Raw genomic sequence first — 112,923 nt, 5'->3', positions numbered from 1 at the left:
TCAGGAGCCACTGCGGTAGCACGCTGGGGGTCCAGGAGTCATCGCCTCCCACCCCCATATGCAGGCCGTCGAGGGTGATCCACACGCCGTCTTCGGCCTGCATCTTGTGCCAGTGGTCGGTCTCCATCAGCTGACGGGTGCTCCACGGCTGAACGGAGAAGTGGAAATGCCCGCTGATGTGCCAGCGTCCCCAGTCCAGCGCCTGGGTATCGCAGCGCAGGCCGTTTTCCGTCGGGAAGATGTAGGGCGTCGTCATCGCCGCCAGCGGCTGCTCCCAGCGGGCGAAGCAGGCGCTGCTCCGCCGGTCGGGGTAGTTCTCATGCGGCCCCAGCCCCAGCCAGCTCACCGGCGCCTGCTGATCCGCCACCTGGAAGTGCAGCCCGACCCGCGGCAGCGGCGGCAGGGTTTCTGCCCGTTCGCCGTCCACCGCCAGCCGCAGCGTACCGTCCGCGGTGAAGTGCATGCGCCAGTGGCTGACAATCACTACCTCTTCGCCGCGCAGATAGTGCCAGCGGCAGTCGACGAGGGTTTCATTTGCCAGGCGCTGCGCGTCGCACTGGACGCAGTGCGCCTCAAGATCGTACAGGCCGGCGCTTTTCCAGCGCTCCACCCAGGCGTTGGGGTCGATACGCTCTACTTCGCTGACCCCGATGTCGTTGTCGAGCGGCGCGCGAATAAACTGGTCACGCAGGGGGGTCAACAGCTGCTCCTGACCGCCAACCGACCAGCGGCTCAGCAGACCCGTCCGGCGATCGATGGTCCAGCATTGCGAACCGGCGCGGATCTGCCAGACCTCGTCGCTGACGATAAGATCCGGAGCGCCGGCAGGCACGGTGGGCGCCGGCAGCGCCAGCGGGGCGGGCAGGGGAAACTGTTGCCAGGCGACGCGGTGATCCGCTTCTGACCAGTCGGTCGCCCGGGGCTGGGTCACCTCCAGCGTCAGCCACACCGCGCGGGCGCCTTCAGGCAGGATCAGGCTGTCGAGCAGCGTTATCTCGTCGCTGCCCTCAGGGGGCAGCGCAAGGGTCAGGTTGCCGTGATACAGGGTTTCACCGGCCGACTGCACCTGCCAGCGCACCACTTCGTTATCGGTTGGACGGAACAGGTATTCGCTGGTGATGCGCACCCGCAGCGGCGAGGTCGACAGCAGCGTGAACTGAAAATATTGCTGGGCGTGCTTCGCCTCCACCAGCGACGGGTGTGGCGTGCGATCGGGAAACACCAGACCGTTCATACAGAACTGGCGATCGTTAGGCTTATCGCCAAAGTCGCCGCCATAGGCCCAGCCGACGCTGCCGTCGTCAAAGATTTTGCGGATCGCCTGATCGGCCCAGTCCCAGATAAACCCGCCCTGCAACCGCGGATACTCGCGGAAGGCCTGCCAGTAATCGGCGAAGTTGCCGAGGCTGTTGCCCATCGCGTGGGCATATTCGCAAAGGATCAGCGGCCGCTGCTCGCCAGGCAGGCTGATCCATTTTTTGATCCCCCATTTGGGTACCGCCGGGATCGGCTGGTCGCGTTCGACGCGGGCGTACATCGGACAGATAATATCGGTGGCGGTGGTATCCGCGCCGCCGCCCTCGTACTGCACCGGACGGCTCGGGTCGTTGCGTTTCAGCCAGTGGTACAGCGCTTCGTGGTTACCGCCGCCGCCCGACTCGTTGCCCAGCGACCAGATGATAATGCACGGATGGTTGCGGTTGCTCTGTACCATCCGGGTGACGCGGGCGCTGAAGGCTGGCAGCCACGCCGGATCGTCGGACAGCCGATTCATCGGCACCATCCCGTGGGTTTCAATATTAGCTTCATCGACCACGTACAGACCGTAGCGGTTGCAGAGTTCATACCAGCGCGGCGCGTTGGGGTAGTGCGAGCAGCGCACGGCGTTAAAGTTGTTCTGCTTCATCAACAGAATGTCCTGCACCATATCCGCCTCGGTGACCACCTGACCGCGCAAATGATGATGCTCATGGCGGTTAACGCCGCGGATCAGCAGCGGTTTGCCGTTGAGACGCAGCAGGCCATCGGCAATCTCGATGCGGCGAAAACCGATGTCCCATGCTTCGGCCTCCAGCAGTTCGTCGCCGCGCCACAGGGTGACCACGGCGCGATAACAGTTCGGGGTTTCCGCGCTCCAGTGCGCCGGCGCTGCCACCGCCAGGGAGAAATCGACCCGTTCCGCGTAGTGGCCGCGTTCATCCACCGCCGGGGTGCCTAATGGCTGCCGCCCGGCGGCGACCTGCTCCTCGCCACGCCACAGGCTAACCCCGATGCTGAGCCCGGCAAGGGCCGCCTCTGTCGCTTCGACGGTCGCCTGGACCTGCAGAGTGCCATCGCGGTAGAGGGCGTCGAGGGCTGGCGTCAACTGCACGTCGCATAGCCGTTGCTGCGGCTTATTCAGCAGCCACACCGAGCGGAAAATGCCGCTCATCCGCCACATATCCTGGTCTTCCAGCCAGCTGCCGGCGCTCCAGCGCATGACCATCACGCACAGGCGGTTGTCGCCCGGGCGCAGGAAGGGGCTGAGATCGAACGCTGCCGGCAGGCGACTGTCCTGCGAATAGCCGACCCAGACGCCATTGCACCACAGATGAAACGCCGAGTTGACGCCATCGAAAATAATCTGCGTTTGCCCGTTCTCGCGCCATGTGTCCTCAACCGTAAAGTGCAGGGAATAACAGCCGGTCGGGTTATCCTCCGGCACCCGCGGTGGCGTGGTATCGATGGGATAGCGGACGTTGGTGTAGATCGGCGCGTCATAGCCCTCCATCTGCCAGTTGGAAGGCACTGGCGTGCCGCGGCTGTCCGGCAGATCCTGCGTCAGCCACTGCGCATCGATGGCAAACGGGCTGCGGGCATAAACGAACTGCCACTCGCCGTCCAGCTGACGACGGCGTGTGGAGAGATGGTTATCCCGGGCGGCAAGCTCATCGCGCCAGCTGGCGAAAGCGGGATGCGCCGGCAGGCGGTTAAGGTGGGTAATGGTCTGGTTCTGCCAGTCTTCACGGGCGAGGACGGCGTCAAAGTTGGGCATGTTGCTGTGGCCGGTATCGCTAATTTGCATTTTAATCCCCGGTAAGTCAGAAAATGTCGTTCGCTAAACATGATGATTAACGTTATCGGGTAATTTGTTTTTTCCAGCAATCACGCTGGAAATGAAATGAACAGACGATCACGAAAGCGAGGGCAAAACGCTGTTTTTTGTCGCGAGTTAAACATAAAATGTTAGCGCACGACATTGTTATCGCTGAGGAGAAAAGATGCCGCGTCGTACCGCAACCCTTGAGGATGTCGCCCGCGCGGCGGGGGTCTCCCAACAGACGGTCTCCCGGGTGCTGAACCGTCCTGAGGTGGTGTCAGCCCGCACCCGGGAGCAGGTGATCCGCGCGATGCAGACGCTGCACTACGTGCCTAACCGCTCGGCGCAGCTGCTTGCCGGCAAGGCGGCGCCCTCCATCGGGTTAATTACCGCCTCGCTGACGCTGCATGCCCCCTCGCAGATCGCCGCCGCGATAAAAAGCCATGCCAGCCTGCATCAGCTGGAAGTGGCGATAGCGATGCCGGCGCAGGCCGATTTTGTCGCGCTGCAGGCGCGGCTGGATGAGCTACGCGCCCAGCATATTCGCGGGGTGATCGTCAGTCTGCCCCTGGAGAGCGCCACCGCCGAGCGGCTGGTGCAAGAGAACCCGGATATGGCCTGCCTGTTTCTTGACGTCTCCCCGGAGGCCGATGTCTGCTGCGTGCGCTTCGACCACCGCGACGGCTGCGGAGCCTGCGTACGCCACCTGTGGGAGCTGGGGCATCGCGAATTCGGCCTGCTGGCGGGGCCGGAAAGTTCGGTTTCCGCCCGTCTGCGCCTCGCCAGCTGGCGCGAGGCGCTGCACAGTCTGAATATCGCTCGCTCAACAACGGTGTTCGGCGACTGGAGCGCCGCCAGCGGCTGGCAAAAAACGTTCGAGCTGCTGCATCTGCAGCCGCGGATCAGCGCGATTGTGGTGGCGAACGATCAAATGGCGCTCGGCGTGCTCAGCGCGCTCGCCCAGCTTAATCGCAGCGGTAGCCGGGCGGTATCGGTGACCGGCTATGACGACACCGCCGACAGTCTCTACTTCCAGCCGCCGCTCACCACGGTGGCGCAGGACTTCGATCTGCTGGGCAAGCGGGCGGTGGAACGACTGATCGCCCTGATGGCGGCCCCGCAGCTGCGGATCCGCGAGCTGCTGCCGACCCGGCTTATTGTGCGCCAGTCGGCCTGGCCCGCCGCCGTCGCGGAGGATCAGCAGCAGACCCTCGCGCAGTTGAAAGCGCTGGTGGAAAAACTTTAGCGCAGGCCGTTGAGGCTTTATTGAGGTTGACTCTGTTAACCTCGTCATCAAACGTAGAGAGGTCAGGATTATCTGTCTGCGAAAAATGCAAAACACAATCTATCCATGCAAGCATTGATTTACCGCCAGTCATATGGCGGTTTTTTTTTGCCGTCGCCCGCCTCTACCGTTTTCTTCCGTTCGCCTTTCCGCCTGGCATATCCTGCCGCGGCATGCTAGATCTTGCTTCCAGGGCTCCATCCGGGAGACGACGGGAGGCAAGGGTATGATGGTGATAGAGGGTAAAGAGGCGATCGCGCGGGTGGACTGGCAGCGGGTGCGAACCATTATCGCCGAGGCCGGATTGAATGAGCGCGATGTTCAGCAACTTGAGCAGGCGTTCCGCCAGAGCACCTTCTGCTGGTTTGGCTATGAGAACGGCCAGTTGATTGCCGTGGCGCGAGCCATCAGCGATTGCACCTGGAGCAGCTATCTGGCGGATGTGGCGATCATCCCCGAACGTCAGGGGCAGGGTTACGGACAACAGTTGATGCTGGCCATCCGGGAGCAGTTGCTTCCCTTTGGCAAAATTTTTATCTATGCGGTCGCCGATAAAATTACGTTTTATCAGCGCTTTGGTTTTGCCATGCTGACCACCGGCATGGTCTGCGCCAGCGAGGAGGGCATGCAGAAAATGCAGGAGCAGGGCTATATCCGTCGGCCCTGAAAGCAGGCGCTCAGGAACGCCTGGCTTAAACGTGTAAACCAGGCGCAGGCTGTCAGAGGGGGCGTTCGAGCACGAAAAGATACGCTTCCCGCGACCAGAACAGGGCGGTGCGGCGGCGCTCCACCGACATGGTTTTCACTTCCCATCCTTCACGGGTATAGCTGCTGAGAAACTGGCTCATCTTGTCAGGGTCCGCCTTGGCTTCGCCAAAAAACAGGCTGCCCAGCAGCCCCTCTTTATAGATCACTACCCGACACTCTTTCTTCATCATCGACCCTCCTGGCGACCCGTTTACTGTGGCCGTCTATTGTCCGTTGCCGCGACGATTTTGCAATCGGAGAAGTAGCAAACTGTTTCCGGTACTGCAGCGGACTGAGCGCGAAGTGCTGGCGAAAATGGTGACGCAGGGTGCCGGCGCTGGCAAACCCGCAGCGCTCAGCGATCTGATCGATGGACATCGTGCTCTCCGTCAGGTGCTGGCGGGCGCGCAGCAGCCGCTCGTCCAGCAGCCAGCGGGCGGGTGTTTTACCGGTGGCCTCCTCAAAGCGGCGCAAAAAAGTGCGTGGTCCCATGCCGGCGCGCTGGGCGAGGGAAGCGACGGTATGGCTGGCGGCAAGATGCTGGTGCAGATAGTCAAACAGCTGCCCAAGGCGCTGGCTCTCCCGGCTGCGGGCTACCGGGCGCAGGACCTGCTGCGTCTGACCGCCGTCGCGATGGGGAGAGACCACCAGGCGGCGGGCGACGACGTTGGCGGCTTCGCTGCCGAAATCCTCGCGCACCAGATGCAGACAAAGGTCGATCCCCGCCGCGCTGCCGGCGGAAGTCATCAGCAAAGCATCGCCCACGTAGAGCACATCTTCCACCACCTGGATCTGCGGGAAACGCGACTGCAGCGCCGCGGTGTAGCGCCAGTGGGTCGTTGCCTGGCGGCCATTGAGCAGCCCGGCGGCGGCGAGAACGAACACCCCGGAACAGATGGAAATAATCCGGCATCCGCGGGCGTGGGCGGCAACGAGGGCGGCGCACAGCGCCTCGGGGACCGGGGCGTCGACACCGCGCCAGCCGGGGACCACAATCGTATCCGCCTGGGCGAGAAGTTCAGGCCCGCCGTCAGTCATCAGGCGGATGCCGCCGGTAGCGCACAGCGGCCCTTCATCGACGGCGGCGACGGCAAAGTGGTACCAGTTGTCACCCATTTCCGGGCGCGGCAGGCCGAAGATCTCCACGGCTACGCCAAACTCAAAGGTGCACAGGCCATCGTAGGCGAGGGCGACCACCTGATGACGTGACGGTGTCACAGAAGGGGTTGTCAGGATGTTAGCGTTTTCTGTCATGGTTGTCGGCAGATCAGGGTGATGGGCGTCAGTAAAGTAGTGTTATCACAGACAAGGAGAAGACGCCATGAGTGTAGTAACCCAATTTCCCCCTGCCGCTTCCGCTGAGGCTATCCGTTGGTTCCGCCATAAGCTGCATCTTGAGACCGACTGCGCCGATGTGCGCAGCGCCCAGCGTGCCGGCGAGGTCGACTTTGTCCTGCTGCACGTGGTCGGCAGCGAGGAAGCCTTCGCCAGACGTCACTTGCCAGGCGCGCAGCATCTCCCGCACAGCCAGATCACCGCCGAGCGAATGGCCGCCTGGCCGGCGGAGACCCTCTTTGTGGTCTACTGCGCCGGGCCGCACTGCAACGGTGCTGACGTTGCCGCGCTGAAGCTGGCTGAGCTTGGGCGGCCGGTGAAAATGATGCTCGGCGGACTCACCGGCTGGGAAGATGAGGGCTATGCGTTTGTTTCCGGTAAATGAAAATATTTCATGCACCATGAAATATTCTCGTTTGCGACCCACCACTCTGCATGCCAGTATCTGGACATATAGCCATCCAGAAGTCTAAAAATTCAAATAATGAACTATCACGGTGGGCAACTAACGCGCCCACCGCTAAGGAGACAGCATGCAACGTCAACAGGCCCCGTTCCGCGCAGACATCGTCGGCAGTTTTTTGCGCCCGGACAGCATTAAACAGGCGCGTCAGCAGCTGGCTGAGGGGATTATCGACGCCGGTCAGCTACGCGAAATTGAGAATAACGCGATCCGTCATCTGGTTCAGCAGCAATGCGACTGCGGCCTGCATGTGGTCACCGACGGTGAGTTTCGGCGCGCATGGTGGCATTTCGATTTCTTCGATGGCCTGCAGGGCGTTGAACGTTACGATGCCGAGCAGGGGATCCAGTTTAACGGCGTGCAGACCAAAGCGCACGGCGTTCGCGTCACCGGCAAGCTGGCGTTTGGCGACCACCCGATGCTGGAGGACTTCCGCTATCTGAAAAGCATCAGCGGCGACGCGCAGCCGAAGATGACCATTCCCAGCCCGAGCGTGCTGCACTTCCGCGGCGGGCGGAAAGATATTGATGCCACCGTTTACCCGGATCTTAGCGACTACTTCGACGATCTGGCCACCACCTGGCGCGACGCGATCCGCGCGTTTTATGACGCCGGCTGCCGCTATCTGCAGCTGGACGATACTGTGTGGGCCTACCTGTGCTCCGATGCCCAGCGTCAGCAGGTACGCGAGCGCGGCGACGATCCGGATGCGCTGGCGCGCATTTATGCCCGGGTGCTGAACCAGGCGCTGGAAGGTAAGCCGGCCGATCTGACGGTGGGCCTGCACGTCTGTCGGGGTAACTTCCGTTCAACCTGGATCTCGGAAGGCGGTTACGAGCCGGTGGCCGAGGTGCTGTTTGGCGGCGTCAATGTCGATGCCTTCTTCCTTGAGTACGACAACGACCGCTCCGGGGATTTCGCGCCGCTGCGCTTTATTCGTCCTGGCCATCAGCAGGTGGTTCTCGGACTGATCACCACCAAAAATGGCGAGCTGGAGAATCCGCAGGGGGTGAAAGCGCGTCTCGCCGAGGCGGCGCAGTACGTGCCGCTCGAGCAGATCTGCCTGAGTCCGCAGTGCGGTTTCGCCTCTACGGAAGAGGGCAATGCCCTCAGCGAAGACCAGCAGTGGCAAAAAGTCCGTCTGGTGACGTCGATCGCCGCCGACGTCTGGTAATGACTTCTTAGCGCAGCGTTGCACCGTGATGAGGCAACGCTGCCGTCCCCACCGTCTCCGCCGCCCACCTGTCCCGCATCCTGCTGTTTTCACAACCTGGCACCGTTTTTGCCTTATCACCTCTGGTTAGCTGTTAATTCTTTATTTTTGCGCTACTCAGGAGTGAATCATGCAACGTAGAACGTTATTAAAAGCTTTTGCACTCTCCGCCTCTGTAATGGCTATGGGTCTTTCATTCCAGGCCTATGCCGCCGACACCATCAAAGTCGGGATCATGCATTCGCTCTCCGGGACGATGGCGATTTCCGAAACGCCGCTGAAGGACGTCGCGCTGATGGCCATCGACGACATCAACGCCAAAGGCGGGGTACTGGGCAAGAAGCTGGAGCCGGTGGTGGTCGACCCGGCCTCCAACTGGCCGCTGTTTGCCGAGAAGGCACGCCAGCTGCTGGCCCAGGATAAAGTGGCGGTGGTGTTTGGCTGCTGGACGTCGGTCTCACGTAAATCGGTGCTGCCGGTGTTTGAGGAGCTGAACGGCCTGCTGTTCTACCCGGTGCAGTATGAAGGGGAAGAGATGTCCCCCAACGTCTTCTATACCGGCGCGGCACCTAACCAGCAGGCTATCCCGGCGGTGGAATACCTGCTAAGTGAGGATGGCGGCGGCGCCAAACGTTTCTTCCTGCTGGGGACGGACTACGTCTATCCGCGCACCACCAACAAGATCCTCCGCGCCTTCCTGCATGCCAAAGGGATCCAGGACAAAGATATCGAGGAGGTCTACACCCCGTTCGGCTACAGCGATTACCAGACCATCGTCGCCAATATCAAAAAATTCTCCGCCGGTGGCAAAACGGCAGTGGTCTCCACCATCAATGGCGATTCCAACGTGCCGTTCTACAAAGAGTTGGCTAACCAGGGTCTGAAAGCGACCGATGTGCCAGTGGTGGCCTTCTCGGTGGGGGAAGAGGAGCTGCGCGGCATCGATACCAAACCGCTGGTCGGCAACCTCGCGGCATGGAACTACTTTGAGTCCGTCGATAATCCGACCAACAAAGCCTTCGTCGCCGACTATCGCGCGTACGCCAAAGCGCACAAGCTGCCGAATGCCGATACGGTGGTGACCAACGATCCGATGGAAGCGACCTGGGTGGGTCTGCATATGTGGGCGCAGGCGGTGACCAAAGCGGGCACCACCGATGTCGATAAAGTGCGCGAGGCGATGGCCGGGCAGACCTTCAACGCGCCGTCCGGTTTTACCCTGACCATGGATGCCACTAACCATCATCTGCATAAGCCGGTGATGATCGGTGAAATTGAAGGCAACGGCCAGTTCAACGTGGTCTGGCAGACCGATAAACCCGTTCGCGCGCAGCCGTGGAGTCCGTGGATCCCCGGTAACGATAAGAAACCTGACCATCCGGTGAAAACCGTCAGCCAGTAAGCGCCAGGGCCGGCGGGGCTGGAGCATAGCGCCCGTCGGCCGCTGACCAGAGGAGAACGACATGAACGCATTGCGTCTCATGAATGTGTTGGCGCTACTGCTGATCCTGCTGCCATGGCGGGCGCAGGCCGCGGAGGCGGACGACTTCGTTGCCGCCAGCCGCAGCCAGCAGGCGCAGCTGTTGACCCAGTGGGCGGCAGCGCCGCAGGCGGATCGTCTGCCGCTGCTGCGGGCGTTGACCACCGAGAGCCTGGTGATGGACGACGGAAAACATGCTTTCCGCACCCGACAGGGCGGATTACAGCCATTGGGCGCTGTCGCCGCGCCGCAGGGCGAAACCCGACCGGTCCGTCTGACCAACAGGCTGCGCAATCTGGCTGCCGGCGCGCTGGCCAGCCACCTTATTTTAAGTGACAACGTCACGGAGAGAGCTTCCGCCGCGCGCACGCTTCAGCGGGAAGCGCCCCCGGCCATGGCCGCGCTGCTGCAACAGCGGCTGCAGGCAGAAACCGATGAAAATGTGCGGGGCCTGCTGGAGGTGGCGCTGGCGCGCCTGCAGCTCACTCAGCCTGAGGCCAGCGCGCGGCTGGCCGCCGTGACGCTGCTTGGCCATTCCGCGGACCCGGAAACCCAGGCGCTGCTGATCCCCTTTACCGATGCCCAGCATGAGCCGGATGCGGCGGTGCGCGAGGCGGCCAGCGACAGCCTGCAAAAGATCAAACATCGTCTGCTGCTCGGCGATCTGCTGGGCCAGGCCTTTATGGGGCTGTCGCTGGGATCGGTGCTGTTGCTGGCCGCGCTGGGGCTGGCGATCACCTATGGCCTGCTGGGGGTGATTAACATGGCCCACGGTGAGATGTTAATGATCGGCGCCTACAGCTGCTGGCTGGTACAGCAGGCGCTGGCGCAGCTCGCGCCGCAATGGCTGGCCTTTTATCCGCTGGTCGCGCTGCCGGTGGCGTTTCTGGTGACCGCCGGGATCGGCATGGCGCTGGAGCGCACCATTATTCGTCATCTGTATGGTCGGCCGCTGGAAACGCTGCTCGCCACCTGGGGGATCAGCCTGATGCTTATCCAGCTGGTGAGGATGCTGTTTGGCGCGCAGAACGTGGAGGTGGCAAACCCGGCCTGGCTCTCCGGCGGCGTGCAGGTCCTGCCGAACCTGATCCTGCCGTGGAACCGGCTGGCGGTGCTGGCGTTCGTCCTGCTGGTGCTGTGTTTTACCTGGCTCATCCTGAACCGTACCCGTCTGGGGATGAACGTCCGCGCCGTGACGCAGAACCGGGCGATGGCCGCCTGCTGCGGCGTGCCTACCGGGCGGGTGGATATGCTGGCTTTTGGCCTCGGCTCCGGTATTGCCGGGCTGGGCGGCGTGGCGCTGTCGCAGCTTGGCAACGTCGGGCCTGAACTGGGTCAGGGATACATCATCGACTCGTTTCTGGTAGTGGTGCTGGGCGGCGTCGGCCAGCTGGCCGGCAGCGTGGCGGCGGCCTTTGGGCTGGGCATTTTCAACAAAATTCTCGAACCCCAAATGGGCGCGGTGCTGGGCAAAATCCTGATCCTGGTGATGATTATTCTGTTTATTCAGAAACGCCCGCAGGGTCTGTTCGCGCTGAAAGGGAGGGTTATTGACTGATGAGCCAACCAATCACCTTAACGCTGGCGCAGCGCGCGCCGCGGCCTCTGCGCTGGCTGGGGATCCTGCTGGTGCTGGGGCTGCTGAGTATGCCATTCCTGGCGCTGCTGCCGGCCTCGCATCCGCTGGCGGTGCCGAGCTGGCTGCTGACGCTGAGCGGCAAAATCCTCTGCTACGCCATTGTGGCGGTGGCGCTGGATCTGGTCTGGGGCTATGCGGGCATGCTGTCGCTGGGGCACGGGATCTTCTTTGCCCTCGGCGGGTACGCCATGGGGATGTACCTGATGCGCCAGGCGGCGGGCGACGGTCTGCCGGCGTTTATGTCTTTTCTCTCCTGGAGCGAGCTGCCCTGGTTCTGGTGGGGCACGCAGCATTTCGCCTGGGCGATGGCGCTGGTGGTGCTGGTTCCCGGTCTGCTGGCCCTGGTTTTCGGCTGGTTTGCCTTTCGCTCGAAGATCAAAGGGGTCTATTTCTCGATCATGACCCAGGCCCTGACCTATGCCGGTATGCTGCTGTTCTTTCGCAACGAGACCGGGTTTGGCGGCAACAACGGCTTCACCGGTTTTACCACGCTGCTGGGTTTTCCGGTCACCGCCACCGGCACCCGCGCCACCCTGTTTATGGCCACGGTTTTGCTGCTGTTGCTGACCCTGTGGCTGGGCTCGGCGCTGGCGCAGAGTAAGTTTGGCCGGATCCTCACCGCGGTGCGTGACGCCGAAAACCGGCTGATGTTCTGCGGGTACGACCCGCGCGGCTTCAAGCTGCTGGTATGGACGCTGTCGGCGGTGCTCTGCGGTCTGGCGGGGGCGTTATATGTCCCGCAGGTCGGGATCATCAACCCCAGCGAAATGTCGCCGACCAACTCCATCGAGGCCGCCATCTGGGTCGCGCTCGGCGGGCGCGGCACCCTGATCGGCCCGGTGCTTGGCGCGGGGCTGGTCAACGGCGCGAAAAGCATTTTCACCGTGGCGATGCCAGAGTACTGGCAGCTGTTTCTGGGCCTCATCTTCATCATCGTGACCCTGTTTTTACCCCGCGGAGTGATGGGCCTGCTGCGTCGAGGAGACCGCTAATGCAACCGGATGAAGGACTGTTTACCCGTCAGCTGCCCGGCGATCGCTTTCGCGAACAAACCGATCCGGTGCTGCAGCTGGAGAATATCAACGTCAGCTTTGACGGTTTCCGGGCGCTGACGGATCTGTCGCTGGCGATAGGCGTCGGCGAACTGCGCTGCGTGATCGGCCCCAACGGGGCGGGCAAGACTACCCTGATGGACGTGATCACCGGCAAGACCCGGCCGCAAAGCGGCAAAGCGCTCTATGACCAGTCGGTGGATCTGACCACTCTTGACCCGGTGGCCATCGCCCGCCAGGGCATCGGGCGCAAGTTTCAGAAGCCGACGGTCTTCGAAGCGCTGACGGTGGCGGAAAATCTCGCCCTGGCGATGAAGGGAGATAAATCAGTGTGGGCCAGCCTGCGCGCCCGGCTGAGCAGCGAACAGGACGATCGGCTGAATGAGGTACTGCGCCTGCTGCGTCTCGACGGCGAGCGCTACCGCCAGGCCGGTCTGCTGTCCCATGGCCAGAAACAGTTCCTTGAGATCGGCATGCTGCTGGTGCAGGAGCCGCATCTGCTGCTGCTTGATGAGCCGGCGGCCGGCATGACCGATGCGGAAACGGAGTATACGGCGGAGCTGTTTCGTACCCTGGCTGGACAGCACTCCCTGATGGTGGTGGAGCACGACATGGGATTTGTCGAGACCATCGCCGACCGGGTGACGGTCCTGCATCAGGGCCAGGTGCTGGCGGAGGGATCGCTGCGGGAGGTGCAGGCCAATGAGCAGGTCATTGAAGTTTATCTGGGACGTTAAGGAGCGCCAATGTTACAGGTGAGTCAGCTACATCAATACTACGGCGGCAGCCATATTTTGCGTGGGGTGGATTTTTCCGCCCGTCAGGGCGAAGTCACCTGCCTGCTGGGGCGCAATGGCGTCGGTAAGACCACGCTGCTGAAATGCCTGATGGGGCTGATCCCGGCGCGCAGCGGTGAGGTACGCTGGCAGGAGCAGAACATCACCCATCGCAAACCGCACCAGCGGGTGCAGGCCGGGGTCGCCTACGTTCCCCAGGGGCGCGAGATATTTCCGCGCCTGACGGTGGAAGAAAACCTGCTGATGGGGCTGTCGCGCTTTCCCGCCCGCGAAGCGCAGCAGGTGCCGGAGGAGATCTACCAGCTTTTCCCGGTGCTCAAGACCATGAAGCAGCGGCGGGGCGGTGACTTATCCGGCGGTCAACAGCAACAGCTGGCGATTGGCCGCGCGCTGGCCAGCCGTCCGCAGCTGCTGATCCTTGATGAACCCACCGAGGGGATCCAGCCCTCCGTCATCAAAGAGATTGGCGAGGTGATCCGCCAGCTGGCGAGCCGGGGGGATATGGCGATCCTGCTGGTGGAACAGTTCTATGACTTTGCCGCCGGGCTGGCGGACCACTACCTGGTGATGTCGCGCGGCGCCATCGTCCAGCAGGGCAAGGGCAGTGATATGGAGAGCGACGGCGTGCGCGCCATGGTGACCATCTGACCAGGCCGGCGGCGTGCGCGCCGCCGGTTTGCGGGCTATTTGCGCAACAGCCGCTGCAGGCGCGCCTGGCGCCAGTTTTTGATCCATTCGCCGAACACGAACAGGCGTAATCCTCTCACCACCAGCAGGGCGCCCCAGATCAGGGCGACCCAGCCGGACCAGTAGTACTGTGGATTAGTGAAGCGGTTAAGCACCGCCAGCAGCACGCAAACCACCAGCGCCACCGACAGCGAACGGAAAAAGCGGCTCTCCTGATGCACCCGCGCTTTGGCTTCCTCTATGCGCAGATCCAGCGAGGCTTCCGGGCCCGGCGCACCCTCCCGCGAGGCTTCGCCGCCGATCTCGGCCACCGTGACCTCAAAGACCGCGGCGAGGGCGCTGAGAGTCTCCAGCCCCGGGCGTTCGCCATTCTCAATACGCTGGATCGTGCGGACGCTGAGACCCGCCATTTCGGCCAGCTGCTCCTGGGACCAGGCGCGCTGTAGCCGTAATTGTTTGACCTGATTGTTGCTGTTCATATTCGTATGCTCCATGACGTTCTGCGGATGTAAACCTGTGATGGAGTATGGTGAACCGGGCCGCCAGCCACCACGACAGCGACCCGACAACGGCCCGACATCAACCCGACAGCCGCATGCCAGCTGGTGTCAGGCGTTAGCCAGCGGACAATCCGGCTGCCAGGGACGGGCATTCATCCCGCGGAAAATCATCAGCCAGGCGGCGACAATCGCCACGATAAGAATGACAAAAAGCGACCAGTGTGGCAGATGGGTGAGGATCATCCCGGTGAACATCGGGTTGAATGCCGCGCCCAGCCACCCCAGCGACTGGGCGGAGAAGTAGCTGGCCTTCATCCCCGGCGGGGCAATATGGTCAATCAGCATATACTCCCCGGGGGCATAAATCACTTCCCCGAGGGTGAAGATCGCCGCCGAGATCCCCCACGCCCACAGGCTGGCGCCAGAGAACATAAAGCCCACGAGGCCGATAACAAAGCAGACGGTGCCGAAGGTCATCAGCGGGCGAATATTTCTGGCGCTCAGCCGCCGGCCAACCGCGTACTGCAAAGCGACCACCACCGCGGCGTTAACCGGCAGCACCACGGCCACCACTTTCTCGGCGAAGTCACTGCTGACGACCACCAGCACATACTGCGAGAGACAGGAGGCGAAAGCGCCGCTGACGAAGGAGGCCAGCAGCCCGGAACAGGTAAACCACAGCAGCGCCCGGTCATGCAGCAACACCGAGGGAGACCAGGCGACAGCGCCCGGCTGGGCCACGGCCACCTCCCGCTGGAGAAACAGCTGAATAAACACCAATGGAAAGGCGGCGCAGGCGGCCGCCAGCCAGAACGGCAAATTGATGCTGTGCATCACCAGCAGTGTGCCGATGGGCGGCCCGACGGTCCAGCCGATATTGAGGATGGTATAGTTCAGCGAGAAGATACGCGCTTTTTTCTCCGGCGTCAGTCGGTCGGCGAACCAGGCTTTTAGCACGGTGGAAAACACCGAGTAGGCGCAGTTGATCAACGCAAAAAAGATCACCACCAGGATAGCGTTATTGACCAGCGGTATCGCGCTAAATCCCAGAATAAACACCAGCACTGACCACACCATATAGCGCTTTTTGTCGAACTTATCCGCGAGGATGCCAAAGCCCATGCTGAACAGCACGCCGACCACCAGCGCCAGCGACAACGCGTAGCCAATCACATCGACATCCAGCTGATAACGTCGGGTGAGGTAGATAGTCATAAACGGCAGTGTGGCCCCGCGGCCAATAGTTAGCAGTAACGACGATGCCAGCAGCGCGATGGTGGAGCGCCTGAGAGTGGTGATCATGATTTCCTTGCCTGTCATGTTGTTATAATTTTACGTCTTCGATCACAAATAACACGCTCATTACGCCTTGTACAGGTCAGCCCGGTCGCCGGTCGCACTTCCTGGCCTGCCAAAAATAATGATCTATCCTGGCGGCCGCTTTTTGGTTACTTTGATTTTGTTCACAAAAATTCTAATAACGACAGAGGCAGGGTATGACGAGGAAAGATGGAATACTGGCGCTGCTGGTAGTGGTGGTGTGGGGGCTTAACTTTGTGGTGATTAAGCTGGGATTACACAATATGCCGCCGCTGATGCTGGCGGGGCTGCGCTTTATGCTGGTCGCCTTCCCGGCGCTGCTGTTTGTATCCCGCCCGGCCATCCCGCTGCGCCTGCTGCTGGGTTATGGCCTGACCATTAGCTTTGGTCAGTTTGCCTTTCTGTTCTGCGCTATTGGCCTGGGTATGCCTGCCGGGCTGGCTTCGCTGGTGCTGCAGGCGCAAGCCTTCTTCACCATCATTCTCGGCGCCTTCGTCTTTGGCGAACGTCTGCAGGGCAAGCAACTGGCGGGGATCGCCCTGGCGATCTTTGGCGTGCTGGTGCTGGTGGAGGGCAGCCTTGGCGGGGAGCATGTGCCGCTGGTGGGCTTTATGCTGACCCTGGCGGCGGCGCTCAGCTGGGCCTGCGGTAATATCTTCAACAAGAAAATCATGTCGCATGCCGCCCGGCCGCCCATTATGTCGCTGGTGGTGTGGAGCGCGTTGATCCCGGTGCTGCCGTTTATGCTGGCCTCATGGCTGATTGATGGCCCGCAGACCATGCTGGCGAGCCTGCAACACATCGATCTGCTGACGATACTGTCGCTGCTCTATCTGGCATTTATCGCCACTATCGTCGGCTATGGTATCTGGGGATCGCTGCTGGGGCGCTATGAGACCTGGCGGGTGGCGCCGCTGTCGCTGCTGGTGCCGGTGGTGGGGATGGCCAGCGCTGCGCTGTTGCTGGGGGAGACGCTGAGCGGACTGCAGCTCACCGGGGCGGTACTGATTATGGCCGGGCTCTATATTAACGTCTTCGGCTTACGTCTGGTGCGGCCGGGTATGGCGCGCGGATAAAAAAAAGCCCCGAAGAAGGGGCTACACAATTATGCGTGTAATGGCATCACAGGTCGTGCTGCTGGTAGTACGGCACGCCCAGTTCGTCGGATTTATCACTGCCAGCCGCCATATGATTGAAATCAAATGGCGAATCGTTATGTTCCGAAGGGATAATCATTGTATCACGCTGGTTTTGACGCACCGGCGTGGTGTTTTGCTCCGCATAGCTGAGGCTGGAGACCAGCGACAGGAGTACGATAGCTGCGGCAGCGAATAATTTCATGATTTCCTCAATACGTCTTTGATAATACAGGCGATTAACATCAGTTATTTAGCGGATGCAGATAGCGGGATTCGCCAGGTACATTCGTTATGCGATACTTGTGGGGCGGAACATCGAAATAGTTCTTGAACGTTCGCGTCAGGGTCTGCTGCGACTCGAAACCGTAGCGTTCCGCCAGGTACAAAATGGGCTCATTGCTCTGCTTGAGCTTTTGCGCAATCTCCGTCAGCTTGCGGCTGCGGATGTACTGGCCGAGGGAATGGCCGGTCTCTTTCTTAAACATACGTTGCAGGTGCCACTTGGAGTAACCTGAACGCTCAGACACTTTTTCCAGCGACAGGGGCGATTCCAGGTTATCCTCGATCCACGACAAAATACTATGGATAGTGATGGCGTCATTATTACGTCTGGACATCATCTTACCTCTTCTTATTTTACGGCAGGACCTTCTTGAGTAGTTGCTCAAGCGCGACGACTTCGTCCGCCGACAGATTTTTTGTTAACTCCTGGTGTAACTTCTGACCCACAACCTGATGACACTGCTCGCAAAGGGCTGCGCCGTCCGGTGTCAACTGCACCAGCACGCCGCGCTTGTCAGCGGGGTTGGGTAACCGTTCAATCCAGCCTTTGCACGCCAGGCGGTCGAGCATACGCGTCATCGCGCCCGGGTCGACGGAAAGCACGGTTTTCAGCTCAACGGGGGTAATACATACCTCGCAACGAATGGAACAGAGCACGCGAAACTGGGTCGCGGTAATATCCATGGGTGAGAGGTAGTCGTTGAGCAGGCGATCTTTTTTCTGGTTAACCATCTGGATCAAGCGGCCCAACGGGATCATTTCATTAAACAGGTCGCTGGTACTTTTCATGATGGTTGCCCAGGCAAGTAATTAGTTGCAGGTGATACTATTGCCCAGGCAATCATAAGTCAACATTATGAATTGGCCGATGCCACGATTTGCTAAAATAAAAAAATCTGACGTGGGTCACTGTTTGTGGTTTTGCTAACGCTTGTTAATTTTTAGCGGAAGTGGTTTATCAGCAGGCTGGCGGCGAAAGTGTCGAAGCCGGTATACTCACGGAACGAAACAATACTTAAAAAATGAATATTAACGGGACTTTAATTAACTATGTTCGATTTGTTTAAAGCAATAGGGCTTGGCCTGGCGGTGCTTTTACCGCTGGCAAACCCACTCACAACCGTGGCGCTGTTCCTCGGCCTGGCGGGCAATATGAACAACGCCGAGCGGAACAAGCAGGCGTTGATGGCATCGGTGTATGTGTTCGCCATTCTGATGGTGTCGTGGTATGCCGGTCAGGTGGTGATGAATACATTCGGCATATCAATACCTGGGCTGCGTATCGCCGGGGGATTGATTGTGGCCTTTATCGGTTTCCGCATGCTGTTCCCCCAGCAAAAAGCCCACGATTCGATGGAAGCGAAGATCAAATCGGAAGAACTGCAGGATGAACCGACCGCCAATATCGCCTTTGTGCCGCTGGCGATGCCAAGCACCGCCGGTCCGGGAACCATCGCGATGATTATTAGCTCCGCCTCGACCGTTAAGCACGGCGTGGACTTCCCGGAGTGGGTGGTACTGGCGGCGCCGCCGATCATCTTTTTGCTGTTAGGGGTGATTCTGTGGGCTTGTCTGCGCAGTTCCGGCGCGATTATGCGTCTGGTAGGCAAAGGCGGCATCGAGGCCATTTCGCGGCTGATGGGCTTCCTGCTGGTCTGTATGGGCGTGCAGTTTATTATTAATGGCGTGCTGGAGATCATTTCGACCTGGCACCCCTGATCGCCCCGGATGGGATGAGAGACAACAGCCTGCCGGTAGCCATGCCGGCAGGCTTTTTTATCGCGGTAACTCAGGAGTGGTGCGGTTGATGGTCTTCCAGCGATACCGGCCAGCGGCGGAAGATCATCAGAGACCATACCAGCGCGGCCAGCGCCGGGATGGCACCGATGTAGCCGATGGAAGCCATCGACAGATGCAGACTCACCTGGCTGCCCACCAGCGCGCCAGCGCCAATACCAATATTAAAGATGCCCGAGAACAGGGACATGGCGACGTCGGTGGCATCCGGCGCGGAAGCCAGCACTTTTACCTGCATACCGAGGCCGATAATCATGATCGCCACGCCCCAGAAGATACTGAGCAGCATCAGATGATGTGCATTGTCCGAGGCAGGCAGGAGCAACAGCAGGCAGGCCAGCAGCAGGCCGATAGCGATGCTAATCAGCCCGGAAGCGTGCTGGTTGCCGAGCTTACCGAACAGAATGCTGCCGATAATACCGGCCCCGCCGAGGATCAACAGCAGCACGGTAGCAAAGTTGCCGCTCAGGCCCGCCACCGTCTGGACAAAGGGCTCGATATAGCTGTAGGCGGTATAGTGGGCGGTCACCACCACCACGGTCAGAATATAAACGCTGACCAGCGCCGGGCGGCGGAACAGCACCGGCAGGCTTTTCAGCGAGCCAGAATGTTCGCTCGGTAGCGTCGGCAGCAGTTTTACCAGACAGGCAAGGGTGGCTAACGCGCCGAGGCCAATCGCCAGGAAGGTCATTCGCCAGCCAAAATACTGGCCGATGATGCGGCCAATCGGAATACCGAACACCATCGCCAGGGCTGTACCGGTGGCGATCAGGCTCAGCGCCTGCGCCCGTTTGCCAGGCGGCGCCATACGGATGGCCAGCGCTGAGGTAATCGACCAGAAAACCGCATGCGCAAAAGCGATGCCAATGCGGCTAATCACCAGGACGTCAAAACTCCACGCAAAAAACGACAGAACGTGGCTGGCAATAAACAGAATAAACAGGCCGATGAGCAGCCGCCGGCGCTCCATTTTGCTGGTCAGCAGCATAAACGGCAGCGACATCAGCGCCACCACCCACGCATAAATGGTGAGCATCATGCCCACCTGGGCGGTTTCCATGCCGAAGCTGCCGGCAATATCGGACAGCAGACCGACAGGGGCGAATTCTGTGGTGTTAAAAATAAACGCGGCGATGGCCAACGTCACGACACGTAGCCACGCTACCTTGCGTGAGACCGTATTCGTAGTCATAAGCTCTGGACGGGTGATTCAAGGGAAGATGTGACGGTGATCTTAAAACGATTACTGGCGAAAAGACAATCATTTTGTGATCTGCATCTCATTTCGCTGCAAGTGGCTGGCCGCGGTTAAGCAATTAATTTTGCTATGGATAGTGTCAGGGGAGCGCTTTTATGTCATGTTGAAGGAAAGTAAAAAAAGTAAGGACAGTGTATGCAGGAAATTCAATTTTATCTGGTCGATGCCTTCAGCGATAAAAACTTTGGCGGTAATGCCGCGGCCGTTTGCCCGCTCAGCGAGTGGTTAGCGGACGATGTATTGCTGAAAATGGCCCAACAGCATAACCAGTCCGAAACGGCGTTTTTCGTCCACACCGACGAAGGCTATCAGCTGCGCTGGTTTACCACGCTGGGCGAGATCAACCTCTGCGGCCACGCCACCCTGGCGACGGCGCATGTTATTTTCGAGTATCTTGACCATCCCTCGGCGACGATTACCTTCAGCACCCGTTTTGTCGGTGAACTGCGGGTGACCCGCAGCGGCGACTGGCTGACGCTCGACTTCCCGGCGTGGACGACCACCCCGGTGGACAACCCGCCGGCGGACCTGCTGGCCGGACTGGGGCTTGAGTCTGCCGTCGAGGTGCGGGAAGGGCGTGATTATCTGGTCGTGCTGGCGGATCGCCAGCAGGTTGAAGCGGTGCAGACCGATATGGCACGTCTGCAGAAGCTCGGCAAAATGATCTGCGTCAGCGCGCCGGATGAGGAGTATGACTTTGTCAGCCGCTTCTTCTGCCCGGGAGAAGGGGTGCCAGAGGATCCGGTGACCGGCTCCGCCCACAGCATGCTGATCCCCTGGTGGGGCGAAAAGCTGGGCAAAACCACCATGATGGCGCGCCAGGTCTCCGCCCGCGGCGGCGACCTGCGCTGCCAGTGGCAGGGCGACAGGGTGCTGATTAGCGGCCAGGCCACCACCTATCTGCGCGGAACGGTTTACCTGCGTTAATCATCGCCACCGCGTCGCCCCGGGGAGCGGTAATCTACTTCCGCTCCCCGGGGCGACATAGCATCAGCCCAGCGATGCGCCGCCACACATCACCAGCTCCTGTCCGGTCATCGCCGATGCGCCCTCGCTCAGCAACCAGCTCACCAGAGAGACCACTTCCTGCGGAGTAATGAGTCGCCCAAGCGGCGGAAGCCGCGGCGGGGAACTTTCTCTGCCTGGCTGGTGAAGCATCGGCGTATCGGTTGCCCCGGGAGCCACGACGTTGACCGTCACCCCGGCAGGCGCCAGCTCTGCCGCCCAGCTCCTGGCGAGAGCGACCAGCGCGGCTTTGGTGGCCGCATACTGCGAGCGACCAGCGGCGCCTCGTGACGTACGGCTTCCCAGCAGAACGATCCTCCCGCCTGGCCCCATGGTCGGGGCGAAGTGATTGACCAATGTCTGAGCCGCATCGACGTGTAAACGCCACAGCGACTCGCTGCGCTGAGGGTCCAGATTGCCCAGAGTGGCGGCCGCCATTGAACCCGCGGCGTGAATGATGGCCTGAGGGGGCTCAATCTGCTCCAGCGCCGCCAGCAGCGCGCTGCGTTGGCTGACGTCGACCATCAGATGGCGAAAGTTCGGCTGTGAGAAGGGCGGCAGCGAACGGCTCATGCCGATCACCTGCCAGCCGTCCGCCAGCAACTGCCTCACCACTGCGGCGCCGATCCCGGAGCTGGCCCCGGTTACCATTGCCCGCTTCATCGCGCCTCCAGCATCTCAGCGGGGATTTTGAATACCGCCTTTCTGACCGGCGCTGGCGTCGAAACCGCACACAGCGCCTGGTGCGGTTCGCCGGGGTAAAAGACCGCGAAGTCGCCGGGACGCAGCAGAATAGAGACACTCTCCGGGGCCGGCTGACATATATAGAGGTCGGGCTTAAGCTCATTATCTTCCGGGCGCATCGCGGGAGCCATGCCCGCCTGGATCCGCTCCTCGCCGGCCAGGATGACCTGAATATCCGCCCACTGGCGATGATATTCCGTATGCCGCTCGGCCGCAGGCTGGGTTTGCACCACGCTGAGGGTGCAGAACCACGGCGCACCGTCGGGCTGGAAGCGGCCATTCTCTCTGGCACTGAGGGCAGCCAGCGAACAGGCCTCGCTGCTCAATAGCTGCTTTAACGCCGGCGGCAGACCAGCCTGCTGCAGCGCCTGCAGATTACCGATAATCATGCGCTTTCTCCTTTTACCCACTGTGGCGAGACACGAACATACTTGATCGCCTGGCGATACCAGGTGTAGGCGATATGCAAATTACCGTCTGCTCCCTGTTTGATGCTGGGGTAGGAGAACTCCCGGTTCAGCTTCTGCTCCGAATTATTGGTCATGCAGTAGCCGTCACCCTCATCGAGATTGCGCAGCCACGGCCAGCTTTCACCACCATCGGCTGAAATAGCGACGGTCATCGGCGCGCGTGGTGCGCCCCAGAAGGCGCTTTTCCCGGTCGCTTCCGGCTCCCTTCGGCCATCGTCGTCAGCAATTTCATCATACAGCGAGGCGCGGCGTTCCGTGGCGCCGGCGGCGCTCATATTATTGAACACCAGCGCCAGTTCGCCATTGTCCAGGGTGGTCGCCTGAATGGACGAGTTGTTGTTCGGAAGCGTCGTCGGTACCGGCGCAGACCAGCTCTCTCCCTGGTCGCTGGACTGGCTGAACCAGATATGATCCGCCCAGCGGCTGCGGAAGAAGGCTGCCAGTCTGCCGTCCGGAAGCGGAGTGATACTCATATGGACACAACCCAGGCTCTCCGGGACCGCCACGTCACGCCAGCTTTTTCCGCAGTCTGAAGAGATCTTCACCGCGCTGACGTCATTGTTACCCACCCATTTCTCGCCGGGTTCGGTACGGCAGTAAAAGACCGGCAGCAGCCAGTTGCCGTCAGACATAACGCTTATTGGCTGGCGAATAAAGGTACCCGGTTGATCCAGCAGCGTATCGATGGCCCCCCAGCTTCGTCCGCCATCGTGGGAGAGGCGGTAGCGCACAATGGCGGTATCCTGGTTTCCGGCAAATTGCGCTGTCCACAACAGCCACAGCACGTTATCGGGCGCCTGAAATAGCACCGGGTTTTGTTCTGAGCGGTCTGGATCATCAGATAGCTTGACTGCCTCACTCCAGCGGTCACTGCCGGGGGCTAACCGCGATCCCCAGATAGAGATATCGGCTTTTCCCTCCTGGGAGCCGCCAAACCAGACGCACATCAGGCTGCCGTCATCCAGCGGCAGCAGATTGGCGGCATGGTTCTGCGGGCAGGCGCAGGGAAGCATTGCCCATGCGATGTGTTCATCTTGCTGGTGTTGGCGAATGACGCCGTCAAAAGGCGGAATTACGGTCATGTTTTATACTCCACGTTGCTCAACTGGGGCGGGGGATGGTTGTGATTTATTTGGGATCAGGCGGTCAATCACCATGATGATGGCCGGGGTTGCCAGGGCGACATACATGTTATTGATGCCGAACGGGTCGCCGAGTAAATACCAGACGGACGTCACCACACAGGCGCCGATCAGGCCGGCATTCGCGCCCCGAGTGCTTCTGAAGAAGGGGGCATAGAAGGCGATGACCGCCACCACGGTAATGGAGAGGCGAATGGCGCGGGTAAAGAAGGAGAGTTTCAGCACCTCCGGTACCAGCAGCACAAAGATCAGCGGCAGGAAGCCGATAATTAGCGACGCCCAGCGTGTGGCTCTGAACTCCTGGTCCGGCGTTGGGTTGCGCCATGGTACGTAAAAATCCTTCACCACCAGCGAGGCAATGGCCAGGGCTACGGTACTTACGCTGACGAAAATCGATGCCACAAGTGACGTTGTCACCAGACCTGCCAGCCACGGGTTCATGTCCTGCAGAAAGACCGGGAGGGCATACAGGCTGTTGATCTCGGGATGCAGGTATTTCGCCGCGACGCCGATAATGGCGATGGCAAAGGCGATAGGCAGGCAGAAAAAGAAGGCGATCCAGGTGGAACGTTTCGCTGACCGAACGTCTTTGGTTGAGCTAATGGCCTGAATGACAAACTGGGTGCAAAAAATGGAGCCGATAGTGCCGATGAGCCAGGCGAAGATCGTGCCAGCACCAATGTTGCCATCCCATGTCCAGTAATAATCCGGCATCTTCTCCATCATCGGCGAGAAGCCGCCGGTTTTGGACAGGGCAAAACCCAGAATGATCAGCAGACCGGCGTATTTTAACGCGCTGTGTAACATGGTGACCCAGGCGACGCCCTTCATGCCGCCGAACGCGAAATAAAAGGTACTCACAATGGCGGTAATAAAGGCGGCTACCGGTAAATTCACTTTTAATACGGTGGAGATGGCTGCGGCACCGCTGACGTAGTTACCCACGTTAACCAGCAGCAGCGCATAAATCATAATCAGGGAGATAATATTTTTGGTACTGTTGCCATATTTTTCAGCGATGGCGCCGGAAATGGTGATTTTTCCGGTGTTATAGATGCGTTTCACCAGGATTAAACCGAACAGCGGAAAGCCGATGGCTGCCCCCAGCACGGACCACGAGGCGGCAATTCCGCTCTCAAAGGCGGCCTGGGCAGTACCGATGGTCGATTTGGCGCCAATATATTCTGACATCAGTAATATACCGACAATAAAGGCCGGCATGGCGCGCGAGCCTTCCATAAAATCCCCGGAATTTTTACTACGAATACGGAATGTCAGCCAGGTGGTAAACAGAATATAGGCAATAACAATGCCGACAATAATAAAGGTATCTTCAGCGGTAAAATGATTCATCTTAGCCTCTCTCTGGGCGTACGAATCCTGGGCACGGCGGTACCCGGTCTGTTTTATTAAAAAAGCGCAGCAAGTATTACGCTAAATAACAGCGATGATGTCGCGTATCTGCTGCAGCTGTTGGTCACTGAACTGCACCGCGTAGCGGCTGTCGCCCACCTCATGACCCATCAGTTGCAGGGCTTTTTTCACTGCCGCGGGTGAGAACGCCACCTTATACAGATCGGTGCGCAGGCCCGTCACGCGCTCCTGCGCCTGGCGCGATCCGGCGATATCCCCGGCGTGAAACAGCGACCAGATCGCGTTGATTTCAGCGGGGGCGACGTTGGCAAGCCCTGAGATGCAGGCCGAACAGCCGTCGACATACCCCTGATGGATAAGGGAGTCCGGCCCGTTCAGAACGTCGAAACCGTCAATGTCGCGTACCGCGTCAAGAAAGCCTTTCAGGCTGTCGTAGCTGCCGGCGCTGTCCTTAATGCCGACGATATTCTCGTGTCGGGCCAGCTGGCGTGCCGTCTCCGGAGCAATGGTGTTCCCGGTGCGGGCGGGAATGTTATAAAGAAAAAGCGGGACGCTCAGCGCGTCGGCGATCGCCGTATAGTGGTTAATCAGCTCTTCCTGCTTCAAGGGTACGAACCACGGGGTAATGGCCGATACCGCGTCAACCCCGAGGCGGGCGATCTGCTGGCCCAGCCGGCGAGTCTCACGGGTGGAAATCTCCCCGATATGCGCTACCACCGGCGCGCGTCCGGCGGCTTCTTCCACGCAGGTTCTGGCGACGGCGATCTTCTCCTCCTCATTGAGGACAAAAAACTCGCCATTGGTGCCGCCGCAGAAAATCCCGTTGCCTGCGGCGAGCTGGCGCTGCACCTGCTGGCGTAGCGCTGGCAGGTTAAGGGCTCCCTCGGCGGTAAAAGGGGTGACGATGGCGGTGAGTACGCCGCTAATGGCTCTCCTCATTTTCTTTCTCCTGTTAGGCATGTTCTGGAAACAGCGTTTGATAGATAGCCGCAATCTCTTCGCGGCTGACGCTGCAGGGGGCGTTGTTCATCAGGCGCTTGACGTTTTGCGCCGCTGCGCTGAGAGCAGGGATGCTCTCCCTGGGCACGCCGAGCGCGGCAAGGTTGTCCGGCAGGGGCAGTCGTTTCACCAGCGCCGCCAGCCACGCGACCAGCGCATGGGATTTCTCTTCCTCACTGAGCGTGCGATCTGCGTCGGGGATCAGATCCCAGACCTGAGCGAATTTTGCCACCGCGTGGGGGCGGACCACCCGCATGCAGGGCGCCAGCAGAATGGCGTTAGCCACCCCGTGCGGCAGGTGCCAGGTACCGCCAAGCGGATAGGAGAGCGCATGCACCAGATGGGTGCCGGCATGGTTGATCGCCGCGCCGCCGTACCACGAGGCCCAGAGCATCTCCAGCTTCGCCGTCAGATCCTGCGGCTGATCCACCGAGCGTTCGATATGCCGCACCAGCTTGTGTAAACCGATTAACGCCGCGTTGTCGCTCACCGGATTGGCGACGGTGGAGGTAAAGCACTCCAGCAGATGACACAGGGCATCGATGCCGGTCGACGCCGCGATGCTGGCCGGCATGCTGGTGGTCAGCTCCGGCAGCAGGGCGACATAGTCCGGCAGCAGCACCGGGGAGATGATCCCCACTTTGGTCTGCTGCTCGGGGATCGCCAGAATGGCGTTCGGCGTCGCTTCGGAGCCGGTGCCGGCGGTGGCCGGGATCAACAATGAGCTAATCCGTCGTTGCGGCAACTCGCCTGCCAGCATGGCCGTCAGAGAGGGCGCCTCAGTATGCAGGAGCACCGAGAGCAGTTTCGCCACATCCAGTACGCTCCCCCCGCCGATGCCCACGATCATCTGGGGCTGACTGGCGCCCAGTTGGCTGACAATCTGCGCCACATCGTGATGGCTGGGCTCTGCCGGTACTGTGTCAATGACCTCAACCTTACGCCCTTCGGCCGCCAGCAGGCGATGGATCGCCTGGGTCGCTTCCAGCGCGCCAACGTTCTGGTCGGTCACCAGCAGGATGCGGGTTTTACCTGACAACAGCGGGAGCAGGGCCGTTGAGGCGCCCGCCCCGCTGATGATTGTGCTGTGTATCGTCGCCACGCGTTTCTCCTTGGTAGTAATTGATTGAATTCAATCATTCATGAATCGTGTCACTCGTCTGGTGGGGAAAAGTTATAATTTATACGGCAGTTTAATAACTTGAGCTTGCTCACATTTAATCAAATATGATTGAATATAATCAATTTCAAATTTTCATCGACCACAAGGCAGAACAATGAACGATGGTAATAACCAGGTGCTGGTGCTGGCAGATGACTTTACGGGAGCCAATGACGCCGGTGTCAGCCTCGCTGAGGCGGGCATGTCGGTGGAAGTGGCCTTCAGCGCCGGGCAACCATCAACCGCCCGGGCGTTAATTCTCAACAGCGACAGCCGGGCAATGAGCGCCGCCGCCGCCGCGGACAAGGTCACCGGTCTGCTGCGCGGCGCGGCAAGATTTGTCCCGCACTGGCAGGTAAAGAAGATCGACTCCACGCTGCGCGGCAACCTTGGCGGCGAACTGGAGGCAATGATGGCGGCGCACGGCTGCCGGCTGGCGGTGGTGGCCCCGGCGTATCCGGCGGCCGGGCGGCATACCCGGGACGGGCGCTGCTATGTGCATGGGGTGGCCCTCGATCAGACCGAATTTGCCAGCGATCCGAAAACGCCCGTGAGCCGGGCGGAGATTAGCGAAATTATCGCCATGCAGAGCCGTCTTCCCTGTCTGATGTTGAACGCTGCCCAGCTTCCGGAGGCATTAGCGACGGCGGGCGAGGAGAAGCGAGTGTTGATTGTCGACGCCTGGGAAGACAGCCATCTGGACCAGGTGATCGACGCCGTTGCACCCCATGCGCGGGAGACCCTGCTGGTCGGCTCGGCGGGACTTTGCGAGGCGCTGGCGCGCCGCCTGCGCCGCTGCGAGCAGGGGCCGCTACTGGCGCTGGTTGGTTCGATGAGCGAGATGGCGCAGCGCCAGGTCGCTGCGCTGCAGGCTCATTCCCGAGTGAGAAAGATCGAAATAGATGTCGAACAGGCCTTTAGCAGATCGCCGAAGGAGGAAGCCTCGCGGATCGCCGAGGTGCTGCGTGAGGGTCATCACTGCGTGGTGACCACCCGCCCGAATAACGCCGCCCGGCACGGGATTGAAGCCCAGTGTAACGAACGCGGTCTCAGCCGCGCAGCCTACGGGGAGCACATCTGCGCCTGGCTTGCCGACGTCACGGCGCAGGCGGTGGCGCTGTGCCCACCGGGCGCCCTGTACCTCTCTGGCGGCGATGTAGCCATCGCCGTCGCGCACGCGCTCGGCGCCACCGGATTTCAGATCCGTGGGCGGGTGGCGCAGTGTGTGCCTTACGGGCACTTTCTCGGCGGTCGCTGGTCACGGCCGGTGATGACCAAAGCAGGGGGATTCGGCACCGACACTACGCTGTTAAATGTTGTGAATTTTATTGAGGAGAAACTGAGTGTCTAACATGATTGCAGTGACAATGGGCGACCCGGCAGGGATTGGTCCGGAGATTATTATCAAATCCCTCGCCGAAGGGGCGCTGAGCGGCGCGCCGGTGGTGGTGGTGGGCTGCGCGCAGACGCTGCGGCGGATCCTGGCGCTGAATATTACGCCGCGGGCGGAGCTGCGCATCATTGACCATCCCGCCGAGGCGAGTTTTTCCCCAGCGACCATCAACGTTATTGATGAACCGCTCAGCGACCCGCAGGGGCTGCGCCCTGGCGAAGTTCAGGCCCAGGCAGGGGACCTCGCGTTTCGCTGCATCAGGCGGGCGACCGCGCTGGCGCTGGACGGCGCGGTCGCGGCCATCGCTACCGCGCCGCTAAATAAAGAGGCGCTGCATCTCGCCGGGCACGCTTTCCCCGGCCATACCGAACTGCTGGCCCACCTGACGCAGACCACCGATTACGCCATGGTGCTCTATACCGAGAAGCTCAAGGTTATCCATATCACTACTCATATCGCCCTGCGCCAGTTCCTCGATACCCTCAACCAGCCGCGAATCGAGACGGTGATTGGCGTGGCGGATCGGTTTTTGCGCCGGGTCGGCTATCAGCGTCCGCGCATAGCGGTTGCCGGCGTTAACCCGCACGCCGGGGAGAACGGCCTGTTTGGCGATGAAGAGATCCGCATCGTCGCCCCGGCGGTCGCCGCCATGCAGGCGCAAGGGATAGAGGTCACCGGCCCCTGTCCACCGGACACGGTGTTTATGCAGTGTCACGAAGGTATGTACGACATGGTGGTGGCGATGTACCACGATCAGGGGCATATCCCGCTGAAGCTGCTCGGGTTCTATGATGGGGTGAATATCACCGCCGGGCTGCCGTTTATCCGTACCTCAGCGGATCATGGCACCGCGTTTGATATTGCCTGGACAGGTAAAGCGAAGTCTGAGAGCATGGCAACCTCCATTGAGCTCGCCATGCACATCGCGCAGGAATAACATGAAGGGATATAACCGGTTAGAGCAGATTATGGACTTCCTGAAAAGCCATAATCTGGTGACAGTCGACCAGCTGGTGGCGGCGACCAACGCCTCGCCGGCCACCATTCGTCGCGACCTGATCAAACTCGATCAGGAAGGGGTGATCAGCCGTACACATGGCGGGGTGACGCTGAACCGGTTTATTCCTTCCCAGCCGACGACGCTGGAGAAAGCCCAGCGCAGTCCGCTGGAAAAGCAGGCTATCGCCAGCGCGGCGGCCGCGCTGGTGAAGGCCGGCGACGCGATTGTGCTTGACGCCGGCACCACCATGATTGAGCTGGCGCGGCAGATCACCCATCTGCCGCTGCGGGTGATCACCAGCGATTTACATATCGCGCTGTTTTTGTCGGAATTTAAGCAGATAGAAGTGACGATTATCGGTGGGCGCATCGATGACAGCAGCCAGTCGTGCATCGGCGATCACGGCCGCCGCCTGCTGCAGACCATCTGGCCGGACCTTGCCTTCGTCAGTTGCAACGGCTGGGACCTCGAGAAGGGGATCACCGCCCCGACGGAGGAGAAGGCTGCCCTGAAACGTGATCTGATGGCTAATGCCCGGCGGCGCATCCTGCTGGCGGACAGCTCCAAATACGGCGCCTGGTCACTGTTCAATATTGCCCCGCTGGAGTCGTTGACCGATATCGTCACCGACGCCCATCTGCCGGAGGCGACCCGCGAGGCGCTGGTGACCCTTTCCCCACAGCTGATCATTGCCGACTGACTTGCAGGCTGCCGTCAGGGCAGACGGGCAATATTGGCCTTGATCACCGCCATCGACTGGCTGAACGTCGCCTGCTCCTCGGCGGCCAGCTGCAGTTCAATAATCTGCTCCACGCCACCCTGGGCCAGCACCGCCGGCACCCCTGCCGCCGCGCCGCTGACGCCGTACTCACCGTCAAGAATGCAGGAGACTGCCAGCGCACGGTGGCTGCCGGTGAAGATATTGCGGCAGATCTCGGCGATGGTGCCTGCCACGCCATATTCGGTGCAGCCTTTGCCCGCGTAGATCTCAAACCCCAGTTTTCGTACTTTTTCGGCCATTGCCTCGCGGTCGAGCGGCCGGCCGGTACGTTGCTGATAGAGGTCGGCGATCGGCGAGCCATACACCGAAGAGTGTGACCATACCGGAAACTGGGTATCGCCATGCTCGCCGAGGATAAAAGCGTCGATGCTCTGGGCGCCAATATCCAGTTCCTGCGCCAGCAGGCGACGCAGGCGGGTGGTATCCAGCCAGACGCCGGTGCCCAGCACCTGACTGCGCGGCAGGCCGGAGAGCTGCCATACCTGCCAGGTGATGATGTCGCAGGGGTTGGTGGCCACCAGAAAGATGCCGTTAAACCCGTTGGCCATCATCGTCGGCACAATACTTTTCACAATCTTCGCCGTCGTGGTCAGTTCATCCAGCCGACTCTGACCGGGGCGCAGCGCACCGCCGGAAACGGTGATCACCGCGATATCGACATCAGCGCAGTCGCTGGCTTCCCGGGTGGAGATGGTCATCATCCCCGGCAGATAGGCCGCGGCATCGCTGAGATCCTGGGCATGGGCCTCGGCACGCTGTTGGTTAAGGTCGACGAGGATCAGCTCCTCGCAAATGCTCTGGTTGAGGAGGGCGTAGGCCGCCGACGCGCCGACATTGCCGGCGCCAATAATCATCACTTTACGGGCTTTGGTGTGCATATTCAGATCTCAAGTACGAACGGCAGGGGATAAAATTACTGTGTTTCAGCGAGTTAGCGCAAGAGGTGGGCAGCAATATAAGTTAATGCTATGGCGGAAACGGGCCGAGGGCGCGCTACAGTGGCGTAAAAAAAGGAGTTCACCTATGTATACCGTTACCGACATCGCCCCCACCGACGCAGAATTTACCGCCCTGATTGCCGCTCTCGACGCCTGGCAGGAGACACTCTATCCGGCAGAGAGCAACCATTTGCTGGACCTCAGCCAGCTGCCGCCGCATACGGTGATCGCCCTGGTCATCCGCAGCGCGCAGGGCGAGGCCGTTGGCTGCGGGGCTATCGTCCTCAGTGAGGAAGGTTTCGGCGAGATGAAGCGGGTCTATATCGATCCGCAGCACCGCGGACAGCAGCTGGGAGAAAAGCTGCTGGCGGCACTGGAAGCGAAAGCGCGCCAGCGCGACTGTCATACGCTGCGGCTTGAAACCGGTATCCATCAGCATGCGGCCATCACCCTCTACACGCGCAACGGCTACCAGACCCGCTGCGCGTTTGCGCCGTATCAGCCCGATCCGCTCAGCGTGTTTATGGAGAAACCGCTGTTTGCCGATCTTCGTTCAGCAGCGCTATAAACGCCTCCAGCTGGCGGGTTTTGGCGCCCCGGCGCCACACCAGCCAGGTGGTTAACCAGCGCCACTCTTCGGCCAGCGGCCAGGCGGAAACCTGCTGATGACCGGGCATACTCTCCAGCATACTGCGCGGGATCAACGCCAGGCCCGCGCCGGCGATCACGCAGGCCAGCATCCCATGGTAAGACTCCATCTCGTGGATCCTGCCCGGGGTTGCTCTGTCGGCATGGAACCAGCTCTCAAAATGCCGGCGGTAGGAGCAGTTGGCGCGAAAGGCGTAAACGTTGGCCCCGTTCACTTCGCTGGCGCGGTCGATGGGCGCGTGGCCGTACGGGGCGACGATCATCATCTCTTCCGGGAACACCGGCAGCCCCTCCAGACCCGGATGCACCAGCGGGCCGTCAACGAACGCGGCGCTCAGGGCGCCCTCCAGCACGCCGTCGATCATCGTCCCGGAAGGGCCGGTGGAGAGCGCCAGGTGAATTTTCGGGTAGCGCTGATTAAAGTGGGCCAGGGTGGTGGGGATCCGTACCGCCGCGGTGCTCTCCAGCGAACCAAGAGAAAACAGTCCCTGGGGTTCATCGCCTGCCACCACCATCCGCGCCTCGTCCACCAGGGCGAGGATCTGCTGGCTGTAGCGCAAAAAGCTGTGTCCCGCAGGCGAGAGGCGCAGGCGCTGGTTCTCGCGGATAAACAGCTCTACGCCGAGGTCTGCTTCCAGCTGGCGGATGCGGGTGGTGAGGTTGGACGGCACGCGATGCACTTTCTGCGCCGCCTGGGTAATGCTGCCGGTGGTGGCGACAGCGTTAAACATCTCTAGCTGAGTCAGGTCCATACTATTCTTCTTTTGTGAATGCGTTGCTTAATATTATTCATTTTCAATGAATGGAAAGGTAAGCCAGAATACGGTTACTTCGCAAGCAACGAGAGAGAGAATAACGATGAATTTATCTGCAACGCACGCGGTTTCCGTCAACCCGACTACCGGTGAGGTGGTCTCCTCGCTGCCCTGGGCCAGCGAACGCGAGGTCGATGCGGCTATCGCTCTCGCCGCGGCAGGCTATCGCCAGTGGCGTCAGACGCCGCTCGCCGACCGCGCCGACGCCCTGCGTCGCATCGGGGCCGCGCTGCGCGCCCGCGGGGAAGAGGTGGCCCAGATGATCACCCTCGAGATGGGCAAGCCGATCGCTCAGGCGCGCGGCGAGGTGGCGAAATCCGCCAACCTCTGTGACTGGTACGCCGAGCACGGCCCGGCGATGCTGGCGACGGAAGCCACCCAGGTGGAAAATAACCAGGCGGTGATTGAGTATCGTCCGCTGGGCGCCATTCTGGCGGTCATGCCGTGGAACTTCCCGGTCTGGCAGGTGCTGCGCGGCGCGGTGCCGATCCTGCTGGCCGGCAACAGCTACCTGCTGAAGCATGCCCCGAACGTGATGGGCAGCGCCCGCCTGCTGGGCGAGATTTTTGCCGCCGCCGGCCTGCCGGATGGCGTGTTCGGTTGGGTGAACGCCACCAATGACGGCGTTTCGCAGATCATCAATGATGACCGCATCGCGGCGGTGACCGTCACCGGCAGCGTCCGCGCCGGCAAGGCGATTGGCGCCCAGGCGGGGGCGGCGCTGAAGAAATGCGTGCTTGAGCTGGGTGGCTCCGATCCCTTTATCGTGCTCAACGATGCCGACCTGGATGAGGCGGTAAAGGCCGCCGTCACCGGCCGCTATCAGAACAGCGGCCAGGTGTGCGCCGCGTCGAAACGCTTCATCCTCGAAGCCGGTATTGCCGAGGCCTTCACCCGCAAATTCGTCGACGCCGTGGCGGCGCTGAAGATGGGCGACCCGCGCGATGAGCAAAACTACGTCGGACCGATGGCGCGTTTCGACCTGCGCGATGAACTGCACCAGCAGGTGACCGCGACCCTTGATGAAGGGGCAACTCTGCTGCTGGGCGCGGAAAAAATCGAAGGGGCGGGCAACTACTATGCGCCAACGGTGCTGGGCAATGTCACCGCCGGGATGACCGGTTTTCGTCAGGAGCTGTTTGGTCCGGTAGCAACCCTGACCACCGCTCGCGACGCTGACCATGCGCTGGCCCTCGCCAACGACAGCGAGTTTGGTTTGTCTGCAACGGTCTATACCACCGACGAGGCGCAGGCCCAGCGCTTCGCCCGCGAGCTGGAGTGCGGCGGCGTCTTCCTCAACGGCTACTGCGCCAGCGACGCCCGCGTGGCCTTCGGCGGCGTGAAGAAGAGTGGTTTTGGTCGCGAGCTGTCACATTTTGGTCTGCACGAGTTCTGTAATGCGCAGACCGTCTGGAAAGACCGTCGCTAATCAACGTTAGCCCCCTGACGACCGTCGTCCACGTCTGCTATACTCGCCCACCAAATTTCGATGGTGGGCAAGGAGCTGCATGTGGCGGCGGTGATCAATAACGCAATGCTGGAAGCCATTCTGGCAGAAATCAGGCCGCTGATTGGCCGCGGTAAAGTGGCGGATTACATTCCGGCGCTGGCCAGCGTCAGCGGCGATAAGCTTGGCATTGCGATCAGTACGGTAGACGGGCAGCACTTCGCCGCCGGCGATGCGCATGAACGTTTTTCCATCCAGTCTATCTCCAAGGTATTGAGCCTGGTGGTGGCCATGAACCACTATCAGGAAGAGGAGATCTGGCAGCGGGTGGGCAAAGATCCCTCCGGCCAGCCCTTTAACTCCCTTTTGCAGCTGGAGATCGAGCAGGGCAAACCGCGAAACCCGTTTATCAACGCCGGGGCGCTGGTGGTCTGCGACATGCTGCAGAGCCGGCTCAGCGCCCCGCGTCAGCGGATGCTGGAGATTGTCCGCCGCCTGAGCGGCGTGGCCGATATCGCCTACGATCCGGTGGTGGCCCGCTCTGAGTTCGAGCATTCGGCGCGCAACGCCGCCATCGCCTGGCTGATGAAATCCTTCGGTAACTTCCATAACGACGTCGCCACCGTGCTGCAGAACTATTTCCACTACTGTTCGCTGGAGATGAGCTGCGTTGAGCTGGCGCGAACCTTCCTGTTCCTCGCCGATCGCGGTATCGCCCCGCACCTGGAGGCACCGGTTATCGCGCCCATTCAGTCCCGTCAGGTGAATGCCCTGATGATGACCAGCGGCATGTACCAGAACGCCGGCGAATTCGCCTGGCGCGTTGGCCTGCCGGCGAAATCGGGCGTCGGCGGCGGAATTGTGGCGATTGTGCCGCAGGAGATGGCGATCGCCGTGTGGAGCCCGGAGCTTGATGACGCCGGGAACTCGCTGGCCGGCGTGGCGCTGCTGGAAAAACTGACTCAGCGGATGGGGAGGTCGGTGTTCTGATGGTTGAGCAGGATCGGTTGTTTGCCCGTCTGGCGCGCTCGACGTTTCGTTCACGCTTTCGACTCGGGGTCAAAGAGCGGCAATACTGTCTTGATAAGGGGCCGGAGATCATCGACCAGCACGCTGGGGATTTTATCCGCCAGCGGCTGGCGCCCGCCGAACCGATGAACGACGGTAAGCAGACGCCGATGCGCGGCCATCCGGTATTTATCGCCCAGCATGCGACCGCCACCTGCTGCCGCGGCTGTCTGGAAAAATGGCACGCCATTCCCCACGGCCGCGCGCTGAGCGAGCAGGAGCAGCGCTATGTGGTGCAGGTGATCCATCACTGGCTGGTGCTGCAGATGAACGGCCCGTCTGTGCGGTAATCTGCATTTGATCGGCGCCGGAGTATGCCTGATAAATATTCTCATGTTATGATAATCCGCTAACTAATTATTAACATAATAATTGCCTGAAACAATTAGACGGATAATTACTGAATGTCTTCACTGTCGATTCGGTCATTTACGCTGTTTCGTGAAGAGCAGCCCGTGCGCGACGCACTGGTATTATTCACGTTAACGCTACTACTGCATTTTCTGGGGGCTATGCTGCGCCTGGTGCAGGAGCTCTCATTCTTCTGGCCGCTCAATGCCGTGATGGCCGGGATCTTTGCGCGCTATGTCTGGCTTAATCGCAGCTATTTTTATGCCGTCTGTTTTGCGGCAATGCTGGTTTATGACGGACTCACTTCGCGCTGGGGGATGGGCTTTGCCTCATTGCTGATTAATTTCTCCAATATTGTCTTTATTGTGGTGCTGGCGCAGCTGGTGCTGTGGGATAAGCGACGCGCCGACTCCATGCCCGGCCCGATTAATGCGCTTAATTTATTCTGTTTTTGCCTGTTTGCCGCCTTATTGTGCGCCGCCGTCGGCGCCCTGGGGTCGGTGGATGTTGAACGCGCCACCTTTATTCCCCAACTGGCAGACTGGTTTAGCGAACAGTTCTCGACAGCGGTGCTGATCCTGCCGTTTATTCTGACCCTGACGTTGCCTTCGGCATTAAGCGGTTTTCGTTTTCGCCAACTGCTGCCCGCGCTGGCGCTGGTGCTGTCGATAGCCCTCGGCGTGGCGGTGGGCGGCGCCGGCAGCATTACCTTCCCGTTGCCGGCCCTGATCTGGTGCGCCGTTCGTTATCCGCTGCCGCTGACCTGCCTGTTAACCTTTCTCACCGGCATCAGCGAGATATTGCTGGTCGCCAACTCGTTAATTCACTTTTCGCCGGATGCGCGAATGCAGCCGTGGCAGCTGTTCTCCACCCGCCTCGGCATTGCCGCTATGCTGATTAGCCCGGTGATTGTCGCTTCCAGTGTCGAAGCGATTAACACGCTGGTGAAACAGCTGGCCCTGCGCGCCGATTTTGATTTTCAGACCCGGGTGTATTCCCGTTCCGGACTGAGCGAGGCGCTGAAGCGTCAGGCGTTGCCCGCCGATAAGCTGCTGACGGTGATGGTGCTGGATATCGATGGCTTCAAACGGGTGAATGATGCTCTGGGCCATGAAGGCGGCGATTGCGTATTGACCCAGTTTGCCCAGCAGGTTCGGCAACTGGTGGACGAGCAGGGGATGGTTGCCCGCATTGGCGGTGAAGAGTTTGCGGTGGCGGCGGTCGTCGACAGTACCCAGCAGGGCTATTTACTGGCGGAAAAAATCCGCCATGGGGTGGAGTCGCAACCCTTCGGCCTGGGGCAGAATCCAATCCACCTGACCATCAGCATGGGGCTGGAGACGCGCGAGGTGGGGTACGCTCGCATCACGGAGCTGTTTAACCAATTGCTGATGGCGGCAGACGAGGAGATGGTCAAAGCCAAACAGACCGGTCGCAATCGCATCTGTATGCCAGCGCTAACCGAAAGTGCACCATAAGAAAATCCTATACGGAATCCGCTTGTGTTAATTTTTGGTTAAAAACATAGTGATGTGGTCAATTACAGGGAGCTTCCATGACCACATCCTTTTCACTGCGCACGCTGTCGCGTGACGATATTCTGCACCACCTCCCGGCATTAAGCGATATCCTGGCAAGCTGCGTCAACGGCGGCGCCTCGGTAAGTTTTATGCTGCCCTTTAGCGCGCAGACGGCCACCACTTTCTGGCAACAGACCGCCGACAGCGTGGCGGCCGGCGAGCGCATCGTACTGGTGGCCCTCGACGCCAGCGAGCAACCCATCGGTACCGTGCAACTTATTACCCGCCAACCGGAAAACCAGCCCCATCGTGCGGATGTCGCCAAACTTTTGGTTCACCAAAATGCCCGTCGCCAGGGGATTGCCAACGCGCTGATGAGCGAGCTAGAGCATGTTGCCCGACAGGAAGGGAAGACGGTGTTGGTGCTGGACACGGCAGCCGGTAGCGGGGCGGAGCAGTTCTATGTCCGCTGTGGCTGGGAAAAAGTGGGGGAAATCCCGCGCTATGCGCTGATGCCTGACGGAGAGATGACCGCCACCTCACTGTTCTATAAGTTTTTGCCCTGACGGTCGCTATTGCAGAATGCTTTGATCAAAACGGGGTTTCACTGGTAGAAAAACCTGATAACTTATTGGACCAATTACTCAGGTTGTATGACTACTATTAGAGGGAACCCATTGTGAAAACATTAAACCGTCGTGATTTCCCCGGCGCGCAGTACCCTGACCGTATCATCCAGTTTGGTGAAGGCAATTTCCTGCGCGCATTCGTTGACTGGCAGATAGATCTCCTCAACGAGCATACCGACCTGAATGCGGGCATCGTGGTCGTCCGTCCTATTGCGACGGATTTCCCGCCTTCACTGAGCACCCAGGACGGCCTTTACACCACCATTATTCGCGGTCTGAACGAGCAGGGTGAGGCGGTGAGCGACGCGCGCCTGATCCGCTCGGTCAACCGGGAGATCAGCGCTTACGCTGACTTCGACGCTTTTTTACGTCTGGCGCATAACCCGGAGATGCGGTTTGTCTTCTCCAATACCACTGAGGCGGGCATCAGCTACCATGCCGGGGATCGTTTTGACGACGCGCCGCCGGTCAGCTATCCGGCGAAACTGACGCGTCTGCTGTTTGAACGCTACCAGCATTTCGCCGGTGCGGCCGACAAGGGATGGGTGATTATTCCCTGCGAACTGATCGATTATAACGGCGAGGCGCTGCAGGCGCTGGTGCTGCGCTATGCTGCTGAGTGGCAGCTGCCGCAGGCCTTTATCCGCTGGTTGACCTCAGCGAACACCTTCTGTTCAACGCTGGTGGATCGCATCGTAACCGGCTATCCGCGTGATGAAGTGGCGGCCCTTGAGGCACAGACTGGCTATAAAGATGCCTTCCTTGATACCGCCGAGCATTTCTACCTGTTTGTGATCCAGGGGCCTGCCTCGCTGGCGGCCGAGCTGCGTCTCGATAAACTGCCGCTGAATGTGCGCATTGTGGACGATATCAAGCCGTATAAAGAGCGCAAAGTGGCGATCCTCAACGGGGCGCATACCGCGCTGGTGCCGGTGGCCTTCCTGGCCGGGATCGACACCGTGGGTGAGGCGATGAACGATGCGGAGATTTGCGCGTTTGTCGAAAAAGCGATTTATGACGAGATTATTCCGGTGCTGGATCTGCCGCGCGATGAGCTTGAGTCATTTGCCAGCGCCGTGACCGGGCGCTTCCGTAACCCGTATATTAAACATCAGCTGCTCTCGATTGCGCTCAACGGCATGACCAAATACCGCACTCGCATTCTGCCGCAACTGCTGGCAGGGCAGCAAAAGAGTGGGCAACTGCCGCCGCGGCTGACTTTTGCCCTGGCAGCACTGATCGCTTTTTACCGGGGAGAGCGGGAGGGTGAACGCTATCCGGTACAGGATGACGCCGAATGGTTGACGCGATATCAGACGCTGTGGGCCCGGCATCGGGATCGCCAGATGAGCACCCGCGAGCTGGTGACTGCGGTACTCAGCGTAGAGGCTCATTGGGAACAGGACTTGAGCCAGAACCCGGGTCTGGTGGAGCAGGTGACTGCCGACCTCGATGCTATCCTGTCCCGCGGTATGCGCGATGCTGTACAGCCTTTGTGCTGATAGCGGACGTCATTCACCCGGCTGCGGCCGGGTTTTAAAGCTACCTCGTTAGTTACAACATACTTTTTATCATAGTTAACAAGCCGGTCTGTTACTCCGCTGCGAAAAAAGCCTTTTAGTGCCAAATCGCCCCTTCAGGGAGAGAATTGCCGCTAAGCCGCTTGAACATATGCCTGTGCAGGAAAATAATGGTTTGAACCATTTTCCCTGCCAATGTTCGCAGGCTAATTCATTCATCTGTAAGGAAACTCGCATGGTCATCGATATCCGGGAAATACGGCCGCACGACAAAGCCGAATGGCTTAATCTCTGGGAAGGCTATACCCGCTTCTATGGCAGCCCGCAGCCGGAAGAGGTGACCGAATGCACCTGGCAGCGAATGCTGGACATGAACTCCCCGGTGCTGGGCAGGGTGGCTGTGGTCGATGATACGGTGGTGGGGTTCGCCATCTGCATTCTTCACGAGGGAACCTGGGTCACCACGCCAATCTGCTATCTGGAGGATCTGTTTGTCGATCCTGCCTTCCGTGGACAAGGCATTGCCAGAACAATCATTAAGTCGCTGCAAACCGAAGGGGCAGACAAAGGCTGGTCACGGTTGTACTGGCATACGCGCCGTGATAATCCCGCCCGTCATCTGTATGATGAGTTTACCCCGGCTGACGATTATGTGCGCTACAGGATCACGCTTGGGTCCTGAAGCGGTAAGAGGTTGTTAAGCTTTTCCCGCTATAACAGGGGAAACCGGCTCAGGAGAAGCAACGATGGAAAAACGTCTCGACACAGTGGTCAATCTGATTATGTTTCTTTCACTATTGGCTACGGCCTGGGATCTCTCACTGGTGCATCATCTCGCCTGGTAGCAAAGATATCGTGCTGAAACGCGGCGCCTCATGCGGCGCCGCTGGCGTTATTCATCCGCCATCTTCCCTGCGCTAAAACTCCAGTCCTCCCGCTGGTTAAACTGGATAACCACCATCACGTCCTGCGGGCTGACCGCCATCTCATCGTCTAACCGCGCACAGAGCCGACGATAAAGCCCCTGTTTCTGCGCCCGGCTGCGCGGTTTACCGGCGAAAATATGAAACAGCACGAAGCGGGCGCTGCGTCCGTCGCTGAGGTAGTTCGGGTCGTAAATGCGCTGCTCGTCGGCGGCCTGCTCGATAAACTGAAATTTATCTGCTGACGGCACGTCGAACTCTGCCACCAGACACTCATGAAAGAGCGCCGACAATTGAGCAAACTCCGTGGGACGCCAGGCCGTGCCAAGCGATATGCGGGTCAGGGGCATGGTGTCTCCTGCTCATTCAGACAGGTCAGGGCGCTGGCCGCCGCTGGCCAGCCGGCATAGAACGCCAGGTGGGTGAACAGCTCGACGATTTCGGCCTGGCTCAGGCCATTTTGATAGCCGAGAGCGATATGCCACGGCAGTTGCTGGGTTTTACCCTGCGCCGTCAGGGCAGAAAGGGTGATCAGGCTCCGTTCGCGGGGCGACAGATCGCGGCGAGCCCAGATATCACCAAACAGTACCGTTTCGGTCAGTTCGGCCAGTTTTGGCGCAATGGCGGCCAGGGTGTTGCGATTAACAGCGCTATTTTCCACAGTGACTCCCGTTATTGGGTGTTGAGATGGCAATCACTGTCGCATGCCGGGAAAGAGGTTGAATATCGCAATGTTCAGGATATTTCGTCCTGATAAACAGGATGATTTTTCACCCTGTTCTCCTTATTCATTGCCACGCTTAAGCGCTCATTCCGGTTAGACGTCGATTTTTCGCGCCACGATAAACAACCTGGGGAATCGCAGGAGCACCTTTCCGTTACACTGTAACGGATAGTGTTCGGCCAGTAGTTCGACATAGCGTGTCAGAAATGCGTTTCTGGACTGCTCGTCCAGGCCGGCCAGATAGGGACGCAATCCGGTCCCCTGCAACCAGTCGCTTATCGCCTGATGGGAAGCGAGGGGATGAAAATAGGTGGTGCGCCAGATATCAACTTCACAACCCTGACGGGTCAGCATGTCATACCAGGCGTCCGGCGGGAGTAAGGGCTGGCGCCCGCGGTCCGGTAATCCCTGCTCGTCGGCGACCTGGCGCATCAGGGTATGCGAAGGTTCCTGCCAGTTATCCGGCATTTGCACGGCCAGCGTCCCGTTGACTGCCAGCTGCGCCACCAGATGTGGAAACAGCGTCTCATGATCCGCCAGCCACTGCAGAGAGGCGTTCGCATAGATCACGTCTACCGGTTGCGCAGGCCGCCAGCGGGCAATATCGGCGTCGATGAACTCACAGTCGGGTAAGGCCTGTGCCGCCTGAGCCAGCATGGCCGGGGAGTTATCGATACCGGTGATTGCCGCCAGCGGCAAGGCGGCGCGCAGCAGGCGGGTGCTGTTTCCCGGCCCGCAGCCAAGGTCGACAACGTGCTCAACCTGCAGATGGGCAATACGCGAGAGCAGGTCGGCCGCGGGGCGGGTACGTTCAGCGTCAAATTGCAGATACAAAGAAGGGTTCCAGTCAGCCATAGCGCGGTCCTGTGTGAGGGAAGACTGGGCAAAGCATAGAACGCTACTGGCAGCCTGTCAGCCGCCGAATGTTACCAGCGGTAACCCACTTCGTGACAGTGTCACAAAAAGAATAAACATCAGTGGGCTTTTCGCGTCTGGTCGGTACGCTCAGGGAGGCGGTGGGATGGACAGTCACTGCGCCCGTTGCGGGCGCAGTGACTTATTCGGCGTTCTTGAGCGCTTCAGCGCGGCTGGCGGTGGCGTAAACAAAATCCAGCATCGGTTCGAGATCGGTGTCGTAACCGGCCTGAATGATTTTACCTCGCAGCCATTCAATTTCGCTGGTGATATCGGGCGGGAAGATGTTGTTATCCTGCGCCCGGCGCAGCCATTTCAGCAGAAAGTTATTCTTTCCTCTGATACCGCCCGATTTTTTCGACTTTCCGTGCATCTTCAGCGCGACCAGGACGCAGTAATAGAAATGAACGCGCTGATTAAAACTTTGGTGCATGTCTGTGTTTCCCGCCAGAATCAGGAATTCACCGTGTGGGTCAGTGATTCGGATTGGACTACGGCGCCGGGCTGGATCGTTGTGCGATCTCTGTTGTTCTCCGCTACCGTCCTTGCATCTGTTGTCAGACGCTGAGGAGGATGTTGGCATGGAAGCCGAATCGTCGTCAATTGCCGATTCGTTTTTTGCCCGCGGCGATCCGCGGGCCAGGGCTGACTACGTTCCTGAGACGGCTCGCTGTTGTCGCTGGACGCGTAAAATGAGCAGGAAAGCGAACACCACGACAATCGCCGCCAACAGATATAGCGTGGCGAGGTCGTAGAAGCCGGCGACCCATCCGGCCAGCGGCCCGGTGAGTCCCAGCGCCAGGTCAAGAAACGCCGAGTAGGTGCCGAGGGCGGTCCCCTGGTTTTGCTCTTCCACCTGTTTGACTGCCTCGACCCCTAGCGCCGGGAAGACCAGGGAAAAACCCGAGCCGGTGAGAAAGGCGCCGACGCCAGCCACCCAGGCTGACGGCGCCAGCCAGATCAGCAGCAGGCCGAGACACTCGATCACAAAGCAGACCAGCGAGACCGGGACCCCGCCATAGCGGGTAATGGTATTTCCCAGCACCAGGCGGACGCAGATAAAGCCGACGCTGAACAGGGAGAGAGTAAACGCCGCGCCCTGCCAGCTGTGCGCCGCAAAATAGAGGGTGATGAAGGTGGCGATAACGCCGAAGCCAACGGTACCAAAGGCCAGCCCCAGGCCATAAGGCCAAATTTTTCGTACCACTGCGTGAAAGGGCGCTCTGACACCGGCAGTCACGCTGACATCCTGGCGGGTGCGGGCGAACAGCAGGCCGATGGCGGCCACCACCACCACCACCGTGGCAAATCCGCTAATGCCGAAATAGTGGTTAAGGGTGACCCCCAGCGGCGCCCCGATCGCCATGGCGACATAGGTCGCCACGCCATTCCAGGAGATCACCCGCGAGGTATGGATCGCGCCGACGGTTTTGATCCCCCAGAGCGTGGCGCCGGTCGCGGTAAAGCTCTCGCCGACACCAAGAAACACCCGGCCCGCCAGCAGCGCGGCGATGGCCAGCATCGGCGTCGCCTGCAAAAGTACCGCCAGCAGGGTGAATGCTCCGCTCAGCAGACAGCAGATGATCCCGAGACTGACCACTTTTTTCGGGCCCCAGATATCGGTATAGCGCCCGGCGTGCGGTCGACTGATCAGCGTTGAGATGTATTGCAGGCTGATCACAATCCCGGCGACAAAGGTGCTGTAGCCCAGCTGATAGTGAATGTATCCCGGCAGTACGGCCAGCGGCAGGCCGATGGAGAGATAGCAGATACAGGTGAAGACAACGATCGAAATGATGCGCAAATTGAGTTGCGTGGTGCTGACGGAAGTGCTCATAGGGATAAGTGATTAATACAAGGGATGTTTAGCATAGCGCGCCGCGAGGACGCTGGCGAGTCGCGAGGGCGTTTTATCTGTCACCGATGAAGTCGCCGTCTGTCCGAAGGGGCGCAACGGTCTGTACCGTCGATGATGTTGTGAATGCGCCCGCCATTAATCGGGTTTGCCGCTGGCGCCTGCGTACGGGCATGATGGCGTTAGCTTACCGCCGCGTTCAGGAGAGAACATGTCCCACGATTTCGCTGATATTGACGTTTTGTTCATTGCGGGCTTCGGTCCCATCACCCGCAGCACGTCGCAAAGCCGTGACTTCTATTGTCAGGCGTTGGGTTTGCCGCTAAAGCCGATGCCGGGTAACGAGGCGTATCTCCTCAGCGAGCAGGATGCCATCGGCGGGGTGAAACATTTCGCGCTGTGGCCGCTGGCGCAGGCGGCGCAGTCCTGTTTTGGTCAGGACCAGTGGCCGGAGACGGAGCCGGTGCCGCAGGCATGGATTGAGTTTGAGGTCCGCGACCTGGCTGCGGCGACGGCGCGGCTGCAGCAGCAAGGATACCGCCTGCTCGTCGCGGCGCGCGACGAACCGTGGGGACAGGCGGTCACCCGATTGCTCAGTCCGGAAGGGCTGCTGGCCGGGCTCACGGTGACGCCGTGGCTGCGGGCGGAAGAGCCATAGCGCCCGCGCCGGACGCGGTGCAGGACACACAGGAGAGGTTATTGACTCTCCTCGTGATCGGAAGCGCTTCGTACTTCTCCCCAGGCGCGGTTTTGCAACACGGTGCGATAGCCGTCGCGGTCGACGAAAGTGACGCCATTGACTTCCCAGTAAGGGTTAAACGCCGTGACCCGCAGAAAGCCGGCGGCGTCCATGGCGGCGCACTGTGCTTGCCATTCCGCCTGCTGTGGGTAATACAGCACCAGCAAATCTTCATCTCCTGGCGAGGGAGTGACGGGATGGTGGCGACAGTGGGTGAATTCCAGATGCCAGCCCGCGTCGGGCGCGCCGAGCATAATCCCGCTGAATCCTTCATGATCGGTAAAGCTGCCGAGTTGCTGAAGCCCCAGCCCGGCGCAATACATGCTGGCGGTGGCGTCCAGTTCACTGACCGGTCTGGCAATACGCATATGGCTGAACAACATAATGGCTCCCGTAAGCAAAAGCTCAAGTTGATACTGTACCGGTAAATCGGCCCGGCGTGTGTTAAGACGTGCCCGGGCGCCATTTTCTCTCTGTCAATACCATAGCGGATTAACGTCCGCCTTGCGCCGACATTCTCTCTTAATCATAATAAAAAAAGAATTATAAAATACTATTGTTCTTAATATGAGAATCATTGTGAGGTGGTGGATGAATAACAGATCGCGCCAGGCCATATGGCTGGCACTGGCTGGGTCGATAGTACTGATGATCGGCATGGGCTACGGGCGCTTTGCCTTCACCGGCGTGCTGCCGCTGATGCTTAATGAAGGTCTGTTGACCCTGCACCAGGGCAATCTCGCCGCGTCGGCCAATTACGCTGGTTATCTGGTCGGCGCGTTGCTGCTGGCGCGGGTACAGCCTGGGGCCGCCAGCCGACTGAGCATTATCTCCGCCGGGTTGACCATCGCCAGCCTGGCGCTGCTGGCCTGGGTGAGCTCGCCGTGGACCATTATTGCGCTGCGCGCCGTCGCCGGCGCGCTGAGCGCGATAACGCTGATTGCTGGTTCGCTGTGGCTGCTGGAACATATGGGCCATCATCACGGGGCGCCGTTGCTGTATGCCGGGGTGGGGCTGGGGATATTTATCTCTGCGGAGGGGATCGCCCTTGGACATGCCCTGAGCCTCACCAGCCAGCAGATCTGGCTGCTCTGCGCATTATGCGCCGGTCTGCTGCTGGCGCTGGCGATCCGTTGGCTGCTGACTCCGCCGGCTGCACTGGTGAGGGTTTCCCATGTTGAGACCTCCTTGCCTGAGGCGGGGAGCGATACGCGTCGCGCGGCGTGGCGACTATTGATGGTTTACGGCCTGGCGGGCTTCGGCTATATCATCACCGCCACTTATCTGCCGTTGTTTCTGTCTGGTTTGCTGCAGAGCGTTGACCCGGTCCATCTGTGGGCGCTGTTTGGTCTGGCGGCCGCGCCGTCCTGCCTTATCTGGCATAAGCTGGTGCTAAAGTGGGGGTACCGGCAGGCGCTGACCCGCAACCTGATCGTCCAGGCGCTTGGCGTGATCCTTCCAGCCTGCAGCGCTTCACTGCTGTTTTGCGTGCTAAGCGCGCTATTGGTGGGCTTTACCTTTATGGGCACCGTCACCATTGCGCTGCCGAAGGCAAAAAGTCTCAGCCATCAGGTGAGCTTCAATATGATTGCCGCGATGACTGCACTGTACGGCGTGGGACAGATTGCCGGGCCGCTTATCGCCGGCGCGCTGTATCAGATCGCGGCTTCATTTAACCCGGCGCTCTATGCTGCGGCGCTGGCGCTGCTGATTGCCGCAGGGCTGGTCTTTACCGAACGCCGGGGTTAGCCAATCGCCACGCTTTGCAGCAGCTTGCGCCACTCGCTCAGGGCGGGGGCGTTCAAGCCGCTGCGCCAGATAAGCTGGGTGGTCGCCTCGCACAGCGGTTCGCTAAGGCAGTTTTCGGGAAGCGTCATCTTCGACAGCACGCTCTGCGGCAGCAGGCAGGCGTAGCGTCCGGAAGCCACGCAGGCGAGCATGCTGTGATAGGAGTTGACCTCATGCACCTCGACGGCCGCCTGCTGCTCCGCCAGCCAGCGTTCGCCCAGCGCGCGGTAGCTGCAGCCGCTGGCGAATGCCGCGAACCGCAGCGGGCCCGGGGTCTGCGGACGGACCAGCATCAGCGTTTCATAAAACACCGGGGTGCATGCCAGCTCGGCGGGACAGGCCGGTTGACCATCGGCCCCAGGCGGCAGGCAGACCAGCGCGGCATCGAGGGCGGCGGTTAACACTCCCTCGGTTAACTGGCGGGTCGGTTGGGTGATAAGGGTGATATCTACCTGCGGGCACCGTTGTTGAAAGCGGGTAAGCAGCGGCGGCAGCCGGCTGGCGGCGGTCGCCTCCATCGCGCCCAGACGCAGACTGCCGCCTGGGGTTGTCGGATGCAGAGCCTGCTTTGCCTCTTCCGCCAGGCTCAGGATCCGCCGGGCATAGCTGAGAAACTGCACGCCTGCCGGGGACAACACCATTTTTTTGTTGCCGCGAACGAAGAGCTCAACGGCAAGCTCCTCTTCCAGCTGCTGAATGCGGGTCGTGATATTGGACTGTGCGCGGCCCAGCCGTTTTGCTGCCTGGGTGACGCTCTGCGTTTCTGCCACCTGAATGAAGATCTCTAGTGTGCTGTGGTTCATATTTTTCTTCTCAATACGATAATGATGTTGATCTTACCATCTTTAAAGGAGATGGTAAGCCTCCGGCACCGCTAATGCATGAGGAAACCATGAGCAACCCGCTGCTTTCGCTTATTGATATTGATTATCCCCTGATTCAGGCCCCGATGGCGGGCGTCTCCACCCCCGCGCTGGCTGCCGCGGTAAGTCATGCCGGCGCGCTGGGCTCGCTGGGGCTGGGTGCTTCAACCGTTGCCCAGGCGGAAGCGATGATAGTCGCCACCCGCCAGCTGACGGACCGTCCGTTCAATGTCAATCTGTTCTGCCATGCGCCGCCCCGGCGCGACGCCCGGCGGGAAGCCGACTGGGCAACAACTTTACGACCCCATTTTGCCCGCTATGGCAGTACGCCACCGGATTCGTTAAGCGAGATCTACCAGACATTTATCGGTCATGCGCCGATGCTGGAGCTGCTTCTCGACCTGTCGCCGGCGGTGGTGAGTTTTCATTTTGGTCTTCCTGAACGTGAGACGATCCAGCGTCTGCGACAGCAGGGGATTGTCACCCTGGCGACGGCAACCTCGCTCCAGGAGGCGCTGCTGATTGAACAGCAGGGGATCGACGTAGTGGTCGCTCAGGGCTATGAGGCGGGCGGACACCGGGGGATCTTTGCTCCGCAGGAGCCTGATGCCCAACTGAGCACGTTCACCCTGGTGCAACTTCTGCGGCGTCGGCTAACCATCCCGGTGGTAGCCGCCGGGGGCATCATGGACGGGGCGGGGATCACCAGCGTAATGCAGTTGGGGGCGCAAGGCGTTCAGCTCGGTACGGCGTTTTTACTGTGTCCGGAATCCGCCGCCGACGCCGGTTATCGCGCGGCGATCAACAACAGCATTGACGGACGTACGGTGCTGACCTCCGCGATATCCGGGCGTCCGGCACGCTGTCTGGCGAATGCCTTCTGTGCGCTGGGGGAAGCCTGTCCGGCGAGCGCCGTGCCGGATTATCCGCTGGCGTATGATATCGGCAAAGCGCTGGCCGCCGCCGCGAAAGCCCAGGGCGTTCATGAGTATGGCGCCCACTGGGCCGGGCAGGGTGTGGGGTTGATCCGCGAGTGTGACGCCGCCAGTCTGGTTCGTCAGCTGGCGGCAGAGTGCGGCTGGAACTAATGTCTGACGGTTAGCGACGGTGGGCCAGGCTGCGCACCAGCCGATCGCCGGCCATTTGCACGCCCTGGACCATCGCCACCAGGATCAGCACCGTGCCAAACATGACTTCATTATTAAACCGCTGATAGCCGTAGCGGATGGCGAGGTCGCCGAGTCCACCGCCGCCGATCACACCGGCCATGGAGGAGAAACCAATCAGCATCACGATGGTCAGCGTGATCCCGGCCAGCAGCGTTGGCAGGGCTTCCGGCAGCAGGGATTTAAAAATCACGTGCCAGACGTTACCGCCCATCGACAGAATGGCTTCGATTCTCCCGTAGTCCACCTCGTCGAGCGCGTTTTCCGTCAGACGGGCAAAGAACGGAAAGGCGCCGATGGTCACCGGCACGATGGCGGCGGTGCTGCCCAGCGTGGTGCCGACGATCAGGCGGGTAAAGGGGATCAGGGCGATCAGCAGCACGATAAACGGCAGCGACCTGCCGATGTTGATCACCGCGCCTAACAGCGCGTTCAGTTTCGGCATCGGCGCCAGCCCGTTGGCGCGGGAAATAAATAACAGCACGCCGGTGGGCAGCCCGATCAGAACGGTAAACAGGGCCGCCAGGCCCACCATATAAAGCGTATCCAGCGTGCCGTCGAGTAATAACGGCCACAAATCTTCCCAGCTCATGCTACTCCGCATAATGGCCTCCCCTGAACGCCGTGACGGGTAAGAAAATCTTGTTCAGCCTGCGGGTCGTGCAGCAACGACTGGCGCAGCCGCGACCATGGGGTCACCAGCAGGTCGGCGAGTTTACCGCTCTCGACAATCTCGCCCTGTTCCAGCAGCGCCGCGTGGTCACAAATGGTTTTCACCACCTCCAGCTGGTGCGTAATCAACACGATGGTCAGATTGAGGCGCTGGTTAATATCCGCCAGCAGGGCCAGCACCGAGGCGGTGGTCTCGGGATCCAGCGCACTGGTCGCCTCATCGCACAGCAACACTTCCGGCCGGGCGGCCAGCGCCCGGGCGATGCCGACGCGCTGTTTTTGCCCACCGGAAAGCTGCGACGGGAAGGCGGCGGCCTTTTCGCTGAGATCCACCAGCTCCAGCAGTTCGCGCACCCTGGCCTCGCGAGCGGCCCTCGGCACTCCGGCAATCTCCAGCGGCACCGCGATGTTGTCAGCGACGGTGCGGGCATGCAGCAGATTGAAGTGCTGGAAAATCATCCCGGTGCGCAGGCGATAATCCCGCAGCGCCGCCTTGTTCAACTGGGTAATATCCTGTCCGTTCACCAGAATGCGGCCCGAGGTGGGCCGCTCCAGTAAATTGAGACAGCGGATGAGCGTACTTTTGCCGGCGCCACTGCGCCCGAGAATGCCGTATATTGCCCCTTTCGGTATCTGCAACGCGATATCGTTCAGCGCCGGTCGGCCGGTTCCGGCGTAGGTTTTGCTCAGCCCTTCGATGGTTATCATGACTGAGGGGCCACCGGGATCACCGAGCCGTTGTAGGTTTTACGGATAAACTCCGCCACCTGCGGTGACGTCAGATCTTTCGCCAGCGCCTTAATGCGCGGGTCATTCGCCAGGGCTGGGGTGGTCACCAGAATATTGGCGTACGGATTATGCTCGGCGCTTTCCAGCCCCAGGGCATCTTTCGCTGGCACCAGGCCGGCTTCCAGCGCGTAGTTACCGTTAATCACCGCCAGGTCGACATCGTCGAGGGAACGCGGGATCTGCGGTGATTCAATCTCCAGAATCTTCAGGTGTTTCGGGTTCTCGACAATATCCTTCGGCGTCGCCAGGGTGGTGGCCGGGTCGGTAAATTTGGGATCCAGCTTAATAAGCTTCTGCGCCTGCAGCAGGAACAGCGCCCGGCTCAGGTTGGTGGTGTTATTCGGCACCGCCACGGTGGCGTTTTCCGGCAGTGATGAGAAATCTTTATGCTTATGCGAGTAAATTCCCAGCGGCTCAATATGCACGGTGGCCGCGACGGCAAAGGTTTTACCCAGCGCTTTTTCCTGATCCTTCAGATAGGGAACATGCTGGAAGTAGTTGGCATCCACATCGCCACTGGCTAGCAGTTCATTGGCGTTGACCCCGCTGGTCAGCTCCACCACCTTCAGATCGAGGCTGGGATCGATTTTTTTGATGTAGTTGAGGATCTCCGCGTGGGGAACCGGGTCCGCGGCGACGCGCAGCGCGGCAGCCTGGGCAGACGTCCATGCCAGAGAAAGAGACAGTGCGACCCCTGCCAGTTTAAAAGCGGCATATTTCATGGTGTGTTCCTTTTTAGTTATGGTTAAACGATCAATTGCTCGGCGCGTTCGCGAAACACGTCCTGATAGTAGCGTTCCGCCACGTCCGGATGGGAACGCAGACGGCCCTTGAGATAATTCCAGCCGACATCGCGTAGCAGCGGATTGTGCGGGTCGCTGTCCGGACCTCGCGCTTCACGCGCCAGCTCGGGCGGCAGGGTGTAAACCGGCACCACCGCGTCAAGCTGGGCGCCGAGGAAGAAAGCGATGGAGAGGCGCTGCTGCTGCGCCGGCGGCGACACCACGCGATGGACGGTGGCGCGCAAATACCCGTTGGTCGCCAGCTCCAGCAGTTCGCCAATATTGACCACAAAGCTGCCGGCCAGCGGCACGGCGTCGATCCATTGTCCAGGCGCGACCTCTACCTGCAGTCCTTTCTGTTCGTCCTGCAGCAGGAAGCTGAGGAAACCGGAATCTTTATGGGCGCCGACGCCCTGGCTGCTTTGGGTCTCCTGCTGGCCGGGATAGCGGATCAGTTTGATATGCTCGTTGGGTTTCTCGCCGTAGAGCCGGTCAAAGGCATTCTCCGGGAGCTGCAGGGCTTCGGCAAAAGCGCGCAGCAGGCGGATGCCCACCTGGGTCATCTGCTGTTGCCAGTGAAGTAACACCGGTTTAAGCGACGGCAGGGCGGCAGGCCACAGATTCGGACCCTGCAGGCGCTGCCAGCGCGGGGCGTCGTCGCTGAGGGTCAGCGCCGGACGTTCGGCGCCGATATCAAACTGCTCTCGCCAGTCAGGCTGGCCGCGCGTCAGCTCTGAGGCCGCGCGGTTATAGCCGCGAAAATGGGGGGAGTGGATCATCGCCACCTGCTGTTTCTGCGCCTCATCAAGAGCAAAAAAGCGTTGAGACTGGCGCTGAACTTCATACTGAAGCGCGTCGTCCACACCGTGGTTGATCAAATAGAAGAAGCCGATGTCGCGGGCGGCGTGACGCAGGTCGGCCAGGAAGGCCGCTTTATCCGCGGGGTCCGCGTAGCGGGCCAGGTCGAGAATCGGCAGGGTGGTCGCGTTCATTGTGTTCTCCGAAAACGGGGTAATAAGTTATGGGTTGATTCAGGTTCAGGGTTCGGGCACAACAGCAGCGCATGGTGATTTCCTCTGTCCGGGGCTGAACACAGCTTGCCTCAAGGCCAAATAAGCAACCAATAACGTTATTTTCTAATTTATGACCGCGCGGGGTTCAGTGCTTTTGCGTTAAATAGATATAGGCGCAAAGCGCGTAATGAAGCCGGTTGCGCCCGTCGGTCAGAGCCAGTAAGGTAGGCGCACTTTTTTAATGCGGAACGGACGTATCGTAATGCACAGCTCGAAAGATCCCCTGCACGGCGTGACGCTGGAAGCGCTGCTCAATGCCCTGGTGGCGCGCTATGGCTGGGTGGAAATGGCCCGCCAGGTCAACATTAACTGCTTTAAAAGCGATCCCAGCATTAAGTCCAGCCTCAAATTTCTCCGCCGGACGCCGTGGGCGCGCAAAGAGGTGGAGGCCATGTATCTCGCCTCCCTTGATGATGACGCGCCGGTGGAGAAAGCGGATCCCTGGGCAAACTGGCAGAAAAAATAACCCTTACCACAGGACACCATCATGCAGAGCTGGAGCAGTAAAGATTTCACCGCCGACCGCGCGTGGGGCGCGCTGGATATCGCCAATTTTTCCGGGACCACCGTGCGTCTGCACTGGACCGACCAACCCTATATCTGGCACATCAACGATGGTCAGGAGGTGTTTGCCGTGATGGATGGTCAGGTGGCGATGCATGTGAAAGTCGACGGCGAGGAGCAGGTCATCATGCTGAACGCCGGCGATATCTTCTACGCCGAAGTGGGATGCGAGCATGTCGCCCATCCGCAGGGGGCGGCGCGTATTCTGGTGATCGAGAAAGAAGGGTCGGTCTGATCCCTCCGGCGGGCGGTTCTTAGCCCGCCGTTTCATCACCGGTTAGACTCAACATACCGCGTTGATATAAATCACTTATCCAGCTTTCGATATATTTAATTCTTGTTTGCCATTCCCTTCACCCCAGCACTATCTTTTGCCGCAGGCGCCTGAACAGGCACAATCGCGGGAGAGATCATGGCAACCTTGCAGTGGGACCACGCAGTACAGTTTGTGAATCAGCCGGAAGCGGCCATTCAGACCTTTGCCGACCAGCAGCTGCGGGCGGTGGCCGGAGGGCGACATCCGGGGTGGGGAACCCGCAATGCGCTGAGCTATTTTGGCCTGACCTATATCGAATTCCTCGCCATTTCCGACACGGACGAACTGCGCGCCGCGACGGACAGGTTCCTGCTTTCGCGGGATGCCGAGCGGTTGCTGCCGGAGAACGAAGCGCTGTTTCGGGTGGCGCTGCGCAGCGACGACATCGAGGCCACTCATGACCAGTTGCGTCGCAAGGGGTTGGCGGTATCACCGATTGTCGATGGTCAGCGCAACGATCCGCAGGGCAATATCATCCGCTGGCGGATCTTCACCATCGATGGCGACACTGACGGGCTGGTCTATCCATTTGTGCTGCAGTGGGGAGAAGACGATACCACCCGGCTGGCGCGGCTGCGCGCTCAGGAACTGGACGTGCCGCACCCGCTGGGCGACATTGCGCTTGAGCAGGCGGTGTTCGAGGTGGTCAATCCGCAGGCGGTACGCGATCGCTGGCAGGCGCTGCTGGGCTTCCCGCCACAGGGGGAGCAGGGACTGGACGTGGGCGGCCAGTGGTTTACTTTCCGCGAAGGACCCGCTAACCAGCTGACCGAACTGGTGTTTCGCGTCGCCAACCCGGCGCTTAAGGGGCAGCGCTTTCGCGTCGGCAACGGCGTGTATCGCTTTACATAAAAGCTGAATCTAGCGTGCCGTGGCGCGCAGGGCCCCCGGCGGCTGGCCGGTGATGCGTTTGAAGGCCCGGCTGAAGGCCGCCAGCGATTGATACCCGAGGCTGAAGGCGACCGTTTCCAGCGCCTGGCCTTCGTGGGTGATGTACTGCACCGCCAGCCGCATACGCAGCTCGGTCAGATAGCGGGCGGGGGTGGTGTCTGTCGCGGCGAGAAAACGTTCCGCGAACAGCGAGCGTGAAAGCCCCGCCTCCCGCGCCAGATCTTCCACTTTCCAGTTGACCCCCGGGCGCTGATGCATGGCATAGATCGCTTTTGCCAGCCGGGGATCGCGCAGGACCTGTACCCAACCGGTGGCGTTGCCACATCCGCACTCTACCCAGCCGCGGACAATCAGCGCGGCCACCACGTCCGCCAGCCGGGCGAGGATCCCGGCATAGCCTACCTGGCGGGTGAGGGATTCCCGCTCCATCGCTACCAACAGCGGCTGGATCTCCGGCCAGGTGTTTAGCAGGCTGCTGACCCGCATCACCTCGGGCATGGCCTTCACCAGCGGCTGCATGCCGCCGAGCTCAAAATCCATACAACCGCTGAAAATGACGGCGCGCTCCGGGCAGTCCGGGCGGCCGCCGGCGTTGATACAGCTTACCGTGCTGCACACCGTTTCGCTGGGCAGCTGGGCCACATTGACCACCGTGGCCTGCGGATCAGAAAGCAGGGCGTGCCCGTCGCCGTTGGGAATAAACAGTGCATCGCCGCTCTCGAGGGTGAACTGTTCTCCGCTGGCCATGCGCAGCAGCACCGGCCCGCGGCTGATGAAATGGAACTGGGCTTTACCCGCCACGGCGCTAAAGCCGACGCCGAACGGGCGTGCGGTTTCGATGCGCCGGTAGTTAACGCCGGAGAGGCGCATCCCGCGCAACAGTTCGCTGGTCAGGTCGATGCCAGGCTGGCTCATGGTAATTCCGGACGAATAATCAATAACTGAAGAGTATGCATCATATATCGTCCAAAGGTAAGTCCCTAAGATGACCAGGATGTTAATAAAACTGGAGAGATGTATATGAGTTCCTGCATAGCTGCTGACGCGAGCCTGTCACCCGCCAAACCTGCCTGGCGCGCCGTCTATGCCCTGGCCCTCGGGGTGTTCGGCCTGATCGTGGCCGAGTTTCTGCCCGCCAGCCTGTTAACGCCGATGGCCAGCAGCCTCGGGGTCAGTGAAGGGATGGCCGGACAGGCGGTCACCGCGACGGCGCTGGTGGCGTTAGTCACCGGCCTGCTGATCGCCACCGCCACCCGCAATATCGATCGCCGCTGGGTGCTGATGTTCTTTTCCGTGCTGCAGATAGTCTCCAGCCTGATGGTCGCTTTTGCCGATTCGCTGGCGTTTCTCCTGCTGGGCCGTCTGCTGCTGGGGGTCGCCATCGGCGGCTTCTGGGCGATGTCCACTGCCACGGCGATGCGTCTGGTGCCGGCGGCCCATGTGCCGAAGGCGCTGGCGATCATCTTTTCCGCGGTGTCTGTCGCTACGGTGGTAGCCGCGCCGCTCGGCAGCTATCTTGGCGAGCTGATCGGCTGGCGCAACGTATTTATTCTCTGTGCGATACCCAGCCTGCTGGCGCTGCTCTGGCAACTGTGGGTGCTGCCCTCCATGCGTCCGGAGAGCGTCGGGACCTTCTCCACGCTGTTCAGGGTGCTGCGCCGTCCCGGTATGCTGGGCGGCATGCTGGCGACAATCCTGATTTTTAGCGGCCATTTCGCCTTCTTTACCTACCTGCGGCCGTTCCTTGAGACCGTGGCGCAGGCCAGTGTCGAAGGGGTCTCGCTGATATTGCTCGGCTTCGGTATCGCTAACTTTATCGGCACCTCGGTGGCGAGCTATCTGCTGAGCCGTAGCCTGCGCCTGACCCTGGCGCTGGTGCCGTTGATGATGAGCGTGCTGGCGCTGCTGATGGTGACGTTTGGCCATCTGACCATGCTGGACGGGCTGCTGGTCGCCCTGTGGGGATTTGCCTTCGGTCTGGTGCCGGTGGCCTGGTCCACCTGGCTTGCCACCACCGTGCCGGATGAAGCAGAAAGCGCGGGCGGTCTGCTGGTCGCCTCTATTCAGCTGGCCATCAGCGCCGGGGCCGCCGGCGGCGGGGCGGTGTTTGATTTGCACGGCGCCAGCGGCGTCTTCACCGGCAGCGGTCTGCTGCTGTTGAGCGCGATGGTGATTGTTTTCGCCGCCGTGCGGGTGAAACCGGTCGCCAGCGCTGACCAGCCGGAGACGGGCCGCTTATCCCGCGAGATCGATAACTAAATTGGCCGACAGGCTGCGGGAGCAGCACAGCGCAATATGCTGCTCTGCGGCCTGTTTTTCCGCCTCCGACTGCACGGTATCCCGGTGGTCGACGGTTCCCTCCCGCACCGGCGTCAGGCAGGCGCCGCAGATCCCCATCTCGCAGGAGAGCGGCACCGCGACGCCATGCTCCTGTAGCACCTGGGCGATGGTTTTGTCCCCCGGGACCGGCCAGCGCTCCCCGGTGGAGGCGAGGGTGATGGTGAAGGTTCCGTCCGCCGCTGACGCTGCCGTCGGGGCGGGCGGCTGGAACGCTTCGCTGTGCAATTGCGCCTCCTCCCATCCGGCCCCCCGCGCGGTATCGCGAACCCGGGCCATAAATCCGGGCGGACCGCAGAAGTAGACCCGGGTGTCGGCGTCCGGAGCCCCCAGATCCTGCGCCAGCCGCTGGCGCGGACTCTGCCCCTCGTCTGAGCAGTGGATCTGGCAGATTCCACCGGTTAGCTGGCGGGCGATCTCGGTGGCGAAGGCGGCCTCCTGCGCACGGCTAACGTAATAGTGCAGCGTAAAGCTGGCGCCGGACGCCGCCCGGGCGTGGGCCATCGCCAGCAGCGGCGTAATGCCGATCCCGGCGGCGAGAAGCACCACATGGCCGCCCTCGTGCAGCGGAAAGTGGTTGCGCGGGGCAGAGATCATCAGCGGTTGTCCCGGGCGCAGGGTGTCGTGGACATAGCCTGAGCCACCGCGGGACTGCGCCTCGCGGGCGATGCAGAGCAGATAGTGATCCCGTTCGGCCGGGCTACCGGTCAGGGAGTACTGGCGGATCAGCCCGCAGGGAAGATGGAGATCGATATGGGCGCCGGGCGTCCACGCCGGCAGCGGTTGCCCCTCGGCGCTCACCAGACGAACGGCCAGATTTTTCGCGCCCTGACGCCACAGGCCATCGACCACCACGGGGAATATGTCGCGCATATGACCTCCACTCATACCAGAAAGAAATCGCCAAAACCCATCTTCTTCAGCCCACGCCGGTAGGCGATGGAGCTACGGTCTGCCGGAATATGCGCCTCAAGGGTCAGATCCAGCGGCAGCCGCTCCGGACGCTGGGTTTCTACCATCAGGCGGTCCTCTTCGAACACCCGCAGGTTGAACGCATGTACGTCTTCCACCGGCACGTGCAGGTCGAAATTGCGGGCAATAGGGGCAAACATCCGCGTCACCCGTGACGACACCGGCGAGGCGGCGTTCATGATCACCAGCCTGGCGTCGGCGGGAAAATGGATGGTCAGCGTAGCGGTGAACGGCAGATGCATTTCAAAGTGACGCAGCCACTGGAACCCTTCCGGCGCGCGGAAATCGGAGCTGGCCGGGTAATTGCCCACCGAGCTCCAGTAGTCGGCAACAAAGCCGAACGGCGTCTCCTGCGGGGTATAGTCCGGCACCTGCTGGTTGTCCGGATCGGCGAAGGTGTCGGTGTGGATCCACGCGAAGTGGGCGACATCGAGAAAGCCTTCGACCTGGCGGCCGGCAAATCCCTTCACCTCGAAGGCCGGGCAGTTGATTTGCTGAAATCCCGCGTCGTCCCAGTGCGGCATGGTCGGTAACGGCGGCGGATTGTCCGGATCGCAGGCCAGGCAGGTCCAGATCAGCCCGTAGCGCTCCTCCACGGCGAAGCTGGTGAGATGCAGTTTGGCCGGAATGGGTTGCCCCGGGCTGGAGGGGATACGGTTGCAGCGGCCATCCTCACCAAAGCGCAGGCCATGATAGGGGCAGACGATGCCTTCCTCTTCATGAAACCCCAGGGTCAGCGGCACCCCGCGGTGCGGGCAGACGTCGCGGGCGACCACCACCTGGCCTTTAATACGGTAGATAACCAGCTGTTCGTCCAGCAGGGTGGCTTTCACCGGGGCGCCGGTAATATCGCAGGCGCGGGCCACCGGGTGCCAGCAGCGGGCCAGCCGCAGCCAGTCCTCTGGATCAAAGGTGCAATGGGCGGGGGGCGTGGGGGTGATTGTCTTCATGATTTCTCTTCCTGCTCACATCGGTGATTGTTTTATTGTTGTGAGATTATTGTTGTCATATTAGGGTGTTCACATCCATCACCATTAATTCACTCTGCTGTTGCAAAAAAGAGTACAGAGGTGCCATGAGTCCTTTTTCCCGTTTCGCCCACTATTTTATCGCCGTGGCCCGCTGCGGCAGCTTGCGCCGGGCCGCCGAGCAGCTGCATATCTCCGCCTCGGCAATTAACCGCCAGATCCTGCAGGCCGAGGAGGCCTTCGGTACCCCGCTGTTCGAGCGCCTGCCGGAGGGACTGCGGATGACCACCGCCGGTGAACTGCTGTATGACAATCTGCTGCGCTGGCAAAAGGAGTTTCGCCAGACCCGGCAGAAATTTGATGAGCTGCAGGGGATGAAGCGCGGGAGCGTCAGCGTTGGGATGGTGCAGGCGCTGGCGGAAGGGGGCTTCGCCGCCGCGCTGGCGGAGATCATCGCCAGCTGGCCGTGGCTGGAGCTGGATCTGCAGGTGGCGGACAGCCACACCGTCAGCCAGAAAGTGCGTCAGGCGGACCTGGACGTCGGCCTGATCCTTGATCCGCAGGGGCAGGCCGGACTCAGCGTGCTGGCCTTTGCCGAACTGGAGGTGGGGATTGTGATGCGCCCGGACCACCCCCTGGCGGGGGCGAAAGCGCTGTCATTGGGTGAGCTCAGCCTGGAGCGGCATATCGTGCCCGGCGCGCCGCTGATCGTCCATGAGCGGGTGGCGCTCCTCTATCGCCACCATGACTTTGCGCCGGAGAATACCATCAGCTGCAATGATATCCGGCTCATCAAGTCGCTGGTGCTGCGCGGCAGCGGCGTGACGCTCCTCAGCCTGCTCGACGTGCTGGACGAAGTCCAGCGCGGACAGCTGGCCTTTATCCCGCTGCGCAGTACGCTGCTGCGACCGCTGACCCTGGCGCTGTGTACCGCGCCCTCGCGTCAGCTTTCGCGGCCCGCGCAAATGGCCATTCAGACGCTGAGTGCGGTGATTGAATCCATGGCGACGGTCAGCCCAGCGGCCCGCTGAGGATGGTGTCGCACATGCCGTTGATAATGCGCTCCCCGGTCTCCTCGCGCAGCTCCTGGTACCAGGCTTCGGTGAGCTGCATATCCTTCCCGTGGGTAATATCGCAGCGCTTGCGCGCCTTCAGCACCAGGTCACGAACCCGGTCGCAGCGCTGGGCCTCGTACTCGCGCAGCGCGGCCGCAATATCGTGGGTCTGGCGGAAAACGGCGCCCAGCACCACCGCATCTTCCATCGCCGCGCAGCCTCCCTGGCCAATATCCGGGGTGGTGCTGTGTCCGGCGTCGCCGAGCAGCGCGACGCGGCCGCGCACCAGGCGGCTGAACGGCTCGATATCATGGATTTCAATACGGTTGGTGGTCTGCGGGTCGAGGGTGGCGATAAGCTGCTGCACCGGCGGCGCCCAGCCGGCAAAATAGCGGCTGAGGTCGGCGCGCAGAGTGTCGCGATCCTCCGCCAGACCCGCCGGCAGCGGCACATCAAAGAAAAAATAGAACCGGCCGGCGGAGACCGGCATCAGCGAGACGCGCTTGCCTTCGCCGACAAAGGTGGTCCACTGGTCGCCGGGCGCCAGCGCTTCATCTATTTCCACCAGACCGTTCCAGTTGACGTACCCGGCGTAGCGGCGCTGCGGGGTAAAGCCCAGCACCCACGGACGCAGTGCGGAATGGCTGCCGTCGGCGGCAATCAGCAGATCGCCGCTGGCGCTGCTGCCATCGGTAAACCACACCGTCACGCCGTCGGCATCTTCCTCACAGCGGGTGACGCGTTTGCCGAACTGCACGCTTTCCCGTCCCCAGAAATCCAGCATTTCCCGCTGCAGCTCTGCCCGGGAGACCGGGCAGGGGCGGCTGCCGGTGCGTTCGATCAGCGGGGCGAGACTGAACTGGGTCATGTTCTCGCCGCTGCGGAAATAACGATACGCCATCCGGCGCAGCGGCCCGCCGAAAGTCTCCATGATGTCACCCATGCCGAGGTGGGCCATGCACTTCACGCCGTTGGGCCACACGGAAATCGCCGCGCCGACCGGTTTGATCTCTTTCACCGCTTCATAGACGTCGCAGTCGATCCCCGACTGTTTGAGCGCCACTGCCGCACTTAAGCCGCCGATGCCGGCGCCAATCACGATTGCTTTCATTTTATTCTCCTTATCCAGATGTCGTGACTGACTCCAGCAATTTACGTACCAGTTCGCCGGAGGGAGGAAAACCGCCTGCTCAAAGCACAGCGATAGCTCACGGCGCACCGCATTGGTGCAATGTGACGTATTGGTTGCCTTTTTATGAATCAAAAGTTTCTTAATATTGCATAAGGAATCTATCGTTTCAGCGCGCTGATTTTCAGCGGTGCGGGGGTATACGTTAACAGAGTGATGTAAGCTAATGATTTTGCAGCATTAATGAAATTTTCTGGTCGCTTTTGTCGTCTCTGGCCTGCTTTGTGCACTAGCCCATGCACTTCTCTTTGCTATGGGATTACACCATGTCTGACGAACATCACAGTGGCTTGCTTTACGGCCTTGAACAGCGGATCCCACCGCTTCCGGCCTTTTTCAGCGCTCTCCAGCATGTGCTGGCGGGCCTGGTGGGGATCATCACGCCGCCGCTGATTATCGGCGCTACCCTCGGGCTTGGCGACTGGCTGCCGTATCTCATCAGTATGTCGCTGCTGGCCTCGGGCATTGGCACCTTTCTGCAGTCCAATCGGGTATGGGGCGTTGGCGCCGGGATGATCTGCATGCAGGGCACCAGCTTCGCCTTCCTCGGCGTGACGGTGGCCGGAGGGATGTGGGTAAAAGCGCAGGGCGGCGGGCCGCAGGATATGATGGCGATGCTGTTTGGCGTTAACTTTGTCGCCGCTCTGGTGCCGGTGATTGTCAGCCGTTTTATTGAGCCGCTGAAAAAAATCTTTACCCCCATTATCACCGGCAGCGTGATTGCGCTGATCGGCATCAGTCTGATCAAAGTCAGCGTCATCAACTGGTGCGGTGGGGAAAAGGCCGAGGATTTCGCCAGCATGAGCAACATCGCGCTCGGGGCGGGCACCCTCGGGGTTATCGTCCTGCTGAGCTGCGCCAAAAACCGCTGGCTGCGTCTCTCCTCGGTGGTGGTGGGCATTGCCGTGGGCTGCGTCGCGGCAGGGCTGAGCGGTCAGTTCCATCTTCACAGCCTGGGCGACACTCTGTTTCGCCTGCCGACGCTGTTTCCGTTCGGCTTTCAGTTTAACAGCGCGATATTTCTGCCGGTCGCCCTGGTGTCGCTGGTTTGTATTCTGGAGGCGGTGGGCGATCTGACGGCCAACTCGCTGATTTCGCAACAGTCTATTGATGATCACGCTTTTCGTAACCGGCTGAAGGGCGGTATCCTGGCGGACGGCGTCAGCTGTATGGTGGCCGCCATGCTCTGTGCTTTTCCGAACACCACCTTCGCGCAGAACAACGGCGTGATCCAGATGACCGGGGTGGCCAGCCGCTATGTCGGACGCTACATTGGCGTGATTCTGATCCTGCTTGGACTGTTTCCCCCGGTGGGCGAACTGCTGCGGCAGATCCCGGCGCCGGTGCTGGGGGGCGCCACGATGGTGATGTTTGGCTGTGTAGTGGCGGCCGGGATCCGGATTATTACCCAGACCCCGCTGAGCCGTCGCGATGTGCTGATTGTGGGGCTGGCGTTTGGTGCTGGCCTTGGCGTGGAGTCAGTGCCGGCGTTTCTCAGCCATTTTCCGCCGATGGTCGGCGATCTGTTCGGTTCGGCGGCCACCAGCGGTGGGCTGGTAGCGATAGCGCTGAACCTTATTCTGCCGCAGGAGCAGGCGGCGACGAAAACGATAAGGAGTCAGGATGATCGCGCTGAGTCAGTTTAACGGCCTGAGTAAAGATGAGGCAGTGGGGCTGCTGGCCCCCTGCGTGGCGATCCCGGCCTGGGGCGAGACGCTGGTGAACTTGCGACCTTTTGCCAGCCGTCATGCGCTACTGCAGACCGCCCGTGAGGCGATGGATTACTGGGGAGAGGACGAGCTGAACGCGGCGCTCAGCGCCCATCCGCGGATCGGTGAAAAGCCGACCGGCGGCCAGGCGCACGCGGCGCTGTCGCGCCAGGAGCAGTCGGCGGTGGACAGCGAGAATGAGCGGCTCGCGCAGGCCCTGCAGGAGGGCAATGCCCGCTACGAGGCCCGTTTTGGCCGGGTGTTTTTAATCCGCGCCAAAGGGCGCAGCGGCGAAGCGATTTTACAGGCGCTGACGCGCCGACTGCAGCATACCGCCGACGAAGAAGTGACTGAGGCGCTTGCCCAGCTGCGAGAGATTACGATGTTAAGACTGGAAGGAGTGATTGGCGAATGAGTACCCTGAGCACCCATATTCTGGATATTTCCACCGGCAGGCCGGCGGAAGGCGTGACGGTCAGCCTGAGTCGGGAGGGCGAGACGCTGGTGACCCTGGTGACCAACGCCCAGGGGCGTATCGCCACCTTTAGCGCCGCACCGCTGCCGGCGGGGAGCTATTGCTTAACGGCGGAAACCGGGGCGTGGTTTGCCCGCGCCGGGCGGGAGAGCGTCTTTACCCGGGCGCAGATTGATTTTGTTATCGGCGAGGCGGCAGATGACCATTTCCATCTGCCGTTTCTCATCGCCCCGGGCGGGTGGTCGACCTACCGCGGCAGCTAAACCCGGCTGCCCGATGCCGGGCGGCGCTGCGTTTGCCCGGCCTGGATCGTTACGGCGCGGGCAGAGACAGCTCGTAGGCCCGGTAAGGCGCAGCCGCCACCGGGCATGTAAAGGTGTCTCCGGCCACCATCCTTCCTGTTTTATCCCCACTCAAGGATAATCACCCACCTATCCCCACCAGGGGATAATCTTGACATTATCCCCTGCGGGGTATAAAACCAAATTTATCCCGATAGGGGGATAAATGATGGTGAGGAACAAGGCGATGAATTCCCCGCAGATATACAGTCCCGTGCAGCTGGCCAATTATCTGAAGCTGCTGCGCCAGCAGAACCACTGGACCCAGGATGCGCTGGCCAGGCGGATCGGCATTAAGCAGGCCACACTGTCCAATTTTGAAAATCACCCCGACAAAACCACCTTAACCACGCTGTTTAAGATCCTCCAGTCGCTAGGGGTGGTGATGACGCTGAACGCCAAAGCCACAGAGACGGCGCCGGCTCCCGATAACAACACGGACCTTGACTGGTAATGGCGACGCTTACCACCTGGATGAACAATGTGCGCGTGGGCACCTTAACCCGCCAGGCTAACGGGGCGCACAGTTTTCGCTATGACGAAGAGTGGCTGCGCAGCCCGCGCGCCAGACCGCTCTCCCTCTCGCTGCCGCTGCAGTATGGCAATATCACCGCCGACGCGGTGTATCACTATTTTGATAACCTACTGCCCGACAGCCCGCAGGTCCGCGATCGGATCGTCAGGCGCTATCAGGCGCGCTCGAAGCAGCCGTTCGATCTGCTGGCCGAAGTGGGACGGGATAGCGTAGGGGCGGTGACTCTGCTACCGCCGGGGGAAGAGGCGCACCTCGAGGGGTTGCGCTGGCAGACGCTGGACGAGGCGCAGCTCACCGCTTTGCTGACCGCCTACCAGTCGGATATCCCTCTCGGGATGATTACCGGCCAGGATGATTTCCGTATCTCGGTGGCCGGCGCCCAGGAGAAAACGGCGCTGCTGCGGATGGGCGGGCACTGGTGTATTCCGCAGGGCACCACGCCGACCACGCATATCATTAAACTGCCCATCGGCGAGATAAAGCAGCCTAATGCGACGCTGGATCTGCGTGAAAGCGTGGATAACGAGTTTCTGTGCCTGGCGCTGGCCAGGGAACTGGGCCTGGCGGTGCCGGAGGCAGAGATTATCACCACGCCGCGGATCCGCGCGCTGGCGGTGACCCGCTTTGACCGGCGCTGGGCGCAGGAGGGGCGGGTGCTGCTGCGTCTGCCGCAGGAGGATCTGTGTCAGGCCTTTGGCATCCCGTCGTCGATGAAATATGAATCTGACGGCGGGCCGGGTATTGCGGCAATCATGGCCTTTCTGCTGGGCTCCAGTGAAGCCCTGAAAGATCGCGCAGACTTTATGAAATTCATGGTTTTTCAGTGGCTGGTTGGGGCAACGGACGGGCATGCGAAGAACTTCTCGCTCTTTTTGCTGCCCGGTGGCAGCTACCGTCTAACGCCGTTCTACGACATCATTTCGGCGTTTCCGGTGCTGGGAGGCACGGGACTGCATCTGCGCGACCTGAAGCTGTCGATGGGGCTCAATGCCACAAAAGGGCGGAAAACAGAGATTAACGCTATCTATCCGCGTCATTTTCTGGCAACCGCCAAAGCGGTGAACTTTCCTGGGGAGCAGATGCTGGCGATCCTCCAGGAGTTTGCCGGGCATGTGCCGCAGGCAATCGAAAGCGCTCGCCGGACGCTGCCGGCGGACTTTTCCACCCACGTCTGGCGGGCCATTACGGAAAATATGCTGAAGCTGCACGCCCGCCTGCAGCAAGGGCTGCAGGCGTTATAGCGAAGCCGGCTGGCGGTTAGCTCTGCGGTTGCCCCCAGCGGCTGCGCAGATAGTTGACCGCCTGCCGGGTTTGCGGCTGATTGAGGTTATTTTCGCGGAACAGGATCGTGCCCTGGATCTGCGGCAGAGTTTCATTGAGGTCGAGCTGCTTTTTCAGCTCCGGCACGCCGCCATCCACCGTCCAGTCAGGCTCATTTTTGGACGGCTCACCCACTTTGTACAGCGCCACGCCGATATACAGCCGGGTATGCGTCGGCTTAACCACCTCGGCCCACCAGTTGGCCAGCACATCATAGCGCGCGGCATCGCGGGCAAACGGCCAGTAGATCTGCGGCGCGATGTAGTCGAGCAGTCCCTGCTGCACCCAGCTGCGGGTATCGGCATAGGACTCATCATAGGCGGCCGCGCCACGGGTATCGGACCCCGCCGGATCGTGCGAGCGGTTGCGCCACACCCCGGCCGGGCTCACGCCAAACTCGACGTTCGGATTGAGCTTTTTGATAGTAGTGGAAACCTGGGCTATGAGCTGCTGGGTGTTATGCCGGCGCCAGTCGCCCTTCGAGGCGTAACCCTGTCCGTAACGGCGGAAGGTTTCATTGTCGTTAAGCGGGGAAGAGGTGGTTTCGGTGTAGAAATAGTCGTCGAACTGCACGCCGTCAATCGGGTAGTTCTGCACCACTTCAGCGACGATGCTAGTGATCCAGTCCCGTGCTTCGGGAATGCCCGGGTCGAGGACAAAGCGATCGCTGGCGGTGCGGATCCAGTTACGGTGCAGGACGAACACGCTGGCCGGCACCTGCGTGAGGGTGTTATTCAGCTCGGCAACGGTCGACGGTTTGGTGTTAACTGAGACACGATAGGGGTTAAACCATGCGTGAACCTTCATACCGCGCTTGTGCGCTTCATCCAGCATAAACTGCAGCGGATCGTAGCCGGGGTATTCGCCGATTTTGCCGGTCAGCATATCGGACCACGGCAGAATGTCCGACCGCCAGAGCGCCGTGCCGTCGGGTTTCACCTGGAAAAAGACGGTGTTGATACCCAGGCGCTGCAGGTTATCGAGTTTGGCGATCAGCGCCAGCTTCTGCTGCGTGATGCGGCTTTCCGGCGTGCTGGCGATAATCGACCCGACCGGCGGCCAGTCAAGGCGCGACACGGTTGTGAGCCACACGCCGCGTACCGGCTCCCGGTGCGTCTGGCTGGCTTTGACGGCGGTAGTGTTCGGTGTCGTGACAAGGGATTTAGGGGCCTTACTGGTGCAGCTGAACAGCATGCCCACGGCAATGACGGCCGCACCGGCCAGCGCCACTTTGCTGGCTAAGGGGAATCGACGAGAATGGCTGATGATGAACTCCCGTGTAATCAGATCGTCGCGTGTAGCGGCTATTCTCTTACGATTCGTGGGTCAGAGCAATTCCTTCATCCGTCGGTTCGCCATCACCTAGTCATAATGTAAGGTATAGGTCGCGACGGCCGACACCTGACCGGCGGTGATCCGGGGACGGGTCTGGTAGTAGCGGGCCGTGAGCGGCAGGATAAACCGGCCCGCACTCGCGCTGCCCAGCGTCATCTCATGATTCAGGGAAACCGGCTGGCGATGGTAAAGCAGTTGCACACCAATACCCTGCGCCCGATCGTCCGTGGCGTCATTGCGCAGAACGCCATGCCCCCGGGCGGTGAGGGGCTCCGCGCCGTCAACACGCAGGGAAATAGTCACAGCGCTGTTGCAATCCAGTTGCAGCGCGAAAGGCGTGTCGCCGGTGGTTTTGCCGACGCCGCCGAAGTGGTCAAGCATCGCGGCGGGCAGCTTAATCAGCGCTGGCGTGGCGTCATTCACGGAACATCCCGCGGTGTTGACCCTGCCGCTTAAGTCTAACGCGGCCAGCGGGGTATGCTCTGCCATTAAAAAGTGCTCGCTGTGATACTCAAGCTCGCCCGGTGTCGCCGCGGGACCGGTTTTAATAAGCTCAATCGTCAGGCGGAAATAGCCCAGTTTCCACACCGCATCAGGCAATATGGCCGGATTGTTCACCCGTTGGCTAAACGGCGAGGGCGTCGGCCGGTCAGGGAAGCCGCCATAACCGCCGATAACGCGCAGCGATACGCGAACGCCAATGCCGGCGAGGTTGGTTTGATAAACCGTCGGTCGCGTCGCTCCCCCGGACAGCAAACTGTTCAGCTGTAGCGGCGACAGCCCATGCGGGTCGTCCGCGCAGCGGATCCACTGTTCGCCGCCGTCGCTAAGGCGATCCCAGGCGAAACTTTTGTGATACAGCGGGGTGCCCGGTCTGGCGTCAGCCGGCACGGTGAGTTGCCCTACGTTCAGCCGAAGGGTGGTGGCCTGGCCGCGGACAAACACCGGCGTACAGGCCCATCCGCTGGCGGGGGGTAACAGGGCGAGTAACAGCGTCAGGGTGGCCCGACGCAGGAGAGTTAAAAAGGACATGTTAACGTCTGCTGTAAAATGAGTGGATGGGGTGTCTGCGCCAGCGTCGGGGTGAGATCGTAGCGGGCAGTACAGTGCTGCTGAGGGCCTGGTCCCCATTGTGCATACAGGGTGCCTTTCGGCGCCAGGCCGGCGAGGTACACCTGACCCTCGCTGGCAACGATGCTGCTGGTGTCTTTGGCGCGCACTTCGCTGCCAAAGGGCAGCGGTTGTCCCTGCGACTGCAGCGTAAACAGCGCCTTATAACCAACGTGGGTGTGAAAACGCGCCAGCACCACCGCGTCCTTAGTGGGAACCCGCGTCACGGTGCTGTTGGCCAGATCCACATTCTCCGGCAGCGAGTGGCTGTCGAGGGCGACGTCGTTGCGGTGATAGGCGGTAGCGAAGGGCAGCACGGCATATCCATCGCGATTGGTGGCGATGGTTCTCTGGTTGGCGAGGGTCACACCGCCGGCGCCACCGGCGTCAATCAGAACGACAGCGCCATTCATTTCCGGCGTAAAGACCACCCCGTGGCGGTGAATCAGGATACCCCCGCTGGCGCCGTAGTTCAGGCGAGTGGCCTGCGAGTCACGGCTGTAGCCGAGATTCAGATCGCCTCTTCCACTGCTGTAGCCGGCCGTCAGGCTGCCGCTGTGCCCGTTTTGCTGATCGAGGGTTTGGCTGACGGCGTAGCTGAGCGCGTGATTATCCAGCATGGTGCCATTGAGACTGACCATCTGACTGTCGGCGCTGTGGCGGGAGGAGGTCAGGGTATAGCCGGCATAGCTCCCCGGTAGCAGGTGGTTCAGCGCTACTGAAAGTGACAATGTCACCACTTTATCGGAGTGCGGCTCGTCATTCTCCTCGTCACCGTCGCTACTGTGTGCATCGCTGTAGCTGAGCGACCACGCGATACCGTGAACCTGGCTGCTGATCCCCATATTGGCGGTACGCTGTGGGGCGCCCTCTGACCAGTAGCTGTCCTGGTCGAGGCTCAGATAGAGGGTGATATCGTACGGCAGGCTCTGGCTGGCGGTGATTTGCAGGGTCGCTTTTTTGTTGTCGTTATCCCGCGAGTCGGCGTCGGGATCCGGGCTGGAATACGCCTCGCTCAGCGTGGCATAGCGCTGATGCGAATAACGCCAGCCGGTGAAGGTGAATTGCGTGCCAAGACGATCAAAACCTTTGCTGTACTGGAGCTGCCAGGCCCGGCCATCGATCGGATCCTGCTGGTGCCGGTCGCGGGCGTTTAACAGCTGCAGCGAGAGCGCCCCGGCATCACCCAGCCCCTGTCCCGCGCCGAACGAGAGGTTATGATATTGCGCCGCGCTCTGCAGTCCGCCAAACAGCGTCAGGTTGTGGGCGAACCCGCGCATCAGCGACAACTGCATCATCAGCGGACGCTGGCTGGCATCGTCGCTATGATAGCGCCCGGCGACCAGGTTGTATTTCAGGCTGCCTTCGCGTTGCATGCTGGTGACCGATGCATACGGCTGGGTGAAGCGGCGGATTTCGCCATCCGACTCTTTGACGGCAACCTCAAGATTGCCGCTACTGGCGGTGGGATAAAGATCGTCAATCACGAACGCGCCAGGGGTGACGTAGGTTTGATACAGCACGTAGCCATTTTGCCGAACCGTGACCTGGGCGTTAGTTCTGGCTATCCCACGGATGGTCGGGGCAAAACCTTTCTGCGAGTCCGGGAGCATCGCATCACTGGAGGCGAGGGCAATTCCCTGAAACTGTACCGCGTCGAATACATCGCCCGACGTAAAGGTATCCCCGAGCGTCAGTTCACTCCGCCAGCGCGTCAGATCGCGCTCAAGCCAGGCGCCGCTGGTGGTCCAGTGGGGCTTATCGTCGCTGTTGGCGGTCAGGCTGTTGCTGGCGCGCAGGCGCCAGGCGCCGGCGTTCACGCCACTTTTCAACATCAGATAGTTATCGCGCTCAGTGTTGCCCTCGCGGGTTCGCTGGCTGGCGCCTGAATAGCGGTAATTGCTCTGAAAGGCGCTGATACCTTCATCCCACAGCGCAGAAGGAACATTATCCCTCGCCTGGCGCGTCATCAGCGCCTGGGGAAGGGTCATTGCCAGCCGCTGATGGGCAAAATCGAAATTGACCGTACTGCCCGGTAGCAGCGTGGCGAGTTCGGGACATGAGCGGGAGGTTGCGCCGGACGCCTGGGACAGCACGGCCGGATTAACACCGGCCTGCAGCAGATCTTCCGGCTTAAGGCAGGGCGTCAGCTGCCCGCGGTCATTCTGGCGAAACGTGATGATCTTACGGGCATCCAGGGTGACGCCGTTGACCTGCCAGCTGACCGGATAGTCGCCAGGCGGCTGGCTCGTTTGCTGATTGAAGCGCTGCAGATCCACCGCCGGCAAATGGTCGTTTTTTTCCAGCAGATCCATATTAAAGGTCGCCTGGGCGTGCAAGGGCGCGCTCTGTCCGCCCAGCAGGATGGAGAGGCTGACGACGGTAACGGTATGAGCCGGGCCGTGGCGCATCGCGACATCAGGCTTTTAGTGCGCCGAAACGGGAGCGCTAAACGTCTGCACAGCGCCAAAATCATCCAAAATGCGCCAGCTCACCTGGCGGGTGCAGGCCTCGCCGGGCAGGGCGTACTCTTCACGGCTGTGAGGGGCAATCACGCTGTGCTCAAGCGGTGTTTTCTGGTTCTGGCCCGCGCAGGTGAGCGTGGTGATAGTCACATAATAGGGGGAGGCATTCTCCGCCTGCAGGTGGTTGCCACTGACGTGCCAGCGCAGGTGCTGCGCCGCGTCGAGCGCCGAGCCCGGGAGTCCTGCCGGGCGATAAATGAGCTTAAGTTGATTCTTAATAGCAAATTGCAGAATGTTCTCGCCAGCCGGCGCGGTATTGGCAGGAATCACTTTGATATTCAGGGTGAACAAACTTTCCCGATCGTTTGGCAGTTGCGCCGAGGTTAATAACACGCGCAAATCGTTGCTGTCTCCGGCATCCAGACGGAACAATGGCGGGGTGACGATAAACGGTGATTTATTATTATCAGCCAGATCGTCTACCCAGCTCTGAATAAGTACCGGATCGTGAGGATTGGTGTTTTTTACCGTGATGTCGGCCTCATGACTTTGTTCATTATAAATGACACGCGTGCCGGCAATGGCAACCCCGGCAGCAGACGCCAGGAGCGGACAAAAGAGAAGGCTCAGGAAAAAAGCCATTTTATAACACTGCATAATTGAGGATCCGGTCACGAGGAATGAAAATAAGGGCAGGGGATGCTGCCCTCGGTAAAAGCGGCAATCAGCACATTCTATTCATATACAATATCAATATTGGCCGTGGCATTAATATTGCCGGCGGTGACATCCAGGGAGGAATCGCTCTTCAGATCGGCAATAAAATTAAAGGCAATATCACCGTTTTCGTCGGCTTGCGAAACCGCCGTTTTGCTCTGTTTGTCAAAGGTCAACTGAGTGCCTTCCGTTGAGCCGTCAGGGGAAGAGAAGACTTCAATGCCCACCCCTTTGGCGGTATCCGCGGCATCGGAGAGCGCCAGCACGGCGGCGCTGGTGCCGTTAGCATTGGTGTCCGGGGTACCCTCCAGGCTAATGCTGATATTCTGCGCCAGCGGGCAGCCGGTCAGGTTGATGGTAAACGGTGTTTCTGCGGTTTTCGCTTCATGTGATTTCAGCGCCGACATATCGACGTTGCCAAAATCGACATTCACATCGCCACCGTTGTTGGCGATCTGGCACGACTCGTTAATAATTTTACCGGTGAAATTCAGTGTGCCCGCCGCGCGGGCGGGGATCACAGTAGCCAGACTGAAGGCCAGCAGTGAACCCACAACCAGCAGGGTGCCTTTTTCTTTCATACTCAAACCTTATTAAATAATCACAAGTTAATTAAATCGTTTAACATTTTTAAAGCATGTTTTTTATTTCTGTTTACAAAAAACGGTAAGCATCACTAATGTATCTTGCCGTCGGGGGCGGGATTATACGGAGAACGTCGTAAAGGCCCATGGATAAGGTGTGTTAAGCTGTAACAATCTTTATTTTTTGGTGTAAGTATAATCTCATTTAATATTGTAATTGGGTTCTATATACAGAATGTATTATTTCCCGGGGACGCCTGTTTTGGCAAAGTTCTGGCAAAAAGTTGCTGTTATTCCCGGCAGTTGACCGGAGAGGGCAGAATAATCGTTTACGCTGCCGCTATTTTGCCGTAGCGTGAAGATCGCGGCAGGAAGCCGCAGGTTGGATGGCACAGAACGATTCTGTGCCGCGCAGTGTCACTCGGCATCAAGGAAGATTGCTATGTCTCCGCTCCGTCTCGCTCTAATATGTCTGTGTCTGGCACCGCTGGCGTCGTCTGCTGCGCTCTCCGGTCAGGTTCATTTTTCGGGACGTGTCATCAATCCGGCCTGTCTTATCGCGCCGCAGCGCAATCGTATCGATGTTTCGTGCCAGCACCGTTCACCGGAACAGGTCGCCTTGACAGACAACCCCCCTCGCTATGCCATGCCGGATGATCGCGGTGAGGTCAGTCTCCACTGGCGAAATGCACAGCACAGTGAAGCGGATGTCATTATTCGCTATCGCTAAGGTAAGAAAAACGCGGTGAAGGGTAAGCGGATGCAGGACGTAAAGGGTAACGCGGTGGGCGGTTTCAGCGCGCGTCAGCAGTGACTACTGGGGTGACGCGCACGTAGAGTACATTTCATGAAAACAATCCTTGCCGTCGTCCGACAGCAGAGTATCGCCTCAGTCGGGTTCCCAGGCGAGGATATCACCGGGCTGACATTCCAGCGCCTCGCAGATGCGGGACAGGGTATCAAAACGGATGCCTTTGACTTTTCCCGACTTGAGCAGCGACAGGTTCTGTTCGGTAATGCCTACAAAGGCCGCCAGCGCCCTGGACGTCATCTTTTTTTCCACCAGCAGTTTGTCCAGATTCACCACCACAGCCATCGTTAAATAAACTCCTTATTCTCTTCTTCAGCACGGATCCCGTGGAGCATGGCGTGAAATGTCACAAACAGCAAGCTTCCTGTCAGAAGCAGCACCCCGTCGCTGAGCAGAAACACCACCTGATAATAAGGCTGCGGCCACCAGGCGAGCAGCGGGATCAGAAAGCGGCACACCGGCAACAGGATCCCCATGCCCACCATGGCCAGAGCGATGTAACGAACGCTGTGCGCCAGGGAGAGGCTGAGCACGCTGCGCTGGCGGACGCTACGGGTTACCTTCATGCCCTGCCAGATAGCGAACGCGAACAGCCCGGCCGGAAGATACAGCAGGGCCAGCAGCAGCAAACGTCTCGCCATCCCCGGCGCCTGGGCCGGGTTGTCGGTTAACGGCACTTCAGCAAAGTGCAGCAGGGTGGAAAGAAAATATCGTTCGCCGGTAAAGAAAATCCACAGCGGCACGATCAGGGCGAGCATAAAAAAGAGGGGCAGTATGCCGCTAATAATAGCCAGACTCAGCCGGGTTCTGGATTGCTTCACAATTTACCTTCCTGATTGATGAGAATAATTAAAGCACCAGCCGCGCCAAGCATGACATAAGGGCCACGGCGAAGACAACGCTCATCGCCCGGACGCCGCGACGACGGCTGGCAAACCACGGACGGGCCCAGACGCGGTAGAGGCTGAGGGTGATGAACGACGCCTGGATGGTCCAGGTCAGCATCCGAAACAGGTAGCCCATTTTGCCGAGATTCTGCAGGGTCTGGAAAACCTCGGCGAGATAAATAACCCCGGTCGCCAGCAAAACATAATTGAGCAGGCGTATTTTTCGCTGCGCCAGCCAGTCGCCGGAAATAAACAGGATCACCGACAACAGCGTTAACAGCGCCCAGAGGATGTCAATTCCGTTCATTACGCGCCTCCTGTTCATCAGGGGTGGCAGCCAGTAAGAGCTTGATGGCAGGTCCGATCACCGGCCAGGCGGTATCGGAGAGGATCACTACCGCGGTCTGTCGCTGTCGGTCGAAGGCCATCATTGCCGCAAAGCCGCCACTCTGCCCGTCATGCCAGACGATCTCCCGTCCGCGGACGCGGGTAGTGAACCAGGCATAACCCACCCGGGAATCGGGATCATCGGTGGCGAACAGGGGGCGCATACCTTCACTGCCCGCCAGGTTTGCTGCCAGCAGCGCCTGGGCATATTTCGCCATATCGACAATCGTGGCGCGGACGCCGCCGGCGGGGACGAAGGCGTCCATCACCCATGGCTGCTGAGGGAAACCAGAGGCTGACCAGCCCATGGTAAACGTCGGCGAGGCTGGAGTATTGTGCCGGGCCACTTCCGCGCCCTGCATTCCGGTGGGGGCAAAGACCCGTTGCGCCATCAGTGTGGCAAAATCGCGATGGGACGCCCGCTCCAGCGCCAGTCCGAGCAGGGCAAACCCGGCGTTGGAATAATCAAACCATTTCGTCGGCTGCAGGGTGGCCTGGTTCATCATCGCGATCAGCGCGGGTCGATCGTAGCGCCAGGGATTCTGCCGCCGGGCAATATCGCTCAGAATAGCCAGCCGCTGCCCAACCGACGCGGTGAGCGGTGGCAGTCCTGAACGGTGAGAAACCAGTTGCTCCAGGGTAACATCCCGCACCGGGCTGACAATCTCCGGGACCAGCGCCGACACCGGCGTCTGCGCGGTGACTTCGCCGCGGCGAATAGCCTCCAGCAGCAGGCTGGCGGTCATGGTTTTGCTCAGGCTGGCGATCTCATACTGTGTCGTATACTCGCTCCCCCACAGACCGTAGCGCACCCCCTGAGGCGTAATCAGCGCTGCGGCGACCTGTCCGCGGGCACCATGAAGCAGGGGCGTTAATATCGAGACCAGCTGTTTATCCCCCGTCGTCCGGGAGCTGGGGGGATGAAAGCCGGGCTGCAGGGCGATCCCCGCCGCCACGATGACGGTAAAAACCAGCACGGCGGCAATGATCTGTCTGTCCCGGCGATAGCGGTTCCAGCGCATGTTTTCTCCTTAACGCGGTACGACATCCAGGTGAGGGAATACCGCTTCTCCCTGGTGTTAAAGTGAGCGCAGGTTAGCCTGGTGTTTATCGTTTTACAATAAATTTTTATCGTTTTATGATTAACTTTATGAGGAGTAAAGCAGACACTCCCGGCGCGGTGTGGAGAACGCGGGGGGCAATAGAGGCCTGGGGATAAAGTGCGCTGACGAAGGGAGGTACTCGCCAGCGAGAAATGTCGGCTATGCCGGTATACCGGGAGAAGAAAACTTAGCGGATCCGCGACTGCTCGTCGTCGCGTAGCGTCAGCACCTCAAATCCGTTGGCGGTGACGGCCACGGTGTGCTCCCATTGCGCGGAGAGTTTTTTATCGCGGGTGACGACAGTCCAGCCATCTTTTTTGGTTTTGATGCGGCTGTCGCCCTGGTTCACCATCGGCTCAATGGTGAACACCATTCCTTCGCGCAACACGGCGCCTTCCCCGGGGCGGCCGTAATGCAGCACCTGCGGTTCCTCATGCATTTCCTGGCCGACGCCGTGACCGCAATATTCTCTGACCACGCTGTAGCCATGGTCCTCGACCCAGCGCTGAATAGCGTGACCAATATCGCCCAGCGTCGCGCCAGGTTTCACCACCTCAATGCCTTTCCACATCGCTTCATAGGTGGTCTTTACCAGCCGGCGGGCCAGCGGGGAGACATCGCCTATCAGGTACATCTTGCTGGAGTCGACAATCATGCCCGCTTTCTCCAGGGTGATATCGACGTTAACAATCATCCCGGCGCGCAGATGTTCGGTCGCTTTGGGGATCCCGTGGCACACCACATCGTTAATGGAGGTGTTCAACACATAGGGAAAATCGTATTGCCCCTTGCTGGCCGGGCGGGCATGCAGTTGGTTGACGATAAAATCTTCCACTCGATCGTTAATCGCCATCGTCGTTACGCCGGGAACGATAAAGGTATCCAGCATATCAAACACCGACGCCAGCAGCTGGCCGGCATGGCGCTGACGTGCGAGTTCATCGGCGGTTTTAATGATTATTGATGGCATTGATTACCTCCAGCAGACGGTCAGAGCCGGATTTCAGCATCAGCAGTTTGATCTGCTGGTGGTTAAGCTCGGGGTAGAGCTCGCTCATCATGCCCAGACGGATCCAGTATTCCGCCTGGGCATTGACGGAGCGGGACATAGCTTTGCTGGCATCACGAATATCATCGTGCAATAGATCGGAGATTTTGACGATTCCCATAGAGACAGTCCATATATGATTCGTATATGCATCGTATACAGACCGGCACGGGATGTCATGGGCATTTTGTGTCGTGACCGGGGGGGAGGCGAGAGGCCCACGCAAAAAAGCCCGACCAGCGGGCTTATTTTCAGCATTTTTTTCGGGTTAATCATTCGCGCCATTCACCATGGCGAAAATACCCATTAGATTATCGGTATGCAGAATGAAAATAACATGACGGCGGCGAAGCGCGGCGCATCAATATATTTAATGCAGGTGTTAATTTTGCGTATGAATATTCTCCCGTCAGGCCGGGAATCCGGGGGAGTTACAGCGCGTCAGTGAGTTTATCCACCACCACTTTACCCGCATTATCGAACTGCGTAATGCGAAAGCTGTCGCTCCAGGAGCGGCGGGTGGTGAAACGGTCGAACAGGGATACCCGACCTTTACGCTGACCATCTTTACTCAAAATAACCCATTCAGTCACCGCAGAATAATGCTGGCTATTGTCATGACGGCTCTGTTGTTCAACAAGCTGGTCTTCTTTTTCCACTTTTAAATAATCACGCAACATATTTAACCTCCATAGAAAGTATTATTAACATTACTCCTTTTATTTATTCTTTCAATCAAACTTTTTAATCAATAAAAGTAACTATTAGTGGGCGACCTAAGTGCAAAAATCGTCAGATTGTCATTACCCGGCGCAGTGGATTCCACTACGCTTAACAGAGCTGTCTGGCGCGCTATCTGCGGTTGCCAGGGCCAGAAAGGCGGCAACAAAACGTCTTAACCTTGTATTCATCATGGGCGTTGTTCTGCTATATCTAGTGCGTTTTGCCACGACCGAGCCACAGAGAGCGCTGTACCATGAGTAACGATCACCTGACGGATATCGCCTATCGTCACTTTATTGAAAGTGTTAAAGATTATGCCATATACATGCTGAGCACTGACGGTACGGTCATCAGCTGGAACGAAGGTGCCCGCCGGGCAAAAGGGTACCTGAGCGACGAGATCATCGGTTGCTACTTCGGTCTCTTCTATAGCGAAGCTGAGCAACTCTCCGGTGTACCCGCGAAAAACCTGGAAATCGCCCTGCGTAGCGGGCAGTTCGAAGGGGAAGGCTGGCGTTACCGCAAAGACGGCTCCCGATTCTGGGCGCATGTCATGATCGATACCATCCGCGATGAGCAGAACACCCTGCTGGGTTTTGCCAAAATCACCCGCGATATCAGTGAACAAAAAGCGATTAATGACCGCATCGCATGGATGGCGCGCTACGATGCGCTGACTGGTTTACCTAACCGGGTGGAGTTCTTTGAGCGGGTGGAAAAGCTGATCACCGGTAATGATGCCCGCCGCTTTGCCATTTTCACCATCGATTTAGACAAGTTTAAAGAGATTAATGACCTGCAGGGCCATCTGATTGGTGACCAGCTGCTGCAGCGTGTGGCAGGCGCCGTGCTGAAAACGCTGCAGAAGGAGGAGATGGTCGCGCGCTTTGGCGGCGATGAGTTTGTGGCCGTTAAACCTTTTGCCGATGAGGGTGAAGTGGATGCCTTTGCTGCGCGCCTCTGGCACTGCTTCAGCGGTAAGCAGACGTTTGCCGCGACGGAAGTGGTTCTCTCCGCCAGCATTGGCATCTCGGTCTACCCGGAGGACGGTACGGATATTAACACGGTACTGAGCAATTCCGATCTGGCCATGTATCGGGCAAAGAGCAGTCTCGACCATAAGATTTGCTGGTACGAACGTGAAATGGATGACAAGACGCGGCAGCGCAATATGATGGCCGCCGACATCCGGCGCGGTATTCACGCAGGAGAATTTTCGCTCCACTATCAGGCTATCCGCAACATCAAAGATCGCCGGATCACCGGTTACGAGGCGCTGCTGCGCTGGCAGCATCCGCAGCTGGGGCCGATCCCGCCTGACGTGTTTATTCCCATCGCCGAAGAGAGCGGCGCCATCGTGCCCTTAGGTTACTGGGTGCTCGAGCAGGTGTGTAACGAATCGCTGGAAAAGGGTCTCAACAGAAAAGTTTCGGTCAATATCTCGCCGGTGCAGTTGCGTCACCGCAGCTTTATCGAAAAAGTCCGCGAGATCCTGATGCGTACCGCCTATCCGGTCAGCCTGCTTGAGTTTGAAGTGACGGAGACGGCGTTCATCATCAATAAGCAGCTGGCCTTTAGCGTCCTGCATCATCTGCAAAAAATGGGGATCAGCATCGCACTCGATGACTTCGGTACCGGCTACTCCTCCCTGAGCATGCTGCGCGATTTCCATTTCGACGTGATTAAACTCGACCGAAGTTTTATGCTTGATGTGGAGAGTAATCCCCAGGTCCGCTCATTCGTGCGGGCCATCATTTCGCTGGGAAATTCAATTAATACGCCGCTTATCGCCGAGGGGGTGGAAACCGCCGGGCAACTGCAGATCCTCGAAGAGGAGGGGTGTGACGAGATGCAAGGCTTTCTGTTCGGCGAGCCGGTGGATATTAAACACCTGCCTCCGTCGTCCTGATACGCCCACCGGCTGCGGGTGGGCGCTGCGTCATTACTGATGCGCCAGCGGAGCCTGCCCGGAAAGATGCAGCAGAGCCGACTGCAGCGAGACGTCAAACATCTGACCGTGCGTCATACCAGGGTAGCGCCAGAAAGCCACCGTCAGGCCTTTGTCGGCCAGCTGCTGCTGAGTGTGCCGCAACAGACTCAGGGAGGTCACGTGGCCGGTGGGTTCCCGGGCAGCTTTGCCATCACCTTCCAGCAGATACAGCGATTTCCCGATGAAGGCGGTGGCGCTTAAAGCTTCGCTGCCCTTCAGCGGAGATTCCTGCGCCTGGCCCAGCGACGGGCTGGCCGAATAATAGAGGTGAAACAGCGAGGTCTTCCGCCACGCGTCGAGCACAAACAGCCCGCCGTAGGAGTGGCCCCAGATCGCGCGCTGGTGGGGATCTATTTTCAGGTTAGCTTCCGTTTGCGGCACCATTGTTTCGGTCAGCAACTGACGAAACAGGTCATTACCTCCGGTTTTTCGCGGCGGCAGCGCGGGTTTCCCGACTTGCGGTTTGAAGGCCTTTAGCGGAGGAGTGTAATCCCAGGCCCGGGCGGCGGTATCGAAGGGCAGCGTTGTCTGGTAACCGATAGCGACGATCACCGGCGGGGAGCCGGCGGAGAGCTGCTGCAGAAGGGCGTCGTTAAGCTTATCCATCACCGCGTTACCATCCAGCATATACAGCACAGGATAGCCGGCGGCGGGCGGGGCTTTGTCCGGCACGGCAGTCCACACCCGGTAGTGGCGTTCGCCATCGGCGGAGTCATACTGACGTTGCGTAAAATGATAGTACGCTGACCCTTTATCGGCGATGTTTGGCCCCAGCGGCTGAAGATCCGGTCGGGCGGTGCTACCGCTACTGTAGAAGAGCACGCCAACCGCCAGCGTCAGCAGCCCGCGCGCCCGGATGCTCCCTGAATTCCGCTTCACCTTGTCTAACCCCCTGTATTCTTTGAGCTGTCATTTTGTTGGGCTGACACGGTAACACAGCTTGTTTGATAATGGTTCTCATTTCTTTTGTGCGCTTTGGATCTGCGTGGGATACCGGACGGGGCTGGTGGGGGGGGGGGGCGAAGCGAAAACGCAGGATACATGGCCGCCTGTCGGCGGCCATCAGGACACGGTCAGGGATCGCCGTTGATGCTACGCAACAGCCTTTTTACCAGCGGGATGAGCGCAATAAGCACCAGCGCAATAACCACGATCAGTAACAGCGTCAGCCCTTTATGATGACTGATAAGCACCCACAGCATCGCCAGCGTCATGAGATGATCCTTGCATTAACAGCGTTAACCACCGCCAAGGTGAATGAAATTTAACAGAATGGTGATGACCACCCAGGCCAGCAGCATAAAGCGTCGTTTATCGCGTCGAGCTTCCAGCGCAGCGAAATAATTAGCGCTGTACCAGGTTGATATAATAATAGCCAGCGTAATGATGACCTGCCAGACCACTTCGCTAAAGCCCGTCACGATGCTTATCGCGCGAAAGCAAAGCACAATCGCGATGCCGTTAAGCGCGTTACACATCAACCATCCCCACAGGCTTGAGGGACGGCTAAAGAAATATCCAAGTCGTAAAACCAATGTCGTATACACCTTGCCAAAATAATCGCGCTGTAAAATGCAGTTTAATGCCCGACGAGGTATTGATATAAATCAAAATTAATGGAATAGCGCAGTAATCACTGGCATGCAGCGATCGCAGCATGGCAATGGAAAGGAGAGGGGATAAGCGAATAAACACACAAAACTAACTGTTTTGATAGCGTTTTTTAATTTCTTGGTGCGGTGAAATATTCTCATTAATCAATTTAAGAAAATGACATTAATTGCCATTGTTATTATTTTATGTGGCTCTATCACCAGCTAAATTAAAACCTATTCACTATTCACCGCTGGCCGCTTGCGGGAGTGGTCTGAAACAGCCGGAGCCAAGGCTCCGGCTGGCGTCATACCTAATGAGGCAAGGCATTATGTTGCAGAATTTTCAGGAAGTCATTTTTGTCTGAAATTAATGACAGCGCGTTAGCGATCAGTTCATCGCTAAATATCGAGGCAATTTCTTTGAGCACATCAATATGCTCTTTTTCTTTCGCGATGACGCCGATGGCAATAAACATCACGTTGCTGCGATCCCAGATAACGCCATCAGGGAACTGAAAGATCTCAATGCCGGTTTTGAGAATGATATCCGTCGCGGATTTCGGCAAATGTGGCAAGGTGATGCCATTCCCCAAAAAAGTGGAAACCTGATGTTCACGCTCCAGCAGAAAGTGAACGCACTCCTGATTCACATATCCTTTGGCTTTACACTCCGCGCCAATCATAGCGATCACTTCCGCTTTATTACTGGCCTTGCAGCCGATATGCAGATTATCCAGCGTGATGTTATCGATCATAGCCAACCTCCCTGGTGAGACGCGTAGATTTTTTACCCTCATGATTCGCTGACAGCTCTTCTTCTAACTGCTCGAGCGATTTATTGGAGGTCTCCGGTAGGGCGAAGACCACGAACAGAATCGCTAAGTAGTTGATGGCTGCGAAGATGAAGAAGACCGGCCCAAGGCCCAGTTTCGCCTGCAGCAGCGGGAACAGGTAGCTGACCACCGCGTTCATGATCCACATGAAAAATACCGAGATCCCCATCGACAGCCCGCGGAATTTCAACGGGAACAGCTCAGCTAATACCACCCAGGTAATAAAGCCCATGGAACCCTGCATCACACCGACGAACAGCGCGCCCAGCAGCCAGATGGCGGTGGCTTTCAGATCGCCCACCATGGTGTAATCGACAGCGGCGATAATCAGGTGCAGCGTGGCCATAATGGCAAAGCCGTAGATAATGATCGTCTTACGTTTGAAACGGTCGACAAGGAACAGCACGCCAATCAGCATACCGCCGACGGAGAAGACACCATTCAGCACGTTACAGATCAGCGAGGTACGTTCTGAGAAGCCGGCGGCACTCAGAATTTCCGTGCCGTAGTACATAATGACGTTAACCCCAGTAGTTTGCTGCAACGCGGCCCAGGTAATACCGACCAGCAAAATTTTGAGGATCCATGGCGTTTTGAGGATAGTCGTGAAGGTGCCCTGAGCGCTGTACTTATTGCCGGCTTCAATTTTGATCAGGGTGGAGATGTCGTCATACTCCTTCTGCGCGCGTTCCGCCGGGCGGATCTGTTTGAGAATATGCAGCGCTTCCTCGTGGCGATTTTTGCTGATCAGCCAGCGCGGGCTTTCCGGCGCGCGCCACATGCCAACAAACAGGCAGACAGCGGGAATGGCCTGTACCAGCAGCATATAGCGCCAGACGTCCGGCAGATGGCCCCAGATGATGCCAATGATCGCGTTGATGGCAAACGCCGCCAACTGGCCAATGACGATGGCGACTTCATTCAGGCCGGTCAGCTTACCGCGCATCTCGGTAGGCGCCACTTCCGAAATAAAAGTGGGGGCAGTGACCGACGCGCCGCCGACGGCGTAGCCCAGCAGGGCGCGGGCAATCAGCAGGGTGGTGATATCGGGAGCTGCGGCGGAAAGCAGGGCGCCGATAAGAAAAATAAAAGAGAGGAAGAGTAAATATTTGCGCCGGCCGAAGAAGTCGGCAAACTTGCCGCCAAACACGCTGCCCAGCGCGGCGCCGATCAGCAGGACGCTCATCACCAGCCCTTCGGTAGTCGGGGTCAGCGCCATGTACTGCTTCAGTGAGGAAAAGGCGCCGTTGATAACGCCGGTGTCGTAACCGAAAAGCAGGCCGCCGAAGGTGGCCACTAAGGTGATCTGATGAAGTCGTTTTCTCTGTTGCTGGTTCAGGTTTGTTATAAATGACATGGTAGTCCCTTTATTTTATTGAACGACACAAGATAAAAATACATCTCCCCAGTCAGGATTTATTACGCCTGTGTTGTCGTATCTAACTGAACTAAATGATTTTTCTTCTTTGTGTAATTGCTCAGCACATGGCAGGGTACGCTCAGCAATGGCGGTCAAAGAGGTTTACGGCTTGGTGTTGATATGGATGTAGTCGATATCCGTTCTCCTTTTCGGGTTAGCGGTCTTCAGTGCGTCGGCAGCGCCGACGTCTGCCGGTGGACAGCGCCCTGGTGTGGCACGTTGCTGTCGTTGCGGCGATTTATCGTGATAAGAATATGGCACAAAGAAATGGAATGAGCATGCTACAAGATCACATTATGAAAATTTAATTTCAAATTGGTGTTGCAGAATGGTAAATGCATGAAGCCAATCACAAAGGATGGAGGGAGCATATCCCCATGAAAACCAGGTTAAATTTACAGGCCGGTAATAATGATGTTGTTTTCAGTAGGTTAATGTAAATCAAAGAATACAACGCAGATCACATTTTTACGCCATAATATCCTGGAATAGAATTTATATTTCATTACTGTGATCAGGGTAAAACGAGGATGGCGGCCTTCTGGCAACGGTCTGGAGGGGAAGAAAGCCCGTGGGGGAGGTTATAGGATGAATGTGTGGCCGGCGGGAACGCTGGGTAAAAATGCAGAGAAGGGGGATCCTCTGCATTTTACCCATCACGAAAAAGATCAGTGCAGTGCGGGCCAGTAGCCTTCGTTGGCGACGATCAGTTCATCGAGGATGGCTTTCGCCACCGCGGCGCTGGGCACCGTTTTCGATAGCGTAATGGCCTGCCACAGTTTCTGGTAACTACCCTCAACCCAGGCGTCAACCACCAGCTTTTCGACCGCCACCTGCTGCTCCATCAACCCTTTCTGGAACGACGGGATTTTCCCCATCGCCAGCGGCTCCGGGCCATTGACGCCCACCAGGCAGGGGACTTCCACCATCGCCGTCTCATCAAAGTTGGCGATCGCCCCGTTGTTCTCAACGATCAACAGCATCCGCTCCTGGGTGTTAAAAGAGATGGCGCAGGCGAGGTCGACGATAAAGGTGGCATGGGCCCCGGCATGAAAATGCGCGCCTTCCGCCGTGCCCCGACGGGTAATCTCCCGGGCCATATCGAAGACCTCTTTTTCACGTCCGGCCATCACCTCGTTCGCCCGCGTAAAGTCTGGATCGGCGTGCGCCACCTCATAGTCAGGATAGAGGTAGTATTTCAGATAGGTGTTAGGCAGTGTCGACGGATCGAGGGCAAACACATCCTTCACCTTTTTAAAGGTTTCGATCCAGCTTGGCGCTTTATGCTGAAAATCTTCTTTTGGACTGCTGTATCCCTGTTCCGCCACGTGACGCTTCAGCGCCGGCATCAGATCGTTACCGGCTTTATCGGTGATACGGGTCCACCAGCCGAAATGGTTCAGGCCATAGTAGCGGACGTTCAGCGCCTTGCGCGACGGCAGGCCGAGGATGTCGGCAAACAGCCCCTCGATAGCCACCGGCATATCGCAGATGTTGATGATGCGCGCGTCGGGTCGCAGGCGACGGGTGGCTTCCGCGACGATGGCCGCCGGATTGGAATAGTTGAGCATCCAGGCGTTCGGAGCGTATTGCTGCATATAATCGACCAGCTCCAGCACCCCGGCAATGGAGCGCATGCCGTAGGCAATCCCACCCGGACCGCAGGTCTCCTGTCCCGGCACGCCATATTTTAACGGGATCTTTTCATCCTTTTCCCGCATTTCATACAGACCGACGCGAATATGCGCCATCACAAAATCGACGTCAGTGAAGGCCGCCTGCGGATCGGTGGTATAGCTGAACTTCACCTGCGGGAAGCGTTCTGCCACCAGAATAGCGCAGGCGTCGCCGATCGTTTTCTGACGCTGGTGATGGTTGTCGTACAGACGGATCTCCCGCAGGGGAAAGCGCGACATATTTTCCAGCAACATCATCACAATCCCAGGGGTATAAGTACTGCCGCCGCCGGCAATCGTGACCACAAAGTTATCTTTCATTTACCACCTCGTTATTCAGTAACACCCAGACTGGCGTTGACCGCCGTTCGAATTTTGTTAACCCCCAGGCCATAGATCACCTGGACATGGTTGCCTTTAATCAGCACGCTGCTCCCGCCGCTCTCTTTCAACAGCGACTGCTGGATGAGGGCGGGGTCGCGCACATCGACCCGCAGACGGGTAAAACAGTTTTCCACTACGCAGACATTCTCTTTTCCGCCCAGTCCCGCAATCACCAGCGTACCTTTATCGGCAATCTCGCTTGCCTGGCCCGTCTGCTCGGAAGGCTCCGCATCGGCAGCCGCTTCACGGCCAGGGGTGAGCATCCGCAGACGGGTAATACAGAAGGTGCCGACCAGGTACATGGTGGCGGTCTCCAGCAGGCCGAGGGCGACAAATACCGGCCAGCGCGTCACGCTGGCGCCGGCAGGGAGGTTATAGACGACAAAATCGATAAGACCGTTGGTGGCGCAGACCCGCACGTGAAGCAGCCAGGCCAGCATCTGGAACAAACCGTCCAGCAGGGAGTAGATAAGCCACAGCAGCGGGGCGGTGAAGATAAAGAGAAACTCAAAAGGTTCGGTGATCCCCACCAGAACGGAGGTCACAATTAAGGGGATCAGCGTGACTTTAAGCCGCTGCTTATTCTCCGGTTTCGCCGTACGGTAGAAGGCGAGCGCCATGCCGGCGGTGCCGAAGATCTTCACCATCCCGTAGGTTAAAAACCGGGCGGAATCACTCAGCGCCCCGATGGGATGACGGGCGATTTCGGCAAGGAAAATGGGCTTGGCGCCAATAACCGTTTGACCATCAATCAGCAGCTGTCCGCCGATCGAGGTAAAGACAAACGGCGACCAGATAAGATGATGCAACCCGGTCGGGATCAGGAACCGGTTGAGAAAACCGTACAGGAAGACCCCGATGGCGCCAAAGGATTTCATAAAGCCGGTCAGCGCCGAAATGCCCAGCTCAACCACCGGCCAGAGATAGACGGTGGCGATGGCGAACAGGCCAACCAGCGGCAGCATCACGATCAGCACCAGCTTACTGTTGCCGTAGATCGACAGCGCGCCGCGAAACTCAATGCCGACCACGCGGTTGTGGACAAAGGCGACGGCGCAGCCAAGGATAATCCCAAGGAACACGCCCATATCAATGACCTGAAAACCAAAGATAAAGGTTTGTCCACTGCCGTACAGTTGCGCGTTGGTGGCACCGGACGCCAGGCGATGGGTCAGGGTCAGCCAGCTATTGTTCGCCGCCAGATACACCAGCCAGGTCATCGCCGCCACGAAGGCCGCTTCGGCTTTGCGGGTTTTCGCCAGGCCGCTGGCCAGCCCAAGGCAGAACAGAAACCCGAGATGGTTCATCAGCGCCCAGAGCATGCTGGAGACGAATTTCCCCAACAGGTAGAGCGCGCTGCTTTCATCCACCCACAGCCGGTTGGTGGTCATGCTGAACAGGGCGATCAACAGGCCGATAGCCGGCAGATATAGCACCGGCCCGATCATTGCTTTGGAAAAGTCCTGAAGCTTTTTCACGCCAATCATGGTTGTCCTCTCGTCTTCGCAGACCTGATGAATAGGCTTATCAGACTAGGAGCAGACCACCAGGATCCCGAGCAGGAAAAGGGCCATCTGTGATGAAAGTCATATATATTGTTGCTGGACAGATATATAAATATGGCGAGATTTATAGATGAGTTAGTGTTGAAATTTTCGCTGAAATTTAAAAATAATCTTTTATTTACATTAAGTTATTCGCTTATTTGTTTGACGAGCGCCACCTTAGCGAGACATCTAAAAGTGATTTATAAAAAGATTGCCATTGAACTGAGGACCCGCATCAACAGCGACGACTATGCCGTCGGCGATATGCTGCCCAGCGAAAAAGCGCTCGCTGCGGAGCTGCAGGTCTCGGTGATGACGCTGCGCAAAGCGCTGGCGCTACTGGAGGAGGAAAAGCTGATCGCGCGGCGGCACGGCAGCGGAACCTGCATCGTGCGTAAAAGTAACTATCACGGGGGAGAACTGGAGGGCTTTAACTACCAGATGCAGGTGGTAGGCGTCACCAACTACCGTAACAAAGTCATTGAATTCACGCTGCTTGATGCTCCTCCGGCCATCGCCCAGCAGTTAAAGATCCAGCCGGGGGAAAAAGTTTACTACGTCAGGCGGCTGCGGCTGATTGATGAGGTCCCGATCCTCGTGGAAAACAGCTATATTCCATTCGCCACCTTTCCCTGGCTCAGCGTGGGTAACCTCGAGCAGTCTAAATTCAACTATTTCAAAAAAGAGTGTCATATCACCATCATCGAGAGCCACCGCAGCTATACGCCGGTGCTGGCGACCCGCGAGCAGGCCGAGCTGCTGCAGGTGGCGCCAAACAGCCTCCTGCTGCGGGTGCAGTCGGTGAGTTATGCGCAAAACCGGGCGATCGTCGATTTCTCAGAGATCTACCAGAACACCAGTAAGTACAACGTGAAGCACATTACCCGCCGCTAGCGGATTCAGGTCAGCCATCCCCTGGCGATCAGCTCCATTCCCAGCGCCAGCAGGAACAGCAGAAAGCCCTGACGAAAGCGTCGCGGGCTGAGACGCGAGCGGATCCACTGTCCCAGCCACATGCCGAGTAGCGCGGGCAACAGCGCCAGCCCCGACAGCAGCAGCGAATCAGCATGCCAGCCATCGTGCAGGGAGAGGCCGGCCGCCATCGCCAGGGTGGAGAGGGTAAACGACAACCCCAGAGCCTGCACCAGTTCGTCTCGACGAAAGCCCAGCGTCTGCAGCCAGGGAACGGCCGGAATAACAAATACCCCGGTCGCCCCGGTGATAACGCCGGTCAGACCGCCCATGAGCGGCGACAGCCACTTCTCCACGCGGGCGGAAACCTGCAACGCCGGGCCACAGAGCGCATACCCGGCATAGGCTATCAACACGGTGCCAAGCGCCAGCGCTGAGCACCGAGGATTGAGGCTGATCAGCAGTGACGACCCCGCCAGCGTTCCCATAATAATCCCGGTCATCATAAGCCAGAGGCGGCGCACAATCTGCGCCAGCGCGGGGCCAGCCAGCAACTGCCAGAGATTGGTTAACAGCGAGGGAAGTACCAGCAGCGCCGCTGCGGCCTGCGGCGGCATCAGCAGACCAAGCAGGCCCATCGCCACGGTGGGTAATCCCATGCCGGTCACCCCTTTGACCAGTCCGGCGGCGATAAAGATCAGCAGTAAATAAAAGATGTGGAGATCGAACATCATGGCTCACTTTTCAGGATAGAAAGGGACATTGAAACCACTGGTCGCTAAAGCCACAATGCGGTATGTTGCCCTAAGACTACGGGAAAACCGAAGGGTGGGGAGGGTGTGATGCGGATGGATCTGGCCGATCTGCGACTGTTTATCGCCATCGTGGATAGCGGCAGTATTACCGGTGGGGCCGCCATGGTCCATCTCGCCCTGGCCTCCGCCAGCGAAAGAGTGCGCAAGCTGGAGGCAGAGGTCGGTGTTCCCCTGTTGCAGCGTCATGCTCGCGGCGTGACGCTGACTGAGGCCGGGGAGGTACTGGCGCGCCATGCACGCCCGCTTCTTGCGCAGCAGCAGCGTCTGCGCCAGGCGATGAGCGCCTTCGCCCGCGGTCAGCAGGGGACGCTGCGGCTGTTCGCCAACACCTCGGCGATGTCGGCTTTTCTGCCGGGCAAGCTCGCCGCCTGGATGGCAGCGCATCCGGCGGTGCAAATCGACACCGAAGAGCGCACCAGCGCGGATATCGTCAGCAGCATTCTGGCGGGTGTGGCGCAGGCTGGAGTGGTGTCCGATGCGGTCGACCCCGGGCCGCTGCATCTGGATCCTGTCGCCGATGATCCCCTGGTGCTGATTGTGCCGCCGACTCACCCTCTGGCCGGCGCGAATGAAGTGGCGTTTGCGGCGGTCATCAACGAGCCGCTGGTCGCCCTCTACCAGACCAGCGCACTGCAGCAGCATATTGAACAACATGCCGCCGGGCTCGGCCAGGGGCTAAACGTCCGGGTCCGGATGAGCCATTTTGAAGGGCTTTGCGAGATGGTGGCTCACGGCGCCGGCGGGGCGATCCTGCCCCGCGTCATTGCCGAACGCTACCAGCAGCGCTACCGGTTTGCCGTCATCGCGCTGCAGGATCGCTGGGCACAGCGCCGCCTGTGTCTGTGTTATCAGGATGATGCCCGGCTGACGCCAGCGATGCGCCGTTTGCTGGCGTGGCTCCGACAGCCGTGAGACCATGAGTGACAGCGTCACTTTTTATGGCGGTTATTGCTACTGACATCCGTGTCAGAGATGCGATAGTAGACGTCCGACATTTATTAACACGCGAATCAGGACAGACAAGATGAGTACATTACCAAAGGTCGCGGTGCTGGGACTCGGCGCCATGGGACATGCTTTTGCCAGCAATCTGCTGAAGAAGGGCTTTACCGTCGCGGGCTGGAACCGTTCGCCAGCACGCGGCGAAGATTTACAGGCGCAGGGATTATCCCTGCATACCACGCCGCAGCAAGCGGTCGCTGATGCCGAGGTGATCATCAGTATGCTCGCCGACGGTCAGGCTACCCTCGAGGTACTGGCGCAAATAGCGCCTGCCTGTCAGCCGCAGGCGATCTATTGCCAGATGGGCACCATCGGCCTGCCGGAGACGCAGGAGGCTATCGCCTTGCTGCGGGCGCTTCAGCCGGCGATGACCTTCGTCGATGCCCCGGTTTCAGGGACCAAAGCCCCGGCGGAGAAGGCGCAGATCCTGGTGCTCGCCAGCGGAGATCGTGAAAAGTGTGCCGCTGCCGAACAGGTGTTTGCGGCTATCTCCCGCGGGACGCAGTGGTTTGGCGAGGCCGGCAACAGCCAGAAAATGAAGCTGGTCCTCAATGCCTGGCTGATTTCGATGATGCAGGGCATCGCGGAAAGCGCCCGGCTGGCGAAGACGCTGGGCTTTACCCCCGACCAGCTCTGGAGCGCTCTGGAAGGCGGCCCGCTGGCCGCACCGTATGTCAAAGTCAAACTGGACGCCATCGCCAGCGAGCAATTCGCGCCGCAGATGCAACTGGCGCATGCGCTGAAAGATGCCCGGCTGGCGCTATCCCTGGCCGAGCCGCACACCATGCCGGGGCTGGATAACATTGCCGAACTGTGGCAGCAGGCGGCGGACGCGGGATATGCCGGAGAGGATTTGTCAGCGGTATATCAGTGGCTGTCGACGTCGGCGAAAGCGTAGTACCGCATCCTCAGGAAAAAGTGGCCGTGGTGGCCACTTATCCAGAGAAGAGTTATTTCCCGGAGAGAGCCGGGCGAGTGTCGATCCCTTCGTCAATGCGCTTGATCATATAGGGAAAGAACGGATTGGAAGACTGACGCATCAGCGAGTCCAGACCCACAACCAGCACCGAACGCTCGCCGCGAGCAGCAAACGTGCCGAGGCTGATCCCATATTGATTCAGCGGATGGGGATAGCGCCCGTACAGCGAATCGCTTAACGGGAAGGGGAGCGCGACATGAGAAAGGGAGTATACGTCCGGCAGGTAGCGCATTCCCTGCAGCTTTTCCACTGTGGTGTCTGTTTTCCCGGCAGGTGTTGTGCGGATTTCCATATCGGTACTGGCTGAATTCGAGTTAGTGATGATCGTGGTCTGATAAGCGCGTGGCGGCGCGGGCAGCAACCGCGCCAGCGCGGTGTAAGACGTCCGGCGTAATAATGAATTAAACCTGACGGCATGATTCAAATCGAAGAGGACAATTTCACTGCCATTTTCCGGCAAACGGTTATACAGCGCCGTCACGATCGCCCGCGTACTGACCGTTGAATCCACAACGGACTGAAAGGTCAATACCGGCGGTAAGCTGTTAAGTCTGTGATTTCTCGAGTCAGTCACTATCTGCTTTTGCAGCGCTTTGGTCAGCAGGAAGGACTGCCGGGCGGCGTTCGTCGGGAACGAGTTATATTTGAACGGATTAAACTCGGGCATGATGTTTAACCATGCGGCTTTCGAGAAGGCGGGAAGAAACGCGGGCCAGCCAGCGAGGCCGGAAAAACGCGCGAAGCTGGTAATACCGATCATCGGAGAAATCAGGATCACCCGCTGGGGTTTTGCCAGTTCGGCATTATCCAGCGCGTCCAGCGAATATTTCATTGCCAGCGCGCCGCCGTTGGAAAATCCGACGATATGCAGGGGCACATCATTACCCGTCAGTCGTTTCGCTTCTCTCACCGCAAGGCGCGTGGCGGCAAGCCAGTCCTGCCAGTCCACATCGGTCAGCCCGGCGGGAACCGTCCCATGGCCCGGTAATCTGATACCGATGGCGACATAACCCTGTTGCCGGTAATTTTCTGCAATATGCCGCAGGCTGTAGGGGGTATCTGTCAGACCATGTAGCAACACCACGGCGCCTTTCGGTTTGCCATCCGGCATCATGATATATGACCGATTCCAGTTGGTTGGAAACGAGTCCGGATAGATGGGGCTGTGACTATAGTAACGATTCAGTTCGGTTTGCTGCTCAGCGTCCAGCTTATCGGTAACCTGGCGTTTTACCTCACTGAAGAGCGCATTCTCTTTGTTGATGTAATCGTTCCAGTCAGCATTGTCGATTTCATCCGCGTCCATCTCATGCGGAACCCAGGTATGCCAGAGCTGCAGCTCGGGTCCGCGCTGAATGTCATAAAGGCGTAGTCCCAGAGCGCCAACGATCAACAGCAGCAGGGACAACACGATACGTTTTAACCAGGTTACCCATTTCAACGCGTAGCTTCCTTTCTTAATGACATGTTTTCTGAGTATAAATAAACATGGTCAGGGAGATTTACTTTTTTACGCAGGACGGGGCGTGAAGCGCGCTGAGCGGTTCTATGGCATTGGGTTTAGCGATGCAAGACCAGTGGAGGGATCCATCAATGGCCAAAGGCGCTTACTGGCTGACGGCTTCAGCGGGACAGCGTCGAACATTCGCCCTTTATGTCATCTCTTAATAAACAAAAATTCCAGCGCCGTCCGTCACTGCGCAACTCGGTGATGCTGAGCGGGTGAACGTCGATACGTGCAAATGAGTGAAGTGGGGCGCCGAGAACGTTGAGGATCATGGCACGGATAGTGGAGGCCGAGGCAATTACACCGTGTCGGCCTGGAATATCGACGTGTTTTGCCAGCCAACGGCCGCAGCGCGCCAGCAACTGAGCACGTGACTCTCCGCCCGGCGGCGGATCGCCCTCCAGCCAGGCCAGGAAAGCGTCGGCGTCTTGCGTCATCACCTCACGTACTGGCCGACCGGCCCAGATGCCGTAGTCGGGTTCCGCCAGCTCCATCACCGGGGTACCCTGTAAAGAGAGCGCTGCGGCAGTTTGTCGGGCGGCGGTCTCCGGGGAGATCCAGACGCGGTGACAACGGGCGACACGGCTTTGTAACTGACGCGCCCGCTGCCATTCCCGCGCCTCCAGAGGGTCATCACAGGGGAAATGTGAACCTCGGGACGCTGCCGTTTCTCCCTGACAAATCAACGTTAGCGACGCTCTCATGATGTTAACCGCGGCGGAAGGCTGGGCGCTGCACACCTGTCGCCGGCGTGCGTTCGGCTAAGGCACCGAACGCCACACCGATAACGCTCCAGAGCACCAGGTGCGTGCCGAAGGAGCTGATACGGAAACGCCATAGCAGGTCCGCCGGGAAGTGTTCGGGCACTTCGTTCACTGTCGGCATCAGGGCACAAACCACGAGCATCAGCGCCACCGCGAACAGCGTTGCCCACATCATCGCATTTCCTCTACCGAGGCGCGGTATTAGCTGATGTGATAACCACGCGGCCGCGATGACGATGCCGATGGAAAGCAACATCATGACGAAGTACAGTTCGGTACGATAGCCGATGGTCTCCGGGTTACCGACCGCGGGCGGATTGGGTGGGTATTTAAGACCAGGCATCAGGCTCATGACCAGAAAGCCGACCAGCGCCAGGCCTAACGCTAACAGACGCGGGTTCGATGGTCCGAAGCGCTGATAGCTAAAGGCCCAACTCAGCGCCAGACCGCCGCCCAGCGCTGCGCCGAACAGCACCATGCCGGCCATTAGCCCGATCCCGGACTGGGTTTGACGGCTAAACACCTCTTCTTCACCGCCGTCAGCCGACGCGCTGTGTTGGTGTGAATGAGCGGCCAGACTTTCTTCAATCCCGATAGCGCGATCGACCTGCGGCTCGCCGAAATGGTGTGCAAAGGCAAATGCCACCAGTCCAGCCAGAATGCCTGCTATCATCCCCTTGAATAATAGTTTCCCAATCATGTCCGCCTCCTTAGTGGCAGGGAAAACCCAGCAGATGTCGTGCGTCGTGGAAGAATTCATGCACCTGGGTGCCGGAAAACATCGACGTCGCACCTTGTTCCGCACCGACGAAATAGATCGCTAACAGTGCCAGCAGGGTGGTAAACAGTGCCCAGGGCAACAGCGCCGCGACCGGTATCGGAGTGGCCGGGGTGTTGGTGGTAAGGGTGATATCGCTCATGATGTGACTCCGTTGTTAATTTGGCTGATGGAAGATTGTGCCGGGCTCACCGTGACCGGAACGCCGAGTGGAAGCGAGTGGTGGTTATGCGCCGGCGGACAGCTGGCATTGGCCAGGACGATCGGCTGACCATGCGGCGTGTTGATATACGCCAGTCGCCATTCCTGGGTCCGTCGGCCAATGTCATCCGGTGCGGTCAGGTGGAGGGCGGTGATCATGTTCTCCATTGCTGTCGCCCACTGGCGATAGTAGGCATCGTTCACACTTTCGCCGGGCTGCGCCGGAGCCGCCTTGATCGCTTCGCTGAACGTCCGTACCCATTCTGCCCACGGGAACAGCCCCGCCCGGTGCAGATGGACGATCAGGGAGAAGGCTTTCGCCTGCCAGGGCTTATCAAAAACCGGCCCCTCCTCGTCGCTGGGTAACCCGACGGCGGCGTAATCATGCTGTGTCGCAATGCTCATGCTTCCTCCAGATAGTCGTCCCACAGATCGATGTACACGTTGTCCGGGCGCGGCGTGCCCCACAGTTCCAGCGCGGTGAAGCTGACGCTGTAGACGTGCTGAGGATGTTCGCCCAGACCGTGCGCGGCAGTATCCGGCGTGATGAACACGCCATGATCGGTCTCAATACGGCCGATTTTCCCGCGCACGTAACGCGGCAGGCGGGTGTGGGTGGTTGGGTTGATGTTTTTTGCCCGAACCCGGTCTCCGGCCTTAAAGCGGGGAGCAATATCGTGACTGACGCGCGCGGAGGCGCCGGTACTGACAACCATCGCCACGATGTCCTGCGTCAGCACCGGCGTGCCCGGCGCGCAGGGGGCAGGGGTCGAGCCACCCCAGAGTTCATCGGCGGTGATCACCCCTTTTTCCAGCAGCAGCGTTTCAAATGCGTGCAACCAGTGCTCGTAGTAGCTCGCCTCCAGGTAGTGGGCTGGATCCATGCGTTCAATGGCGTGGCGGAATTCATCCACATTGAAATGTCCGCCGACGAACAGCGAGGCGAACAGCGGAAATACCCGGCGCTCCCATTCATGATGGAAATACGGCTCATTTTCCTCGTTGAGGATCGGCCCTAGGCCGTGCATACCGCCCAGATCATGTATCCCGTTCATGGTTTTCTCCTCTTATTATGGCGCGGCGACCAGGCCGGTGCCGATCATGGAATCGCGGGTGACCAGTTCGATCAGCTGCGCTTCGCTCCAGCCGTCGGTACCCGCCGGACGTTCTGGCAGGACCAGATAGCGCAGTTCCGCGCTGCTGTCCCAGACGCGCACCTCTTTACTTTCTGGAATGTTTACCCCGAATTCGGCCAGAACGCCGCGCGGGTCGATAACGATACGCGAACGATAGGGGGCCGATTTGTACCACACCGGTGGCAGACCCAGCACCGGCCAGGGGTAGCAGGAACATAATGTACAGACGGTCACGTTGTGCACGTCCGGCGTGTTCTCCACTACCTGCATGTCTTCACCCTGCACGCCGGAGAAACCCAGCTCGGCGATGGCGGCTGTGGCGTCCGCCAGCAGCCGACGTTTATACTCCGGATCACTCCACGCTTTAGCGACCACCTGCGCGCCGTTACGGGGGCCGACCTTGTGCTCATAAGTGTCAATCAATTCATCCAGTGCCGCCGGGTCAATCAGTCCTTTCTCCTGTAGCAGGGATTCCAGCGCCCGGACGCGTAGCTCGATGTCCGCCGGCGGTTCAGTATGGTCGTGGTCGTGTTGATGGCTCATTTTATGGTTCCCGATAGTTAAGGGCTAAAACATCCGCCAGTCGCCGGAAGCTTCAAATGCGGCGGCGGCCTGATAAAGGGTGCTTTCGGCGAAGTGGCGTCCTACCAACATCATTCCTACCGGTAAGCCGTCGACCAGCCCACAAGGGAGAGTCATTGCCGGATGGCCGGTAATATCCTGCGGCGCGGTATTGCCGATCATTTCAAATGCGCGGGAGATGTATTCGGTAATGGAGCAGTCAGGTTCCGGTAATGGCTGAGCGACAAGCGGTACAGTGGGCATCACCAGCAGGTCGAAGTCCGCCAGCGCCCGGTCATAGCCCGCACGCGCGCGACGCGCGATATTCTGCGCCTTGGCATAGTAGCGGCCATGGTAGCGTTCCAGCCCGTACTGGCCGACGAACATGCATATCTTCAGCGATGGGGAAAGCGCATCGGCGTTGTCACGCCACTGGGCGTGCTTGTCCAGCAGCGCTACGTCATATTGTCCTTTCCAGTTAAAGCCCATGCCGTTGCCATGCATCATCTGCGCGGTCAGTCCCTCGCAGCCGATAGGGGACCAGAGCGCCCCCGCCAGGCTATGCTCCGGTACCGAAATCTCGCCGACCGTCGCGCCCAATTCCTGCAGACGGGCGACGGCAGCGCGAACTTTCTCCGCGACTCGCGCATCCAGGTTCGGCAACTGAAAACCTTCGGCCATAATGCCGATCTTTAAGCCACGGACTCCCTTACCGAGCGCCTCGGTATAGGCTTCCACTTTGGGAGCATACTGACGTGGGTCCAATCCGTCCGCGCCGGCAATGACCTCAAGGACTAAGGCATTGTCTTTTACGCTGCGGGTCATCGGCCCGGTATGGTCGAAAGTGGCTTCGATCGGCATGATGCCGGTATAAGGCACCAGACCGTGGGTCGGTTTCAGGCCATAGAGGCCACACCATGCGGCGGGAATACGCGCAGAGCCCCCTTGATCGCCACCCATGGCCAAATCGACTTCCCCGGAAGCGACCAAAGCGGCGCTGCCAGAAGATGAGCCACCGGCCGAGTAGCCGCGGCGCAACGGGTTATGCACGGGCGCCGGATCGGAGGTATGGCTGCCTCCCGACAAGCAGAAGTGCTCGCAGGTGGCTTTGCCGAGAATAGTCGCGCCGGCATCCAGCAGTCGGGTGGCAACGGTGGCGTCGTAGAGGGGGACGAAGCCTTCCAGCGTCGAGGCGCCGTTCATCATTGGTACGCCAGCCAGCGCGATGTTGTCCTTGAGCACCACGGTGCGGCCGGCCAGTTTACCGGTTGCTGCACCTGTCACCTCGGTCTTGTAATACCAGGCATTAAGCGGATTTTCGTCGCCTTCAGGACGATAGCCGGCGGCGCGTGGGTAGTGCACCGCGGGGATCTCGTCGGGCAGGGCGTCGATGAGATCATAGGCGTCGAAATTGGCCTGCATCAGCGCCAGATATTCTTCGGCTTGTGCAGGCGTCAATCGTATGTTTAGCCGACTGGCGAGCGCTTGCAGCTGTTCAATGGTAGGACGTTCAATAGCCATGGAGTTCCCTTTATATGGTGTTTGCCAATGCAACCTGCCTTCAACATAAGCCCGAAATGTCATCACTACATGGTTGTGCAGGTCAGTCATTTGGCTGAGACGGACACCCGCCTGTTGCGCGGATGTCCTTCCTCGGTTAAGACGGTTTATCTGTTTTCGGCCAGTGAATGCCGACGCTTTTCATCCCTTTGGTGACGTCCATGTCAGGGTGCGCGAGTACCACATCCCGGTATGAAGGGCTGCCGATGACGGCGGGTTTGAACTGGGTCAGGAATGCGGTAACCTCTTCACGGATATCCTGCGGAACGTTGAAGTTCTCGTAGCATTCATCAATAGCCTCGAATACGGCTTTCCAGTGCACTTCGGTCAGCCCCATTCCGCGGTGCGCGGTCACCATATCTCGTCCCCGGTAGACCGTGTTGCCGCCCCAGTGCTTGCACAGAAAATCGACAAAGTTGATATGCTCTTTCTGGAACGACGATTCGGATACGTGCGCCCAGATATGGCCGATATCGGGATGTTTCATACAGGTCTTCAACACTTCTCCTGCGAAAGCGTAAACGGCGTCATAACCACCGAGACGTTCATAAAGTGTGGGTTTTTGCTGCTGATCGGTCATGATGGATTTCTCCGTTGCGGGTGAGTAGTGAGTCTGGGGATGTCTCTGTGCCGATTCGCATCAGAACAGTTTCATCACGCGCAGGGTGGTATGTAGATCTTCCTTAAAACCGCCATCGACGTTGAGGTCGCGCTGGAGCAGACCCTGTACCTGCACCGTGGGGGTGACGAATTTCGATAATTCCAGCCTGACCTGATCGACGCGCGTCGCCTGTCCGTTCTCGATACCGTCAAGCTGCTGTTTGCCGCCCCAGTATTGGGAATAACCGGCGGCCAGGGTCCAGCTCTTATCGGCGGGCGGCGTCCAGGTCACCCAGCCCTGAAACTGATAGGTGTTGTCCTGCTTGAGTCGACCGGTGCCGATGCCCGAGGCGTCGTCGTTGACGCCATACCACATCACGTCCGTGGAAAGTTGGGTGGCGAAACCGTTACCCAGCTGCTGCACGCCGCCGAGCTGAAGGTCGAACTTCCAGCGATTTTCACCGACGTTTAGCGTGCGTCCGGCGTCGTAGGAGCCCGCGGGGAGGTACAGGTAAGGCACAATGGCAAAGGTTGTGCTGGGGTTGTTGACCAGCCAGACCGGCGCGGCAAGGATGGGATCGCCCAGGCCGCTGGCTGAATCAAGTCGAACGCCGTTTAGTGAGCCATTGTAAAGGCGTCCGTAAGGCAGCAGCACTTGCGGCGCAACCGTAAAGCCACCGACGTCCATGTAGTGAACGTAACGAAAGATGCTGACGAAGGAGTCGAGCCCGGTCTCTTGCTTAAGTTCACCGCCCCCGGTGGGGGTGAAGCTATCTCTCGTCGCGTAGGTGAAATATCCCAGAACGGCATCGGTGCCGGCGGGGGCGGGAATGAGGTCCTGCGAATTGAGATCGACCGCATGGGCCGGGCCGGTTGCCAGCCACAGTGTGCAGGCGGCCAGGCTGGTGCGAAACGTAGCGTTACTGAAAGTCATGACGTTCCCCCTCTTGTCTGATGTCGTGTTATGTCCGGAGCACGGTGTGGCCGGAAGACCTTACGCTTACTGATACTAGGGAGAAATTTGCGGCGTACTTGCTTCAGCAGGACAGTCGTTTGGCTGGAAGGGACATTCGGTTGCGGGCCTGCCCCTCGTCGTGTGATGGTCCGCCATAGTGCAGACGCCGCACGTTTAGGGTGCGGTTCCACGTTTTGTCGTTCCGCTATTCGACGCCCTATATGCCAGCAGAAAAGGGGGGGCGCGGATTTTCAGTGATAGTTCCCGGTAACTTAGCGCCGATCGGCGTAACTGAAAGAGGGTGTATTAGCTCGTTGGCATGATAGTTGCTGTCTGCGGAAACGTTTCTGTCGTTTTGGCGGAATTCCCGGCGCGAGGTGAATGATGATGAATAGCATGCAGTCTGCGGGCAGTCTCCACTATTCAACCGTTGGCGTTACCGAGTCGCGCCGCTTCGAGTACTGGAACGACGTAGTGTTACGCCACTGTATTCCAGCCGCCAGCGCCCCTCTGGCTGGGGTCGACTTTGATGCACGGCTGACGGTACGTGGAGTGGGTCTGGTGGATATGTGTTCACTGTCCGCGCCGCTACACAGTTGGGATCGCACGGCCCGTTATTTGCGCCAGGGCCCCGACGACGATCTGTGGTTGGGGTATATGCAGGATGGATACGGTCAGCTTGAACAGGGGGGACGCAAGGCGACGCTGGCAGCGGACAGTCTGGTGCTCTACGATGCCGCCCAGACATTCCGCTTCAGTCTTGGCGGGCGCGATAATCATTTGGTGCGGATCCCCCGCCATTTGCTGAGCTGTCATTTACCGGGGGTCGAACACCTCACCGCGATGGTGCTCGACGACCGCCGCCCGGGCGTGATCCCATTGCGCGAAATGCTGCGTCAGGCGGCAGCGATGCCCGCCTGTCTGAACACAGCAGATATCTCCGGCCGCTTCTCCCAGACGTTGCTGGATCTACTGGTACTGAGCCTGGAGCTACAGGACCTGAACAACGTTGGTGTTGAGCGCGATCTGTATTCCCGGATGATGAACTACATCCGGCGGCAACTTGTCGATCCCGATTTGAACATCGAAAGCCTGGCACGGGCGCACCACGTTTCCGTTCGCACCGTCACGCGTGCTTTCGCCCGCCATAAAAAAACGCCGATGGCAGTGATTTGGCAGGAGAGGCTGCAGGCGAGCCGAGAGGCTATCGAACGCGGACGAGTCAGTAGCGTGTCCCAGGCGGCGCTGGATTTCGGCTTCTCTGATTTCTCTCATTTCAGCCATGCCTTCCGCAAAGCCTTCGGCATTTCTCCTCGTTCTCTGCTGCCGAAGAAGCAGTAAAATTAGGTCTCCTGTTATCCACGCGTTGCGGCAGCAGGTGGATGACACTATGGAGCAAGTTCTTTGTCTTGCAGCGAATAACCTGGCAGACCCCTGAGGCGAGGATACGACGGCACGCTACTCATTTTTCACGAGTCTCGCCTGAGGGCGTCATTCTCAGGTGTAACAACAGGCTAAACGATGCCGGTAAAACGGTCAGTGTAACCAGCGTGGCAACCAGTAGTCCCCCGATAATCGCATAGGCCATCGGTCCCCAGAATACCTGATGAGAGATGGGGATCATTCCCAGAATGGCGGCACAGGCAGTCAGGCAGATGGGGCGCGCACGATGCTCTGCGGCCGCAATAATGGCGGCATCGCTCGCCATTCCCTGAGCAAGATTGCTATCAACCTCGCTAATCAGTATGACGGCGTTACGAATGATCATGCCAGCGAGCGCAATCACGCCAAGCAGAGCGACAAATCCCATTGGTGTTCCGCCAGGCAACATAGCCAGCACGATACCCGGTAAACCAAACGGGGCCATCAGTATAGCCAACGCCATACGGGAATAGTTGCGCAACTGGAGCATCAACAGCAAGAGCATGATGACCAGTGTCACCGGCAGAATCGCATAGACCGAACTATTACCTTTTTCAGACTCAGCAACCGCGCCCCCTTCTTCAATGCTGTAGCCTTCAGGCAGTTCCGCGCGCAACCTGTCTACCGCAGGTCGCAACGCTGCGGATACTGCTTCGGCGCGAAGTCCCGGGGCGAGGTCAGTTTGCACGGTGATGAAAGGCAAACGCTGTCGACGCCAGATAACCGGATCATCCACGCCCCAGACTGGCGTGGCAAAGGCGCTGAGGGGAATTTGTTTACCGTCATTCCCCTGAATAGTCAGCGAAGAGAAGGTGGCAAGGTTAAGACGCTCATTGTCCCTGGCCCGGAGCACCACATCGACAAGGCGGTCATTATCGCGAACCGACGTGACTATACTGCCGGACCAGACGGTATTGAGCATCCGGGCCAGACTTTCTGACGACACGCCCGCAGCCCGGGCTGCGGTCTGATTGACCTTGAGGGTAATGACTCTCTCCGGTTCGCCTGCCGTCTGATTAACCTCGCGAGAGGAGGGGGACCGGCCAATGACATCGCTCAGGCGGTTCGCGATCGACCTGACCTTCAGATAATCTGGCCCACTCACCCGGTATTTGACTGGCCAGCCGACGGGAGGCCCAAGTTCCAGGGGCGATACGCGCGTGATGATGTCGCTAAAGCGCGTAGCCAGTATCCTGTTTAACTGCCGATGAAGACGATCCCGCGCTTTAAGATCTTTAGCCACCACCACCATCTGGGCGATATTTTCATTTGCCAGAAGCACATCCATAGGCAGGTAAAAACGGATCGCTCCCGACCCAACGTATGTCGAAAAGCGCTCAACGTTGCGGTTGCCTGCCAGGGCCTTCTCCAGCTTTTCAGCCGTATTTTGCGTTTCCGACTGCGAGGCATTTGCCGGTAGCGTCAGGCTTACCAGCAATTCTGGCCTGTCGGAGGCGGGGAAAAACTCCCCCTGCATAAAGGTTGTTCCGTAAACGGACAGACCAAGCGCAATGAGAGCAAGACACACGGTGGCGAAGCGGTGACGCAACGCCTTGCGCAGTAGCCACTGGTATCCGCGGGCCATCCGTCCAGGACCTTTCGCCTTCTGTCTGATGTTGTCAGATAACAGCCACGTCCCGGTTAACGGTGAAAACAGGATCGCGACAACCCATGAGCACAGCAGGGCGATGAGCACCACGGCAAACAGGGAAAAGCAATATTCACCGGCGCTGGACGCAGCAAATCCCACGGGAATAAACCCGGCAATCATCACAAGGGTGCCCGTCAGCATCGGAAATGCGGTCGTTTTAAAAGCCCGGGTCGCCGCCTGCCGGCGGGAATCCCCGGCTTCCAGACCAGAGACCATGGTTTCCACGGTGATCATGGCGTCATCGACCAGCAGACCCAGCGCGATAATCAATGCGCCGAGAGAAATACGCTGCAGACCTATTCCTGCCAGCATCATTCCCGTAAAGGTCATGGCCAGAACCAGTGGGATGGCCGCAGCCACTACCAGTCCGGCTCGTAAACCCAGAGAGACAAACGAAACGGCCAGGACGATCGCCACGGCTTCGATAAGCACCCGGATAAACCCGCTTACGGCGTCGCTGACCACCGCTGATTGATCGGCAACCTTGACCATCTCAATACCGTGCGGCAGCGTGACGCTGATGGCCTGCATTTTTGCATTCAGCGCGGCGCCGAAACGCAGCATATTACCGGTCGGCGCCATCGAGATAGCCAGCCCGATGGCGGGTTTGCCGTTGACCCGGTAAACCGGCTGGGGAGGCTCGGCGTTTTCCCGACTAACGGTGGCAATATCCGTCAGAGGAAGGTAACGATCGTTAATATGCAGCGTGACGGCACGTAAGCTCGCTTCAGAAGTCAGTTCCCCGCTGACCTTTATCGCCATATTTTCCTGTCCGGTGCGGATCATACCTGCCGGGACAACCGCATTTTGTGCTCTGAGGGCATCCGCTACCTGCTGGATGTTCAACCCCATACCTGCCAGACGCGCTGGAGAAAAAGAGAGGACTATCTGTTCCTGCTGCTCACCCAGCAGGCTGGTTTTTCCGATATCCGGTAACGACATGAGTTCCCGGCGGATTGTCTCAACACGGTCCCGGACCTCCCGCAGGGTATAGCCCTCAGGTATAAAGCCATAGATCGTACCGTACGTGTCATCAAACTCGTCGTCGACGGCGGGGCCCTGAACGCCTTCTGGCAAAGAGGGGGCAATATCCTGCATTTTCTTACGTACCTGATACCAGATATCCGGCACCTTTTGCGGCGGGGTATCGTCACGAAGATTGACATGAATAACGGAGCTCCCGGCGCGGGTCTCACTTTCGAGATAATCAAGCCAGGGGGTTTCCTGCAGCTTTTTTTCCAGCGTATCGGTCAGCAGTCGGGTGGTATCCGTTACGGATGCCCCGGGCCATTGCGCAGAAACAACGGCCGTTTTAATCGTAAACGCCGGATCTTCGTTACGTGGCAGGTTCTCATAACAGAACGCGCCCATAGCAATGATCAGCAGCATGAAGAAACTGACCATCTGCTGATGATTTAGCGCCCAGGAGGACAGGTTAAATTTCTCATTCAATACGGGTTTCATGATTCGCACTCCCCGGCAATTACCGGCTCGCCGGAGCGTAATTTACTCACGCCGGCGGTAATCACCCGGTCGCCTGGTTCAAGGCCGCCGGAGATAATAACCGTGGTGGCGGTATAGTATGCTGGTACCACCACGCGAAGCTGCGCCTGCGACTGTGGGTTAATCACATAAACCGCCGGTTTGTCGTCGACGCGGCTCAGCGCTGAAGCGGGAAGGGCGTATCCATGCGGACCCGTTGCGGGTAACGTGACGGTGACGCTGGCGCCCAGCGCCATTGCCAGCGGTGGGTTTTGCAGGGTAGCCCTGACGCGCCATGTGCGGGTCTGAGGATCGGCCTGCGGGCTAATATCTCTTACCGCGGCGGACGCTTGCACCGACGGGTCGCTGAGGAGGGAAACTCGCAAGCCAGCCTGTTCCTGTGGCGGGATCGCCTCGGGTTTAGCGATATCAAACACCACATCGCGGGCTTCACCGGTCGCCAGCGTCAATACCGACTGACCACCATTGACCACCTGACCCGCAGAGGCGCTTACTTCGGTGATCACGCCGCTTCGCGGCGCAATCAGACGCGTCCAGCCAAGGCTTTCCCGGGCATTACGCAACGCGGACTCGCTGTTTTTTAAACGCGCGCGGGCGACAAGCCAGTCTGCGCGGGCGGTATCGAGCTGCGTGCGGGCAATCGCGCCTGTTGGCATAAGCTTTTGCATTCGGTTGACGTTAAGTGCAGCAACCTGAGCAGAGGCTTTGGCTCCTTCATAATCAGCCTGTGCGCCATCGAGCTGATTCTGACTGGTTGTATTTTCAAGCGTGGCCAGCAGTTGCCCTGCATTGACTCGATCGCCAATATCGACGCTACGCGTCACTATCCGGCCGCCGGTACGAAAGCTCAGAATCGTTTCATCGTGCGCATGGATCTCTCCGGTTCTTTCCAGCGCGGGAAGGGTTTGCGCTGAGCCAACAACAACGTAGCGCACCGTTCGCACAGGATCAGTCGTATTACCCTGGTTGTCCCCGCATCCGGGCAGCAGAAAAATCACTACCGAAAGAATGGTCAGGGGGAGAAAGTGCAGCCAGGAAAGGGTGCGCGCCACGTCGTACAAATGGTGCAGACTGTGGCGGAGGGAGAGTAAAAATTCATCTGACATAACGCCGCTCCATAAAGGTGATGGCGTTATTAAATGCGCGCTTAGTCGAGAAAGATTCGACGTTTCGTCAAGGTATTATCAAGAGCGGCTATTTTCCATCTCAGACGACGTCCAGGGTAACAAAAGGGTGACTGCGAGTCCGCCGGTTTCAGGTAACGACGCGCTGATACTGCCACCATGGGCCTGACAAATCGCGCGAGCAATCGACAAACCGAGACCGCTGCCGCCGGAGTGGCGGGCACGAGACTGCTCCTCCCGGCTAAAACGGTTGAACATTTCCGGCAGGAACTGGGAGGATACCCCCGGGCCGTCATCGCGAAATTCGAGGCAATATTGCCCGCTGGCGTAGTGCAGCGTGACATCAAGATGGCCGCCATCACGCCCGTAACGGAGGGCATTTTCCATAAGAATGGTGAAAACCTGGCCCATACGGAACGTATCGCCTTTGAAGGGACACACCTGAGAATGATGAAGCCTGATGGCAAAACGATGTGCATCAGCCTGGGGCATGATCCATGTCGCCCGTTCCTTAAGCAGCTCATCCAGACGAAAGGGTTCGTTTTCCAGAACCAAATTCCCGGCATCAGACAGCGAGAGCAGATGAAGTTCATCGGTCAGGCGATTCAGGTGCTGAAGCTGTTTCATTACCATGGCCAGTTGTTCCGGGCTGGCATCAAACACGCCATCCAGCATGCCCTGCAAACGTCCGATAGCGGCAGTCAGGGGGGAGCGAAGCTCATGCGCCATGGCCACATGAGAGGTACGTAACTCTTTTTCATAGCGGGCCAGTTTTACCGTCATGGTGTTAAAGTCACTGGCAAAGCTGACCATTTCAGCCGGCGCATTCCTGATGAGCTCTGCCTGGCGGCCAAATTGCCCTTCGGCGACGTCCTTTGCCGCATCACGCAGTCGGCTGAACTGCAGCGCCAGTGGCCTGGCATATCGCAATCCCATCACCACAATAAAAGGGATCATGACCAGGACCAGTAACGCCACGGTGACCCAGTCCGCCGAGGCGATGGATGGGGTTGAATAACTCAACCCCCACCAGGTATCGACGATTTGATGGAAGCGCGCCGGGTTCGCCTGCGGGTTCTGGCTGAGCGCAAGAAACTCTTGTCGGACCGATGCCGGCATTCTGCCTATGTTCCAGTAATTCTGCACCGCATAACGTAGCCACATACAGGTCGCAATGACAATTACGCTTCCGATGGCCAGCGCTAATATACGTGCGCAAATCCAGCGCCACAGGGAGGAGTAGCGGGTTTTTGTCATGGTTGTCTGAACCTGTAGCCTACGCCGCGAACGTTAACCAGCACGCCGGAAATACCCGCCGCCTCGAGTTTTTTACGCAGGTTATAAATATGGGTATCCACCACGCGCTCCAGGGCTTCACTTTCCGGCAAACAGTGCTCAAGTAAATGCTGGCGGGAAAAAGGACGTGAAGGAGAGCGCATAAGCGTGGTCAGTAGTGAAAATTCGGTTGGGGTCAGATCCAACGTGCGCGGTGTGGTGTCCCCGTCGACAATGCTCGCCACGATGGCCGTAACATTCACTTCAAGCGATTGCCAGCGAAGGATCTCTTCCTTTGTTTCTGTTTGATTGCTGCGGCGCAGTACCGCCTGCACCCGAGCCACAACTTCTCCCGGATGGTAAGGCTTAACAACATAATCATCAGCGCCATAGCGCAAGGCGCCAATACGATCGGGAGTATCTCCCATGGCGGTCACCATGATCACCGGAACATCATTTTTACGGCGCAGGCCAGCCAGGACTTCGGTGCCGTTAAGCCCCGGAAGCATCACATCCAGCAGGATCAGATCGGGTTTCCACCGGTGCGCCATATCCAGCCCGGAAAGACCGTCTCCGGTAATGACGACATCGTAATTTTCACGGCGTAAATAGGCTTCGAGCACGCCAGCCGCATCGGCGTCATCTTCAATAATCAGCACTCTTCTGGACAACATCCGTTCACCTTGACCGTTTCTTAACACTATCCCGACGATTCATTGATTTTGCCAAATCATACTGCGCCAACATTTTGTGGCGGCTCCTGCCTCAGGAGAAGCCGGCGTCTGTGAGGAGAACAGTATGATAGCGATAAAAAAAGCCCTGTATATGACCGTACCGCTTTTGACGGCCATGACATCCTGCGTACAAGCAAATGATGACACTTCCTCCGGCACCTTCACCATTGGGCTGGGAGGCCACTACACTCCGCGATATTCAGGCTCAGACAAGCAGGTATGGCAGGTGGTTCCTGTACTTCAGGGGCGTAACGGCGCATTTTTTATTGATACGCAGAAAGGGGTGGGATATGACCTGCAGAACGCCAGCGGCTGGTACTTCGAACATACGCTGGGATACGATCTGGGAAGGGCGGATAAAAACGCCAGCTGGCGGGCAGGGGCAAATAATCTGAAAGGGATGGGAGACATTGACGTCTCCCTGAACACGGCCCTTGCCGTCGGCTGGCAGGCGCTTTCGTGGCTCAGCGTTGAAGGTAAAGCGACGCTGCCTTTAACGGACAGCCAGGGGGTAAGCTACCGGGCATCCTTGACGTTGCTCCCTGTACAAACTGACCATGACACGGTCGCCTTTCAGACGGCGGCCCTGTTTGGCGACAACCGTTACCTGAATACCTGGTATGGGGTGGATCCGCAGCAGAGCCAGCACTCAGGTTATAGCCGCTATTCAGCACCGGGGGGATTTTATGGCATAGACAACAGTCTGACCTGGAGTCACCAGTTTGATGCCCACTGGGGCACGCTCCTGAGCGCTGACTATACCTGGCTTGGGGAGCATGCAAATGAGAGCCCGATCGTGTTACGACGTAACGAGGCGGCATTGACAGCAGCTGTCATCTGGACATTTTAGGGCGGAGAAAGCGCGGCGTGCGGTTTGTCGGGTTAGCATTGAGTGGGTCGCCATTGTTTGGCAGAAACGGAACCCACTCTTTCCGAGCCTTCAGATTTTTACATCCATCGGAATCCAGTGCTCTCGACAGTAAAATTTATTCTTTGAGTTTGTCGTGTTGACTTATTCTGTAAAAAGATTACTTTTCATGACATGAAAAAGATACTTATTATTGTACCCGATGGCGGCATGCTGTTTGAATCCGCCGGTATTGCTGACATTTTGATGCAGGCCAACCGCCTGCACCCGGAAGGTGCCCGGGAAATCTGCTACCAGGTCAAGCTAGCGACAACTCAACCGCATCAGGTTATCCATGGTCAGTCCGGTTTAAATCTTCTGGCCGATCATCGCCTGCATGAGATTGACCCGCGTGAACCCCGCGATACCATCATGATTACCGGCAGAGGTCAAAACCCGCAGGAAGGGATGGCGGTGGTTGACTGGCTGCGCCTTGCCGCTCCCCATGCCCGCCGCATAGCCTCCATTTGCGGCGGTGCGATGCTGCTGGCGCAAACCGGACTGCTGGACGGCAGACGGGCCACTACCCACTGGAAACTGCTGGAAACCATGCAGGCGGAATTCCCGCAGGTCCGCGTCGAGGGCGGGCCGCTCTATATTCAGGACGAACATATCTGGACCTCTGGCGGGGTCAGTTCCGGCTTTGATCTTACGCTGGCGCTGGTTGAAGAAGATTACGGCTTCAGCCTGGCGCGCGATATTGCCCAGGACTTCGTCATGTATCTGCGTCGCCCCGGAGGCCAGCTACAGTTTAGCCGCTATAACCTGCAGCAGACCACCTCACAGGGGCCGATTAACGATCTGCTGGCGTGGTTGCTCGAAAACCTCACCGCCGACCTCAGCGTAGATAAGCTGGCGGAAAAAGTCGCCATGAGTCCGCGAAATTTCACCCGCGTCTTTACCCGGGAAACCGGCGCTTCCCCGGCGCGCTACGTCGCGGAAGCCCGCCTGGCCGCCGCACGGCAGCGTTTGGAGCAGACTAACGAGACGCTGGATCGTATCGCCGAGCAAACGGGATTTGGCAGTAGCATTAACCTGCGACGATTGTTTGAAAAACAGCTTAACCTCACTCCAGGTGAATATCGTCAACGATTTCACTGCCGTAAAATGGCGTAAAGTGATCCTTTTTTGTCATTTACGCCAAAACCTATCCGTCCTAATCTGACTCCAGAGATAATAGATAAGGAGTTAATTATGGTAAAGGTCGGTATTAACGGTTTTGGCCGTATCGGACGCAATGTACTGCGCGCAGCACTGGATAATCCGGATATTCAAATTGTGGCAATCAACGATTTGACGGACAGCAAAACGCTGGCGCATCTGCTGAAATATGACTCGCTGCTCGGTAAGCTGGATGCAGAGGTCACCGCTGGTGAAGGGGGGCTTGTTGTTGATGGTAAACCCATTACCGTATTCAGTGAACGCAACCCGGCGAGTATTCCGTGGCGTCAGCGTGAAGTTGACATCGTTATTTAGGCTACAGGATTATTCACTGACCGTGAAAAGGCGGCTGTACATATCCACAGCGGTGGCGCGAAGCGCGTGATTATCTCTGCCCCTGGTAAAAACGATGATTTAACCATTGTGATGGGCGTTAATGAGAGTCTCTACTCCCCGGATAAACACTACGTGATAAGCAACGGAAGCTGCACCACCAATGGTCTTGCACCTGCTGCGCAGGTCCTGCACCAGCATTTCGGTATTAAACATGGTCTGATGAACACCACCCATGCCTACACCAACAGTCAGGCGCTGCACGATCAGCCGGAAAAAGATCTGCGCGGGGCTCGCGCCGCAGCATTGTCGATTGTTCCTTACTCCAGCGGCGCAGCGAAGGCTCTGGGTAAAGTTATTCCTGAGCTGGATGGCCGTTTAACGGGCTACTCGCTACGCGTCCCTGTGCCGGTGGTGTCCATTGTTGACCTGACCGTCACGCTTGAGCGAGATGTGACGGTCGAAGAGGTGAACAATGCTTTTCGCGAAGCCGCCGCAAAGGGACCTTTGAAAGGGATCCTGGGTTATAGCGATGAACCGCTCGTCTCCAGCGATTACCAGGGAGACCCACGCTCGTCGATTATCGACGGCCTATCAACGCTGGTGATTGGCGGTAATATGGTCAAAATTCTGGCGTGGTACGACAATGAATGGGGATTCTCTAATCGTCTCGTTGACCTGGCATTGATGATGGCAAAGCGTGAAAGCTAACCCACTGTGCGTTTTATTCATCTGTAAAAGTATACGCAATTCAGCTGGATGAATAGTGGCCACAAAGGATAACGAGTATCATTCATAGATTAAACATAACAAATCTATTTGACCGCGATATAAAAGCATAAATGCCCGAGAGAGCATTTATGCTTTCGGTGAAGAACGGAGTTGCGATATGTTGTGGCCAGGTGCTCCCTGGTGGTAGCTAATCAACGCAAACTATTAGATACAAGGGAAAGGGCAGTTGCGATAGAACCTGTCAACATGGAAGCCGGCTGCGTTGGGCGAAGGTGCTATTTATCTTCAGTACACCATTCAACTTCAGCTGGCGCTTCTGTTTATGGACGCGATTGGAACTCGCCATTCGAGTGCGTAAACGATGCTGGCGCCTTTTTGAGAATCACATCTGTGGCTGATAAAGGCCTGGTTGATACACAGGAGAAGAGGCTGTAGTGGGCGAAGTGATTGTTAAAAGCCATACGACGTTATTGAGTAAGACAATTCATTTAACATAATATACATTATGCGCACTCATATTGTGGTGGCTAAGTTGTTAGGTTTTCTCCTGGATAAGACTCGTAGATTCAGCATCGATAGATTCTGATGACGGCTCATGCGGCGGAGTTTTTTGCTTTGGATAAAGTTAACCGACTCAAAGTTATTAGGACGTTATCGTTCGGCGTCTGACTACACTTGATGGCCACACGGCGCCTGAGCATATCTGACAGCCTGTGCCGATGCCTTCTGTCGCGTTACCGTGAATCTGGCCCGCTGGGTATGGCTAGCCGTCGTCGTTGAAAACCCAGCAATAACCAACGACCTGATGGTCTTGCCCGGTACGTACTCAATATTATCCGCTTGAGATATCTGACAGACACTGCCGACGATTGTTGGAGCGCTATCGTGAACATGGGCCGCTTTCACTTGTTAACCGTCGTCGTGGCCAGCCTGGCAACCGGCAACTCATGCCGGGCCTCGCTGAACGAGCACTGCGTACTATCCGCGAACATTACGCTGATTTTGGTCCGACAGTACGCCAGCTGATGACACCGACTGGTTCAGGGAACCCTGGCAAGTTACGGCCGCGCGTACATCAATCACGCCTGCGTCGGGCCTGTACCCCAGAGCGCATCCAAATTGATGTCTGCGGGCATCACGGGTTCGAGTGATCGTAATACGCTTATCGCCCTCCTCCATTTGTCAATATGTGTGCTTTCTGTTGACCTAATTTGACAATTGGTGACCAGGCAGTAATTATCATGTTAATTACTGACCAGGCAGCTATCATGAATACCCCAATCGACTCTTCCCATAAAAACCTGCATCTGGGTTTGCTGTTCCATCTGGCAAACCAGTTTAAGGACCTGCTTATCGGCCATTACTTTGCCGACAGCGGCATTACCGCACCGCAATTTAAGGTATTGATTAATATATTTAAAGGTAACACCAGCCCGGCAGAAATCTGCAAGAGCCTGCAGATGGATACCGGGGCAATGAGCCGTATGGTTGCACGTATGGTGAAGAACGACCTGATCGAGCGCCGCCCGAATCCGCACGACAAGCGCCAGGTGATCCTGGCCCTTACGGCAAAAGGTCAGACGCTGTGCAATACGTTTCAGAATGAAGCACTGAATACCATCCTCGCGGACTTAACGGCGCGTCTGACGCCCGAAGAATCCCGGCAGCTCGCAGATATTCTTATCAAAATGCTGCCCGATGAATTCACGGCCCCCCATCGCTAATTAAGGTCACCGGTTATGTCTATGGAAAATAACGCGCCTCCCTCTGACAAGCGCCCAGGCAAGCGTACAAGAAACTTCGCCATTTTATTACTGATCCTGATCCTCGCGGCAGGAGGCTGTCTGGCCTGGTATCTGCTTTACGCCCGCTATTACGAGAGCACCGACGATGCTTACGTCAACGGAAATCAGGTCACCCTGACACCGCAAATCACCGGTACCGTGACTCAGGTGACCGTGGATGAAGGCGATTATGTCGAAAAAGGCCAGCCCCTGGTTCTGCTGGACCCAAGCGATACCGCCATCGCCCTGCAGCAGGCTGAAGCCAATCTCGCCAGCACAGTGCGTCAGGTGCGTGGTCTCTATAGCACTGCCGACAACTACCGTGCACAAGTTGCTGCCAAAAAAGTAGCCCTGCAAACAGCGAAAAGTGACTACTTGCGCCGGGAAAAAATTGTCAATTCCGGTGCCATTGCGGTGGAAGATCTGGCGCACTACCGTGATGCCGTGACCAGCGCGCAAAGCGATTTACTGGCTGCCGAGCAAGCGCTCAAAACCAATCAGGCGATGGTTGATGACACCGTGGTGGATAACCATCCTGAAGTCAAAACCGCCGTTGCGACGCTGCGCCAACGCTATCTCGATAACTCCCGCAGCACCATTGTTGCGCCCGTCAGTGGTTACGTCGCTAAACGTGCTGTGCAGCTCGGGATGCGTGTCACCTCCGGCACCACGCTGCTTGCCATCGTGCCGCTGAATGAAGTGTGGGTGGATGCCAACTTTAAAGAGAGCCAAATGCAGGACATGCGCATTGGGCAAAAAGTAGAGCTGAATGCGGATCTCTATGGCGATAACGTGAAATATCACGGCACCATCGAAAGTCTCGGCATTGGTACCGGTAGCGCATTCTCACTGTTGCCAGCCCAGAACGCCAGCGGCAACTGGATCAAAATCGTCCAACGCCTGCCGGTACGCATCACGCTTGATCCACATGACATGCAGAAGCATCCGCTGCGTGTGGGTCTGTCGATGAACGCTGAGGTGGATATCCGCAATCAGGGTGGTCACCTTCTGCCACAAAAAACCGTCGAACAGCCGCGATTCCGTACCGATGTGTATGAAACGCCAATGGAAGCAGCCGATAAACTGGTGGCGAAAATCCTTCATGACAACACCAGCGCTGTAGCCCAGCGCTAAGAGAGAAGCTATGTCAGAGCCGAAGGCAGCCTTTACGCCCCCCAGCCTGTTCCTGGCGACGCTTGCCCTGTCGCTGGCGACCTTTATGCAGGTGCTGGACTCCACCATCGCCAACGTGGCGCTGCCGACAATCTCCGGCAACCTGGGCGTTAGCGCCGATCAGGGGACATGGGTTATCACCTCTTTTGCGGTGTGTAACGCTATTGCTCTACCGTTGACAGGCTGGTTTACCCGCCGATTCGGGCAGTTGCGGTTGTTTATCGCCTCGGTGATGTTCTTTACCCTGACGTCATTTCTGTGCGGCTTCGCCCACAGCATGACGGAGCTCATCATCTTCCGTGCGTTGCAGGGCTTTTTCGCCGGGCCGATGTTCCCGATGTGTCAGACGCTGTTGCTGGTTATCTTCCCGCCGATGAAACGCAGCATGGCGCTGGCGCTGCTGTCGATGGTGACCGTGGTGGCGCCTATCGTGGGGCCTATCACCGGCGGCTGGCTTACCGATAACTACTCCTGGCCGTGGATCTTCTACATCAACGTGCCGATTGGGATTTTCGCCTCCATCGTGGTCTGGTCGCAGCTGCGCATGCGTGAAGAAACAACGCAGTCATCGCCTGTCGACTATATTGGCATCGCGCTGTTGGTGCTTGGCGTAGGCCTGCTGCAGGTGGTGCTGGATAAGGGCAACGACGAAGACTGGTTCTCTTCTACGCCCATTATCGTGATGTCTATTGTCTCGGCGATCAGCCTGATTTGCTTTGTGATATGGGAGCTGGACGAACGTCACCCGATTGTGAACCTGCGGCTGTTCAAAGACCGCAACTTCGCCATCGGCACGTTGGCGCTGATGCTGGGCTATGCCGCGTTCTTTGCCATCAACATTATTCTGCCGCAGTGGTTGCAGACCCAGATGGGCTACACGGCTATCTGGGCCGGTCTCGCCGCTGCGCCGATGGGCTTCTTACCACTGGTGCTGACGCCGGTCATCGGACGTTACGCCACCAAAGTGGATTTGCGAATTTTATGCTCAGTGTCATTCCTGACAATGGGGGCATCCTGTCTGATGCGCGCGCAGTTCAATACTGACGTGGATTTCCGCACCATCGCCAGCGTGCAGATGTTTATGGGGATTGGCGTGGCCTTCTTCTTCATGCCGCTGACCACCATTGTGCTGTCGAATCTGCACGGTAACGAAGTGGCGGAAGGTTCAGGACTGGCCACGTTCTTTCGCGTACTCGGCGGCTCCTTTGCCTCATCGTTAACCACATGGATCTGGCAGCGCCGTGAAGTTTTCCACCACGCGAATCTGACCGAGAGCGTGACACAGTACAACCCAGCGGCTATGGATTACGTAAATAAGATGGGTGGCCCGACGCAGCAGCATCTTGCGATGATTGACCAGGTGGTTACCCAGCAGGCCTACATGATGTCGACAATCGACTATTTCTGGGTGCTCGGCTGGGGTTTTATGGCGCTGATTATCATCATCTGGTTCACCCGCCCGCCGTTCGTGAAATCGGGTATGCCAGGCGCCCCCGCAGCAGGTCACTAAACTGAAATTCACATAGGCAAACTTAGCTGAACGAGCACTGCGTACGGATGGCTCTATCGAGCGCCGGGCCAGTGGCTCTTCCCTGCCCTCTATCACGCAAGACCGCCTGGAATGGGCTCTGGAGATGATAAGAGCGTTGAATAACATTGACCCTATTTCTGATAACGGTGTTTAACGTTTACTGCTCAGTTATATCGCAACGGCGTCTGCCCAACAGCTGATAACAATTGTCGAGTCCACGGGTGGCGTGGCGCCCGAAAAATTTGATCCACACTGCCGCTTTCGACTACCTCGCCGTCTTTCATCACTGCAATACGATGACTCATATGCTGCACCACGCCCAGATCATGAGAGATAAACAGCATTGACAGATGCAAACGGCGTTGCAGCGCTACCAGCAAATCCAACACTTGCGCCTGGGTGGTGACATCCAGCGCCGACACCGGCTCGTCGCAAATCAGAATATCCGGCTCGCAGGCCAGGGCCTGGGCGATGGCGATACGTTGCCGCTGCCCACCGGAAAGCGTGGCCGGACGTCGCGTCAGCAGATCGGGACTTAAACCAACCAGCGCCAGCAACGCCTGCGCACGTGACAACCGGTCCGCGGCTGTGAGCGTCGTATGCAGGCGCAGAGGCTGTTGCAGCAATTGCGCCACGTTATATTGCGGATTAAATGAACCCAGCGGATCCTGCACAATCGTCTGGATACGCGCCCGCAACGGCTGCCGCTGACGTTCTGTCAGCCTGCTCCATGGTTGCCCAGCGAGAAGGATCTCGCCCTGTTGCGGTGCCTGCAGCGCCAGCGCCAGTTTGCCTAGCGTGGTCTTCCCGCTACCGGATTCGCCCACAATGCCCAGCGTTTCGCCCTGCGCGACCTCTAACGTCACCTGATTGACGGCCTGCAAGCGACGGCCATCCGGCAGAACATACGCCAGTGATACGTTATCGGCAGCCAGCACGGGTGTGGTGCTGTCAGTACTGATGTTCTCCCGCACTACCGTTTGACCCAGCGGATCGTTTCCTGTTAACCACGTCCCACGCGTACCGGCAGAGGGAATGGCCGCCAGCAGACGGCGGGTATAAGGGTGTTGCGGCGCATGCAGCACCTGTCGCACCTTGCCGCTCTCCACTGCTTTGCCCTGCCGCATCACCACCACACGGTCGGCAATATCCGCCACCACCGATAAAT

114 protein-coding genes and 4 pseudogenes (2 of these 118 only partly in view) are annotated in these 112,923 nt (G+C 58.8%); 50 read left to right on the top strand and 68 right to left on the bottom strand.

Translation table 11 applies throughout. From position 1 onward, the window contains the following. Positions 1–3,064, bottom strand: partial view of a beta-galactosidase gene (locus N438_RS03685; RefSeq protein WP_116696088.1) — the 5' portion only. Its footprint begins 44 nt before the window's first position; only the first 3,064 of its 3,108 coding nucleotides appear in the window; it begins with the start codon at positions 3,062–3,064; the stop codon falls past the left edge of the window. Between the two features lie 196 nt (positions 3,065–3,260). Between N438_RS03685 and N438_RS03680 the strand changes: the two genes are divergently transcribed. Beyond that, positions 3,261–4,325: a LacI family DNA-binding transcriptional regulator gene (locus N438_RS03680; RefSeq protein ID WP_012541786.1), complete on the top strand. Its 1,065-nt coding sequence runs from the start codon at positions 3,261–3,263 to the stop codon at positions 4,323–4,325. On the opposite strand, the pseudogene N438_RS29060 reads toward N438_RS03680, so the two are convergent. Continuing rightward, a pseudogene (locus N438_RS29060) lies at positions 4,324–4,526 on the bottom strand (hypothetical protein); the annotation flags it as partial. The gene N438_RS03680 and the pseudogene N438_RS29060 overlap by 2 nt on opposite strands. Before the next feature lie 64 nt (positions 4,527–4,590). Here N438_RS29060 and N438_RS03670 point away from each other — a divergent pair. Continuing rightward, positions 4,591–5,031, top strand: coding sequence for a GNAT family N-acetyltransferase (locus N438_RS03670; protein WP_044613157.1), 441 nt, complete (start codon positions 4,591–4,593; stop codon positions 5,029–5,031). Positions 5,032–5,083: 52 nt separating this feature from the next. On the opposite strand, the gene N438_RS03665 is transcribed toward N438_RS03670, so the two are convergent. Together N438_RS03665 and ftrA are read right to left on the bottom strand one after the other, a co-directional pair. Next, the gene (locus N438_RS03665) at positions 5,084–5,299 is read right to left on the bottom strand and encodes a DUF4177 domain-containing protein (RefSeq protein ID WP_004205985.1); all 216 of its coding nucleotides are present in this window, start codon (positions 5,297–5,299) and stop codon (positions 5,084–5,086) included. Beyond that, positions 5,268–6,365 carry a transcriptional regulator FtrA gene (ftrA, locus tag N438_RS03660; RefSeq protein WP_116696087.1) on the bottom strand — a complete coding sequence of 366 codons (1,098 nt, stop codon included), beginning with the start codon at positions 6,363–6,365 and terminating at the stop codon, positions 5,268–5,270. The genes N438_RS03665 and ftrA overlap by 32 nt, the downstream gene beginning before the upstream one ends. A 67-nt stretch (positions 6,366–6,432) precedes the next feature. Between ftrA and N438_RS03655 the strand changes: the two genes are divergently transcribed. From N438_RS03655 to urtE, 7 genes are all read left to right on the top strand, one after another. Then, a complete protein-coding gene (locus tag N438_RS03655) occupies positions 6,433–6,831 on the top strand; it encodes a rhodanese-like domain-containing protein (protein ID WP_043875309.1) in 399 nt (132 codons plus the stop codon). Between the two features lie 148 nt (positions 6,832–6,979). After that, positions 6,980–8,083: a cobalamin-independent methionine synthase II family protein gene (locus N438_RS03650; RefSeq protein WP_012541782.1), complete on the top strand. Its 1,104-nt coding sequence runs from the start codon at positions 6,980–6,982 to the stop codon at positions 8,081–8,083. 169 nt (positions 8,084–8,252) lie between these two features. Continuing rightward, positions 8,253–9,524, top strand: a complete 1,272-nt coding sequence (urtA, locus tag N438_RS03645) for an urea ABC transporter substrate-binding protein (RefSeq protein ID WP_012968272.1) — start codon at positions 8,253–8,255, stop codon at positions 9,522–9,524. Positions 9,525–9,585: 61 nt separating this feature from the next. Next, on the top strand, positions 9,586–11,160 hold the full coding sequence (gene urtB / locus N438_RS03640) for an urea ABC transporter permease subunit UrtB (protein WP_064176281.1): 1,575 nt from the start codon (positions 9,586–9,588) through the stop codon (positions 11,158–11,160). Continuing rightward, the gene (gene urtC, locus N438_RS03635; protein ID WP_008804969.1) at positions 11,160–12,233 is read left to right on the top strand and encodes an urea ABC transporter permease subunit UrtC; all 1,074 of its coding nucleotides are present in this window, start codon (positions 11,160–11,162) and stop codon (positions 12,231–12,233) included. Before urtB ends, urtC begins: the two co-directional genes overlap by 1 nt. Then, positions 12,233–13,030, top strand: coding sequence for an urea ABC transporter ATP-binding protein UrtD (urtD, locus tag N438_RS03630; protein WP_002904321.1), 798 nt, complete (start codon positions 12,233–12,235; stop codon positions 13,028–13,030). Before urtC ends, urtD begins: the two co-directional genes overlap by 1 nt. Positions 13,031–13,039: 9 nt before the next feature. Continuing rightward, positions 13,040–13,738 carry an urea ABC transporter ATP-binding subunit UrtE gene (gene urtE / locus N438_RS03625; RefSeq protein WP_023322580.1) on the top strand — a complete coding sequence of 233 codons (699 nt, stop codon included), beginning with the start codon at positions 13,040–13,042 and terminating at the stop codon, positions 13,736–13,738. A 35-nt stretch (positions 13,739–13,773) separates the two neighbouring features. On the opposite strand, the gene N438_RS03620 is transcribed toward urtE, so the two are convergent. Continuing rightward, positions 13,774–14,256 carry a helix-turn-helix domain-containing protein gene (locus N438_RS03620; protein ID WP_012541779.1) on the bottom strand — a complete coding sequence of 161 codons (483 nt, stop codon included), beginning with the start codon at positions 14,254–14,256 and terminating at the stop codon, positions 13,774–13,776. 129 nt (positions 14,257–14,385) lie between these two features. Next, entirely contained in the window at positions 14,386–15,579 is a 1,194-nt protein-coding gene (gene ydeE, locus N438_RS03615; protein ID WP_064323484.1) for an efflux MFS transporter YdeE, read from the bottom strand. Between the two features lie 194 nt (positions 15,580–15,773). Here ydeE and eamA point away from each other — a divergent pair, with 194 nt between their 5' ends. Then, positions 15,774–16,673, top strand: a complete 900-nt coding sequence (eamA, locus tag N438_RS03610; protein ID WP_064323485.1) for an O-acetylserine/cysteine exporter — start codon at positions 15,774–15,776, stop codon at positions 16,671–16,673. Positions 16,674–16,719: 46 nt separating this feature from the next. Here eamA and marB read toward each other — a convergent pair whose 3' ends face one another. The 3 genes from marB to marR are packed head-to-tail and all read right to left on the bottom strand — an operon-like array spanning position 16,720 to position 17,807. Further along, the gene (marB, locus tag N438_RS03605; protein WP_008804964.1) at positions 16,720–16,938 is read right to left on the bottom strand and encodes a multiple antibiotic resistance protein MarB; all 219 of its coding nucleotides are present in this window, start codon (positions 16,936–16,938) and stop codon (positions 16,720–16,722) included. 40 nt (positions 16,939–16,978) lie between these two features. Beyond that, positions 16,979–17,353 (bottom strand): MDR efflux pump AcrAB transcriptional activator MarA, encoded by a 375-nt coding sequence (marA, locus tag N438_RS03600; protein ID WP_002904397.1) that lies wholly within the window; start codon positions 17,351–17,353, stop codon positions 16,979–16,981. 19 nt (positions 17,354–17,372) lie between these two features. Further along, the gene (gene marR, locus N438_RS03595) at positions 17,373–17,807 is read right to left on the bottom strand and encodes a multiple antibiotic resistance transcriptional regulator MarR (RefSeq protein WP_008804963.1); all 435 of its coding nucleotides are present in this window, start codon (positions 17,805–17,807) and stop codon (positions 17,373–17,375) included. Between the two features lie 107 nt (positions 17,808–17,914). Between marR and N438_RS29055 the strand changes: the two are divergent. Continuing rightward, positions 17,915–18,037 (top strand): annotated as a pseudogene (locus N438_RS29055) (hypothetical protein). A 31-nt stretch (positions 18,038–18,068) separates the two neighbouring features. Continuing rightward, positions 18,069–18,737, top strand: coding sequence for a MarC family NAAT transporter (locus tag N438_RS03590; protein ID WP_002904403.1), 669 nt, complete (start codon positions 18,069–18,071; stop codon positions 18,735–18,737). A gap of 70 nt (positions 18,738–18,807) precedes the next feature. Here the strand turns inward: N438_RS03590 and N438_RS03585 are convergent, their stop codons facing one another. Beyond that, entirely contained in the window at positions 18,808–20,007 is a 1,200-nt protein-coding gene (locus N438_RS03585) for a sugar transporter (protein WP_008804962.1), read from the bottom strand. Positions 20,008–20,208: 201 nt separating this feature from the next. Between N438_RS03585 and N438_RS03580 the strand changes: the two genes are divergently transcribed. Continuing rightward, complete coding sequence (locus N438_RS03580) at positions 20,209–21,000, top strand: PhzF family phenazine biosynthesis protein (RefSeq protein WP_116696086.1); 792 nt, start codon at positions 20,209–20,211, stop codon at positions 20,998–21,000. A 63-nt stretch (positions 21,001–21,063) separates the two neighbouring features. On the opposite strand, the gene N438_RS03575 is transcribed toward N438_RS03580, so the two are convergent. The 6 genes from N438_RS03575 to N438_RS03550 form a co-directional block, all read right to left on the bottom strand. Beyond that, positions 21,064–21,741, bottom strand: coding sequence for an SDR family oxidoreductase (locus tag N438_RS03575; RefSeq protein ID WP_004183978.1), 678 nt, complete (start codon positions 21,739–21,741; stop codon positions 21,064–21,066). Then, a complete protein-coding gene (locus tag N438_RS03570; protein ID WP_008804960.1) occupies positions 21,738–22,211 on the bottom strand; it encodes a YhcH/YjgK/YiaL family protein in 474 nt (157 codons plus the stop codon). Before N438_RS03570 ends, N438_RS03575 begins: the two co-directional genes overlap by 4 nt. Continuing rightward, the gene (locus N438_RS03565) at positions 22,208–23,374 is read right to left on the bottom strand and encodes an exo-alpha-sialidase (RefSeq protein WP_016160991.1); all 1,167 of its coding nucleotides are present in this window, start codon (positions 23,372–23,374) and stop codon (positions 22,208–22,210) included. Before N438_RS03565 ends, N438_RS03570 begins: the two co-directional genes overlap by 4 nt. A gap of 3 nt (positions 23,375–23,377) precedes the next feature. Next, complete coding sequence (locus N438_RS03560) at positions 23,378–24,787, bottom strand: sodium:solute symporter family protein (protein WP_004151621.1); 1,410 nt, start codon at positions 24,785–24,787, stop codon at positions 23,378–23,380. A gap of 81 nt (positions 24,788–24,868) precedes the next feature. Further along, complete coding sequence (locus tag N438_RS03555; RefSeq protein WP_116696085.1) at positions 24,869–25,747, bottom strand: dihydrodipicolinate synthase family protein; 879 nt, start codon at positions 25,745–25,747, stop codon at positions 24,869–24,871. A gap of 13 nt (positions 25,748–25,760) precedes the next feature. Beyond that, a complete protein-coding gene (locus N438_RS03550; protein WP_012541772.1) occupies positions 25,761–26,909 on the bottom strand; it encodes an iron-containing alcohol dehydrogenase in 1,149 nt (382 codons plus the stop codon). A gap of 175 nt (positions 26,910–27,084) precedes the next feature. Between N438_RS03550 and N438_RS03545 the strand changes: the two genes are divergently transcribed. The 3 genes from N438_RS03545 to N438_RS03535 are packed head-to-tail and all read left to right on the top strand — an operon-like array spanning position 27,085 to position 30,062. Then, positions 27,085–28,320: a four-carbon acid sugar kinase family protein gene (locus N438_RS03545; RefSeq protein WP_116696084.1), complete on the top strand. Its 1,236-nt coding sequence runs from the start codon at positions 27,085–27,087 to the stop codon at positions 28,318–28,320. Continuing rightward, positions 28,313–29,299, top strand: a complete 987-nt coding sequence (locus N438_RS03540) for a D-threonate 4-phosphate dehydrogenase (protein ID WP_012541770.1) — start codon at positions 28,313–28,315, stop codon at positions 29,297–29,299. The genes N438_RS03545 and N438_RS03540 overlap by 8 nt, the downstream gene beginning before the upstream one ends. 1 nt (position 29,300) lies before the next feature. Next, positions 29,301–30,062, top strand: a complete 762-nt coding sequence (locus N438_RS03535) for a DeoR/GlpR family DNA-binding transcription regulator (protein WP_012968265.1) — start codon at positions 29,301–29,303, stop codon at positions 30,060–30,062. Between the two features lie 14 nt (positions 30,063–30,076). Here the strand turns inward: N438_RS03535 and N438_RS03530 are convergent, their stop codons facing one another. Continuing rightward, complete coding sequence (locus N438_RS03530) at positions 30,077–31,021, bottom strand: L-lactate dehydrogenase (protein ID WP_038422530.1); 945 nt, start codon at positions 31,019–31,021, stop codon at positions 30,077–30,079. A gap of 145 nt (positions 31,022–31,166) precedes the next feature. Between N438_RS03530 and N438_RS03525 the strand changes: the two genes are divergently transcribed. Next, positions 31,167–31,649 (top strand): GNAT family N-acetyltransferase, encoded by a 483-nt coding sequence (locus tag N438_RS03525; protein WP_038422531.1) that lies wholly within the window; start codon positions 31,167–31,169, stop codon positions 31,647–31,649. Here N438_RS03525 and N438_RS03520 read toward each other — a convergent pair. Next, positions 31,603–32,481, bottom strand: a complete 879-nt coding sequence (locus tag N438_RS03520) for a LysR family transcriptional regulator (RefSeq protein ID WP_008804951.1) — start codon at positions 32,479–32,481, stop codon at positions 31,603–31,605. The genes N438_RS03525 and N438_RS03520 overlap by 47 nt on opposite strands. Before the next feature lie 106 nt (positions 32,482–32,587). Between N438_RS03520 and sad the strand changes: the two genes are divergently transcribed. From sad to N438_RS03485, 7 genes are all read left to right on the top strand, one after another. Then, positions 32,588–33,973, top strand: coding sequence for a succinate-semialdehyde dehydrogenase (sad, locus tag N438_RS03515; RefSeq protein ID WP_023297590.1), 1,386 nt, complete (start codon positions 32,588–32,590; stop codon positions 33,971–33,973). Between the two features lie 81 nt (positions 33,974–34,054). Further along, complete coding sequence (gene glsB / locus N438_RS03510; RefSeq protein WP_008804949.1) at positions 34,055–34,981, top strand: glutaminase B; 927 nt, start codon at positions 34,055–34,057, stop codon at positions 34,979–34,981. Further along, a complete protein-coding gene (locus N438_RS03505) occupies positions 34,981–35,349 on the top strand; it encodes a DUF4186 domain-containing protein (protein WP_016160995.1) in 369 nt (122 codons plus the stop codon). The genes glsB and N438_RS03505 overlap by 1 nt, the downstream gene beginning before the upstream one ends. A 114-nt stretch (positions 35,350–35,463) precedes the next feature. Continuing rightward, entirely contained in the window at positions 35,464–36,888 is a 1,425-nt protein-coding gene (locus N438_RS03500) for a GGDEF domain-containing protein (protein ID WP_016160996.1), read from the top strand. A 77-nt stretch (positions 36,889–36,965) separates the two neighbouring features. Then, the gene (locus N438_RS03495) at positions 36,966–37,496 is read left to right on the top strand and encodes a GNAT family N-acetyltransferase (protein WP_016160997.1); all 531 of its coding nucleotides are present in this window, start codon (positions 36,966–36,968) and stop codon (positions 37,494–37,496) included. 113 nt (positions 37,497–37,609) lie between these two features. Continuing rightward, positions 37,610–39,061: a tagaturonate reductase gene (locus tag N438_RS03490; RefSeq protein WP_116696083.1), complete on the top strand. Its 1,452-nt coding sequence runs from the start codon at positions 37,610–37,612 to the stop codon at positions 39,059–39,061. Between the two features lie 253 nt (positions 39,062–39,314). After that, positions 39,315–39,761, top strand: a complete 447-nt coding sequence (locus N438_RS03485) for a GNAT family N-acetyltransferase (protein ID WP_012968261.1) — start codon at positions 39,315–39,317, stop codon at positions 39,759–39,761. A gap of 210 nt (positions 39,762–39,971) precedes the next feature. Here N438_RS03485 and N438_RS03475 read toward each other — a convergent pair whose 3' ends face one another. From N438_RS03475 to N438_RS03455, 5 genes are all read right to left on the bottom strand, one after another. Then, positions 39,972–40,352: a tautomerase family protein gene (locus tag N438_RS03475; RefSeq protein WP_012541763.1), complete on the bottom strand. Its 381-nt coding sequence runs from the start codon at positions 40,350–40,352 to the stop codon at positions 39,972–39,974. Beyond that, the gene (locus N438_RS03470) at positions 40,343–40,663 is read right to left on the bottom strand and encodes a carboxymuconolactone decarboxylase family protein (protein ID WP_114500236.1); all 321 of its coding nucleotides are present in this window, start codon (positions 40,661–40,663) and stop codon (positions 40,343–40,345) included. The genes N438_RS03475 and N438_RS03470 overlap by 10 nt, the downstream gene beginning before the upstream one ends. 156 nt (positions 40,664–40,819) lie before the next feature. Beyond that, a complete protein-coding gene (tam, locus tag N438_RS03465) occupies positions 40,820–41,581 on the bottom strand; it encodes a trans-aconitate 2-methyltransferase (RefSeq protein ID WP_116696082.1) in 762 nt (253 codons plus the stop codon). A gap of 202 nt (positions 41,582–41,783) precedes the next feature. After that, entirely contained in the window at positions 41,784–42,074 is a 291-nt protein-coding gene (locus tag N438_RS03460) for a hypothetical protein (RefSeq protein ID WP_008804940.1), read from the bottom strand. 216 nt (positions 42,075–42,290) lie between these two features. Then, a complete protein-coding gene (locus N438_RS03455) occupies positions 42,291–43,478 on the bottom strand; it encodes an MFS transporter (RefSeq protein WP_008804939.1) in 1,188 nt (395 codons plus the stop codon). A 229-nt stretch (positions 43,479–43,707) separates the two neighbouring features. Between N438_RS03455 and N438_RS03450 the strand changes: the two genes are divergently transcribed. Continuing rightward, positions 43,708–44,154 (top strand): VOC family protein, encoded by a 447-nt coding sequence (locus tag N438_RS03450; protein ID WP_116696081.1) that lies wholly within the window; start codon positions 43,708–43,710, stop codon positions 44,152–44,154. Between the two features lie 38 nt (positions 44,155–44,192). Here N438_RS03450 and N438_RS03445 read toward each other — a convergent pair whose 3' ends face one another. Then, complete coding sequence (locus N438_RS03445) at positions 44,193–44,618, bottom strand: VOC family protein (protein ID WP_040968502.1); 426 nt, start codon at positions 44,616–44,618, stop codon at positions 44,193–44,195. A 208-nt stretch (positions 44,619–44,826) separates the two neighbouring features. Here N438_RS03445 and N438_RS03435 point away from each other — a divergent pair, with 208 nt between their 5' ends. Continuing rightward, complete coding sequence (locus tag N438_RS03435) at positions 44,827–45,984, top strand: YbfB/YjiJ family MFS transporter (RefSeq protein ID WP_116696080.1); 1,158 nt, start codon at positions 44,827–44,829, stop codon at positions 45,982–45,984. On the opposite strand, the gene N438_RS03430 is transcribed toward N438_RS03435, so the two are convergent. Beyond that, entirely contained in the window at positions 45,981–46,826 is an 846-nt protein-coding gene (locus N438_RS03430; protein ID WP_008804934.1) for a LysR substrate-binding domain-containing protein, read from the bottom strand. The genes N438_RS03435 and N438_RS03430 overlap by 4 nt on opposite strands. Before the next feature lie 74 nt (positions 46,827–46,900). On the opposite strand from N438_RS03430, the gene N438_RS03425 reads away from it, so the two are divergent. Then, on the top strand, positions 46,901–47,974 hold the full coding sequence (locus N438_RS03425; RefSeq protein WP_077264856.1) for a nitronate monooxygenase: 1,074 nt from the start codon (positions 46,901–46,903) through the stop codon (positions 47,972–47,974). Between the two features lie 10 nt (positions 47,975–47,984). On the opposite strand, the gene N438_RS03420 is transcribed toward N438_RS03425, so the two are convergent. The 4 genes from N438_RS03420 to N438_RS03405 are packed head-to-tail and all read right to left on the bottom strand — an operon-like array spanning position 47,985 to position 51,287. Next, positions 47,985–48,644, bottom strand: coding sequence for a methionine ABC transporter permease (locus tag N438_RS03420; protein WP_004217626.1), 660 nt, complete (start codon positions 48,642–48,644; stop codon positions 47,985–47,987). After that, a complete protein-coding gene (locus N438_RS03415) occupies positions 48,641–49,432 on the bottom strand; it encodes an ATP-binding cassette domain-containing protein (protein WP_008804932.1) in 792 nt (263 codons plus the stop codon). Before N438_RS03415 ends, N438_RS03420 begins: the two co-directional genes overlap by 4 nt. After that, on the bottom strand, positions 49,429–50,235 hold the full coding sequence (locus N438_RS03410) for a MetQ/NlpA family ABC transporter substrate-binding protein (RefSeq protein ID WP_002904638.1): 807 nt from the start codon (positions 50,233–50,235) through the stop codon (positions 49,429–49,431). The genes N438_RS03415 and N438_RS03410 overlap by 4 nt, the downstream gene beginning before the upstream one ends. Before the next feature lie 23 nt (positions 50,236–50,258). Further along, positions 50,259–51,287, bottom strand: coding sequence for an isopenicillin N synthase family oxygenase (locus N438_RS03405; RefSeq protein WP_008804931.1), 1,029 nt, complete (start codon positions 51,285–51,287; stop codon positions 50,259–50,261). A gap of 283 nt (positions 51,288–51,570) precedes the next feature. Here N438_RS03405 and N438_RS03400 point away from each other — a divergent pair, with 283 nt between their 5' ends. The 3 genes from N438_RS03400 to N438_RS03390 all read left to right on the top strand — a co-directional run bounded on the left by N438_RS03400 (position 51,571) and on the right by N438_RS03390 (position 53,100). Beyond that, complete coding sequence (locus N438_RS03400) at positions 51,571–51,834, top strand: VF530 family protein (RefSeq protein WP_060619358.1); 264 nt, start codon at positions 51,571–51,573, stop codon at positions 51,832–51,834. Between the two features lie 21 nt (positions 51,835–51,855). Further along, entirely contained in the window at positions 51,856–52,167 is a 312-nt protein-coding gene (locus N438_RS03395) for a cupin domain-containing protein (RefSeq protein ID WP_004205936.1), read from the top strand. Positions 52,168–52,344: 177 nt separating this feature from the next. Then, positions 52,345–53,100: a VOC family protein gene (locus N438_RS03390; protein WP_008804929.1), complete on the top strand. Its 756-nt coding sequence runs from the start codon at positions 52,345–52,347 to the stop codon at positions 53,098–53,100. Between the two features lie 9 nt (positions 53,101–53,109). Here the strand turns inward: N438_RS03390 and N438_RS03385 are convergent, their stop codons facing one another. Continuing rightward, positions 53,110–54,054, bottom strand: a complete 945-nt coding sequence (locus N438_RS03385; protein ID WP_008804928.1) for an AraC family transcriptional regulator — start codon at positions 54,052–54,054, stop codon at positions 53,110–53,112. 105 nt (positions 54,055–54,159) lie between these two features. Here N438_RS03385 and N438_RS03380 point away from each other — a divergent pair, with 105 nt between their 5' ends. Next, positions 54,160–55,398, top strand: coding sequence for an MFS transporter (locus N438_RS03380; protein WP_022066161.1), 1,239 nt, complete (start codon positions 54,160–54,162; stop codon positions 55,396–55,398). Here N438_RS03380 and hpxE read toward each other — a convergent pair. Continuing rightward, complete coding sequence (gene hpxE, locus N438_RS03375) at positions 55,375–56,349, bottom strand: molybdenum cofactor-independent xanthine hydroxylase subunit HpxE (RefSeq protein WP_064170989.1); 975 nt, start codon at positions 56,347–56,349, stop codon at positions 55,375–55,377. The two genes, N438_RS03380 and hpxE, sit on opposite strands and share 24 nt — an antisense overlap. A gap of 11 nt (positions 56,350–56,360) precedes the next feature. Then, complete coding sequence (hpxD, locus tag N438_RS03370) at positions 56,361–57,398, bottom strand: molybdenum cofactor-independent xanthine hydroxylase subunit HpxD (protein ID WP_004148366.1); 1,038 nt, start codon at positions 57,396–57,398, stop codon at positions 56,361–56,363. 125 nt (positions 57,399–57,523) lie between these two features. Here hpxD and hpxR point away from each other — a divergent pair, with 125 nt between their 5' ends. Next, the gene (gene hpxR, locus N438_RS03365; RefSeq protein WP_008804925.1) at positions 57,524–58,447 is read left to right on the top strand and encodes a LysR family hpxDE operon transcriptional regulator HpxR; all 924 of its coding nucleotides are present in this window, start codon (positions 57,524–57,526) and stop codon (positions 58,445–58,447) included. Here hpxR and hpxO read toward each other — a convergent pair. Continuing rightward, positions 58,428–59,582 (bottom strand): FAD-dependent urate hydroxylase HpxO, encoded by a 1,155-nt coding sequence (hpxO, locus tag N438_RS03360; protein ID WP_116696079.1) that lies wholly within the window; start codon positions 59,580–59,582, stop codon positions 58,428–58,430. The two genes, hpxR and hpxO, sit on opposite strands and share 20 nt — an antisense overlap. 344 nt (positions 59,583–59,926) lie before the next feature. Here hpxO and N438_RS03355 point away from each other — a divergent pair, with 344 nt between their 5' ends. The 5 genes from N438_RS03355 (at position 59,927) to N438_RS03335 (ending at position 63,961) form a co-directional block, all read left to right on the top strand. Further along, positions 59,927–61,306 carry a nucleobase:cation symporter-2 family protein gene (locus N438_RS03355; protein ID WP_012968246.1) on the top strand — a complete coding sequence of 460 codons (1,380 nt, stop codon included), beginning with the start codon at positions 59,927–59,929 and terminating at the stop codon, positions 61,304–61,306. Continuing rightward, the gene (uraD, locus tag N438_RS03350; RefSeq protein WP_008804922.1) at positions 61,284–61,784 is read left to right on the top strand and encodes a 2-oxo-4-hydroxy-4-carboxy-5-ureidoimidazoline decarboxylase; all 501 of its coding nucleotides are present in this window, start codon (positions 61,284–61,286) and stop codon (positions 61,782–61,784) included. Before N438_RS03355 ends, uraD begins: the two co-directional genes overlap by 23 nt. Beyond that, positions 61,781–62,107 carry a hydroxyisourate hydrolase gene (gene uraH, locus N438_RS03345; RefSeq protein ID WP_008804921.1) on the top strand — a complete coding sequence of 109 codons (327 nt, stop codon included), beginning with the start codon at positions 61,781–61,783 and terminating at the stop codon, positions 62,105–62,107. The genes uraD and uraH overlap by 4 nt, the downstream gene beginning before the upstream one ends. A 265-nt stretch (positions 62,108–62,372) precedes the next feature. After that, entirely contained in the window at positions 62,373–62,639 is a 267-nt protein-coding gene (gene hipB, locus N438_RS03340; protein ID WP_008804920.1) for a type II toxin-antitoxin system antitoxin HipB, read from the top strand. Next, positions 62,639–63,961, top strand: a complete 1,323-nt coding sequence (locus tag N438_RS03335) for a type II toxin-antitoxin system HipA family toxin (RefSeq protein ID WP_008804919.1) — start codon at positions 62,639–62,641, stop codon at positions 63,959–63,961. Before hipB ends, N438_RS03335 begins: the two co-directional genes overlap by 1 nt. Positions 63,962–63,977: 16 nt before the next feature. Here N438_RS03335 and N438_RS03330 read toward each other — a convergent pair whose 3' ends face one another. From N438_RS03330 to N438_RS03310, 5 genes are all read right to left on the bottom strand, one after another. Next, positions 63,978–65,270 (bottom strand): glycoside hydrolase family 10 protein, encoded by a 1,293-nt coding sequence (locus N438_RS03330; protein WP_012541751.1) that lies wholly within the window; start codon positions 65,268–65,270, stop codon positions 63,978–63,980. A 132-nt stretch (positions 65,271–65,402) separates the two neighbouring features. Further along, positions 65,403–66,407 carry a fimbrial protein gene (locus N438_RS03325; protein WP_032730346.1) on the bottom strand — a complete coding sequence of 335 codons (1,005 nt, stop codon included), beginning with the start codon at positions 66,405–66,407 and terminating at the stop codon, positions 65,403–65,405. Beyond that, complete coding sequence (locus N438_RS03320) at positions 66,395–68,896, bottom strand: fimbria/pilus outer membrane usher protein (RefSeq protein WP_022066169.1); 2,502 nt, start codon at positions 68,894–68,896, stop codon at positions 66,395–66,397. The genes N438_RS03325 and N438_RS03320 overlap by 13 nt, the downstream gene beginning before the upstream one ends. 15 nt (positions 68,897–68,911) lie before the next feature. Beyond that, a complete protein-coding gene (locus N438_RS03315; protein ID WP_008804915.1) occupies positions 68,912–69,607 on the bottom strand; it encodes a molecular chaperone in 696 nt (231 codons plus the stop codon). A gap of 77 nt (positions 69,608–69,684) precedes the next feature. Next, positions 69,685–70,248, bottom strand: coding sequence for a fimbrial protein (locus N438_RS03310; RefSeq protein ID WP_008804914.1), 564 nt, complete (start codon positions 70,246–70,248; stop codon positions 69,685–69,687). 445 nt (positions 70,249–70,693) lie between these two features. Here N438_RS03310 and N438_RS03305 point away from each other — a divergent pair, with 445 nt between their 5' ends. Then, positions 70,694–70,981: a type 1 fimbrial protein gene (locus tag N438_RS03305; protein ID WP_008804913.1), complete on the top strand. Its 288-nt coding sequence runs from the start codon at positions 70,694–70,696 to the stop codon at positions 70,979–70,981. Positions 70,982–71,140: 159 nt separating this feature from the next. Here N438_RS03305 and N438_RS03300 read toward each other — a convergent pair whose 3' ends face one another. The 7 genes from N438_RS03300 to N438_RS03270 form a co-directional block, all read right to left on the bottom strand. Then, on the bottom strand, positions 71,141–71,347 hold the full coding sequence (locus N438_RS03300) for a helix-turn-helix transcriptional regulator (RefSeq protein WP_004205917.1): 207 nt from the start codon (positions 71,345–71,347) through the stop codon (positions 71,141–71,143). 2 nt (positions 71,348–71,349) lie between these two features. Continuing rightward, positions 71,350–71,883: a hypothetical protein gene (locus N438_RS03295; RefSeq protein WP_004205916.1), complete on the bottom strand. Its 534-nt coding sequence runs from the start codon at positions 71,881–71,883 to the stop codon at positions 71,350–71,352. A gap of 28 nt (positions 71,884–71,911) precedes the next feature. After that, positions 71,912–72,256: a hypothetical protein gene (locus N438_RS03290; protein ID WP_116696078.1), complete on the bottom strand. Its 345-nt coding sequence runs from the start codon at positions 72,254–72,256 to the stop codon at positions 71,912–71,914. Continuing rightward, positions 72,243–73,358 (bottom strand): serine hydrolase domain-containing protein, encoded by a 1,116-nt coding sequence (locus tag N438_RS03285; RefSeq protein ID WP_047666563.1) that lies wholly within the window; start codon positions 73,356–73,358, stop codon positions 72,243–72,245. The genes N438_RS03290 and N438_RS03285 overlap by 14 nt, the downstream gene beginning before the upstream one ends. Before the next feature lie 268 nt (positions 73,359–73,626). Continuing rightward, a complete protein-coding gene (gene map / locus N438_RS03280; RefSeq protein WP_116696077.1) occupies positions 73,627–74,409 on the bottom strand; it encodes a type I methionyl aminopeptidase in 783 nt (260 codons plus the stop codon). Beyond that, entirely contained in the window at positions 74,390–74,608 is a 219-nt protein-coding gene (locus N438_RS03275) for a ParD-like family protein (RefSeq protein ID WP_002904808.1), read from the bottom strand. The genes map and N438_RS03275 overlap by 20 nt, the downstream gene beginning before the upstream one ends. A 310-nt stretch (positions 74,609–74,918) precedes the next feature. Then, a complete protein-coding gene (locus N438_RS03270; RefSeq protein WP_008804908.1) occupies positions 74,919–75,167 on the bottom strand; it encodes a hypothetical protein in 249 nt (82 codons plus the stop codon). A 296-nt stretch (positions 75,168–75,463) separates the two neighbouring features. Here N438_RS03270 and N438_RS03265 point away from each other — a divergent pair, with 296 nt between their 5' ends. Further along, positions 75,464–77,119 (top strand): EAL domain-containing protein, encoded by a 1,656-nt coding sequence (locus N438_RS03265; protein WP_008804907.1) that lies wholly within the window; start codon positions 75,464–75,466, stop codon positions 77,117–77,119. A gap of 33 nt (positions 77,120–77,152) precedes the next feature. Here N438_RS03265 and N438_RS03260 read toward each other — a convergent pair whose 3' ends face one another. The 7 genes from N438_RS03260 to N438_RS03230 form a co-directional block, all read right to left on the bottom strand. Further along, complete coding sequence (locus N438_RS03260; RefSeq protein ID WP_116696076.1) at positions 77,153–78,079, bottom strand: alpha/beta hydrolase-fold protein; 927 nt, start codon at positions 78,077–78,079, stop codon at positions 77,153–77,155. A 194-nt stretch (positions 78,080–78,273) separates the two neighbouring features. Next, positions 78,274–78,414 (bottom strand): hypothetical protein, encoded by a 141-nt coding sequence (locus tag N438_RS27755; RefSeq protein WP_012541739.1) that lies wholly within the window; start codon positions 78,412–78,414, stop codon positions 78,274–78,276. A gap of 24 nt (positions 78,415–78,438) precedes the next feature. Beyond that, positions 78,439–78,678, bottom strand: coding sequence for a hypothetical protein (locus N438_RS03255; protein WP_012541738.1), 240 nt, complete (start codon positions 78,676–78,678; stop codon positions 78,439–78,441). A 428-nt stretch (positions 78,679–79,106) separates the two neighbouring features. Further along, complete coding sequence (locus N438_RS03245; protein ID WP_008804904.1) at positions 79,107–79,550, bottom strand: PTS sugar transporter subunit IIA; 444 nt, start codon at positions 79,548–79,550, stop codon at positions 79,107–79,109. Beyond that, positions 79,540–80,985, bottom strand: a complete 1,446-nt coding sequence (locus N438_RS03240) for a sugar porter family MFS transporter (RefSeq protein WP_012968234.1) — start codon at positions 80,983–80,985, stop codon at positions 79,540–79,542. The genes N438_RS03245 and N438_RS03240 overlap by 11 nt, the downstream gene beginning before the upstream one ends. 731 nt (positions 80,986–81,716) lie before the next feature. Then, positions 81,717–83,045, bottom strand: a complete 1,329-nt coding sequence (locus tag N438_RS03235) for a 6-phospho-alpha-glucosidase (protein WP_116696075.1) — start codon at positions 83,043–83,045, stop codon at positions 81,717–81,719. Positions 83,046–83,056: 11 nt separating this feature from the next. Next, a complete protein-coding gene (locus N438_RS03230; RefSeq protein ID WP_016161017.1) occupies positions 83,057–84,595 on the bottom strand; it encodes a PTS transporter subunit EIIC in 1,539 nt (512 codons plus the stop codon). 255 nt (positions 84,596–84,850) lie between these two features. On the opposite strand from N438_RS03230, the gene N438_RS03225 reads away from it, so the two are divergent. Then, a complete protein-coding gene (locus tag N438_RS03225) occupies positions 84,851–85,549 on the top strand; it encodes a GntR family transcriptional regulator (RefSeq protein WP_032738855.1) in 699 nt (232 codons plus the stop codon). 5 nt (positions 85,550–85,554) lie between these two features. Here the strand turns inward: N438_RS03225 and N438_RS03220 are convergent, their stop codons facing one another. After that, positions 85,555–86,298: a sulfite exporter TauE/SafE family protein gene (locus tag N438_RS03220; protein WP_012541734.1), complete on the bottom strand. Its 744-nt coding sequence runs from the start codon at positions 86,296–86,298 to the stop codon at positions 85,555–85,557. Between the two features lie 111 nt (positions 86,299–86,409). Between N438_RS03220 and N438_RS03215 the strand changes: the two genes are divergently transcribed. Further along, on the top strand, positions 86,410–87,294 hold the full coding sequence (locus N438_RS03215) for a LysR family transcriptional regulator (protein WP_116696074.1): 885 nt from the start codon (positions 86,410–86,412) through the stop codon (positions 87,292–87,294). Positions 87,295–87,406: 112 nt separating this feature from the next. Next, entirely contained in the window at positions 87,407–88,282 is an 876-nt protein-coding gene (locus N438_RS03210) for an NAD(P)-dependent oxidoreductase (RefSeq protein ID WP_016161020.1), read from the top strand. Positions 88,283–88,334: 52 nt separating this feature from the next. On the opposite strand, the gene N438_RS03205 is transcribed toward N438_RS03210, so the two are convergent. The 10 genes from N438_RS03205 to N438_RS03160 all read right to left on the bottom strand — a co-directional run bounded on the left by N438_RS03205 (position 88,335) and on the right by N438_RS03160 (position 96,404). Next, positions 88,335–89,804: an alpha/beta hydrolase gene (locus N438_RS03205; RefSeq protein ID WP_047666566.1), complete on the bottom strand. Its 1,470-nt coding sequence runs from the start codon at positions 89,802–89,804 to the stop codon at positions 88,335–88,337. A 182-nt stretch (positions 89,805–89,986) separates the two neighbouring features. After that, entirely contained in the window at positions 89,987–90,574 is a 588-nt protein-coding gene (locus tag N438_RS03200) for a histidine phosphatase family protein (RefSeq protein ID WP_023340136.1), read from the bottom strand. A gap of 4 nt (positions 90,575–90,578) precedes the next feature. Further along, positions 90,579–91,334 (bottom strand): CbtA family protein, encoded by a 756-nt coding sequence (locus tag N438_RS03195; protein ID WP_016161021.1) that lies wholly within the window; start codon positions 91,332–91,334, stop codon positions 90,579–90,581. 10 nt (positions 91,335–91,344) lie between these two features. Beyond that, positions 91,345–91,554, bottom strand: a complete 210-nt coding sequence (locus tag N438_RS03190; RefSeq protein ID WP_008804893.1) for a CbtB-domain containing protein — start codon at positions 91,552–91,554, stop codon at positions 91,345–91,347. Beyond that, complete coding sequence (locus N438_RS03185) at positions 91,551–92,018, bottom strand: nitrile hydratase accessory protein (protein ID WP_116696073.1); 468 nt, start codon at positions 92,016–92,018, stop codon at positions 91,551–91,553. The genes N438_RS03190 and N438_RS03185 overlap by 4 nt, the downstream gene beginning before the upstream one ends. Further along, entirely contained in the window at positions 92,015–92,668 is a 654-nt protein-coding gene (gene nthB, locus N438_RS03180; protein WP_012541728.1) for a nitrile hydratase subunit beta, read from the bottom strand. The genes N438_RS03185 and nthB overlap by 4 nt, the downstream gene beginning before the upstream one ends. 15 nt (positions 92,669–92,683) lie before the next feature. Next, complete coding sequence (nthA, locus tag N438_RS03175; protein WP_008804890.1) at positions 92,684–93,292, bottom strand: nitrile hydratase subunit alpha; 609 nt, start codon at positions 93,290–93,292, stop codon at positions 92,684–92,686. 24 nt (positions 93,293–93,316) lie between these two features. Further along, positions 93,317–94,831 carry an amidase gene (locus tag N438_RS03170; protein ID WP_012541727.1) on the bottom strand — a complete coding sequence of 505 codons (1,515 nt, stop codon included), beginning with the start codon at positions 94,829–94,831 and terminating at the stop codon, positions 93,317–93,319. Between the two features lie 136 nt (positions 94,832–94,967). Next, on the bottom strand, positions 94,968–95,450 hold the full coding sequence (locus tag N438_RS03165) for a group 1 truncated hemoglobin (RefSeq protein WP_008804888.1): 483 nt from the start codon (positions 95,448–95,450) through the stop codon (positions 94,968–94,970). 60 nt (positions 95,451–95,510) lie between these two features. Then, positions 95,511–96,404, bottom strand: coding sequence for a transporter (locus N438_RS03160; protein ID WP_012541726.1), 894 nt, complete (start codon positions 96,402–96,404; stop codon positions 95,511–95,513). A 408-nt stretch (positions 96,405–96,812) separates the two neighbouring features. Between N438_RS03160 and N438_RS03155 the strand changes: the two genes are divergently transcribed. Further along, positions 96,813–97,766, top strand: coding sequence for a helix-turn-helix domain-containing protein (locus tag N438_RS03155; RefSeq protein ID WP_032730996.1), 954 nt, complete (start codon positions 96,813–96,815; stop codon positions 97,764–97,766). A gap of 121 nt (positions 97,767–97,887) precedes the next feature. Here N438_RS03155 and N438_RS03150 read toward each other — a convergent pair whose 3' ends face one another. From N438_RS03150 to N438_RS03135, 4 genes are all read right to left on the bottom strand, one after another. Continuing rightward, positions 97,888–100,962 carry an efflux RND transporter permease subunit gene (locus N438_RS03150; protein ID WP_116696072.1) on the bottom strand — a complete coding sequence of 1,025 codons (3,075 nt, stop codon included), beginning with the start codon at positions 100,960–100,962 and terminating at the stop codon, positions 97,888–97,890. Further along, positions 100,959–102,107: an efflux RND transporter periplasmic adaptor subunit gene (locus N438_RS03145; protein WP_022064719.1), complete on the bottom strand. Its 1,149-nt coding sequence runs from the start codon at positions 102,105–102,107 to the stop codon at positions 100,959–100,961. Before N438_RS03145 ends, N438_RS03150 begins: the two co-directional genes overlap by 4 nt. 78 nt (positions 102,108–102,185) lie before the next feature. Further along, positions 102,186–103,382 (bottom strand): ATP-binding protein, encoded by a 1,197-nt coding sequence (locus N438_RS03140; protein WP_087498809.1) that lies wholly within the window; start codon positions 103,380–103,382, stop codon positions 102,186–102,188. Then, the gene (locus N438_RS03135; protein WP_012968226.1) at positions 103,379–104,074 is read right to left on the bottom strand and encodes a response regulator; all 696 of its coding nucleotides are present in this window, start codon (positions 104,072–104,074) and stop codon (positions 103,379–103,381) included. The genes N438_RS03140 and N438_RS03135 overlap by 4 nt, the downstream gene beginning before the upstream one ends. A gap of 124 nt (positions 104,075–104,198) precedes the next feature. Here N438_RS03135 and N438_RS03130 point away from each other — a divergent pair, with 124 nt between their 5' ends. From N438_RS03130 to N438_RS03100, 7 genes and pseudogenes are all read left to right on the top strand, one after another. Then, a complete protein-coding gene (locus tag N438_RS03130; RefSeq protein ID WP_116696071.1) occupies positions 104,199–104,984 on the top strand; it encodes a MipA/OmpV family protein in 786 nt (261 codons plus the stop codon). A 192-nt stretch (positions 104,985–105,176) separates the two neighbouring features. Continuing rightward, a complete protein-coding gene (locus N438_RS03125; protein ID WP_012541721.1) occupies positions 105,177–106,157 on the top strand; it encodes a helix-turn-helix domain-containing protein in 981 nt (326 codons plus the stop codon). A 78-nt stretch (positions 106,158–106,235) separates the two neighbouring features. Further along, positions 106,236–107,246 (top strand): annotated as a pseudogene (gene gap / locus N438_RS03120) (type I glyceraldehyde-3-phosphate dehydrogenase). An 866-nt stretch (positions 107,247–108,112) separates the two neighbouring features. Next, positions 108,113–108,415, top strand: a pseudogene (locus N438_RS28685) (ISNCY family transposase); the annotation flags it as partial. 120 nt (positions 108,416–108,535) lie between these two features. Then, complete coding sequence (locus N438_RS03110) at positions 108,536–108,991, top strand: MarR family transcriptional regulator (RefSeq protein ID WP_012541719.1); 456 nt, start codon at positions 108,536–108,538, stop codon at positions 108,989–108,991. 15 nt (positions 108,992–109,006) lie between these two features. Then, on the top strand, positions 109,007–110,185 hold the full coding sequence (locus N438_RS03105; RefSeq protein ID WP_181400985.1) for an efflux RND transporter periplasmic adaptor subunit: 1,179 nt from the start codon (positions 109,007–109,009) through the stop codon (positions 110,183–110,185). Positions 110,186–110,195: 10 nt separating this feature from the next. Further along, complete coding sequence (locus N438_RS03100) at positions 110,196–111,734, top strand: DHA2 family efflux MFS transporter permease subunit (RefSeq protein ID WP_012968223.1); 1,539 nt, start codon at positions 110,196–110,198, stop codon at positions 111,732–111,734. Between the two features lie 185 nt (positions 111,735–111,919). On the opposite strand, the gene N438_RS03095 is transcribed toward N438_RS03100, so the two are convergent. Further along, positions 111,920–112,923, bottom strand: the 3' portion of a protein-coding gene (locus N438_RS03095; protein ID WP_060619569.1) for an ABC transporter ATP-binding protein. Its footprint extends 670 nt past the window's final position; 1,004 of the gene's 1,674 nt are visible here — the last part of the coding sequence; its start codon lies beyond the right edge, outside the window; the stop codon is at positions 111,920–111,922.

Source organism: Klebsiella sp. GL120222-02 (assembly GCF_003097195.1).
Classification (GTDB): domain Bacteria; phylum Pseudomonadota; class Gammaproteobacteria; order Enterobacterales; family Enterobacteriaceae; genus Klebsiella; species Klebsiella variicola.
This window is presented reverse-complemented; position numbering and strand designations above follow the sequence as displayed.

Bases quoted from the DNA above. Each gene is read 5' to 3' on its own strand.
- N438_RS03170 (WP_012541727.1), bottom strand. From the start codon at position 94,831: ATGGCTATTGAACGTCCTACCATTGAACAGCTGCAAGCGCTCGCCAGT.
- N438_RS03125 (WP_012541721.1), top strand. From the start codon at position 105,177: ATGAAAAAGATACTTATTATTGTACCCGATGGCGGCATGCTGTTTGAA.
- eamA (WP_064323485.1), top strand. From the start codon at position 15,774: ATGACGAGGAAAGATGGAATACTGGCGCTGCTGGTAGTGGTGGTGTGG.
- N438_RS03575 (WP_004183978.1), bottom strand. From the start codon at position 21,741: ATGAAGCGGGCAATGGTAACCGGGGCCAGCTCCGGGATCGGCGCCGCA.
- N438_RS03275 (WP_002904808.1), bottom strand. From the start codon at position 74,608: ATGGGAATCGTCAAAATCTCCGATCTATTGCACGATGATATTCGTGAT.
- N438_RS03335 (WP_008804919.1), top strand. From the start codon at position 62,639: ATGGCGACGCTTACCACCTGGATGAACAATGTGCGCGTGGGCACCTTA.
- N438_RS03665 (WP_004205985.1), bottom strand. From the start codon at position 5,299: ATGAAGAAAGAGTGTCGGGTAGTGATCTATAAAGAGGGGCTGCTGGGC.
- N438_RS03390 (WP_008804929.1), top strand. From the start codon at position 52,345: ATGGCAACCTTGCAGTGGGACCACGCAGTACAGTTTGTGAATCAGCCG.
- N438_RS03565 (WP_016160991.1), bottom strand. From the start codon at position 23,374: ATGACCGTAATTCCGCCTTTTGACGGCGTCATTCGCCAACACCAGCAA.
- N438_RS03545 (WP_116696084.1), top strand. From the start codon at position 27,085: ATGAACGATGGTAATAACCAGGTGCTGGTGCTGGCAGATGACTTTACG.
- hpxO (WP_116696079.1), bottom strand. From the start codon at position 59,582: ATGAAAGCAATCGTGATTGGCGCCGGCATCGGCGGCTTAAGTGCGGCA.
- marA (WP_002904397.1), bottom strand. From the start codon at position 17,353: ATGTCCAGACGTAATAATGACGCCATCACTATCCATAGTATTTTGTCG.
- ydeE (WP_064323484.1), bottom strand. From the start codon at position 15,579: ATGATCACCACTCTCAGGCGCTCCACCATCGCGCTGCTGGCATCGTCG.
- N438_RS03105 (WP_181400985.1), top strand. From the start codon at position 109,007: ATGTCTATGGAAAATAACGCGCCTCCCTCTGACAAGCGCCCAGGCAAG.
- N438_RS03410 (WP_002904638.1), bottom strand. From the start codon at position 50,235: ATGAAATATGCCGCTTTTAAACTGGCAGGGGTCGCACTGTCTCTTTCT.
- N438_RS03195 (WP_016161021.1), bottom strand. From the start codon at position 91,334: ATGATTGGGAAACTATTATTCAAGGGGATGATAGCAGGCATTCTGGCT.
- N438_RS03485 (WP_012968261.1), top strand. From the start codon at position 39,315: ATGGTCATCGATATCCGGGAAATACGGCCGCACGACAAAGCCGAATGG.
- N438_RS03220 (WP_012541734.1), bottom strand. From the start codon at position 86,298: ATGTTCGATCTCCACATCTTTTATTTACTGCTGATCTTTATCGCCGCC.
- N438_RS03165 (WP_008804888.1), bottom strand. From the start codon at position 95,450: ATGACCGATCAGCAGCAAAAACCCACACTTTATGAACGTCTCGGTGGT.
- N438_RS03285 (WP_047666563.1), bottom strand. From the start codon at position 73,358: ATGCGCTGGAACCGCTATCGCCGGGACAGACAGATCATTGCCGCCGTG.
- nthA (WP_008804890.1), bottom strand. From the start codon at position 93,292: ATGAGCCATCAACACGACCACGACCATACTGAACCGCCGGCGGACATC.
- N438_RS03320 (WP_022066169.1), bottom strand. From the start codon at position 68,896: ATGCGCCACGGCCCGGCTCATACCGTTACCGTCGTCAGCCTCTCCATC.
- N438_RS03145 (WP_022064719.1), bottom strand. From the start codon at position 102,107: ATGTCAGATGAATTTTTACTCTCCCTCCGCCACAGTCTGCACCATTTG.
- N438_RS03445 (WP_040968502.1), bottom strand. From the start codon at position 44,618: ATGTTGTTCAGCCATATGCGTATTGCCAGACCGGTCAGTGAACTGGAC.
- N438_RS03570 (WP_008804960.1), bottom strand. From the start codon at position 22,211: ATGATTATCGGTAATCTGCAGGCGCTGCAGCAGGCTGGTCTGCCGCCG.
- N438_RS03460 (WP_008804940.1), bottom strand. From the start codon at position 42,074: ATGCACCAAAGTTTTAATCAGCGCGTTCATTTCTATTACTGCGTCCTG.
- hpxD (WP_004148366.1), bottom strand. From the start codon at position 57,398: ATGAAGACAATCACCCCCACGCCCCCCGCCCATTGCACCTTTGATCCA.
- N438_RS03530 (WP_038422530.1), bottom strand. From the start codon at position 31,021: ATGCACACCAAAGCCCGTAAAGTGATGATTATTGGCGCCGGCAATGTC.
- N438_RS03185 (WP_116696073.1), bottom strand. From the start codon at position 92,018: ATGAGCATTGCGACACAGCATGATTACGCCGCCGTCGGGTTACCCAGC.
- uraD (WP_008804922.1), top strand. From the start codon at position 61,284: ATGATCGCGCTGAGTCAGTTTAACGGCCTGAGTAAAGATGAGGCAGTG.
- nthB (WP_012541728.1), bottom strand. From the start codon at position 92,668: ATGAACGGGATACATGATCTGGGCGGTATGCACGGCCTAGGGCCGATC.
- N438_RS03300 (WP_004205917.1), bottom strand. From the start codon at position 71,347: ATGGCTGTGGTGGTGAATCTGGACAAACTGCTGGTGGAAAAAAAGATG.
- N438_RS03155 (WP_032730996.1), top strand. From the start codon at position 96,813: ATGAATAGCATGCAGTCTGCGGGCAGTCTCCACTATTCAACCGTTGGC.
- N438_RS03535 (WP_012968265.1), top strand. From the start codon at position 29,301: ATGAAGGGATATAACCGGTTAGAGCAGATTATGGACTTCCTGAAAAGC.
- N438_RS03270 (WP_008804908.1), bottom strand. From the start codon at position 75,167: ATGTTGCGTGATTATTTAAAAGTGGAAAAAGAAGACCAGCTTGTTGAA.
- hpxE (WP_064170989.1), bottom strand. From the start codon at position 56,349: ATGCGCGACATATTCCCCGTGGTGGTCGATGGCCTGTGGCGTCAGGGC.
- N438_RS03495 (WP_016160997.1), top strand. From the start codon at position 36,966: ATGACCACATCCTTTTCACTGCGCACGCTGTCGCGTGACGATATTCTG.
- N438_RS03305 (WP_008804913.1), top strand. From the start codon at position 70,694: ATGTCTCCGCTCCGTCTCGCTCTAATATGTCTGTGTCTGGCACCGCTG.
- N438_RS03230 (WP_016161017.1), bottom strand. From the start codon at position 84,595: ATGATTGGCGTGAAAAAGCTTCAGGACTTTTCCAAAGCAATGATCGGG.
- N438_RS03405 (WP_008804931.1), bottom strand. From the start codon at position 51,287: ATGAACGCGACCACCCTGCCGATTCTCGACCTGGCCCGCTACGCGGAC.
- N438_RS03135 (WP_012968226.1), bottom strand. From the start codon at position 104,074: ATGTTGTCCAGAAGAGTGCTGATTATTGAAGATGACGCCGATGCGGCT.
- N438_RS03385 (WP_008804928.1), bottom strand. From the start codon at position 54,054: ATGAGCCAGCCTGGCATCGACCTGACCAGCGAACTGTTGCGCGGGATG.
- N438_RS03500 (WP_016160996.1), top strand. From the start codon at position 35,464: ATGTCTTCACTGTCGATTCGGTCATTTACGCTGTTTCGTGAAGAGCAG.
- urtA (WP_012968272.1), top strand. From the start codon at position 8,253: ATGCAACGTAGAACGTTATTAAAAGCTTTTGCACTCTCCGCCTCTGTA.
- N438_RS03150 (WP_116696072.1), bottom strand. From the start codon at position 100,962: ATGAAACCCGTATTGAATGAGAAATTTAACCTGTCCTCCTGGGCGCTA.
- N438_RS03240 (WP_012968234.1), bottom strand. From the start codon at position 80,985: ATGTCATTTATAACAAACCTGAACCAGCAACAGAGAAAACGACTTCAT.
- N438_RS03520 (WP_008804951.1), bottom strand. From the start codon at position 32,481: ATGGACCTGACTCAGCTAGAGATGTTTAACGCTGTCGCCACCACCGGC.
- N438_RS03255 (WP_012541738.1), bottom strand. From the start codon at position 78,678: ATGTGTAACGCGCTTAACGGCATCGCGATTGTGCTTTGCTTTCGCGCG.
- N438_RS03505 (WP_016160995.1), top strand. From the start codon at position 34,981: ATGGTTGAGCAGGATCGGTTGTTTGCCCGTCTGGCGCGCTCGACGTTT.
- hpxR (WP_008804925.1), top strand. From the start codon at position 57,524: ATGAGTCCTTTTTCCCGTTTCGCCCACTATTTTATCGCCGTGGCCCGC.
- N438_RS03290 (WP_116696078.1), bottom strand. From the start codon at position 72,256: ATGAACGGAATTGACATCCTCTGGGCGCTGTTAACGCTGTTGTCGGTG.
- tam (WP_116696082.1), bottom strand. From the start codon at position 41,581: ATGGCTGACTGGAACCCTTCTTTGTATCTGCAATTTGACGCTGAACGT.
- N438_RS03435 (WP_116696080.1), top strand. From the start codon at position 44,827: ATGAATAACAGATCGCGCCAGGCCATATGGCTGGCACTGGCTGGGTCG.
- N438_RS03380 (WP_022066161.1), top strand. From the start codon at position 54,160: ATGAGTTCCTGCATAGCTGCTGACGCGAGCCTGTCACCCGCCAAACCT.
- N438_RS03210 (WP_016161020.1), top strand. From the start codon at position 87,407: ATGAGTACATTACCAAAGGTCGCGGTGCTGGGACTCGGCGCCATGGGA.
- N438_RS03560 (WP_004151621.1), bottom strand. From the start codon at position 24,787: ATGAATCATTTTACCGCTGAAGATACCTTTATTATTGTCGGCATTGTT.
- N438_RS03215 (WP_116696074.1), top strand. From the start codon at position 86,410: ATGCGGATGGATCTGGCCGATCTGCGACTGTTTATCGCCATCGTGGAT.
- N438_RS03400 (WP_060619358.1), top strand. From the start codon at position 51,571: ATGCACAGCTCGAAAGATCCCCTGCACGGCGTGACGCTGGAAGCGCTG.
- N438_RS03100 (WP_012968223.1), top strand. From the start codon at position 110,196: ATGTCAGAGCCGAAGGCAGCCTTTACGCCCCCCAGCCTGTTCCTGGCG.
- N438_RS03680 (WP_012541786.1), top strand. From the start codon at position 3,261: ATGCCGCGTCGTACCGCAACCCTTGAGGATGTCGCCCGCGCGGCGGGG.
- N438_RS03555 (WP_116696085.1), bottom strand. From the start codon at position 25,747: ATGAGGAGAGCCATTAGCGGCGTACTCACCGCCATCGTCACCCCTTTT.
- N438_RS03235 (WP_116696075.1), bottom strand. From the start codon at position 83,045: ATGAAAGATAACTTTGTGGTCACGATTGCCGGCGGCGGCAGTACTTAT.
- N438_RS03310 (WP_008804914.1), bottom strand. From the start codon at position 70,248: ATGAAAGAAAAAGGCACCCTGCTGGTTGTGGGTTCACTGCTGGCCTTC.
- urtB (WP_064176281.1), top strand. From the start codon at position 9,586: ATGAACGCATTGCGTCTCATGAATGTGTTGGCGCTACTGCTGATCCTG.
- marR (WP_008804963.1), bottom strand. From the start codon at position 17,807: ATGAAAAGTACCAGCGACCTGTTTAATGAAATGATCCCGTTGGGCCGC.
- N438_RS03585 (WP_008804962.1), bottom strand. From the start codon at position 20,007: ATGACTACGAATACGGTCTCACGCAAGGTAGCGTGGCTACGTGTCGTG.
- ftrA (WP_116696087.1), bottom strand. From the start codon at position 6,365: ATGACAGAAAACGCTAACATCCTGACAACCCCTTCTGTGACACCGTCA.
- N438_RS03580 (WP_116696086.1), top strand. From the start codon at position 20,209: ATGCAGGAAATTCAATTTTATCTGGTCGATGCCTTCAGCGATAAAAAC.
- N438_RS03425 (WP_077264856.1), top strand. From the start codon at position 46,901: ATGCATGAGGAAACCATGAGCAACCCGCTGCTTTCGCTTATTGATATT.
- N438_RS03475 (WP_012541763.1), bottom strand. From the start codon at position 40,352: ATGCCCCTGACCCGCATATCGCTTGGCACGGCCTGGCGTCCCACGGAG.
- N438_RS03190 (WP_008804893.1), bottom strand. From the start codon at position 91,554: ATGAGCGATATCACCCTTACCACCAACACCCCGGCCACTCCGATACCG.
- N438_RS03655 (WP_043875309.1), top strand. From the start codon at position 6,433: ATGAGTGTAGTAACCCAATTTCCCCCTGCCGCTTCCGCTGAGGCTATC.
- N438_RS03140 (WP_087498809.1), bottom strand. From the start codon at position 103,382: ATGACAAAAACCCGCTACTCCTCCCTGTGGCGCTGGATTTGCGCACGT.
- N438_RS03245 (WP_008804904.1), bottom strand. From the start codon at position 79,550: ATGATCGATAACATCACGCTGGATAATCTGCATATCGGCTGCAAGGCC.
- hipB (WP_008804920.1), top strand. From the start codon at position 62,373: ATGAATTCCCCGCAGATATACAGTCCCGTGCAGCTGGCCAATTATCTG.
- N438_RS03420 (WP_004217626.1), bottom strand. From the start codon at position 48,644: ATGAGCTGGGAAGATTTGTGGCCGTTATTACTCGACGGCACGCTGGAT.
- N438_RS03110 (WP_012541719.1), top strand. From the start codon at position 108,536: ATGAATACCCCAATCGACTCTTCCCATAAAAACCTGCATCTGGGTTTG.
- N438_RS03200 (WP_023340136.1), bottom strand. From the start codon at position 90,574: ATGAGAGCGTCGCTAACGTTGATTTGTCAGGGAGAAACGGCAGCGTCC.
- N438_RS27755 (WP_012541739.1), bottom strand. From the start codon at position 78,414: ATGACGCTGGCGATGCTGTGGGTGCTTATCAGTCATCATAAAGGGCTG.
- N438_RS03395 (WP_004205936.1), top strand. From the start codon at position 51,856: ATGCAGAGCTGGAGCAGTAAAGATTTCACCGCCGACCGCGCGTGGGGC.
- sad (WP_023297590.1), top strand. From the start codon at position 32,588: ATGAATTTATCTGCAACGCACGCGGTTTCCGTCAACCCGACTACCGGT.
- N438_RS03430 (WP_008804934.1), bottom strand. From the start codon at position 46,826: ATGAACCACAGCACACTAGAGATCTTCATTCAGGTGGCAGAAACGCAG.
- N438_RS03455 (WP_008804939.1), bottom strand. From the start codon at position 43,478: ATGAGCACTTCCGTCAGCACCACGCAACTCAATTTGCGCATCATTTCG.
- N438_RS03130 (WP_116696071.1), top strand. From the start codon at position 104,199: ATGATAGCGATAAAAAAAGCCCTGTATATGACCGTACCGCTTTTGACG.
- N438_RS03325 (WP_032730346.1), bottom strand. From the start codon at position 66,407: ATGTCCTTTTTAACTCTCCTGCGTCGGGCCACCCTGACGCTGTTACTC.
- N438_RS03650 (WP_012541782.1), top strand. From the start codon at position 6,980: ATGCAACGTCAACAGGCCCCGTTCCGCGCAGACATCGTCGGCAGTTTT.
- N438_RS03355 (WP_012968246.1), top strand. From the start codon at position 59,927: ATGTCTGACGAACATCACAGTGGCTTGCTTTACGGCCTTGAACAGCGG.
- N438_RS03590 (WP_002904403.1), top strand. From the start codon at position 18,069: ATGTTCGATTTGTTTAAAGCAATAGGGCTTGGCCTGGCGGTGCTTTTA.
- N438_RS03525 (WP_038422531.1), top strand. From the start codon at position 31,167: ATGTATACCGTTACCGACATCGCCCCCACCGACGCAGAATTTACCGCC.
- N438_RS03620 (WP_012541779.1), bottom strand. From the start codon at position 14,256: ATGAACAGCAACAATCAGGTCAAACAATTACGGCTACAGCGCGCCTGG.
- map (WP_116696077.1), bottom strand. From the start codon at position 74,409: ATGCCATCAATAATCATTAAAACCGCCGATGAACTCGCACGTCAGCGC.
- N438_RS03160 (WP_012541726.1), bottom strand. From the start codon at position 96,404: ATGACTTTCAGTAACGCTACGTTTCGCACCAGCCTGGCCGCCTGCACA.
- N438_RS03315 (WP_008804915.1), bottom strand. From the start codon at position 69,607: ATGCAGTGTTATAAAATGGCTTTTTTCCTGAGCCTTCTCTTTTGTCCG.
- marB (WP_008804964.1), bottom strand. From the start codon at position 16,938: ATGAAATTATTCGCTGCCGCAGCTATCGTACTCCTGTCGCTGGTCTCC.
- urtC (WP_008804969.1), top strand. From the start codon at position 11,160: ATGAGCCAACCAATCACCTTAACGCTGGCGCAGCGCGCGCCGCGGCCT.
- N438_RS03670 (WP_044613157.1), top strand. From the start codon at position 4,591: ATGATGGTGATAGAGGGTAAAGAGGCGATCGCGCGGGTGGACTGGCAG.
- N438_RS03450 (WP_116696081.1), top strand. From the start codon at position 43,708: ATGTCCCACGATTTCGCTGATATTGACGTTTTGTTCATTGCGGGCTTC.
- N438_RS03415 (WP_008804932.1), bottom strand. From the start codon at position 49,432: ATGATAACCATCGAAGGGCTGAGCAAAACCTACGCCGGAACCGGCCGA.
- urtD (WP_002904321.1), top strand. From the start codon at position 12,233: ATGCAACCGGATGAAGGACTGTTTACCCGTCAGCTGCCCGGCGATCGC.
- N438_RS03265 (WP_008804907.1), top strand. From the start codon at position 75,464: ATGAGTAACGATCACCTGACGGATATCGCCTATCGTCACTTTATTGAA.
- urtE (WP_023322580.1), top strand. From the start codon at position 13,040: ATGTTACAGGTGAGTCAGCTACATCAATACTACGGCGGCAGCCATATT.
- uraH (WP_008804921.1), top strand. From the start codon at position 61,781: ATGAGTACCCTGAGCACCCATATTCTGGATATTTCCACCGGCAGGCCG.